Source organism: Velocimicrobium porci, from assembly GCF_009696045.1.
Classification (GTDB): Bacteria; Bacillota; Clostridia; order Lachnospirales; family Lachnospiraceae; genus Velocimicrobium; species Velocimicrobium porci.
On record NZ_VUMT01000001.1, the window covers coordinates 173,014 to 288,356 of the forward strand.

Here is a 115,343-nt window from a genome sequence, read left to right on the forward strand (position 1 = left end):
TTTTGTTTCTTCCAAATGAGAAATGAGTTCTTTTGCTGATTCTTTTTTCTTAAATCCATTTTCTTTATACAAAAGCGGAGAGCCAAAGTAAGAAGAACCTTCCACAGCTCTCCACTCGCCCTCTATCTTCTTTTCTAAAAAGGTCATTGTACTTAATACCCTGTAAAACGGCGTTTTGACAAAATCCCGTATCTCCTGTTCTCTCCTTACTACCATTCCAAGAACACAGGTCATAACACGCCCAACGGAAATCGAACTCCATTTTTTATTCTGCAAATAATTGTTGACCGTCTGACCATATTTTAAAGATAAGACACGGGAAAAATTAATGCCCATTAAATAATCTTCTTTTGCCCGAAGATAAGCAGACGAAGAAAGATTATCATACTCAGATAATAATTTTGCCTCTTTAATCCCTCTAAGTATCTCTTCCTCCGTCTGTGAATCAATCCACACTCTTCGTTTTTCTTTTGTATCCGGTACCTTTGCCATCTGGTCAACAAGACGATAAATGTATTCTCCCTCACGCCCAGAGTCGGTACAAACATAAATAACACCAACATCTTCTCTCGTAAGAAGTGCAGAAACTGTATCAAATTGTTTCTTTACACTTGGAATAACCTCATATAAAAATGAATCCGGTAAAAACGGAAGGGTGTCCAGTGCCCACTTTTTGTAGACAGAGTCATAAACCTCCGGGTAGCTCATTGTAACCAAATGTCCAACACACCAAGTCACAATCGCCTCTTCCGATTCAATATACCCATCTCTTTTTTTACCATTTATTTTTAATGCTTTGGCAAATTCCTGTGCCACACTTGGTTTTTCTGAAATATATAATGCCTTTTTACTCACAATCTAGCAATCCTTTTTCTCTACATACTTTTTTAAAACGGAGGAACCAAAAATCGTTCCAACAATTAAAACGGATGCAACACAACAATATTTAACAATTTTAGTTACATCAACACTTACAAACACTTTGCTTTCTTCTTCCATATGATTTTTACATCCTCTCATGTTCTCCACCAATTCCTTTCTATTGTTGTTAAATGACAAAACTAATATCCTAATTCTTCCCCAACCAATATAACCTTAATACGATTTGGCGTTCTTGATTTTCTTGTAACCACAAGTTCACAACACATACAACCAGAAGACAAGCAGTTATGACAATGCCCTGTCGACGCACATGGTGTCTTCGTGTTAAGGCGTACACCATTGATTGGTGCTGCAGTATTTTGTATTCTTTTTACTGCAGTTTCCACATCTGGTACAATCTTATTCATTCCTGCGACAATAACTACATGTTCAGGTCCATAAATAAGACAGGCAACACGATTCCCATTGCCATCAATATTGACTAACTCTCCATCTAATGTAATCGCATTTGAACTCATAAAATAATAATCGCAGGTTGCAATATTACGATATAATTCTTTTTCCTCTTCTTTGGTTTCTGCTGTTTTTCTATCATATAAAGTATACTCTGGATTTCCTATTATTTCAAACAGTCCTATCTCTTTCAAAGTTTCAGAACCACCCCATGAAATAGAACATTTTGGAGGCAAACTACTTTTTATTATTTCCAATGCTTCTTCTTTACTGTCACAATAACATCCATCAATTCCTCTTTCATGAAACTTCTCAATCACAGAATCTGCTAAATTCTTATAGGTTTGTTTTTTTGGATTCATATTAGTCCTCCCTTTCTCGCTCTGTTAACTTTCATTGGTTATTTTCCTGTTGTTTAGTATAACATATTGCAAAATAAGATGCAATGAAACGAAATGGAATTGCACAACTGACACATAGATAAAATAATTGGTAATAAAGATGGCGGTATTGCATCTTTTTTGTTTTCATGCAACACCGCCATCCACATCATATTAAGATTTTATACTTTCGTTATTGAGCTATCAGAAACCCCATAACAGTTACACTTACCAAATATAATGTCATCCAGAGCCGAACTGGTACCAAAACTAATTTCCTACGACGTTTTGTACTTGGAGTATCCTCCATTACCTCACCACGCTCTTCTTCTTTCTGAACAATAAATGTCATAAAATATCCAAGTACCAGCCAAAAAATAGCAACCATAAAAGTAATATCAAACAGCATAGTACGTTCAAACATCGAGTAAAGACAATATGATGCGACTATTGCCAGTGAACAAATGAAAAACTTTCGTTCTGATTCATTTAAACGGTCAATTTCCAACATATTTTTCCATACCTTCTTTACTACATTCATTGTAAATCCTGCAAATATACTAAATCCTAACAAGCCACAGGATAATAGAATTGTCAGATATCCATTATGCAAATCAAAGTAACGGAAACCCTCCGGCAGATAACGTTCACCATATTCCACTATGTTTTCTTTTCCAATCCCTAAGACTGGCTTCATTCGAAGTAAGGTAAAAGCTTTTTGGAATGAATCGAAACGACCACTTGAAAGGTCCGCTCTTTCTCCTCTACCAAGTTCAATTTCTGTTCCCTCTTCTACTTCAACCGGAGTATACGCCATTGGTTCACCCGGCGTCGTTTCGGTAGAATGTACTGCATTAATAAAGGCAGCCATCGCTGTCTGACTCATTCCTCGTATCACAAGTGATAATACAACTGCAACCATACAAAATAATAAAACCTTTAAAATATGTTTTATTTTCTTTGCTTCTTCAATACTTTTTCCTTTGAATAGCAAAATTACTCCCACATAAGTAACAACAAATAGCAACGAGGCATTTGAATCAGATAGGAATATCGTAGTAATATGCAATACCCATCCTGCCTTTATAAGTTTATGAGAAACTAAATCTGTTCCATCTGAATTTTTTTCAGAGTAAATCATATGGGAACATACAATCCCTGCTACACTGCAAAATGCTGCAATATTAGGATGTGTATAAACACCTGTAAAACGATTTTTAAATAGACCAACAACATATCCGAAAGCTTCGATTCGAACAAAAATTAAAAATAAAACAAGTCCAATTGCTGCAAAAGCCATTGATAATATCGTAATCCATTTAAATATTATTAACATTTCTTCTCGAATTGCTTCTTTATCTTCTTGTGCATGCATACCATACAACAGAATGAAACATATTGTCACATGGTACATCATCAGCATATTCATACCAAAATTATCTTGAATATAAAGAATTGAAGTTATGATTCCACTCCCAACAAATAGCACTAACCAGATTAAATAGCGTATACTTTTTATTCCTGTTTGTTCTTGAAAACGGTTTTTGATAAGGAACACTGCCCATACCATACAAATTCCTGTTATAACCTGAAATCCATGTTCAAAAAAGCATAGAGAAGTCAAAAACAAACTTAACATATAAAAAATACGAAACGCTTTTTCATCCAGAAAATGATTTTGCACTTTTTCTTTTATTACGTTCATGTTTTCATGCTCCTTTTCTTCTACGATTGACGATTATACCTCGAAAACAAAAGAATTTCAATCTTTATTTTCATATTTTTATTACATTTTCTTTACTTTTCCTTAAAAATTGTAAGAAAAATATCTTTGAAAAAAACAAAAAAAAGTGTTATACTATTGCATTAGAAAATCTGACGTATATAATATCTATGAATAACATAGTTAAGGAGACTTTAAAATGGAACACATATTTCATATAATAACAGTAGCTTTTTCTGTTTTTATAATGGCCTGTTTTTTCTATCAGGGAATTTATGTTGTTATCGGATTACTATTTAAACCTAAAAAGTTTGAAGCATCCAAGCAACATCGTTACGCTGTTTTAATATCGGCGAGAAATGAAAGCACTGTTATTGCACATTTAATTCATAGCATCAAAACACAAACATATCCTGGGGAGTTAGTCGATGTATTCGTAGTTGCCGACAACTGCACCGATAATACTGCTGAGATTTCGAGAGAGGCAGGTGCAATTGTATATGAACGCTTTAATAAAAGTTTAGTTGGCAAAGGCTATGCCCTTCATTATTTACTAGAGCTTATTGATAAAGATTATGGTATTTCAAATTATGACGGATACTTCGTTTTTGATGCGGATAACGTTTTAGAAAAAGATTATATTGAACAAATGAATAAGGTATTTGATAATGGTTATCGGATTGTAACAAGTTATCGAAACTCTAAGAACTTCGGTTCTAACTGGATTAGTTCCGGTTATGCCTTATGGTTCCTTCGTGAAGCCAAATTTGTAAATAATGCCAGAATGTTGTTAGGTGTAAGCTGTGCCGTATCCGGAACAGGCTTTTTGATTCACAGTGATATTATAAAAGAAAACAATGGTTGGAATTATTATCTATTAACAGAAGATATTCAGTTCTCTGTAGATAATATATTAAAAGGTGAAAAAATTGGTTACTGCGGTGATGCCATTTTTTATGATGAGCAGCCTGTTACCTTTAAAGATTCTTGGAATCAACGGCTCCGATGGTCAAGAGGATTTTACCAGGTATTTTTCCGTTATGGAAAGCAGTTGGCAGAGCGGGCATTTTTTAAATTCGATTTTTCCTGTTATGACATGTTTATCACTTTAGTTCCAGGAATTGGTTTGTCCATTATTTCAGGAATATTAGGAGGAATTTCCCTTCTGTCAGGTGTACTTAATTACAGGATAATTTTAATGCTTATATCAAAAGCATTACTTTCCTCTCTATCAAGTATATATTTAACTTTCTTTTTACTTGGTCTGATTACATTGATTACAGAATGGAAACGAATTTGCTGTAAACCGGGTAAAAAAGTATTTTACTTATTTACATTCCCGATTTTTATGTTTACTTATATCCCAATTTCATTTGTGGCTTTATTCCATAATCCACAGTGGAAACCGATTCTTCATTCTGTTTCTATAACAACGCAGGAAATACATGAGTTATAACTCTAATATACCAGGTAAAAGAATCCTCAATAATTCGTATCCTATTATAGCAACAAAAACTATAAAAGAGATATTAACTATTGAGGATTCTTTTTTCTTTTACAACTTTTCTAACTTATCAGCATCAAACCTCATCGATAGATTTTCCAATATCCGAACGACAATATTTATTTTCAAACTTAACCCAGTTTACTGCTTCATATGCATTATTTCTAGCTTCATGCAAGTTTTTTCCTTTTGCTGTAATTCCTAAAACACGACCACCATTTGTCACAATTCCCTCTTGTGTCTTTTTTGTTCCTGCATGGAATACATAGTAGCTTTCTTTTTCATCAAATTGCTCCAAACCATGAATTACTTTCCCTTTTTCATATCTTTCTGGATAACCATCTGACGCTAAAATAACACATACAGCTGCATTTTCTTCAAATTCCAGCTGAATTTCCTCTAACTTACCAGCAATGCAGGCATTGACTACATCTATAATATCATTTTTCATTCTTGGCAGAACTACTTGTGCCTCCGGGTCACCAAAACGTGCGTTGTATTCTAAAACTTTTGGACCATTTTTTGTAAGTATTAGTCCCAAAAACATAATACCGACAAAATCTCTTCCTTCCGCCTTCATCGCATCCATAGAAGGCTGATATACATATTTTTCACAAAAGCTCTTTACCTCTTCTGTATAAAACGGACTTGGTGAAAATGTACCCATACCTCCGGTGTTAAGCCCTTTATCTCCATCTTTTGCTCTTTTATGGTCTTGGGCACTTGTCATTGGTAAAATATGTGTTCCATCACAAAAGCAAAGAACCGATACTTCTCTGCCTTCTAAAAATTCCTCAATTACAATTCGGTCGCCAGCAGTTCCAAACTGCTTGTCCAACATAAGTGTTTTAACCCCATCCATCGCTTCTTCTTTTGTCTTACAGATTAATACACCTTTTCCTAATGCAAGGCCATCTGCTTTTAATACAATCGGATACTTACTTGTTTCTAAATATTCAATTGCTTCCTTCGGAGAATCAAATGTTTCATAAGCAGCGGTAGGAATCTTATATTTTTTCATCAAATCTTTCGAAAATGCCTTAGACCCTTCCAGGATTGCAGCATTTTTCCTTGGTCCAAAAATCCGCAGTCCTCTTTGTTCAAATACATCTACAATTCCTGCAACAAGCGGATCATCCATTCCAACAATTGTCAAATCAATTTGCTTTTCTTCTGCAAAATCTGCTAATGTTTCCAACTCCATTGCAGAAATTGGTACACATTCCGCTAATGTTTCAATTCCCGCATTTCCCGGAGCACAATAAATTTTATCAACTTTTGGGCTTTGCGATACAGACCATGCAATTGCATGTTCTCTTCCTCCGCCACCGACAATTAATACTTTCATCTTGTTCCCTCACTCTTTCTCATATCTGCTACAGCATTTTTCATTCACATAGAAATAAACTCCAAATCAGCTTACTTTCTTTTCACAATACCATCACAAACTGTAACTTCATTATTGGCAATCAACCGAATAGCTTCCGGAAGTATCACCCATTCTGCCTGTTCCATCACACGTTTTTGCAAACGTTCCGGTGTATCTCCTTCTTCTACTTCAACACTTTTTTGTAATATAATTGGTCCTGTATCCGTTCCTTCATCAACAAAATGAACCGTTGCTCCGGTAATCTTTACACCACGCTTCAATACACCTTCATGAACATTCAAACCATAATATCCTTTTCCACAAAAGGATGGTATTAGCGATGGATGTATATTAATAATCCTGTTTCGATATTCTTTTATAATACATTCCGGCACAACAACCAGATATCCCGCTAATACAATTAAATCTGCCTCATATCCTTGAATTGTCTTTAAGAGTTCCTGATTAAACTCTTCTCTTCTGCTATATTGCTTTGGAGAAACACACTCCGCTTTTATTCCGTGTTTTCTCGCCCGATCAAGTGCATAAGCATTCAAATTATTGCTGATTACTGCCTCTATCTTTGCATTTTCAATTGTTCCATCTTCGATTCTATCAATAATCGCCTGAAGGTTGGTGCCGCCTCCAGAAACCAATACAACTATTTTTAACATAAAGTTACTCCTTTATCCTGTGCCTTTATTTCACCAATCACATAAGCCTGTTCCCCTGCTTCTTCTAGTAATTGAATTGTTTTTTCTGCATCAGATGGAGCAACCGCAACAACCATGCCAATCCCCATATTGTAAGTATTGTACATCATTTTCTCTTCAATCTGTCCTTCTCTTGCAAGCATTTTGAAAATTGGAGGAACCGAATAACTGTCTTTTTTTATGACAGCATGCATACCTTCCGGAAGCATTCTAGGTACATTTTCATAAAATCCGCCACCCGTAATATGACTGCATGCTTTTACCTTTACCCCACCTGTTTTTAAAGAGCGAAGTGCTTTTACGTAAATCTTCGTAGGTGTAAGCAATGCTTCTCCAAGTGTCATTCCTAATTCTTCATGATATTGATTTAATACAGCTTTCTTAATATCAAACACTTTCCGCACTAAAGAATAACCATTACTATGAATTCCGGAAGAGGCAATTCCTATTAATACATCGTTTTCTTTTAAATCTTTTCCTGTAATTAAGTCTTTTTCATCAACCACACCAACTGCAAAACCCGCCAAATCATATTCACCAATTGGATAAAATCCCGGCATTTCAGCTGTTTCTCCTCCAATTAATGCTGCATTTGCCTGCTTACATCCCTCTGCAACACCAGATACGATTGTTGCAATTTTTTCTGGAACATTTTTACCACATGCTATATAATCAAGGAAAAATAATGGTTCACCACCAGCGCAGGCAATGTCATTTACACACATTGCAACACAATCAATTCCGATTGTATCATGTTTATCTAACTCAAATGCTAATTTTAATTTTGTGCCAACACCATCTGTACCAGATACTAAAGTAGGATTCTCCATGTCCTTAAACGCTTTCATCGAAAAAGCTCCTGAAAATCCCCCGATATTTGTTAAAACTTCACTTCTCATTGTTTCTTTGATGTGTTTTTTCATAAGCTCTACTGATTTATAACCTGCTTCAATATCTACGCCTGCATTTTTGTAATCCATTTTTTTATCCTCCTAAAAATCTGAACTTATTGTTTTCAATGTCATCATTGTATCACAATCACAAGCCATTTGTCCTATGTTTTCGCTTATTAATTTCTTATGTTAGTAATTAGATATACTAATAAATATAGTTCCCTATAATAAAGAAATGCCTGCCATTTATCCTCTGTTTGAGAATAAACAACAAGCATATTGTTAATTTTTTTACATACAGCGTTCTCCAGCAATCTGCACTTTTACAAGATTGGAATTTCCTGAAATTCCAACAGGAACACCTGCTGTTATAACCGTTAAGTCGCCTTCTTTTACTAAATCACGTTCCAATGCTGCTTTTACTGCATGATCAAATAATTCAAATGTATCTTCCTCTTCACGGATATGAATCGGATACACTCCCCATGACAGATTCAATTGTCTGCAAACCTGAGGATGAGTTGCACATCCTAAAATTGGACAAGCCGGACGGAACTTGCTTATTTTTCTTGCAGTTCTTCCAGACTTTGTAACTGTTATAATTGCAGCCGCATTTAAATCATGGGCTGTTGTGCAGGTCGCATGGGAAATTGCCTCAGTTACATCTGGATTCGGTCTTAAGCCCATCGAACGAAATCTCTTTTTAAAGTCAATATCCTCTTCTGTTCGTTTTGCAATACGTGCCATTGTCTGTAATGCCTGCACCGGATACTTACCTGCAGCAGTTTCACCTGAAAGCATAATCGCACTTGTACCATCATAAATTGCATTAGCAACATCCGTTGTTTCTGCTCTTGTCGGTCTTGGATTTTTAATCATAGAATCTAACATCTGCGTTGCAGTAATAACCGGCTTACCAGCTTTATATACTTTCTTGATAATCATTTTCTGAATAACAGGTACCTCTTCTCCCGGTATTTCAACGCCCATATCTCCACGGGCAATCATAATTCCGTCTGCTGCTTCAATAATTTCATCAATGTTATCGACACCCTGCATATTTTCAATCTTTGCAATAATCTGAACAAACTCACCATTATTTTCTTTTAAAATTTTACGGACCTGTCTGATATCGTCTGCACATCTTGCAAAAGAAGCAGCAATAAAATCAAAACCATTTTTGGCACCGAATATAATATCTTCTCTGTCTTTTTCACTTATAAATGGCATAGATAAATTAGAGCCTGGTAAATTAACTCCCTTATTATCTGATATCACACCTTCGTTTTTCACCTCACAGATAACTTTCGTATCATCTTTTTCAATAACCGTCATCTCAACTAATCCGTCATCTATTAAAACAGTAGAACCAATCTCCACATCCAGTGGAAGACTTTTATACGTAACAGATACTGTATCCTGTGTACCTTCTATTTCTTCTGTAGTCAAAGTAAACTTCTGTCCCTGTGTTAAAGAAATCTTTCCTTCTTTAAATTTTTTAATTCGAATTTCCGGTCCTTTCGTATCAAGTAAAGTTGCAACAGGAAGATCAAGTTCATTTCGAAGTCTTTTAATCATTTTAAACCGTTGCATATGTTCTTCATAATCAGCATGTGAAAAATTAAAACGGGCAACATTCATTCCTGACAGCATAAGCTGCCTCATAATTTCTTCATTATCCGTTGATGGTCCAAGCGTACATATAATCTTAGTCTTTCTCATAGTTACCTCCGTTTATCAAAATGTTTCTTTACTTATATAATACTATACTACAATAAAATGCTCTGCAAATCTATATTTTTTTTAAATCCTTTTTATTTTCACCATTTCTTAACACAGTGTTTCCATATTTTGGTTTTCCTATGCAAATATATTACAAAATATATCACATTTTTTTATAACACATAAAAGTATTATACAAAACAAATCAGGAACTGTACAAAAAATTCCCTTTTTGAATCCTTTTTGTACAGTCCCTGATTTATTAAATTGCAAAAAACGCTTCTTATTCTTTTGTATTCTTTGTTTTTGTTGTTTTCCTAGTTACTTTTTTACTGAAGTTGATAAGTTCTTTCTCAATGCTTTAATCTCTGCTGTTGTCATTTTTCCCTCACGCATATAATTTACTGCTGCCTTCGAAAGATCAACCTTATCTAAGTTATCTGTTTTTGCAATGTATTTTAGCATCGCAAGCACATCTTCCGAGATTAATTTATATTGTTTTGTTCCTTTTTTCACATGATAATAATTAACATAACTTTGCATATAATCTGCTACTATTTCTTCCTTTGTACCTTTCATGAACGCACCAAGTAATGCACCATAAAAACCGGTACGGTCTTTTCCTTCGGTACAATGGAACAAATAAGGTGCCGGATTTTTGGACATAAACTTAAGCCCTTCAATAACAGAATCCTTAAAATCATCGCTTTTATAGCTAAGACCCATATTTAATGGTAACACTTGTCCTTTTTTGTATAACGATTTATAATATGGTGATTTAAAGTCAGCAGCTTTTTCATAATTTTTGATATTCGCATCTGAATCAGCAAGATTTACTATTGTTTTTACTTTCGCTTTTTTCTCTAACTTGTCCGCATATGCTGCACGTCCTAGTTCATTGTTTATCGGACTGGAACTTCTATATAATACACCTTTTTCAAGATTACCCATTGTCATATTTCTAAAGTTTGCAAATACTTTATCCGATGAATAATCTTTTCTGTTATTTGTACGTTCCAATTTACGAATTTCATATTCCGTAAGGTAACCTTCTTTTTTTGTAAGCATAATTGTTACCTTATCTCCTACTTTAACATCTGCAACTTCAAATAATTTTCCATAATTAATACAAAGAGCGATATTCGTATGTCCCTTATACGCTCTTACAAGTGGTTTTCCATTATCTACATAATAACCGTCTAAAAATGGTGCTTCCAATACAAAACCATTATCAAAAATAGCAGTTACCATATCACCCGCTTTAAAGCCAGCATTATAAAAGTCTTTTATTTTTATGTCTGTTGATGTATGCCCATATTTTTCGATTTCTACTACTTTTCCGGACATCTTTGGAGTTTTATATACAGAATCTACAGAAAGCCCCGCTTTTAGGCTTTTAATTTCTTCTTCTGTAAGACCAATTCTCTTTAAATAATTTTCAGCTGCCTTAGAAAGATTTTCCTTAGAAATGTCCTTATCCTTTTCATATCCACACATTACTGTTGTCAAGGATGTAATAATGTTGCTCTTTGCAATAGAATTATATTGTTCACTGCCTCTTACTACATGGTAATAATTTTCATAAGTGAGCATATAATCTTTGATTACTTCATCATATGTAGCACCCATTAAACATTCAAGTACTGCACTTACATATCCTGCACGATCCTTTCCCTCCGTACAGTGTACCAAATAAGGAGCCTCATGATTCGCCATAAAGCGAAGACCTTTTACTAATTTTTCCTGAAAGTCTTTTCCTGAAATATCTACTGTCATATTCAATGCCGCAACTTGTCCCTTTTCAAAGAGGTTCTTATAATATTCTGATTTATAATCAGAAGCTGACATATGCTCTTTTATAATAGAATCAGAATCAGCAAGATTAAGTACCGTTTTCACCCCAACAGCCTCTGTAAGCCTATCTGCATATGCTGCACGTCCCAATTCATTGTTAGAAGGGTTACTGCTTCTATATAATACTCCCGGTTTGATTCCTGTTGTAGTAATACTGCGGAAATTTGCAAAAATCGAATCGGTTGCATAATCTTCTCGATTATTTGTTCTTGTCAATTGACGAAGTAAATACTCGGAAAGATATCCTTGCTTTTCTCCCAATGAAAAAGTAACTGTATCTCCTTTATTAACACCATAAGTAGTTGCAAAATTCCCCATGTTGATTGCTACAATCAACAAATCTTCCTCTTTCGAATCTCTTACCACAAGACTTCCGGTATCTACATCACTGTAAGATGTACAAAATGGTATCGAAAGTGTTTTCTCCCCCACTGTTACCTTTAAAATGTCCCCCAATTCATACCCTGCCTCATAAAGCTTAGAAGGCTTAATATCAATTGTAAGATTTCCATATTTTTGTATTTCTGCTACCGTACCTGTAACAGCTTTCTGGTCAGCTGCTTTTATAGCAGCAGTAGATATTGGTGATGAAATGACAAGTACCATGACCAATATCACGGAAATTAATTGTTTTGCTTTTTTCATAACGTTCCTCCTTTTTGTTATTTTAGACAACAAATATAGTATTATCCATCATCATTTTAGTACTTTAATCACTTGTTCAAAAAGGACACGCGACCTTTTTTGTTGTTATTTTATCTAAAAAACAATTCTTTTTGTCGATTTTTCTATCAATAATAAAATATTTTTTAAGTGTTTTCTATTTACAATAACTTTCTAATAAGGTATAGTGAAGCTTGAGGTGAGTCTATGACAAAAAAACTACCCCCTATTATTATTATCCTATTAGTGATAATTTATGTAATCTCAATCGGTCTGGTCATTGCTCTGGAAGGTGGCTTTTCTCCGCTTAGTATTCTAAGCATTATAGTTACATCAATTATTGTCGGAGCATTAGTTGCTACATTAATCAACCGTATAAAAGAGATTCATGAAGAAGATGACGAGGACTTGAAAAAATACTAATTAAAGAAAGGGAGAATTCATTATGCTAATGGTAAACACCAATTATATTGAAGGAAAGCAACTAGAGATGTTAGGGCTTGTAAAAGGCTCAACCATACAAACCGTTCATGCGGGAAAAGATATTATGAATAGCTTTAAAACATTAGTTGGCGGGGAATTAACCTCATACAACGAAATGATGAATAATGCCAGAGCTTTAGCTACCAAAAGAATGTGTGAGGAAGCTGAAAGTTTAGGTGCTGATGCAATCGTTAATATCCGTTATGCCTCAAGTTCTATTTCCCAGGGTGCAGCTGAAGTAATGGCTTATGGTACAGCGGTAAAATACAAAAACATATAATAAAACAAACAAAGGAGATTCGCTATGCCTAAAGTAGGAATTTTAATGGGAAGTGATTCTGATCTTCCAATTATGAAAAAAGCTTGTAATATGCTTGATAAGTTTGGAGTAGACTATGAAGTAAAAATTATTTCTGCTCATCGTATGCCTGATATTTTTATGGATTATGCCAAAACTGCAGAAAAGCGTGGTATCGAGGTAATTATCGCCGGTGCCGGAGGTGCTGCTCATCTTCCGGGCATGTGCGCTGCATTATACCGCCTTCCGGTAATCGGTGTGCCAATCCAGACGCCAAGTGTCGGCGGCGTTGATTCTCTTTATTCCATTGTACAAATGCCTAGTGGAATTCCTGTCGCAACTGTCGCAATTAATGGTGCTGCTAATGCAGGTATTCTTGCAACTAAGATGCTTGCAATTAGCGATAAAAGTCTAAGAGAAAAGCTAGCTCTTTATGAAGAAGAAATGAAAAATGGCGTGGTTGCCAAAAGCGAAAAATTAGACCGTCTTGGATGCGACGGCTACATAAAACAAATGAATTAATAAAAAACACGAAAGGGACTATCATACTAATTTTAGTTCTCTTCGATAGTCCCTTTTTCTTTATCAATCACTTTGAACGTTTTGATTATTTCATTTTACATGTGCAGGCAAATGCCAAAGAGCCAGGTCCGATATGGCACGCAACACTTAATGATAGTGGAGCAATGAATATCTCATATCCCGGAAACAATTCTTCGATTTCCTTTGCAAATTGTTTTGCCGCTTCTTCATTATTTGTATGTGCAATCTGTAAATACAACGATTTGTCACCCTTAGTATCGGCAAAACGATTTTCCTGATCTTTTTGAATCGCTTCAATCATTGTACTTTTCGCCTGCTTCAATCCTCTTACTTTAGCATAAGAATCTAATTTTTCCCCCTGTATTTGTAATACAGGCTTTAGATTGAGAACGGTACCAATAGCTGCTGCTGCTGCCGTAATGCGTCCACCTTTTTTCAAATATTTTAAAGTGTCAACCATAATATAAATACTAGAATCAAATTTCGTTTTCTCTAAATATTCTTTAATTTCTTTTGCAGATTGTCCTTTCTCCGCCAATTCTTTTGCATCAAGAACAGACTGCCTTTGTGTGACGGATATTCTCTGATTGTTGACAACCTGAACTTTTCCATCATAATCATCCGCTAACGTCATTGCTGTACTGCAAGAACCACTAAGCCCACTTGACATTGGTATATGGACAATTTCATCATATTCTTCTAACAGCTTGTCCCATAAATCTAATATATCACCTACTGCAGGCTGCGATGTAGAAATGTCGCTGCCATCCTGCAATCTTTGGTAAAATTCCTCTTGTGTTAAATTAATATCCTCAAAATAAGTATCTCCATCAATTGTAAAAGGCATTGGAAGAACATAAACACCTAATTTTTCTGCCTGACTTTGAGTAATTCCACTATTACTATCCGTAACAACTGCAATTCTATTCATCACAATCTCCTTATATCTTTAATAACATTGAAAAATTTTGTTTTTATTGTAACAGAAATTTAAATTTACTGCAAACTATTTTACAATTCAAAATAAACAAACTCAAGATTTCATAAAATAATCAATTGCTTTATTCAAATCCTCGATTACCTGATAATCGCCTGACTCCACAGCCTCTACAACACAATGCTCAATATGGTCTTGTAATACTACCTTTCCAGTATTATTAATCGCCGACTTCACGGCACTTAACTGAATTAATATTTCTGAACAGTCCCTGCCATCTTCAACCATACGCTTAATTGCTTCCATATGACCAATTGCTTTCGACAGCCGGTTGATAACCGCTTTTGTATGGGCATGGTTATGAGCATGTTTCTTTTCTTCTTCTGACATCTTGCTTTCTCCTATTCTTATTTACTTCCAAGTAGGAGGATAGAAAAACAACATAACAGGGAATAACTCCAACCTTCCTACTAACATATCAAATGTTAAAACTATTTTTGATAAATCTGAAAAGCTGCCAAAATTTTTTGACGGTCCGACCAATTCTAAGCCCGGTCCAATATTATTAATCGTGGCTGCCACCGCTGTAAAATTCGTAATCATATCAAATTCATTGATTGATAACAATAGTACCGAAGCAGCAAACAAAACAACATATAAAACCAAAAATACATTAACTGACCGCACGACCTCGTGGGAAACAGGTTTGCCCTCCAGTTTGATTTTTTTCACATTTCTTGGATGGACATAGCTATCTAAAGCTTTCTTGATTGATTTAAAGGCAATCAGACATCTTGACACCTTTATTCCACCTCCGGTACTTCCTGCACATGCACCGACAAACATAAGTAAAACTAAAATTGTCTTAGAAAGTTGTGGCCACATATCAAAATCAACCGTAGAGAATCCCGTTGTTGTAATAATAGAGCCGACCTGAAATGCCGCATGTTGTACCGTACTAAAAATGGAATGAAACATAGGTCTGATATTAAATGCGATAATTACAATCGACACTAAAATAATTCCAAAATAAACTCTCGCCTCTTCACATCGAAGTGCTTTCTTCCATTTTTTAGCAATCCCCAAATAATATACATTAAAATTGACACCAAATAAAATCATAAAAATAGTGACAACCCACTGTATATAATCGTTATAGCTTCCCATACTATCATTTTTAATTCCAAATCCACCGGTTCCTGCCGTGCCAAATGAGGTAGCCAAAGAATCAAAAATCGGCATACCCCCGAGTAATAAGAATAAAATCTCAGCAAGCGTCATGCAAATATAGATTGCATATAAAATCATCGCTGTTTTTTTTACTTTTGGAACTAACTTTCCAACAGATGGTCCTGGACTTTCTGCAACCATCAAATACATATTAGAGCCACCGGATAATGGAATAACAGCAAGTAAAAATACAAATACTCCCATTCCACCAATCCAGTGGGTAAAACTTCTCCACATTAAGCTGCATTTCGATATTGCTTCTACGTCAGATAATATACTCGCTCCAGTCGTTGTAAAGCCAGACACCGTTTCAAATATTGCATTAATAATATTAGGGATATCTCCATTTAAGACAAATGGAATTGATCCCATTACACTCAATACAATCCAGCTTAATGTAACTACAACAAATCCCTCTCGGATAAAAAATGTCTGATTTACCGGTTTTTTATATGTAAATAATTTACCGATTACAAAACAAACGATTGCAACAGTAAAAAAAGCCAATCCCCCTCGCTCTTTATAAATTAGTGCAACCAAACAGGGAAGTAGCATAAAATAAGCTTCCAGCTTTAGCATCCAGCCGGTAATGTACCTTATCATTGAATAATTCATATTTCAATTCCTCTTATATACTTTTTTCTTTTTTCACAAACTGAATCCATAAATCACACAAAGCTCTTATTCACTACTTTAGAATATCTGATATATCATACAACCGTTCTGTTGTGATTACAATAACGGTATCCCCGGATTCAATGGTATCTTTTCCTCTTGGTATTATTATCTTTCCACCACGGTTGATACAAGAAATTAAAATATTTTGTTTTAGCTGTAATTCCTCTAGCATCATACCTGCAACTTCTGAATCCTCATTAATATAAAATTCCACTGCTTCCGCTTTTTCGTCTAATATTTTATACAAAGTTTCAATATTGCTTCCTCTTGAATTCTGTTTTGCACGAACATATTGAAGAATATATTCCGATGTAATATACTGAGGATAAATAATACTGTCTAAGTCCATATTATCAATTACTTCATTAAAATTAGTACGCTTTATTTTGGTAATTAACTTAGCCTTTGTATGAGCCCTTGCAAATAAAGATAACAAAATGTTTTCTTCATCAAAACCCGTCAGTGTAATAAAAGCTTCTGTCCGTTTCAGCCCTTCTTCTTCTAAGATTTCTTTATCTGTTCCATCGCCTTCAATGATAACTGCCCTTGGAAGGAGCATACAAAGGTCTTCACAACGTTTACTGTTCTGCTCAATAATCTTCACAGAAATACCAGCCTCCAAAAGCTGATGCCCCAAATAATAGGCAAGTCTTCCCCCTCCTACAATCATAGCATCTTTTACTCTATGAACATCCAGTCCTATTTTTCGGAAAAACTCGCTCGTACTTTTTGGTTCCGATACAATCGAAATCGTATCCCTTTCCTGAAGCACAAAACTTCCTGTTGGTATCGTTGTCTGCCCACCACGCTCTACTGCACAGACTAACACATCGCAACGCAATTTTGAACTAATCTGTGTAATTGGAAGATTATGCAGGATAGAACCACTCGGAATTCTGAATTTTAACAATTCAACCCGGCCTTTTGCAAATGTATCAATTTCAATTGCCTGTGGAAACCGAAGTAATCTTGCCATTTCAGTCGCTGCGGCAAATTCAGGATTGATTACCATAGATAGCCCCAACTCTTCCTTAATAAATGCCGCTTCTTTGTTGTAAACCGGGTTTCTTACTCTGGCAATGGTAGAACAATCTCCCGCTTTTTTTGCAATCAGACAGCATAAAAGATTGAGTTCATCCGAATCCGTTACAGCAATTAGTAAATCCGAACTCTCAATCCCGGCATCTTTTTGCACACTATGACTCGCTCCATTTCCAATAACGCCCATTAAATCATACTTTTCTGTTACCATTTTCACACGGTCCTGCCTTAAATCAATAACCGTTATATCATGACCTTCTCTGCTTAGCTGCTCTGCTATTGTCCGTCCAACTTTGCCGCAGCCTACAATAATTATCTTCATTTTCTAAACTTCCACACTTTCATTTTCCTATTTTGTACAATTAACTAATTCCATATTATATCAGTAATACTATTGCTTTGCAACTCATTCCATTTTTATTTCAAAACAAACGCATGAATGTAGCAGATAGTCATTCATGCGTTTATCTTGCTTTATTCAAATGGTGCCATCTCAAGTCTTACAAAATAGCCTTTATCATGATAACAGACTGGACATTGTTCCGGTACTTTTGTTCCTTCATAAATATATCCACAGTTCAAACACATCCAAGAAACAGGCTCTTCTGATTGAAATAACTTGTCCTCCTTCATATAATCCGCCAATTTTCCAAAACGATCTCCATGTGTTTTCTCAATTTTTGCTATATGAAAGAAGTCAGTTGCTACTTTATGAAACCCTTCCTCTTTTGCAATCGTTCCAAATGCCTGATATACATCATCGTGTTCTTCATATTCATTATGTTGTGCCATTCTCAAAAGCTCTTCAACATCTTCAGACAGGTCAATTGGATATGCCCCATCAATTGCAATCGTTTCACCTGCCAATTCAGACAGGTGATTATAAAAAATTTCTGCATGCTCTTTTTCCTGACCAGCAGTAAATTCAAATACATCCGCTACCACCTTTAAATTCTTTTCTTTTGCCTTTTGTGCTCCAAATGTATAACGATTTCTTGCCTGACTTTCACCTGCAAAGGCACGCATTAAATTTTCTTTTGTTTTGCTATCTTTAAACTTAACTGCCATTTTGTTTCCTCCTTTTTCTAACACCTAAAATTATATGGAAAAAAAGTTTTTTTATACATCCCATTTCCACCAACTTTCATACTTGGCATCCCTTTAAGGTATAATACTTTGAACTTTTTGACATAATATTTGCCTGCAGCCTATCCTCATAATAGTAACTTCCTTTTTTGCTCCGCATATATTAACAAAAGGAAAGAAGTTTTCCTCTCTCTAATTTTATGGAAAAGGAGCAGTTATATGACTACAATACACACGCTTTCCGCATTAAATGTAGGCGAACAGGCCATAGTGACAACTCTGCTCACCTCTGGCACCATGAGAAGACGATTACAAGATATTGGTCTAATCGAAGGAACCTGCATAGAATGTCTACTAAAAAGTCCTTGTGGAAATCCTTCTGCATATTTAATTCGTGGTGCTGTCATTGCACTCCGGTCAGAAGATTCTTCTTCTATATTAATAAAAAAAACCGTTTCTTCTGACAAAGTAATTGCCCTTGTCGGCAATCCAAATGTTGGGAAAAGCACGGTATTTAATTATCTTACCGGTCTAAAACAGCATACTGGTAACTGGCCCGGAAAAACCGTTGCTATTGCCCAAGGCTATTGCAATTATAAGGATAGCCATTTTACACTTGTTGACCTGCCGGGCTGTTATTCTTTTCTATCACAATCTGCTGAAGAAGAAGTAACAAGAGATTTCATCGGTTCGAATCAAAAAGATGCCGTTCTTATCGTTTGTGATGCCTCTTGTATTGAGCGAAATCTTAATCTCGTATTACAAACATTAGAAATCACCAATCAAGTTATCGTTTGCGTAAATCTGATTGATGAGGCAGAACGAAACCATATCCATATTGATTTGAAACAGCTATCCAATTTACTTCATGTTCCCGTTGTAGCAACCTCGGCTCTAACAGGAGATGGAATGGATGAATTATTGGAAACCATTTACAATACCCTGTTTTCCAATCAAATTGATACAACTGCAAGTTATTTCGTACCATATCCAAAACCAATAGAAGAAGCACTTTCTGTTTTATCTCCACACGTTGAACGATATAAATATCCATTTATTTCAACTCGTTTTGCATCTTTAAAATTATTAATGGGAAAAAGTGAAGAATACCACACTTATATAGAATCATCGATTGAAGAAAAGGAACAACGCCAGCCATTGTGTGAGCAGGTAAGTAAATTATTAAAAAGTTACAATCTATCCAAAGAAAATTTGCAAGATTTAATTGCTACTTCTCTTGTAACCGAAGCAGAACAAATTTCACATCAAGTAGTAAATACCAGTCAAAGTTTATACAAACAAAAAGATCAAAAAATAGATAAAATACTTACTAATAAAAAAACCGGTCTTCCTATTATGCTTTTACTTTTATTCTGTATTTTTTGGATTACGATTACCGGAGCCAACTATCCTTCCGAATTACTCAGTCACGCCTTCCTCTTATTGGAAAACAAATTGGTTTTGTTGTTGCATTGGATACATGCCCCAAACATATTTATAGAGATTTTCATTGATGGTATTTATCGGGTTCTTGCATGGGTAATCTCTGTTATGCTTCCACCAATGGCCATTTTCTTTCCATTGTTTACTTTATTAGAAGACCTCGGTTATCTTCCACGGATTGCATTTAATCTTGATCATTGTTTTAAACGATGCTGTGCATGTGGAAAACAGGCTCTGACTATGTGCATGGGCTTTGGCTGTAATGCTGCCGGAGTTGTCGGCTGTCGTATTATTAATTCTGATAGAGAACGTTTAATTGCCCTCCTTACTAATAGTTTCGTTCCCTGCAACGGAAGATTTCCAACTTTAATTGCAATTATTAATATGTTTTTTATTACTGTTTCGATTCCTTTTTGTTCTTTTTATGCAGCATGCCTGCTTACACTATTCATTCTCTTAGGAATTGGAATGACCTTTCTCGCCTCAACTATACTGTCAAAAACCATTTTAAAAGGAGTGCCTTCCGCTTTTACTTTAGAATTACCGCCATATCGAAAACCCCAATTTGGAAAAATTCTGATTCATTCTATTTTGGATCGTACAATTTTCGTGTTACTGCGTGCGATTGCAGTTGCTGCACCAGCAGGACTTATTATATGGATATTAGCTAACATAACTGTCCACGATACAACTTTGCTTACTATCCTCTCTAACTTTTTAGATCCCCTTGGCAAATGCCTTGGTATGGATGGAGTTATTTTACTTTCATTTCTTTTAGGCTGGCCTGCAAATGAAATTGTAATTCCTATCATGATTATGGCTTATCTTTCAACCGGAAGTATTCAGGAATTTAATAATCTGTTTGAATTAAAGCAACTTTTAGTCGAAAATGGATGGACACTGACAACGGCAATCAGTACACTTCTTTTTATGATGTTCCACTGGCCATGTTCAACTACCTGCCTTACAATAAAAAAAGAAACAGGAAGCCTAAAATGGACATTAATTGCATTTTTACTTCCAACCATAACCGGTATTCTCATATGCTTTCTAGTTCATATTAGTTCATCCCTATTCTTATCAATCTAAAAAATTAGACGGAACTGCCAAACTAACAGTCCGTCTAATTTTTTAATTCTGCTAAAGTCTTCTTCATCACAACGGAAAAACCTACCATTGTTACAATTGGACCTAATACATCAGAAATCGGTTCTGCGAAAAAGATATTTACAATATCTGTACATTTTGGAAGTATAAAAATGCAGACAAAAAAAATAAGTTTACGAAACATAGAAAAAGAAATAGACCATTTCGTCATTCCCATTCCAGTCAAACCATCTACAAGTGCATACTGTATTGCAAGTAGTAAAACGCCTAATGTATATCTCTTAATCGCCCATACAGTCAAATCAATATATTCTTGTTCTTCCGTAAAAATCCGAACAAAAAACTGAGGAACTGTCTGTGCAATTACAAACATAATCAAAGAAAAACCAAAACATAACAATGTAATATAGAAAAAAGCTTTTTTTATCCGATCTGGTCTTCTTGCTCCATAGTTATATCCTAAAATTGTCTGAGTTCCACCAGTAATTCCACTCATTGGCATTGTAATAAGAAGCATAAAGCTCTGTACAATTGTCGTGCAAGTAAGAAGCATATCTCCTCTGCCCGCTCCTCCATATCTTTGTATTACTGTATTTAATGCAATAATCAGAATATTATCAAAAGCAATAATTAAAAATGGAGTAAGACCAACCATTAACACCCGTCCAACAATTTTCCACTGATAGCCACCAAATGAAATTTTTATTGATACTTTATTACTAAATAAAAAGCTTAATACATAAATGCAGGAACCAGCCTGAGATAGTACTGTCGCAAATGCTGCACCTCTGACACCCATATGTAATACAAAAATAAACAAGGGATCTAAAAGTATATTTAATATTGCTCCAAGCATAACTGTTTTCATTGCAGTTTTAGCATATCCCTGACAAATGATAAATTGGTTCATTCCAACTGACATCAGTGCGAAAATTGTTCCACATAAATATATACTGATATATTCGTCTGCATATGGAAAAATCACTTTACTTGCTCCAAACCACATAAGTAATGGTTTTCTAATTGTTAATGCGATAACTGTAATTGCAAAAGAAATTACAAGCAACATAAAAAAACAGTTCGCTAATATTTTTTTTGCTTTTTTCTTATCTTTTTGTCCCATACAGATACTCATAAGAGGAGCACCACCAATACCAACCAAAAATGCAAAAGACGAGACTAAGGTAACAATGGGACCACAAACACCTACTCCTGCCAAAGCCAATTCTCCTGTTTTGGCAATGTTTCCTATATACATCCGGTCTACAATACTATAAAATACGCTGACAAACTGAGCTAACATAGACGGAATGGCTAGTCGCCAAACAAGCTGTTTTATCTGGTCTGTATCTAAATTATTTTCTATTTTCATTTTCTTTCGTACCTTTTCCTATCATTTATTCGTTCCTCATTATAACACATAATTTATAAAAGTGAACTATCCATTGCCTAAACCAAGGTACTTCCTTCAACCTAATTTCCTAATTACGCAGTAATCTGTTGTTTTTTCCTTACTTCATTCTGCCATCTATCATATCCGATTTTTTGATAGAATTCTTTTGCATCAATTGACAAAGGAATTTCAATCTGACCGGCTCCTGAATAATAGCTATCCTGCTCTAAAGCCTCTATTATTTGTTTACCGAGTCCCTGACCTTGGTGTTCCGGCAAAACAAATGGAACTAAAAACACCATATTCTGTTTCTTACTGCAATCTGTAATAATACCACAACCTACCGGTTTTTTCTCTAAATAAGCAACATACATATGCGTAAATTTCTCAATGCTAAGAACCTGTTCTTTTGCACAAAGATTAGTAAAAAGAACGTTTTCTTTTCTGGAATAAGCTTTTTTGTCACTATGTAATAAATCCTGATTAATAATATACGCTACCGCCTCTGCATCATTTTCACAAAATCTTCTAATTTGAATACTCATAATTTTTACCTCCATATGTCTGCTTAAAACAAAGTGGACAAGTCCACCTCAACTCCCTGTATCCCTCACTCATGAGGGACTTTCCTATAAAGCAAAAAAAGCTCTCATCCTTTTAACAACTTAATGTTAAAAGGACGAGAGCAATATGCTTCGTGTTACCACCTTTGTTCATCTATATCTCACAATACAGATCTCTACAAGTACAGATTTTCTTCCTAAAAATTCTCGATACTCTGGTGCTATAATGGGCACTCCCATCGCAGCCTATACATATTAATACATCTAACATACAATATGCAGTCGGTACGCAGCTCCAAGACCATTTTCAATAATGCTTTCTGTACTTCTTTCCACCAATCGAAGCTCTCTGTCACATATTTCATTATCTACTCTTCTTTTCTCAGCTTTTTTCTCTGTTTTAAAATCATTTTCTTAATTATACTTTCCACATCTTTAATTGTCAAGACAAAACATCATTTAAATCCTACTGTCTTTTCAAAATAATTCCACTAATTTAGTTTATTAATATCTTTACTTTGCATAAACTGAACTGTATTATATAACAATAAAATGTCCGTTGGCTTATAAATTTTCATGATTTGATCAATATGGGCATTTACAAATCTCAAATCAATCACCACCGTTTTCTCAAAATGATTCGCCGCAAATGGAAGAAAACTATTTGCAAACGAATCTTTCACAACAAATAAAGTTTTTCCATTTTTCACATTTGTCGTAATTTCAATAATTCCTTGGTTTCCACCAAAAAAAACAGCATACTTATCTTTCTTTTTCAGCATGGACATATCATAAAGGCTATCAGTTTCCCACTCTCCCATATTATAGTTTACAGAATACTTTAGCTTCTTTTTAGGATAATATAAATAAATAACATCTTTTTTACCACCCATATTCACTTTACTATAAGTACTTCCCTGAAATTCATTGCTAACCTTCTTTTTTACGTACTCATTTTCCTCCCACGGTGTTATTTTCATCGACTCCGCCCAAAGCTGATAAGCAAAATAAGCTCCCTGTGTCGTCCAGTGATGGTCCGTCCGATAAAATATTTCCTCTTTCTTTTTCTCCAATAAACATTTTTTTGCCGATAAAAATATAGGCTCTGGAATTTCTTTTTCCAAAAAATCTAAAAACTCAGATTCATCATATTGTGGAGCAAATGCCGGAATCTTATCGCTTAATATCATTTCTTTCATTGGTACGAACAAAGTCCTTATATGTTCTTTTCCATATCTTTTTTCCCATCGTTTTACGGCTTTTGCAAGTACTTTCACATTTTTTTTAATCAATTTTTTATCAAAATCCGATTCCTGATATTTTTCAAAAAGGTAATCCTCTTTTCCAAAATAAACTCCATTTGTTTCTTTTTTTCCAAGACAGCGTTCTGTGTAATTCTTTGCAGCAATCCATTTATCTCGTTCCCAAAACTGATCCGATAAATAGTCCTCATATTTTTTCTGAAAATCTCCCTGTAAAACTTTCTTTATATTCCATTTAGGAAAAACTGTAAGCATTCTATTTTCCATAGCAGAATATGTTTTGTCCGGAAAAATAATGGAGCTAATAGAAAAGAAAAATAATAAACTTAAAAATGCCAAGACCGGAATCCAACTAATAAACTTCTTTTTTTTCATAGTAAGATTCGAACTCCTTTAACTTTCTTTAAAGTATAATTTTTTACTTCCCGGCTCAATCTTAAAATCGAAAATACAAAAAAGGATTATAAGATGAATTTACTAAATAGGCAATCGACAATAAAAAAATGCCTAACATATAGATTGTTCTTCCAACATAACATAAAACCGATTCTTTTTTTATCCATAGATTGAACATCTTTTTTGGTATATCAGTAGAACCAATCATTAAAATTAAAAATAGGACAAAATATGTACAAATCAAATAAATCGTTTCCCTATTCCATAAGCCACCTTTCCCAATTCCAAGCATTGTTTTTATGTATCCCATTTTAGTTGGCATGTCCGGATATACAAAAATAACCCATCCTATTATGATAAAAACCAAAGCATATAAATGCTGTATCACACCAGGAAGCTTTTGCAGCCAATCTTTCAACCATAACTTTTCAATTATTAATAAAACAGCAAAGTAAATTCCCCATAAAAGAAAATTCCAGTTTGCACCATGCCAAAACCCGGTCATTGCCCATACAATGATAATATTGCGAATTTGTTTCTTTGTTCCTTTTCGATTTCCACCTAATGGTATATAAACATACTCTTTAAACCAGCTGCTAAGCGTCATATGCCATCTGTGCCAAAAATCCGTTATGCTTTTTGATTGATATGGGTACATAAAATTTTCCGGAAAATGAAATCCAAACATCGCACCCAGTCCAATTGCCATGTCAGAATATCCTGAAAAATCAAAATAAATTTGAAACATAAATGCAATTATTCCAAACCATGCCATAATCATCGTCAATTTTTCTTCGGGATAAACTGTTATATAACTCCACAAAACACCTATATTATTTGCCAGAAGTACTTTTTTCCCAAGTCCACAGACAAAACGTTGAATCCCATAGGAAAGCATCTCTTTTGTCACGCCTCGATTCATTAACTCCTGTTCAACGGTTTGATATCTTACAATTGGTCCTGCAATTAGTTGCGGAAACAAAGAAACATAAGTTCCAAATGCAATAAAATTTTTCTGTGGTTTTACAACGCCCCGATATACATCAATGGTATACGACATTGTCTGAAAAGTATAAAATGAAATTCCAATTGGAAGAGCAATCGAAGCTCCCGTAATAAAACCCGCATACTTAAATAGAAACAAAAGTAATAAATTAATAAAAATCGAACTAGCTAAAAATATTTTTGCTTTCTGTTTCCTTCCTTTTTCTTTATAATATGCGACAGCAATTCCATTTATATAGTCTACAATTGTAGAAAAAATCATAAGTCCAATATAAATTGGTTCTCCCCATGCATAAAAAATCAAGCTGCACAAAAACAGCACCAAGTTTTTTAATTTTCCTGGTGCTAAAAAATAACAGATTAATACAAAAGGTAAGAACCGAAATAAAAACGTAAAACTACTAAATACCATAACAGCTCCTCTTTTTTTATTTCTTAAGTGCTTTTTTAATGGCATTTACCGCAACTAGGTTCTGCTTCTGATATGCCTTAATAATTGCACTCTCATCCCCTGATTCTTCAACGGAACGATTAACCTGCCCCAGCATAATGAAACACACATAGTTACCATTTGTATATATTTTAGAAGCATGAAGCTTAAGTAAATTACTTGGATATTGTAATGTATGCTCAATCTGTTCCTTTTTATATTCTTTCAATTTGCTTACAATTTTTTTCTTAGTGCTTTCATTTTTTGCTTTAAATATAGCAAGTGTATCGATATGGGCACTAATCATTGGAACTTCTACATATGCAGAGCTATATAAATTGGAATCTATCAAAAACTTATCTTTTATCTCTGTCTTTGATAATTTAACATTCGGAATATATTTTTCACCGTAAGCCTTTTTCACACTCTTTGCCAAAGAAGTCACAGAAGAATTCTTCGCTGCTGCTTCCACTTCTACCGATGTAGATACAACATGATTTGTAAAATTAGCTGGTGGAATAACTCCCACTGTCAATACAGAAATTAATCCTAATATAAATAATCTTTTCTTCAAAATAATTCTCCTTTTATACTGTCATTATACAATTGACGCTCCGTTTTTAGCACAAATTGAGTTTAAACAACATTCATTACAGTGTGGTTTCGTTCTGGCTGTACAAACATCCCTTCCATGAAATACAAGACGATGGCAAAAATCACTACCTTCCTCAGGAGGAATAATTTTCCATAGTTCCATCTCTACTTTTTTAGGTTCCTTAATTCCATCTACCAGCCCAATTCGATTAACCAATCGAATGCAATGAGTGTCTGTTACAATTGCAGGTTTCCCAAACACATCACCCATAATCAGATTCGCACTTTTCCGTCCTACGCCCGGAAGCTTAAGCAATTCATCAAAATGATTGGGAACTTGTCCGCCATACTGATCTCTCAAGATTTTCATACAGGCACTAATATCCCGTGCCTTACTTTTCCCTAATCCGCAAGGTCTTACAATCTGTTCAATTTCCTCAGGTGTTGCATCAGCCAGCGAATCCACATCTGGAAAACGTGCATATAGCTCTTCGACTACAACATTAACTCTTGCATCCGTGCATTGAGCAGCGAGGCGGACACTGACTAATAACTTCCATGCTTCATTATAGTCAAGTGTACACCCTGCCGTTGGATATTCTCTTTTTAACCGTTTTATCACTTCTAATGCTAATTCTTCTTTTGTCATTTTTCTCCCTTGTCTTTCCGGTTATAGCTTATCTAGTCTTCATATTCCGATTCCCATTCTATAATCTTTCCTGTTTTCGCATTAATTTCATAGCTGTATTCCTTATTCTTATTATAGAATTCTACCTCGTAAACAGCAACTCCATCATCCTTATCAAGCTTAACCTTGATATAATCTACTTCCGAAGCTTTCAAACCTGCATGCTTTAATGCAATTTGTTTTGCTTTGCTTTTTCCTATATAAGAGTTGGTTTCCCTTTCTTGTTTCTCTTTTTCAATTTCCTTTTTTAAAATCTTACCTGATTTTGCATTAATCTCATAGCTGTATTCACGAGTTCCCTTATAAAATTCGATTTCGTAAACAACAACACCATCATCTTTATCAAGCTTAACCTTTGTAAATTCAACTTCGGAAGCTTTTAAACCTGCATTTTTTAATGCAATGCTCTTTGCTTTTGTCTTACTAATATACTTTGATGCCGCATCTGCTGTAATTATATTCTGGTAGTACAAAAAACTCGTTGGAATTGATGTTACTACTGCCACAGAAAGAAAACCTGCTATTAAAACTTTTTTCATCTTATTGTTTTGTTTCATATTGTTCCATCCTTTCTTTCAAATCAATTGACTCATTTTATTTTTAATTTCTACACTTAAAATCTTCTTTTTAAGTTGCGTTTATTTTATCATACACATATACCAATTACAATTTCTTTTTTTAATCCATTTATGGAAAATTTAAGGATTTTATCAGAGTCATATTTACTTGTGATACGGCTCCCCTTTCATAATCCGATACCCGCGATAAATTTGTTCTAATAAAATCATTCGCATCATCTGATGCGGAAATGTCATTTTAGAAAAACTGAGTAAAAAATCTGCCCGATTTAATATCTCTTTTTCCAATCCTAACGAACCACCAATAATAAATATAATATGGCTTTCTCCGCTTATTGCAAGCTTTTCCAACTTTTTAGAAAGCTCCACAGAATCAAGCTGGACACCTTCAATCGCCAATGCAATTACATAAGCGTCTTCTTTTATATACTTTCTAAGCCTCTCTCCCTCTTTTTGCTTTATCTGCAATTCTTCCGCTTCACTTGCTTTATCCGGTGTCTTTTCATCGGCAACTTCAATTATTTCTAACTTACAATATCTCTTTAACCGCTTTGCATATTCTTCTATTCCTGCGGTAAAATATTTCTCTTTAATTTTACCTACTGTTAAAACTGTAATCCGAGTCACGTCTTTTTTCCTTTCTTTCACAAATTTTCATATTGACAGTTTATTATAAATTTTTAAACTGTGCCATATAAAGTTTATAATACTGACCTTTTTTCTGAAGCAATTCCTTCGCAGTACCTTGCTCAATAATTCCACCTTTATCGATTACAAAGATTTTATCTGCTTTTTCTATCGTAGATAATCGATGAGCAATGACAAATGAAGTTCTTCCTTTTAAGAGTGCCTCTATCCCTTTTTGTACCAGAAGTTCGGTCTGCGTATCAATGCTTGATGTTGCCTCATCTAAAATTAGTATTTTAGGCATGGATACCATAGTTCTTGCAAATGCAATTAATTGACGCTGTCCAATAGATAATCCTGCTCCCTTTTCTTTCAGAATTGTATCATATCCTTGTTCCATTTGCATAATAAAGTCATGGGCATTTACTGCTTTTGCTGCTTCTATAATTTCTTCGTCTGTTGCATCTAATTTTCCATAAGCAATATTTTCCCTTATTGTCCCTGAAAATATAAAATTTTCTTGTGTCATTATTCCCATTTGACTTCTAAGACTTTCCAAAGCAACTTTTTTAATGTCATACTGATCGACTAAAATAGTTCTATTCTGAATTTCATAAAAACGGCTCAAAAGATTTACGATTGTCGTCTTTCCTGCACCGGTAGGACCAACCAGTGCAATTGTTTCTCCCGGATTTACATGAAAGCTGACATGTTCTAAGACCTTTGTTTCTGCATTTGTTCCCTCATCATACGTAAACGAAACATCTTGAAAATCAACTGCCCCTTTTAGCTCAGGAAGCACAAACGCTTCTTTTGTATTTTCAATATCCGGCTTTGTATCTAAGATTTCAAAAATACGTTCCGCACCACTTATATTGGTTACCAGCTGGTTATAAAAATTACTAAGATTCATAACCGGACTCCAAAACATGGAAATATATGTACCAAAGGCGACCAATATTCCAACACTTACAGACTGGCTTCCAATCATGCCGACTCCAACTAAAAATAATACCATCGTTCCAAGTCCCCAGCAAAAGTCAACAATCGCTCCAAACATATCCGCATAGACAACCGCACCAATAAAACTTTTTCGATGTTCGTCTGTAAGTTGACAGAACGTTTCATAAGTTTCTTTTTCTGCCGTAAAACTCTGTATAACAGCCATACCGGATAAATCTTCATGTACATAAGCATTTAAGTTAGAAGATTTTTTTCTGAAAACCTGCCATCGTTTATGTGAAATCTTTTGAACGACAAATACTCCAATCGTCATCAATGGAATACTGCTTAAAGATGCAGCTGCTAATCTTGCATCTTTCATAAACATGATAACAACAACCCCGCAAATTGTTACAAAATCAGGTATTAAAGTTGTAACACTGTTAACAAGTACATCTTTCAAAGAATTTACATCGCCAATAATACGTGCAAGAATCTTTCCGGTTGGTCTGCTGTCAAAAAACTGAAAAGAAAGTGATTGAATATGAACATACAGTTCCTGACGAATCTCTAATAAAATATGATTTGAAACCTTTGCCATAACATACATTCTTATCTTCACTAATATAATGAATATTATATTTATAATAATCGCAAATGCTCCAAGCTGTAACAAACCTTGTAAATTCTTATTTTTAATATGTAAATCAATGGCACGTTCGATAATCAACGGATTAATTAATGAGATAAAAACCGTAACCGTCATAATGGCTAACACACCTAAAACCGACCATTTATAAGATTTCATGTAGGAAAACAGCCGAAGACAGGTTCTTAGTTTTCTACTACTTACAGTCGCTTCATCATCTCGAAATGAATTTACTGACATAGTTCTTTCACCTCCTCATAATTCCCATATTGAGCAAGATAAGTCTGATAATACAATCCTTTTTTCTTTAGCAGCTCGTTATGAGTACCTCTCTCTTTAATTTTTCCATCTTCTAAAAAAATAATTTCATCTGCATTGCGTACCGCCGATATACGATGCGCAATGATAATTTTTGTTGTATTTGATAATTCCGATAACGATTTCTGAATCGCATGTTCTGTTTCCATATCAAGTGCAGAAGTAGAATCGTCCATAACTAAAATTGGATTCTTTTTCGCAATCGCCCTTGCAATACTGATTCTCTGTTTTTGCCCTCCTGACAATCCTACACCACGCTCACCGATAATAGTATCATATTGATCTTCCATTCGCTCAATAAAACTATCTGCCTTAGCAAACGAAGCAGAATCCCGAACAATTTCATCTTTCATCCACTCTTGGCTTCCTAATTTTATATTCTCTTTAATCGTATCCGAGAACAAAAAATTGTCCTGCATAACAACTGATATACTTCCTCTCAATTGCTTCAGTGATAATGTTTTTATATCTTTCCGGTCCAATCGAATGATGCCATCCTCGGTATCGTAAAATCTCTGCAAAAGATTTATGATTGAAGTTTTTCCAGAACCTGTTGCCCCCATAATTCCAAGTGTCTTGCCAGCCTCAATGCGAAAAGAAATATTCTTTAAAATCTCTGTATTCTGAATCCCAAATGATACGTCACAAAACTCAATCTCTCCTTTTACCTTTTCTAGACAAACTGTTTCTTCTGCTTCTTTTATTTCTGGTATCTCCTGATAAATTTTCTTTATCTTTTTATTGGAAGCAATGGCAGAAGAAAAGTCATTCATCAGCCATCCTAACATCTCCATTGGCCAGACAATATTTCTCGTATATTCCGAAAATGCTACAAGTGCACCTAATGATAAAGAACCTTTGATTACCATAAATCCACCTAAAATAATACTGACTACCGGCAAAAGCCTGCTCACAAATTGGAAAACCGGCTGATAGCGAGTTAATATTTTAGCCTGCTCCATGTTTAACTGATAATACTTCTGATTATGGGACAAGAATTTCTTAATCTCATGTTTTTCTCTGGCAAACGCTTTTACTGTCCGAACACCAGCCAGATTTTCCTCGGCAACTGTATTTAACACTGCATTCTCTTCACTAATTTGTTCATATACTTTATCTAACTTTCGTTCCATGATAACTGCTATTGCTCCAATCACCGGGATTACAATACATGGAAGAATAAACAATACTTTGTTTACCTGAAACATGCAATATAAAACGATAAAGGTATGAATTGTAACTTCAATGATAAGCATACCAACAAAACCAAGTGCATTCCATATATGGTCAATATCATCTTTTACGCGAGCCATAAGCTCTCCCGTATTTGTACGGTTAAAATAAGAAAGTGACAATGTCTGGATATGATCAAATAAATTTTTTCTCATATCTGCACCAATTTTTGAACTGACTTTATCAAATGTAAATTCTTTCAGATAGCCAAAAATACATCTGCCAAGACCAATTAAAAATATTCCGATTAAGAGTTCTTTTAACAATGAAGTCTTTCCACCAATTATGACATCATCAATAATTTTCTGAGATATGACCGGGTAAATCATATCCAGAACAATCGCTATTATCATGCAAATAATTGCAAATAAATAAGCATACCAATAATCTCTTATGTAACTACTAATCTTTTTCAAAACCTTACTTCCCTCCTAACAATCTACCTCTCCTCAATTTGCGTGCCAGATGCGTGTTGCATGCTTTTTGCAACAATACTCCTTTCGCATCTGTGCACATCCTCGCGGAGCGTTTTTGCTTTATAGGAGACGAAGTTTCCTATAAAGTAAAAAAGACTATGGTAAGATTACCATAGTCTGCATATACGATATTTTCTCCTCTCCGGCAATTTCAATTCCAATTATAAAAGCCAGATAAAAATCCAAATTTAATATTTTCTAAAAATCAGGATATATCCTTTTTATCGCAAGTTGAGGTAAACTTATACAATTGATTCGTTATTAAGTTAATTGTGTTACTTTTTAATATCATCATATTTTTTACCTCACTTTCTTTTAGATTCTTTTCAAATTATAACACAATACAATTTATTGTCAAGAAATAGATTCCATATTTATTATTTTTTTTTAATAAATTGGTCACACTTTGAACACAAATTCTTTTTATAATAAGTTATAGATTGTGTATTAAAAACACTTTCTACTCCCACCCTATTATACGCTTTGGTAATATAATTACCGAAAAAGACGAAGGTTTACCCTTCGTCTTTTTTTATAGGAAACTGTTCTCTTTAATCTTTTTTAATAATTTGTTATATTTTTGTAATAAAAAAAACACATTAATAACACAACTCATTCTTATAATACATCATAGATTGTGTTATTAAAACACTTTCTACTCCCACCCTATTATACGCTTTGGTAATATAATTACCGGAAAAAACGAAGGTTTATCCTTCGTTTTTTCTTTTTATCATAAAGGCTGACCTGTTTTCATGTTTTAACATTTAAAGCACGAAAACAGGTCAGCCTTAACTCATTTATAGAGACTCAATTACTCTAAATATAATGTTTCGTCGTCATCTAGTAACAGCTACATCGCCGACACTCTGTCCTTCATTCATTACGGGTGTTTCCTTCACCACTTTTACGTTTCGAATCATATTGTTTTTTGCATCAAGAATATAAAAGCGGAAGCCCTGATACTCAATTACCGCTTTTTCCTTATCAGCAGGCAGATGCCCCAGTAAATAAATTAACAAACCATTTAGCGTTTCAAATTCTTCTTGCTCGACTTTAATTCCAAGTTCATCTTCAATATCTTCAATTGGAGTAAGTCCCTTCATAATATAGCGCTCATTACCTTGCTTCAAAATCATATGCTCATCTACATCATATTCATCAAAAATATTCCCTACAATTTCCTCCAATATGTCTTCCATCGCTACAATACCAGCCATTTGACCATATTCATCTACCGCAACTGCCATATGTATCTTATTTCTTTGCATATTGTCAAATAAGATATCTACATTTTGAGTATCTGGAACAAAATAAGGCTCTCTTGCAATTGATTTTAAGGATACTTCCAAATTTTTTCCGCAGATATAGTATCTTGTCACATCCTTCAAATGAAGCACACCAATTATATTATCCGGTTCTTCTTCATAAAGAGGAAATCTGGAGTAACTCTCATCTAACATAAATTTAAGAGCTTCCTCAATCGTCATATCTGCATTAATGGAAATTACTTTTTTTCGATGAGTCATGATATCTTTTACTTCTTTTTCATCCAACTCAATGATGTTAGATATCATTTCCACTTCATTGTCTTCCAATACACCTTGTTCAAAACCTTCATTCACAATTGAAATAATTTCTTCTTCTGTGACATTATCTTCTAGGTCCTTTGGATTAATTCGCAATAAAACCAGTAAAAGCTTCATTGCCCCATCCAGCATTATAACAAATGGCTTTAATATACGTATAAAAAACATCATAAATCCAACTGTTTTATACGCAACCGAATCCGGATCTCTAGACGTCAAACGTGTTGGAATTACAGTTCCAATCAAAATAATGACAAATAGTAATAATATAGTAAACAATACGATAAATGCCACATTAAACCATTGGCTTCCAGTCTTCTGAAAGAAGTTTACTGCATATTTTGCATGTACAATCAATCGTGCTGAATAAATTGCTCCGATAATAACATTTACTGTAATAATTACCATTTGCGCTGTATTTATGTACCAGGATTCCTGTTCCATAAGTTTTAATACAAGTGCCGCTTTTTTGTCACTGCTTTCTTCTAGTTTCTTTCGAAATGTATTTTCATTTGCCTGTTCTAATGCCGTCTTTGCACAAGAAATTATCGCCTCAATTGCAATCAGAATGAAAAGAATTCCTATACGCAACAAGGGGTTACCATCATCCATCTTTCTTTTCTCCTTTTCTTTCCTTATGTATCCTTTTTCTTTTGTTAATCCAAAGCAAGACTAATCAATAATGCTTTGTCTATCTTTTTTAATACTTCCTGGTCTAAATGACAGACTCTCTCTTTTAACCGAGATTTGTCTATTGTCCGTACCTGCTCTAATAATATAACGGAATCTTTTACAATCGCATATCTTCCTGCTTCAATTTCTACATGGGTAGGAAGCTTTGCTTTATTCATCTTTGATGTAATTGCTGCACAGATTACCGTAGGACTATGCCGATTTCCCATATCATTTTGAATAATTAATACAGGTCGCACACCGCCCTGTTCTGACCCTACTACCGGTCTTAAATCTGCGTAAAATATATCTCCTCTTTTAATAACCATTTTTTGTCACTCTCCATCTATGGATATTGCTGATTATAGTATTACCATACTTTTCCTTTTGTATTCCATAAATGTCTGACTTTGTATATTAAAAGTTTAAATCGAACGCTTCAGAATCTGTATTATAATAATCACAAGTTCCTGCCACTTTTCCCTGATAAATATAAACTCTTGGAATTCTTTTTCCAATATCACAGGCAACTTCATAATTAAATGAACATGTCATTTTGCCAATTTCTTCCATTGAAATTGTTTCATTTCCGTCAGTTCCAACCAATATAACTTTATCCCCGGCTTTCACTTCATCGAAATCGGTTACATCAATCATAAACTGATCCATACAGACCCTTCCAATAATTGGAGCTCGTTTGCCCTGAATCAAAACGTGTCCTTGATTTGACAATGCTCTTTTATATCCATCGCCATAACCAACCGGAACAGTTGCTACCTTTGTTTTACGTTTCGTTATAAAAGTACCACCATACCCAATTGAACAACCTTCTTCCAACTCCTTCACAAAAGTAATATAAGAATAAATTGTCATTGCAGCTTTCAATGGAAGCCGTTCTTTATTTACCTCTTCTGAAGGATACATGCCATAAGTAGAAATTCCACTTCTTACCATATCAAGGTTCGCAATTGGTAAATCCATGATACCTGCACTATTTGATATATGTCTTGTTGGAACAAAAATACCAGCTTCCTTTAATCGATTTATCATCTTCATATAACGACTAAATTGCTCATTTGCAAATTCCTTATCTTTTTCATCTGCTTTGGCAAAATGACTGAAGCAACCATCAATTTCAATATTAGAAAGTTCGGAAATCTTTTTAATTTCTTCTACACTTTCCTCGTTTGGCAAAAATCCAATCCGTCCCATTCCCGTATCCAGCTTTATATGTATCCGCAACGTCTTTCCCTGTTTTTTCGCTTCCTCAGACATCGCTTTTGCCATATCATAAGTCGTTACAGCCGGCATAATATCATATTCTGCCAGACAATGATATTGCATCGCAGGTACACAACCCAATACTAAAATAGGTTTTTTGATTCCTGCATTTCGAAGCTCAATTCCCTCTTCTACAATTGCAACACCATAAGCATCTACCAAAGAATTCAGTGCTTTTGCAACCGGCACAGCTCCATGACCGTATCCATCCGCTTTGACAATTGCCATTAACTTCGTACCATCCTTTATAATCTTCTTTGTGTTTCTTATGTTATCGCAGATTGCATCTAAATTTACCTCTGCAACGACCCGATAATATTCTTTCATTTTGTTATCTCCTTTTTTAAGCCTTTTATTATGTCACTGGCTATAAGAGAATAGGTATTTCCTTCTAAAATTTCTCTGTCAGCGGCTAATCCATGTAAATATACTCCAAAAGCACCTGCCTCCAAAAGAGTTGCCTTTTGTGCAAGAAGTCCTGCTATAATCCCAGTCAATACATCTCCGGAGCCTCCTGTAGACATACCATTGTTTCCAGAACAGTTAATATATGCAACTACTCCATCCGATATAATCGTTCTGGCATCTTTTAAAACAAGACAAATTTTTTCTTTCTTTGCATATTCCATACCATAGGATACAAGGTTTGCCTTAATTTTGTCAATAGAATCACCACTTAATCTTGACATTTCTTTCAAATGCGGCGTAAAAATAAACTGTTCTCCTCTATTTTTGCTTTGAAACAATTCCTTTAAATATTGGTTTTGTGCCAACAGATTAATTGCATCTGCATCTATAATTACCGGAACCAAGGCATACTCTAACACGGTTTTCAATAGTTCCTCTGCATGCTTTTTCGTTCCAAGCCCCGGACCAATAACAATCACTGTTGCCCAATTTAATTCCTTTAAAACAGTTTCTTTTAAATCCAATCCATCTTCTATTTTATAAGTGGCTAACAGTGCCTCAGGAAGTTGTGTCTGTAAAATAATGCGGTTTGTCTCTTCTGTCATAATTTTTACAAGTCCCGCTCCTGTCCGGTAAGCGGCCTTGGCAGACAAGTAGCATGCCCCACTCATATCTTTAGAGCCGCCAATTATCAGTACTCTTCCATACATCCCCTTATTGGAATCCTTTTTTCTCTCCGGCAACATTTTTTTATCTTCCGGTTCGAGATAAAATACTTTGGGACATACAGATTCAACTGCTTTTTTAGGAAATCCAATATCGGCAACAATTACACGATTTGCATAATCACAACCCGGATAGAGAACCATGCCAATTTTCTTAATCCCAAATGTAACTGTCAAATCTGCTTTTACGGCAACTCCCATTACAGTCCCTGTATCCGCATGAATACCCGATGGGATATCAACCGAACACACCCACGATTTCGTCTGATTAATCTTCTCTATAACTTCCCTGTAGTTTCCTGTTATTTCTCTTGACAGACCAATCCCAAATATAGCATCCACTATAATAGTATATTCATTAAAATCCGTTTCGTGCTGTATTTCTACCTCAAGTCTGCGGGCAATTGATAACTGGTGTTTTGTTTCTTCAGTCGCTTTCGTTTCCTCGCCTAATAATAAAACAGAGGCTAAAAAGCCCCATTCATTCAATATCCGAGCCACCGCAACTCCATCCCCACCATTATTACCCGTACCACATACAACAAGAATCTTTTGTTGTGGATAAGAGTACTCTTTTCGCAAACAATAATCTCTCACTGCTTCCGCAACAGACATTGCTGCTTTTTCCATTAAAACAGCAGATGGAATTCCTATTGTTTCAATGGAATATCCATCAACTCTTTTCATTTCATTTTTAGTTACCAATGGTTTCAATTCACCAACGCCTCCCCGACAGCAAATGCACTTGCATACTTTTTCGTATTTGTAATCGAAACATGTATTTTAGAAATCCCCATACATTCTCCAAGTTCTTTTGCTTTTCCATATAATTTAATATAGGGCTTTCCCAATGAATCTCTAAGACATTCTATTTCAATCGGCTCGATTTTCCCGAACCCTGTGCCAAATACTTTTGCAACAGCCTCTTTGACTGCAAAATTATCTGCTGCCTTATTTCTATCTGATTGAATTAATTCTCTTTCCTCTACTGTAAAATAGCGAATTAAAAAAGACTCCTTTTCACAAGCCTTTATTACCCGCTCAATCTCAATCATATCAGTTCCGATTCCTATTATCAATCTTTTTTCTCCTGTTATCTGTCTAAATCTTCATCCAGTGCCTGCATAACACCTGCCCCAAGCAAAGAATGCATATAAGAATAAATAGAATTATTTTCCATCTCCATATCCTGTTTTTTCAAAATATTCACTTTTAACTTTTCTCTTGCATCTGCAATCCACTCTGTAAGTGCTTTTATTTCTTCCCGATTCGAATCTAACTCTTGATACCAGATTTTTAAACTTTCAATCAGTAATTCTTCATTTGCCTTTTTTATTTTGTATGGAAGCAAATTTTCCTCATCTTCGGACTGTGCAAGCTTAACATTAATTTCTTTAATTAACCTCTGACTCTTTTCCTGCTTTTTCTGTTTTAATAGTCCGGCCTCACCGGTACTTTCTCCCATATTAGAAATAATTTCTTCCATTAGACGATGCTTTAACTTTTTCATTTCCTTTTTGTCATCATTTATCTTCCCCTGATACTTAATCAGACGATTTAAGTTTTTTTCCAATTCTTTTATCTTTTGTGTTTTTTTATATTCCGGAAATAGTTCATGCCATCGTTCATCTAATACTAATATTGGAATATTACACCGACCAATCATAGATATTATATCCTGATTTAATTCCGATTCTTCTTCTCTTTTTCGCCAAACCATTCTATCACCATACCCATTATTCCGGATCTTCTTCTTTTGACTTCAAACTGTAAGAAAGACGCATAAGGCTCTCTGATAAATGTACATTTTCGGAAACAACACCCTCTGGAAGATGTAAGTCAGTTGGTGCAAAATTCCAGATTGCTTTTATTCCAAGCTTCACCAATCTTTGTGCAGTCTGTGGTGCTTTTGATTTTGGAATTGTAAGTGCTGCAATCTGCACTGAATTCTTCTTAAGAAATTCTTCTAACTCATCCATCATCATAATCGGCGTATCACGAATCGAAACACCTTTTAACACAGGATTCACATCAAAAATTCCTTTTAATACAAATCCTTTCCGCTCAAAGTCCGAATAATTTGCCAAGGCCTGACCTAAATTACCTGCACCAATAATAATCATACTGTATTTTTTGTCAAGACCTAGAATCTTTCCAATCTCTGTATGAAGATATTCTACATTATATCCATAGCCTTGTTGCCCAAATCCGCCAAAATTATTTAAATCCTGACGAATCTGTGATGCTGTTACATGCATTCTCTCACTTAATTCTTTTGAAGAAATCCGTACTACATCATTTTCAAGTAACTCTCCCAAATACCTATAATACCTTGGCAAGCGCTTAATTACCGCCAAGGAAATTCCTTTTTCACTCAATTTAATGCCTCCTAGCTTTTTTACGTATAGTTATCTCAATTTTAATTTCTAGTATTTATTATAGTAAATTGTTAAATATCTGTCAATAATAACAAAACTCTAAATATTTCTTTCTTTTTCTAAAAGGCATCTCTTTTTATATGCTTTTTATTATATCGGATAAAAAAGAAAAAAGCTTAGAGTACTACAAATGACTTGTTTATTGACACTTTTCTTTTAACTCTTTATAATTGACACAGTACATTTTTTAATTACAAGTAAAAAGGGAAGGAATAGATGCCATAGCAGGCATTGGTGAAATTATGATTTTATCATGTAAGGATATTGGAAAAACATTTGGCGTGGAAGAATTATTTTCTCATGTTTCTTTTCATATAAATGAACACGAAAAAATGGCTATCGTTGGAAGCAATGGTGCCGGAAAATCCACTTTATTAAAAATATTAGTTGGGGAACTTCCGGCTGATGAAGGAGAAGTTATCTTATCAAAAGATACGACCATCGGATATCTTGCCCAGCACCAACAGCTTTCTTCCAATCATACAATTTATGAAGAAATGCTCGAGGTAAAAAAAGATATCATCTTATTAGAACAGCAGATACGAAAGATAGAAACCGATATGAAATCCGCTACAGGAAAAGAACTGGAGCAACTGTTTGCTACGTATACACGATTAAATCATGAGTTTGAAATGAAAAATGGTTATGCTTATCAAAGTGAAATTATCGGTGTGTTAAAAGGTCTTGGTTTTTTAGAAGAAGATTTTAAATTAACTACAAACACACTTTCCGGCGGGCAAAAAACAAGAGTTGCTTTAGGAAAACTTCTTTTGTCGACTCCGGATCTTATTTTATTAGATGAGCCTACCAACCATCTTGATATGGAATCCATTGCATGGCTTGAAACATTTCTCTTAAATTATAAGGGTGCCGTTATTATCGTTGCCCATGACCGATATTTTTTAGATAAAGTTGTTTCAAAAGTCGTTGAGCTGGATCATGGCACCTGCCATGTATTTTCCGGTAATTACAGTACTTATGCGGAAAAGAAAGCAATGCTCCGTGATGCCCTGTTAAAACAATATTATAATCAACAGCGCGAAATAAAACATCAGGAAGAAGTAATCACCAAGCTCCGCTCTTTTAATCGTGAAAAATCAATTAAAAGGGCAGAAAGCCGTGAAAAGCTCCTTAATAAAATGGAAGTAATCGATAAACCAATTACCTACGAAGCAGAAATGCACCTTCATCTTGAACCAAGCATAATAAGCGGAAACGATGTTTTAACCGTAACAGATTTAAGCAAATCATTTGGTGACAACCATTTATTCTCAAACATCAGTTTTGATATTAAACGTGGAGAAAAGGTTGCTGTTATTGGAAATAACGGAACCGGTAAGACAACCATCTTAAAAATAATTAATGATTTAATTCCTGCTGATTCCGGTGAAATTAAACTTGGATCTAAAGTGAAAATCGGATATTATGATCAGGAACATCATGTACTTTCGATGGAGAAAACTTTATTTGATGAGTTACAGGATACCTACCCGGATTTAGATAATACAAAAATCCGTAATATCCTTGCAGCATTTCTTTTTACAGGTGACGATGTATTCAAACGCATTAAAGATTTAAGCGGTGGAGAACGTGGTCGTGTATCTTTAGCAAAGCTAATGTTATCCGAAGCTAATTTTTTAATCCTTGATGAGCCTACCAACCATTTAGATATTGCGTCAAAAGAAATCCTGGAAAATGCAATTAATCATTACACCGGAACGGTTCTTTATGTTTCTCATGACCGTTACTTTATCAATAAAACTGCAACGAGAATTCTTGATTTAACAAGCCGGCATTTATTAAATTATATTGGAAACTATGATTATTACATTGAAAAGAAAGATACGATAGAAAACGCATTTCTAACTTCTGACTCCGATTTAGAACAAATGTCCAATTTGGCAGATACTTCTTCCGAAAGTAAAATGGACTGGCAACAGCAAAAGGAAGAAAAAGCACGAATTCGAAAAAGACAAAATGACTTAAAAAAATGTGAAGAAGAAATTCAAAAACTAGAACAGAGAAATGACGAAATCGATTCTTTACTTGCACTGGAAGAAGTCTATACGGATGTAGGACGATTGATGGAATTAAACCAAGAAAAAAAAGAATTAGAAGAAAAACTGGAACAGTTAATGGAAACCTGGGAAGAACTGGCAGATTAAAAAACAGACAAAATCACCTCTTGATTGCAAAGTAAGGAACAACGGAAACAACTGCAAGATAACTATTACACATTTTATCTTGCAGTCATTTTCCTTGTTTTATTTCAGAATCAGTTCCACTTATTATACATGGAAATAGCTATTCCCAATAAACTCTCTGATAATCGAATTCTTAGGTACATCCTCACTATTTACCCCGACAAAGTAATCTAAAAACTTCAATATTCTCTTTGCCTCCATATAAGAAGGGTCATCTTCATTAATACCAAATAAAATCGGCTCAGCATATTGCTTTAACACTGCTAACTCATAAATTAATGCGGAATTAAACATAACATCCGCAGACTCTTGAAATGGGAAAATATACTTTTCTTCTCCTGCACGAACGGATTTCCACATTGCAATTGTACTGGAAGCAGAAGTCCCTCTTGTTCTGGCATCTCTTACCATTCTTCGAATCAGTCTTGCATCTGATGTAGAAATCTGATTATGCTCGTCTACATTCAAAGCTGTTAAAGCACTAATATAAATTTTAAATTTGCTCTTAGACGGCAAACTATATGACAACTTATCATTTAAGCCATGAATTCCTTCTATTACTAAAATATCGTCTTTACCAAGCTTTTTATATCTTCCTTTATATTCCCTCTTTCCTGTCTTAAAGTTGAAAGTTGGAAGTTCTACTGTTTCACCGTTTAAAAGAGCCATCATATCTTTGTTAAATTGCTCTACGTCAATTGCCTCTAAACATTCAAAATTATAAGTTCCATCTTCATTGAGTGGTGTATCTTCTCTATTTACAAAATAATCATCTACTGCAATTGGATGCGGTTTTAATCCAAACGTCCTAAGCTGGATTGACAAACGATGAGAAAAAGTAGTTTTTCCTGATGAAGATGGTCCTGCAATCATAATAAATTTTTTATCTCTCTGCTTCGCAATCTGTTCCGCAATTTCACCGATTTTCTTTTCCTGCAATGCTTCCTGTACAAGCATTAAGTCACTGATATCCCCTTCTGCTATTACATCATTTAAAGAACCAACATTTTCAATTCCAAGTGTCTTGCCCCACTCAGTTGCTACACGCAATGTCTGAAATAACTTTTCCATTGGAACAAATGGTGGAACTTCCTTCGGATTTTTTTTCGTAGGAAGCTGCAATATAAATCCACCCTCATGTTCATATAATTGAAAATACTTCAAAACTCCTGTACTTGCAGGCATGTATCCAAAATAGTAGTCTTCAAATCCATCAAGATTATATATATTAGTAGCAGAGGTTCGACGATACCGAAATAGTTTCTCTTTATCATACATACGATAATCATGAAATTTTTTTCTTGCCTGTGATGTATGTATTGTATATTTTTTAAAAGGATAATCCGCCTCGACAAGTTTTCTCATCCAATCTGCTACCTCATCTAATAACTTTTGAGTAACTGCTACATCTCCTTGAATTGTTCCATAAAATCCAGCTCCCAAAGAATGTTCCATCGAAACTTTCTCAATTTTCTCCTGCCCTACAATATGATAAATTGATTTTACAAGCATCATAATCATACCACGACAGTAAGTTTTAAATCCATCCGGGTGAGCAGTTGTAATAAATTCAACCTTTACATTATCTTTCGCTTCATTTGATAACTCCCTTAAACGCCCATTTTCCAACACTAAAATAATATCATTTTCATACTTTGGCTGCATATCTTTGCTGATTTCAAAATATGTGCTGCCTTTTGGATATTCCTTTTTTGTTCCTTTTACCATAAGCGTTACCGTTTCCATACCGTTTCTCCTTTTATTCTTTATAGTATTCCAACGCTTCTTCCATATATGCCAAATCCAGTTTTAATTCTTCCAATCGTTTTTTATTTCTATCATAAGACTGCTTATCTAATTCCCCTATTACATTAGAAAAACTATTTTTACCATAAAGCAAAAATTCCTTTAACACTGGATTTTTTGCTTCTAATAATATTTTTCCATAACGATAAAATACTTCTTTTTTATATTGTTCTCTTCCTTTTCTCGCTTTAATCGCAGTATAATGCTTTCCATCTTCGGTAAGCATGTCTTCCGCAATAATAGAAAATCCCAATTTATGAACACATCGTCTTACATTATCTATCTCAGATTGTGGCTGTAATATCAGTTCAGAGGCGTCTTTTACCACTTCTTCACTATCCGTTAAAATCTTTACAATTAATCCTCCACCCATACCACTAATTAAAATTGTATCCGCCTCTCCCTTTTTTAGCTCCCGAGCCCCATCAGAAAGACGTGTCTTAATCTTTTGTTCATAACCATACCTTTTAATATTGTCCTTTGCACGTTCAAGCGGTCCTTCATTAATATCCATTGCAATTGAAGCTGTCGCCTTCTTTTGCTCTATCAGATAAATTGAAGTATGTGCATGATCACATCCAATGTCTGCGATTCTATTTCCTTCTGTCACAAAATCTGCAACCATAGTAAGTCGTTTTGATAACTGCATCTCTCTTATATTCCCTTTTCTAACTCGTTTTACTCTAAATAATCTTTAAGCTTTCGACTCCGGCTTGGATGTCTTAATTTTCTTAAGGCTTTAGCTTCGATTTGACGAATTCTTTCTCTTGTAACATTGAATTCTTTTCCAACTTCTTCCAGCGTTCTTGCACGACCATCATCCAGTCCAAAACGCAACCGAAGTACTTTTTGTTCCCGTTCCGTTAACGTTCCAAGCACTTCTACTAATTGCTCTTTTAATAAAGTAAAAGCGGCTGCTTCTGCAGGTACCGGAACATTATCATCCTGAATAAAATCACCAAGATGGCTGTCTTCTTCCTCGCCAATTGGAGTTTCCAAAGAAACCGGTTCTTGAGAAATTTTTTGGATTTCACGTACACGCTCAAGTGGCATGTGCATTTCTTTCGCCACCTCTTCTAATGTCGGTTCTCGTCCAAGCTCCTGCAATAATTGTCTTTGTACACGAATTAACTTGTTAATTGTTTCTACCATATGAACCGGTATTCGGATTGTTCTCGCCTGATCTGCAATTGCCCTTGTAATTGCCTGACGAATCCACCATGTTGCATACGTACTAAATTTGTATCCTTTGCGATAGTCAAATTTTTCAACTGCCTTAATTAATCCCAAATTCCCCTCTTGGATTAAATCTAAAAACAACATTCCTCTTCCTACATAACGTTTGGCTATACTAACAACAAGACGAAGGTTTGCTTCTGCTAGACGTTTTTTGGCACTCTGATCCCCCTCTTCCATTCGTTTCGCCAATTCAATTTCTTCATCTGCACTTAACAATGGCACTTTTCCGATTTCTTTTAAGTACATACGAACCGGGTCTTCAATACTGACACCTTCCGGAACCGATAAATCAATATTTTCTAAATCCTCTTCATCTTCCGCTTCCAGAATAATATCCTCATCTGAAACATCATCATTAATCCGAAGAATATCTACCCCCTTCGATTCCAAATACTCATAAGTTTTTTCAATCATTTCAGGATCTAAATCCATGTCCTTAAAGAAATCATTTACTTCCTGTACTTCTAATACATTTTTCTTTCTCTTGGCCAACTCCAAAAGTTGTCTTAGCTTTTCCGTAAATTTTGCCATTTTCTCGTCCATAATAACCTCCTACATTTTCTCTGTCACGTTGTTATCAGTACTTTTCTATATAATCTTTCCATCCTATAAAGAAATATGCAATTTTTGCAATTCCCCCTGTTCTTTTATTATTTTTTGCAGTTGTGCAATATCAGTTGCATGCCTACTCTCATAATCCAAACTATATTTTTTAATACGTCTGACAATTTCATTTAATGCTTTTTCTCTTTCCAACTGATTCATCCCCTCCTGAAGGCTTGTACTAAATAAAGATGCCACTTCATTTTGTTCCTCTTTGCTTTCAAAATAATTAATAATTTTAGCAGGAACAACATTATGATCTGTTTCATATTGTTGAAACAGCATGTCAGCAACCTGATGATATAGTTCTTCTTTAAAATCATTTGGAGTAATAATATTTCTTATTTTCGAAAATAAAGAAATATCTTCAATCAACCATGTCAACAGCATCTTTTGTGCCTGAACAAATCCATCTTCCCGTTTTTCCCTTTTTTCTCTGTTATTTCTATTATATTCTTCCCTGTTAATCCCTACAACAATCTGTGAACCATATTTATTTACCAGCTTACGCAAATCCTCAAATGCTATATTATATTTACGCGCGATTGCCTCAATATATATATTACGTTCAATCTCTTCTTTAAATACTAGGAGTTTTTGAGCTGTTTCATTAAAAAATTTCGTTTTTTCCTCCGGATCTGACATATCATGCTCCCGCTCTAATACTTCAATTTCAAAATAAAAACTGTTTTTTGCCTGTTCAATCCGTTTTTCATATTCCTCTTTTCCAAGTGCCTTTATAAACTCATCCGGGTCTTTGTAAGGCCGCATGTCAATAACCTTTGCTGTAAGCCCGGCCTCTTTTAAAATAGGAATCGCCCGCAATGCGGCTTTTGTACCGGCACCATCACTGTCATAAGATAAAAAGACTTCATCCGTATAGCGTTTTAATAAGCTTGCCTGCAAACCTGTAAATGCCGTTCCAAGAGAGGCTACCGCATTATTAAAGCCTGCCTGATGCAGGGCAATTACATCCATATAGCCTTCGCATAAAATAATATAATTTTTTCTGGAAATTCTTGCGAGATTCAATCCATACAAATTACGGCTCTTATCAAATATCTTTGTTTCAGGAGAATTTAAATATTTTGGCATACCATCTCCCATTACACGTCCTCCGAATCCAATAACCCGGTTATTCACGTCCATAATAGGAAACATTACACGGTTCCAAAACTTGTCATTTGCACCTTTCGCCTCATCAATTGTAACAAGTCCCGACTCTTTCAAAAGATTGTCTTCATATCCTTTTTGTTTTAAATATTGGTACAAATCATCACTGTACTTATTCGAATATCCCAGTCCAAACTTTACAATTATTTCTTCTGACAGCTGACGATTAGTCAGGTAATCATGGGCAGGTTTTCCTCTATCAGATTTCAACTGAACATAAAAATACTTAGCAGCCTCTTTATTTACCTCTAAAAGTCTTGACTTAAAATCTGCTTTTTTTCTCTCTTCTTCCGAATATTCAACTTCCGGAAGTGAAACTCCGGCCCGTTGTGCTAAATAACGGATTGCCTCTAAAAAATTATAATTTTCATATTCCATTATAAATGTAATAACATTTCCACCAACACCGCATCCAAAACAATGATACATCTGTTTCGCACCACTGACAGAAAAAGAAGCTGTTTTTTCACTGTGAAATGGACATAAGCCCATATAGTTGCTTCCTTTTTTCTGTAATTTTACATAAGAGCCAATTACATCTACAATATCATTTCTTTGTCTTATTTCTTCAATTAATTCCTCTGGATAAAACATAGTTCCTCCATTTTCTTTTTTTATAATACATCCCAAAATACAGGTATTTTTATTTCTTTAAATTTTGCAATCGCATATCGATCTGTCATTCCTGCAATATAATCACATACCACCCGTTCCTCTGACTCTCCATTCTTTCTCAGAATAATATATTCTTCCGGAAGCAAATCAAAGTGGCTCATATAATATTCAAATAATTCGATAATCATATCTTCTGCCTTATGCTCTTGTCCTTTTGCAATCGGATTCGTGTATACATGATCAAACATATATTTCCGTAAAAGAAACATTGCCTCTTCCACTTCATTTGACATCTCAACATCCCGTTTGCCATCACTATGTATTATAATATCATGAACCAATGTATTCAACCGTTCCCTGCAGGAGAATCCTAATATTTCATGAAAATAAGTTGGAATATCCTCTTCTCTTATAATATGCCCACGGATTGCATCATCAATATCATGATTAATATAAGCAATTTTATCCGACAGGCGAACAACCTTTCCTTCTAACGTTGACGGCATCCCGACTGTCTGATGATTTTTTATACCATCTCTTACTTCCCATGTAAGATTCATTCCCTGCCCATTTTTCTCCAGTTTTTCCACAATGCGAAGGCTTTGTAATTGATGAGAAAAACCAACACTGGAAATCATATTCAATGCACGCTCCCCTGTATGCCCAAATGGGGTATGACCTAAGTCATGTCCAAGGGCAATCGCCTCTGTCAAATCCTCATTCAACTTTAATGCCTTTGCAATTGTCCTTGCAATCTGAGCCACCTCTAACGTATGTGTTAAACGTGTCCGGTAGTGATCTCCCTCCGGTGCTAAAAAGACTTGTGTTTTATGTTTTAAACGCCGAAATGATTTACAATGTAATATTCGATCCCGATCTCTTTGATAACTTGGTCTGATATCACATGGTATTTCATTCTTTTCCCTTCCTTTTGTTTCATCACTAAAAGAAGCATACGGGCTCAAGAAATCATGTTCTCTTTGTTCCATCATTTTTCGAATATTCAAATGCTCCATAAACTCTCCATTCGTTCAAAAATTACTTACTACTATTAATATTAGACTTTTTTTATGAATTTCCTTTTTTGTACACATATTTTTTTCAGTTTATGAGTCGCTATACAAAAAAATAAAATTTCTTCGGTCTTTCTTAAATCACAAAAATGGTTGTCACAAAATAGGAAACAAATATTTTGCAACAACCATTTCTAAAATTTAATACTTCTGCTCTCTGTCAGAACATGGCTTGCTGCAACCACTGCAGCCACAGCCACAACCTTTTCCATTTTTTATATCTGATATCTTTTTTCGAACAACCCATGCCGAATAACTCACTATTCCAAGCAAAACAAGAATTTCTATTATTTTCAAAGATAAGTACTCCTCTCTAAAAAATTAAGCTTCCAACCTGATATACCAAAACAGCCACAAACCATGCAACAATCAATTGAAAAAATGCTGCAAACATCGCCCATTTTGTAGAATTTAATTCTTTGCGAATCGTTGCAATTGTAGCGACACATGGAGTATACAAAAGACAAAATACCATTAACGCATAGGCATTCACTGCCGTAAATCCGGCTCCAGACAATACTGAATTCATTGCCATCATGCCTTCTTTCGAATTAATCGTTCCAACATTTAATAAAACGGTTAAACTAGAAACAACAACCTCCTTTGCCGCAATACCAGAAATCAAAGATAAACTAATCTGCCATAATCCAATACCAGCAGGTGCCAAAATTGGGACAAACCATTTTCCAATAATTGCTCCAAAACTTTGGCTCATGTCCGTTGTAAGTCCATTCGGTCCAAAGTTAAGAATTGCCCAGACAACAATGGAAGCGACAAAAATCGTAGTACCTGCTTTTGTCAAATAATCCTTTACCTTTTCCCATACATAAATAAAAATAGAATGTACATTTGGTGCTTTATATTCCGGTAATTCAATCAATAATGTATTAATTTCTTTCTTCTTTTCGAACGTATTCATAATAAGAGCAATAACAATGCCTACAACTAATCCAAGTACATACATAGAATAAGCTGCAAGTGCCGCATGTTTTTCAAAAAATAATTGAGAAAACAAAACATAAATCGGAAGTCTTGCACTACAGGACATAAAAGGAGTAATCAATACCGTTTTAAGCCGGTCTTTCGGATCTTCCAATGCCCGTGAAGCCATTACTGCCGGAACCGTACAGCCAAATCCTAAAAGCATAGGAATAAATGCACGACCAGACAATCCAATTTTCCCCATAAGTCCGTCCATAACATAAGCGACCCTAGACATATATCCACTGTCCTCTAACACAGCCAGTGCAAGAAACAGCATAAAAATATTTGGAAGAAATGATAAAATACCTCCAACACCGGCAATAATTCCGTCCACAATCAGCGAAGTAAATACTTCCCCTGCCCCCATCCAAGAAAGTGCAAACAAAACCGTGTTCGAAAAGTTCTCTAATGCAATCTCAAAAACTCCTTTTAGTGCATCTCCAACAGTAAACGTAAGGAAAAAAACAATTCCCATAATTCCAAGAAAAATAGGCATTCCCCAAAAACGATTTGTAAGAATGTGATCTACCCGATCCGTTGCTTTCGCTTTAGAAGCCTTATTCACAACAACCTCTTCTATAATCTCTTCAATAAAATCATATTTCTGATTAATAATATCCGTTTCATAAGAACGATCCACAATATCACTTAAATCCAGCGGATATTTTCCCATAATCTCTTCATCCTGCTCCAGCATTTTAATCGCATGCCATCTTTCGTTCTTCAGGTCAGGATAAGCTTCCTTTAGCCTTGCTGAAATTTCATCAATCTTATCTTCAATCTCATCACTGTATACAACTGCATATTCCGAGTGATGCTGATGGCGATGCTTTCCACTTTTCTCCTCATCCATCATATAATGATGATGCTCCAAATTACTGTCACTTATCTTCGCCTTATGATGAGCCACTGTATGCATCAAAATATCTAATCCCGTCTTCTTTCTTGCCGAAACCGGAATGCAGGGAACACCAAGCATTTCAGGAAGTCTGTGCAAATCAATCTCCATTCCTCTTTCTTCCACAATGTCCATCATATTTAATGCTAAAATAACAGGCTTCCCAAGCTCAATCAATTGCAGAGTCAGATAAAGATTTCTTTCTAAAGAAGAAGCATCTGCAATATCAATAATTACATCAACTTCATCATCCAGAATATACTGTCTGCTTAATTTTTCCTCCATTGTATAAGAAGTAAGGCTATAAATTCCCGGAAGATCCACAAGCTTAAACTTATGCTCATGGTACTTCATTGCACCTTCTTTTTTTTCAACAGTAACTCCCGGCCAATTGGCAACCTTTAGTTTTGCTCCCGTATACGCATTAAAAAGCGTCGTCTTACCACAATTGGGATTTCCAATAAAGCCGACATTTAACTCTCGTTCCATTAATCCTACACCCCCTCAATAACAATAGAAGCTGCAATCTTCTTTCCAATCGCCAGCCTGGTCCCACGAACCATAAATATAACAGAACCACTTTTCTTATTATTTAACACTTTAATCGTAGTCCCTTTCGTAAGACCAAGTGCCTCAAGACGAATCTGCGTCATTCCATTCAGCGTTAAATCTTCCACCTTATAACTCTCTCCAATTTTTCCTTCTAGTAATGTCATATATTCCACTCTTTCTCAAACGAAGTATGTTTATTGATAATAATTATCATTTACAATATAAGAATATAATGCTTTATCTGATTTGTCAATGGAAGATTTAAAACCTACTGCTCCCTTTCTATTTTAGAAAAGACACATCCACAATAATCCTGTCGATACAAATTATAATCTTTTGACAACTCAATTGACCGTTTATACCCATTCCTCTTCTTAAAGTCAGAAGGCAAAAAAGCTATCTGATACTCCTCCTGAAGCCGAAAACCAATTTCATTTAGCTTCGCCGCATTTTTATGAGGGCTAATGGACAACGTTGTAGTAAAGTAATCAAATCCTCTCGCCTTAGCTTCCATCGCAGCCTCCCGTAATCTCAATTCATAGCACCGGAAACATCGCTCTCCCCCTTCCGGAACCTTTTCCAAGCCTTTCGCCATATCAAAAAACACTTCCGGATGATACTCCCCTTCCACAAAAGAAACCTTATGTGCCACAGGAAGCTCTCCAATCAATCGAATCTGCTCTAAAACCCTCTTCTGATACTCCTCTTTTGGTGAGATATTCGGATTAAAATAAAAAACTGTAATATCAAAAAAATCAGCCAAATACTCCAGACAATAGCTACTGCATGGAGCACAACAACTATGCAAAAACAAAGACTTAACTTCACCCGTCCCCAAGTTCTGCTCAATAATCTTCTCTAATTCTTTCTGGTAATTCACCTGTACTTTATTCAAAACATTCTCAATCCTTCCTAACTTAAAAATTACTCTTCCCCCATTATACCTTCAAGCTATCTTAAAAACCACCAAAAATTATTTTCTGTTTTTTTTCAAAAATCTGAAGACAATCCACCTACACTCTCGTTATAATAAATGAAAACAACAGAGGAGGTGGAAATAATCAAATCAGAAGACCAGCAGTTGTCAGAATGGATTGACCAATATGAAAACTTAATTTTCTCAATATGTTATAAGCTAACCAATAATTATTTTGACGCTGAAGACCTAACACAAGAAACGTTTCTTTTGGCTTACCAGCACCTTTCCACCTTTGACGGCAATAATGAACGAGCCTGGATTTCCAAAATAGCCACAAACAAATGTCTTGACTATTTAAAATGTGCAAAACGGCGCTCCCTTCCTACAGAGGATACTTATTTTAAGGCAATGAAAAGCAACTTACCAACACCGTTAGAGAGCGTATTAGAAACGGATACCAAAAGCCGTTTATTATCCACCTGTCAATCCTTAAAAGACCCTTACAGGCAAGTTGCAATTGATTATTTTTATAAGGAAATGACTGCAAAAGAAATGGCAAATCAATATGGAAAAAACTTAAAAACCATACAGACACAAATCTATCGTGCAAAAAGTATGATGAAAAAGCTGTGGGGAAAGGAGATGGAATATGAGTCAAAATAACACACATATCACACAAGAAGAATTAACACGATTTCATAATAATAGGCTGTCAGAACAGGAGCTTACCACCTTCCTGCAACATATTGCAGAATGTACTTATTGTGCAGATCAATTTGCCGAGAGCTTCGAACCAGTCCTCATTCCTGCACCTGCCAATCTAAAAGAACAGATTCTGACAAAGGCAAAACAAAAAGAGCGGATTTCCAAACCATTCAGGCAAGTTTCTGCCAAGAAACAATTTTTCTTATACAGTACAAAAGTATGCGTTGCAATGTGCGGAGCACTTATTTTATTATTTACAATTTCATCTGGAAGCAGACCAACCATACAAGCTCTAAAAGAAAAGAAAGCATCGGTACAAACACAGAAGGAATTAGAAACAACAAAATCATTTACTTCTTCGATTAATACTTCGATGAATGCTTTCGCCACACAAATCAACAACCATATGAGTTCAATTGTTTCTGACACTGCAAGGGAAAAAAACGCTCAGTAGAAAATAAATGAAACCGTAACATCCTAAGATTAAAAGAATAAAAAAGAAAGGATATATGCAGCTACCACCTTTTAATCTTATTCAAGGACAAAATCACTTATATTTTATAGTAATGCTGCATTGGTACTATCATGGTAAAAAGAAAAAGCAAATTTTTAACGTTCTGGCTCTCTATGATTCCGGGCGTCGGACAAATGTATCTTGGATTTATGAAACAGGGACTTTCAATTCTTACGGCTACCTGCCTATTGTCTTTTCTTTCCATTTGGTTGGAAATAGGAGCATTAATGATTTTTTTTCCAATCATATGGTTTTATAGCTTTTTTGATGCGATTAACAAGAACTCCATGTGCGATGAGGACTTTTATGCACTAGAAGATGATTACTGTTTCCACTTAGAAGAAATATCAGCTTTACTCGCTCGAATAATACACGGAAAACAAAAACTCATTTTAGCAATTCTCCTCATTTTTGTTGGTGCAGATATTTTGCTGAAAAACTTCATGTATTATCTTAGAATACTATTTGGCTGGGATTTTGTAAATGTACTTGACATGTATATCGGAAGACTTCCACAACTGTTATTTGCATTATTTATTATTTTAGTCGGTATTTCTTTAATTAAAGGGAAAAAAATCGAATTGAAACAGTTAGAAAATAAGGAGGATAATCATGAAAACGCATAAAATTGGAACATTTACTTTAGGAATTACACTGATTTTGTTTGGAATTTTATTTCTTCTTCATGTTTTTGCAATTCCGATTTCCTATGAGCTTATTTTAAAGCTCTGGCCAATTATGTTCATTTTTCTAGGGACGGAAATACTATATCACTACTTTCGATTTCGTGATGAACCATTATCAATCAATGGTGGCTCCATCTTTATCTTGTTTCTAGTTGGTTGTTTTTCCGCTTTTATGGCATTTGCAGAATTATTCTTCGAATATACAAAATCCGCTTCCGTTTATTGGTAAGATTTCATTTACTGCCATTCAAAATTAATGGTGATTAACCTAATAAGGATGTGACTAAATTAGGAAAGTAACTCTTCCTAATTTAGTCACATCCTCTTATTTTAATAAGAAACAATACCTGCTAGTTATTATTCATACTCCCACTTCTATAACCTTCCAAATCCAATGTAATATAAGAAAATCCCAATTCTTTCATGTAATCTGTAACTTCCGTCTGTATTCCATTCGAAAAAAGCCTGTCCTGTTCCTCTGGCAAAAGTTCAAGTCTTACCAAACGATTGCTTGGATAAACTCTCACTCGCATTTGAGAAAAACCTTTTTCTCTTAAAAAACGTTCTGCTTTTTCCACCTTACAAAGCAATTCTTTTGTAATCGTTTCTCCATAAGGAATACGACTTGCAAGACATGCAAATGATGGTTTATTCCAAGTTGCAAGTCCAAACTTTCTTGATAAATACCGAATCTCATCTTTTGTCAACTGACAGACTCTTAAAGGACTAAGTATTTTTTCTTCCTCTAATGCTTTTCTTCCCGGTCGGTAATCTCTCTCATCATCTAAATTAGTTCCTTCCACTACAAGCGAAATTCCATACTTTAAAGCTGTCTGCTTCATTTGTTTCATCAATTCCGTTTTGCAATAATAGCAACGTTCTTTCGGATTTTGAACAAATTCCTTTACCGAAAACACATTAAAAGGAATCTTAACAAGATTGATTTTCTCTTTTTTGCAAAACTGTTCTGCCTCAAACTCCTCTTCTTTTGTCAATACATCACTTATTGCTATAAATGCGACTACATTTTCTCCCAAAACCTCTTTAGCAGCTTTTAATAAAAAAGTAGAGTCAACACCGCCGGAAAAAGCTACCGCAATTTTTTCAAGTGATAATAAATAGCTTTTTAATTTTTCATATTTTTCTTCTGCATTTTTCTCTAATACAGAAACCAATTTTTTATTTTCCATAACCAATTAAATTAATTCCTTCTTGTTTTAAACGTTGACAAATAGAAGCAATCGGAAATCCTACGACATTGTAATAGTCGCCTTCTAATCTTCCGATATATGGAGAAAATTTACCTTGAATTGCATAGGCTCCCGCTTTATCGAGTGGCTCTTTTGTAGCCACATAAGCCTCAATCTCTGTCCTACTCATTTTCAAAACAGAAACCTTTGTTCCAACAGAAAAATTAATTTTCTTTATTTCATCTTTTGTTTGAATTACCAATGCAACACCTGTATATACCTCATGTGTTTTTCCCTGAAGTTCTTCTAACATACGACACGCGTCTTCTTCGCTTTTTGGTTTTCCAAGAATCTTTCCCTCGCTCGCAACTACAGTATCTGCCCCAATCACAAGCACATCATTCTGCTCCTTTAATTCTTCAAAAACTGCGGATGCCTTCATCAGTGATAGTTCTTTTACTACTTCTTCCGGTACTGTACTTGTTATCACCTCTTCTTTCTTACAAGCCTTTACCTCATATTCCGCTTCAATTAAATCCATAATCTCTCTTCTTCTTGGTGAACCTGATGCTAATACTATTCTCATTGACTTAACTCCTCTATTAATTCTTCTTTCTTGTTATCTTTTCCCAATTTCTTTCATATTAAAAGCTTAGCTATAACGATTAATCCAATTTGACTTTTTCGAATAAATAAAAACTGTTATGATTGCTGTAATCCAGCTTACCGGATATCCCCAAAGAACCGTATCTAATTTATGAATAACCGGCATCATCGCAAAAATCCAAACCATACGAACACCGCATAAGTTTGCAACCATCATAACCATTGATGCAAATGGTTTTCCTGCTCCACGAAATGCTCCGCAATATACATTAACAATCGCAATAAATATATAAAATGGTACTAAAATATGCAGCATAATCATTCCATTATTTATTACATTTGCTTCTTTTGTAAAGAAAGATAAAATATTTTCTCCAAACACAAATAAAATAATTGACATTATTAATACGTAACTCGCACTGATTATGTTAGTAACACGGATTCCCTTCTTAACACGATCGGTTTTTCCGGCACCAATATTTTGTCCGACAAATGTCATGATTGCCATACTAAAACTCACAATCGGAAGCATAACAAAACCATCTATTTTTGTATAAGCACCACAACCAGCCATTGCCGAGTCACCAAAACTGTTAATATTTGCCTGTACAATGACATTGGATAACGATACAATCGAGTTCTGAATTCCTGTCGGAACACCATAAGCAATAACTCTCATTGCCATACGCCTGTCAATCTTTAATTGTTTTGGAATAATCCGAAAGCTCCCTTTGCTCTTCATTAACTTAATCATAACGCAAAGGCAAGAAACTGCCTGAGAAATTACTGTGGCAATTCCAACACCTTCAACACCTCTATGAAGAACTACAACAAAAACAATATCTAATACAATATTAACAACGGACGCAACACATAGGTAATATAACGGATTTTTTGAATCTCCAACCGCACGTAAAATTCCTGCTCCCATGTTATAGACTAAGTTAAATACACTTCCTAAGAAAAAAATTTTTAAATATAAAACAGAACTAGACATAACGGATTCTGGTGTACCCATAAGCCGAAGCAGTGCAGGTGCAAAAAGGATTCCTACAATCGTTAAAATAAGCCCTCCAATAATACTTAATGTAATCGAGGTATGTACTGCCCATCTAAGCTTTTCTTCCTTTTGACCACCATAATACTGAGCTATTAAAACACCTGCACCAGTAGCAATTCCAACAAATAATCCTACAATTAAATTAACTAGCGAACCACTTGAACCTACCGCTGCCAGTGCCTCTTTTCCAACATAGTTACCTACCACGATAGAATCTACCGTGTTATATAATTGTTGAAATACATTTCCGATAATTAAAGGAATGGAAAAGAAAATAACTTGTCTCCATATATTTCCTTCTGTCATCAATATGTCTTGTTTCTTTTGTTCCACACGGATGCCTCCTTTTTTACTTCAAATCAACTTTCTCTGCCGTAAAAAATATCTTAGTAAAATAACTTCTATTCTAATATTCTAACACACTCAAAAATGAATTGAAATGATGAAAGTATACAACAAAAAACTATTTTATAGTAACTTTTCCATTAATAATACAAAAGATGAAAGAAACAAGCATCTATCTAAGCTATTACTTCAGACACGAATAAATTGCATTCAGCAAGCTATACTTTCCATTTGAAGAGTCTTGCGTAATTTCCCAAATCATAACACCGCCAAAATTGTCCAAAGCATAATTTGTCTTTTTCTTTATTGTATTCACACCATTATAATACACTTTTGTTCCATTAAAGGTTGCAGTATCCGATTTATACGCATTTTTATCTGCTTCCAATAACTCTTCATATGTAGCCCAAGTTGGTCTTCCATAAAACGGAACTCCAAGTACAATCTTCCCGGCCGGTACTCCTCTCTTCTTTTTCCAATAGTTACCACATTTTTTTGCATAAGAATATGGTGAATGATATCTTCCATCTCCCCCATCATATGCCATTACATTTATCCAGTCTAGTTCATTTAAAACCTTATCTGTTTGTGCCTTCGAATCATAATAAGCCGCTCCTAATTGATTTACTCCACCTAATATAGCTGCTGTAAACAATTTATCCTGACTATGAAGCTTTTTACCTAAATATAACATAAAGGCTTCATACTGATTCTTAGTTGTATCCGTTCTTGGATGCTCCCAATCCATATCAATTCCATCAAACCCATACTTGTTACACATATTAATAATTGACTTTGCCAATTTTGCCCGTTTTTTTTCTGTATTCGTTGCTTCTTTAAAAACCGGTTCCAGTTCAGCATCATTATAACTCCATCCACCTACTGACAGTAACACCTTTACTTTTTGTTTATGTGCCTCTTTTATCAATTGCTTTGCCAGCTCCTCCTGCTCCAATTTTCTTAAATTTCCCTCTCTTGTCGGAATTGCAAACGCATAATTCACATGTGTAACCTTATTAAACTGTAATTTCCTTAACTGATTTCCTTTCCAATATGGATAATAGGCAACTACTTTAAAATTTTTTTTTTCATTTTGATTCGCTTCCGATTTGTTCGATAATACAACCATACATACACTTGTAGCAATTACCAGAACAGCAACTAAACCTGTAAGCATTTTTTTTCGATTATTCATATTATCTCCCCTTATCTTATTTATATTATGATGTTTATTTTGACCCCTGATACCTACGGATGACTACGCACTTTGTGGTATCATATTATAACTATTTTTATTCTACCATATATTATACAGTTTTGGAAAAATTTCTTTTGCTTTCTCAAAAAACGCTTGACTTTACTTTGGTAGCGTGTTAGCATGTTAGCATAATAACTTGACTAAAGCACAGCAAAGGAGATAGCATTTATGAAAAAATTAACAGTATTTTTACTTACATTAGCAATAGCTTTATCACTTACTGCATGCGGAGGTACTTCCGGCTCTACGAATCAGACAGATATGGAATACGTAAAAGAGAAAGGAACCCTAGTTGTTGGTATAACTAACTTTGCCCCGATGGACTATAAAGGCACTTCTGGCGAATGGATTGGATTTGATGCAGATATGGCAGGTGCATTTGCAAAGTCCCTTGGTGTTGAGGTCAAATTCGTTGAGATTGACTGGGATAATAAAGTTCTGGAACTTGACGGAAAAACAATCGACTGTGTCTGGAATGGTATGACACTTACTCCTGAAGTTACAAACTCAATGGAATGCTCTAATGCTTATTGCAACAACGCACAGGTCGTTATCGTTCCTTCCAATATGTTTGATAAATACCAGACTGTGGATGACCTTACTGATTTAGCATTTGCGGCCGAAGCAGGGAGTGCCGGAGAAGCCGCACTCAACGAACTGGAACTAAACGTTACTCCTGTAAAAACCCAGTCAGATGCCCTCATGGAAGTAGCAGCCGGAACCTCTGATGCAGCAGTCATCGATTCACTCATGGCAGCCGCTATGGTTGGTAAAGGGACCAGTTACTCGGACCTGACTTATACAGTAGCACTTAAAAATGAAGAATATGGCGTCGGTTTTCGTAAAGGTTCTGACCTTGCAGACGCTCTCAATGATTTCATTGCAGCAAGCTATGCAGATGGTTCTATGTTAAAATGTGCAGAATCTTATGGAGTTCAGGCAACTCTCATTGAACAATAAAACATATCAGAAAGAATGGAAAGTATTATGAAACAAATATTAGAACAACTGCCGATCGTCATTGGTGCTTTGAATGTCGGCTTTATACAAACCTTAAAACTATTTTTCATCACGCTTATTGGTGCATTTCCTCTTGGACTTATTGTTGCATTTGGAGCAATGTCCCATTTCAAGCCACTTAGTTATTTTACAAGAATTATCGTCTGGATTGTAAGAGGTACCCCTCTGATGCTTCAGCTTTTAATCATTTACTACTTCCCTGGCCTGGTTCTGAATACACCAATCTGGGGAAGCGGTGAATCGGGACGATTCGCAGCCGCTTCAATCTCTTTTATTTTCAACTACGCCTGCTACTTTTCCGAAATTTACCGCGGAGGAATTCAAAGCGTTCCCGTTGGGCAACAAGAAGCCGGTCTGGTGCTTGGTATGACAAGAAGTCAGATTTTCTTCAAAATAACCCTGCTTCAAATGCTCAAACGTATCGTTCCGCCAATGTCAAATGAAATCATTACGCTTGTAAAGGATACTTCCCTTTCCCGTATCATCGCACTTCAGGAAATCATCTGGGCAGGTCAGGCATTTATGAAAGGCTCACAGGGTATTTCCGGTGCTATCTGGCCATTATTCTTTACTGGTGTATATTACTTAATTTTCAACGGTATCCTTACGATTCTTCTCGGACGTTTGGAGAAAAAACTGGATTATTTCCGATAGGAGGAGCATAAAACATGGCAATTTTAGAAGTACATAATATTTACAAAAATTTTGGCGGAAATGAAATATTAAAAAATATTAGCTTTTCTTTGGAAAAAGGGCAGGTTGTTTCTATCATAGGATCATCCGGAAGCGGAAAGACAACACTCCTTCGATGTCTCAATTTTTTGGAGCAGCCAGACAAAGGCATTATCAAGGTAAATAACGAAATTCTATTCAATGCAGATGATCCGAAAACTCAGCTAGAATCTGAAATTCGCAAAAAGAGATTGCATTTTGGTCTGGTATTTCAGTCTTTTAATTTATTTCCACAGTACACAGCTCTACAGAATGTAATGCTTGCAAAAGAACTTCTTGCCAAAGAATTGCCGGATTATAAGAAACATAAAACAGAAATTCGGAAAGAGATTAAAACGGAAGCCGTTCGTTTACTAAATCAGATGGGACTTTCGGCTCGAATAAACAATTATCCGCACCAACTTTCCGGTGGACAATGTCAGCGAGTTGCAATCGCAAGGTCTTTAGCACTTCATCCGGATATCCTCTGCTTTGATGAACCTACTTCTGCCCTTGACCCTGAACTTACCGGCGAAGTATTAAAAGTTATCAAAGAACTGGCAGTTCAAAATACTACTATGGTCATTGTTACTCACGAAATGGCGTTTGCAAAAGAAGTTTCTGACCATGTTATTTTTATGGATAATGGTTGTATTCTGGAACAGGGTGACCCGATTCAAGTATTTGAAAACGCAAAAGAAGAACGAACGAAAAATTTTCTCGCACACATTCATTGATATGTGGTTAAACTCTCAAATTAAAATACTATTCCGTTTGTAGGCTCAAAAAATTTTAAAAGGCACCACACAATTAAAATCATTAATTGTATGATGCCTTTTAAGATTTTTTTGGAATCTTTCTATCTTATTTTAAAATATTCTCAATAACCTGATTTGGAATTTCAAACTCCGGGCACCCCATATAGCCGGGTGCAACCTCATATTCATCAAATGCAATAACAAGATTGCCAGACTTATTAAAATAAAAATTTTGATTCTTTTTTATTTTTTGAAAATCATATTCCGGCATATCTTCACTATCTAAGAAATATGTTTTCTCTTCATCTTTCATCTGCTTTCTCATTTCCTTTTTTATATAATCCGTAATGATTGAAACATAATCTGCATTTTCCTTAAATAAATCTTTCAATTCTAAAACTTTTCCTGTTTCTTTGTCAAGATGATAATAACGAACAGTTTCAACCGCACTTGCCATTGTTTCAACTGCTGTTATTTTAAGACTAAATAGTTTATCATTATCTGTAATAACATCATATGATACGTCCAACGCCTCATGTTCCCCATTCTTTTCCATGTCTTCATTAAATGATGCTATCAATTTATCAGTATAAGCCTTGATGTCCTTATTTACCTTTTTTACGCCTTCCGAGGCTTCTTTGTTTTTATTCGTTTCAATCTGCGGAACTTTTACATCTGCTTCCATTGTTCCTTGTTTGACTTCATAACGATTAAACGTAACAACCTTTACAATATTTCCAATCACAGGGATTTTTTCCATCGCCTGCGCCACAGATTGGTTTGTATTAGGAAGAACAATAAAGACTACAGATGCTGCTACAACAGACACTGCCCAGTTCCTCACCGCTTTCTTTTTACTTGCCCTCTTTTTCTCCATTTTTGCCATATCAATTCCCTGTTGAATTCGGTTCAAACATGCTTCTGGAATTTCTATGTTATCATATTCTTGTTTCATTTCCTTTAATTCGTCTTTTAGATTCATGGCGTATCCTCCTTCTCTAAACTTCCAATTGTACTCTAAGCTTCTTTAATGCCCTATATAACCTTGATTTCACCGTATTCACATTTTCATTCGTAATCGCTGCTATCTCATCTAGTTTTAATTCTTCAAAATATTTTAATACAACAACGCTTTTATCTTCCGGATCAAGCCGTTCAATCGCCTGCTTCAAATCATATTCCTCATACTTATCATAAACACCGGTATCTTCCTCATATACCTCCAGCGATTCCTTCTGCCTGCTGCGTAATAAATCGACTGCTGTATTTATTACAATCCGGTAAATCCAAGTATCAATGTATTCCTCTTTTTTTATGCTATCACTTTTTAAAATTGCTTTGTATGCACTCTCCTGTACAATATCTAACGCATCTGCCTCGTTGTGTGCATAACTATATGCTAATCTATAATATTTATCATAATGTTCAATTAATTTCTTTTGTACTGCTTCTTCCATCTTTCGTTTCATATTTCCGACTCATCTTCCCTTCCATATGGATTATATACTTTCTTTTTGTTTGCATCTATTAGACGCAATTAAAATAAAAAAAGTTTCACTCATTTTATCAATTTCTTCTACTGAAAAAAATGGACTGCTACCTGCAGTCCATTTCCAACAATTTATACATCAATGAAGAAACGATTTTGCCAACTGTATGAATCGCATTGATTTCTCTCTGCGTCCATAACCTCTTTGCTTTACAATAATTCAAACCTAAAATTCCAATTACCTTTCCTTTTCGTTGAATTAAAACTTGAAGCATTGTTTCAACATTTTTATCCTTGATTTGTTCTTTATACTTTTCTTCTAGGAGCTCTATATTCGTACAATAAAAAATCCCATTTTTATTAAAATACTTCCGATAAGACTTACCTTCTAAATCCGGCTCAAACATTTTTACTAATACCGTTTCCTTCGTTCGATAAACTGAAATACCCATTTCTGCTAATTCTTTATTATAACAATAAACATATGCACTGTTTACGCAAAACGTTTCGATGAATAATGATAGAATCCGTTCCACCGCCTGTTTCGCACTTTCTTCTTCGTTTGCTATATCAATGGCACGGTCTATTAAAAGTTTTAGGTAAGTAAATCCATCATTTCCGATTCGATTTTCCGTAAACTCTCTCTTTTTTCCTTCTTCACAATTATAAGGTAAAAACTTCATACCCGTTTCATAAAAGAAATATCCGTTTTTTCCGCTTGTTTTAACTCTATATAAAGCAATATCCGCATGATTAAATATTTCATCAAATTCCTCATTTTCTTCTGCTATAGCAATTCCGACACTAAGTGTCATCGGACATCTGGCATCACCCTTATTATAAAACTCCTCTACTTTCTCACATAACTGTCTTGCCTTTTCTTCATATACACTTATATCGCTTTCCTGATAAGCAAAAACAAGGAATTCATCTCCCCCTATCCTGCTTATCACTGCATTTTCTAAAAATACAGATTGAATAATTTCCGCAATCTCAATTAACAGTGCATCTCCTAACAAATGTCCCATTGAATCATTAACTAATTTAAAGTTATCTAAATCAATTAAAAACATCGCTCCCTTACAACATTTGTCTAAAAATTTAATCTCCGATTTTAATTTTTCTTCTAATCCATTCCGATTATACGTCTTTGTTAAAGGATCAATAAATGCCTTTTTTTCCAATTCTTGTACTGTTTCTGCTTCTAATTTCAGACTTCTTAAAACTCCGTGAATAACCTGATGATCTTTTCGTATCTTTCCTTTTATATTATAATAGTCATACCGCTCTTCTGTATTTTTAATCTGCAATCGTGATTCAAAACTTGAATTTTCCAAACAGATACTATGGCAAAGCTTTAATATTTCAGTCTGAAACCCTTCATCCAATAGTTTTCCATTCTTCACATTTTCTAAAAAATGTTCTGTTTTATCCCCCAGTGGAATACACATTCTACTTTTTCCAAATAGATTTAGTGTATCTGAAACAATATCATAGCTGAATGGGATTGCCTCCATCAGCTCTGACACGTCTTCCCTAAATAAACTCAACATATTTTATTCCCTCTTTTTTGCTCTCGCTATCGCCTATTAAGCATAATATTAGTACTTTTTTCCTATTTCGTCAAGAGCATATAAGTCCTTTTACGATTCCTTTTTATTCTTAATAAATACAGAACATATATTTCTTTATTAAGCTCTCTTTGCGGCTTCTACAACATGAGAAACCAAAACTGATGTAGTTACAGTTCCAACACCTCCAGGCACCGGAGTAATCGAGTCTACAATTGGTTCGACCTCATCAAATTTTACGTCTCCACAAAGCTTTCCTGCTTCATTAACATGAATTCCTACATCAATTACAACCTGATCTTTTCGAAAATAGTTTTGATTAAATTCTTCTTTCCTTCCTGCTGCCACAATTACAATATCCGCCTCTTTTATAACAGCTTCCATATCTTTTGTTTTTGTATGACAAATCGTTACCGTCGCATTCTTTTGAAGTAAAAGCATAGCAACCGGTTTTCCCACAACAAGACTTCGTCCTACTACGATTGCCTTTTTGCCTGTAGAATCTATTCCATAAAAATCCAAAATTTCCATACAGGCCTGTGCCGTACATGGGGCAAACCCTTTCTTTTCACCGGTAAAAACCCCGGTTAATGAACCATTCGTAATTCCATCTACATCTTTCTTTGGTTCAATCGCCTGGCAAATCCTTTCCTCATTCAAATGCTTTGGAAGAGGTCGAAACAAAAGTACACCATGAATGGAATCATCCTCGTTTATTTTTTTTATTACCTGAAGTAACTCATTTTCAGAAACCTGTTCTGGTAAAAGAAATTGAGTTACCTCAACTCCAAGCATATTGCATCTTTTCATTGCTCCCCGTTCATAAGAAATATCCTCTTCCCGTTCACCAACGCGTATAATTCCTAATTTCGGAATAACTCCCTTTTGCTTTAATACTTCTACCTCTTGTTTTATTGTTTCATTCAGCTTTTCATTTACATTAGCACCTTTCAATAACAAAGCCAACTTTTCTACCTCCTTTGCCAGTGTCTATTTATTTAGAATCTTGAACGAACTTCCCAAAAAAGTTCATCCGCCAGTTTCGAATATTTTTCAAGCATCGCATCAACACGTGCTTCCATTTTTTCTGCATATTCCTTGTCTTTCATACATTTTGTATTAATAAAAACGCTAAGTCCTGCTCCTTGTAAAGCTGCACGGCAACAGGTAACTCCAACTCCAACATCACTAATCGCCATTTTAGAACCCATTATTAAAAACTTTTTATGCAGCTCGATCGCCTCACAGCTTTTTTCCATAATTTCCAATGGAACACGACATGCTCCTCTCAATGCTTCTTCCATAACCTCCTCTTTGCGTTTTCTTTCGTCCTCGGTTTCTTTTGGCAACCGATAAGACTCCAATAAAGGCAAAAACATTTTCGCATCCTCATCAATTAAGGAAAGAAACTCTTGCTGCAATTCCATCGCACGCTCCAAAAGCTCTTTTAATTCTTGCTCATACGGTTGATATTTCTTCTTGCCAACCGTCAAACTGCCAACCATATTGCCAAGTGCGATTCCTACAGCTCCAACCAATGCGACTGCACCACCGCCTCCCGGAACCGGCTCCTTAGAGCCAAGTACTTTTATAAAATCTTCACAAGTTTGTTTTTGAAATTCCATTATGACCTCCTAATAATCAATCATTCCCAATTAAGAATACTCCTTTTTATGTCCCCAATCATATACAAAGAACCTAATGCACAAATAATGCCATCAAAGCCGGCTTTCTCTATCGCCTCTTTACAAGCTTTCTCTATATTATCATAAGCAGTCACCTTTACTCCCATTCCTTCCAGAACAGCTTGCAATTCCTTTGCTTCCATTGCTCTAGGAGTTGGCGGCGTAACCGTAAAAAACTCCGAAGCTGACGAAACCAATTCCCTCATCATATTTGCAACGTCTTTGTCTTTCATTGCTCCGACAATAAATAAGATTTTCTTATCCTCAAACAATAATTTAAGACTTTCTGCTGTCGCCTTTATTCCTTGCGGATTATGTGCTCCATCAACAATAAATACCGGATTTTCATGAAGCAGCTCGAATCGCCCAATCCATTTAGCAGTACGAAGACCTTCTCTTAATGCCTCATCGCTGATTTTATAACCTTTTTTTCTCAAAACTTGAATTATTTCCAAAACAACTGCCGCATTAAATAATTGATAACCTCCAATCAAAGAAACTTTAAGTTCTTTCCAGGCTTTATAATCAAATACTTGCCCATGCAAATCTACTTTTTCTCTTCTTAATGTCTGATAATCCGGACAAATCATTCTGGCATTTTTCTCTTTACAGACTTTTTCAAAAACTTCCAATGCCTCCGCATTTTTTCCATAGACAACTACATCGCCATTCTGTTTTATAATTCCTGCTTTCGAACTGGCAATTTCTGTTATTGTATTGCCAAGTATCCTCATATGATCAAATCCAATTGCTGTAATTACAGAAACTAAAGAATCCTCAATGACATTTGTAGAGTCAAATGTACCACCTAACCCAACTTCTAATACAACAATATCACATTTCTTTCTTCGAAAAAATTCCATACCAATTGCCGTATTCAAATCAAACTCGGTCGGTGCTTCTTCCATCGTTTCTGCCAATGGACGGATAAATGTAACAATCTCTGCCAGTTCTTCATTTGAAATCATTTCTCCATTATATTGAATTCTCTCATTAAAGATATAAATAAAGGGTGAAGTAAATAACCCCACCCGATAACCAGCTTCTTTTAAAACAGAAGCCAACATGGCAGACGTAGAGCCTTTTCCATTGGTTCCTGCAACATGAACAAATTTCAAATCTTTTTCCGGATTTTCCAACTTATTAAGTAAATCCCGAATTCGATTCAGCCCCGGCTTTTTGTTTACCCATGAAACACTATGTATATACTCCAATGCCTCATCATAATTCATAAATTATCCTCTTCTTTCCTTAAAGCTACCTTAGTATAACTTTTTGATCCAGATTTTTTCGCCATCCAGCACCCTGTACAATTTCAGACACATCTTCATATTTATTCAAAGAGTATATATGAATTCCATTCACTCCCAAATTCATATATCGAAAAATTTGTTTGATTGTATATTCTTTTCCTGCCTTTTTAAAATCTTCCGGATTATTGTAATACCGGCTTATTATTTCTGCCAACTCTCTTGGAATGGAGCATCCATTCATCGAAAGTGTCATTCGCAACGTCGCTTCCTTATTAAGAACAGGCATAACTCCCACTACAATTGGCAGATGAATTCCTGCTTTCCGAAGCATCTCTACCCAACGCTCGAATTGTTCTAAATCATAACAAAGCTGTGACATAATAAAGTCAGCTCCAGCATCTTGTTTCATGCGGATATGTGCAATATCTTCTTCAAAGGTATCACATTGAATATGCTTTTCAGGTGCCCCCGCAGCTGCAATCCCCATGTCCGGGAAATTTTCTTTTATAAATGCAATCAATTGGTTCGCATGCTGAAAATCACCGCGTGTATCTTCCCATCCGGACGGAATATCACCACGCAATGCCAACACATTTTCTACTCCTTTTGAAATGTATTCCTCTAATTCTCTCTTAATCCCCTCTCTTGTATTACTAATACAAGTAAAATGTGTCATTGGAATCGCCATCCCTGCTTTTTTTATCTCGTGGCAAATTTCCATGTTTCTCCCTACATTTGTCCCTCCAGCCCCATAAGTACAACTGACAAAATCAGGCTGAAACTGATATAATTGATTTAATGTATTAATTAATGGCTCAATCGGCTGTTTTTCTTTTGGTGGAAATACTTCAAAGCTAAATGTCATCTTTTTTTTCAAAATATCCGCTATTTTCATATTGTTTCCTTTCCCGTAACTCTTCATTACCCCAAAAAACTTATCATATTTTTATATAGTATCATTAGAAAAATTAGAAGTCAAGAAAAACAATTGTCTTTGCAAGACAAACATATTTCTGAAAATTTATTTTTAACAGAATATGGAATAAACTTTCCTTTTTTGATTTTTTCAGCCTAAATCAATAATTGAAATATCATTAAACTTTGATTTAAACTCTTCTTCATGACTAGTGATAATAATATTTTTTTCCTGTCGGACTAATTTTTTTAAAATCAAAATAATTAATTCTTTTCCTGCCGAATCAACCGATGCAAAAGGCTCATCAAAAATATAATTTTTCTTTTCAATAACTGAAATAATTGTAAAAAAGAATAGTTTTAATTCCCCACCTGACAACATCCTTATCTCTTTTTCCCATATTTTTTCATAGTCAAATATTTTCTTATACTCTTCCATCTTACTCCAATAATACTCTTTATAGTTCTTTATTTTTTGTAACCTTAATAAAAATTGAACCATATCTTTTGCTTTCAATCGCCCTGAAAAATATAATTGCTGATTTAAATATACAATGTTTTCATTTCCTGTTATTGTTCCTGAATAGGAAGTATCTAAACCAGAAATACAATCTAATAAAGTCGTTTTTCCCGATCCATTCTTTCCTTTTAAATAAGTTATACCATCATCTATATCTAAATTAAAATTGTTATATAATTCTCTTTTTGAAAAATTTCTTATTTTTATCATATACTATCTCCTCTCTGTCGGAAGCGGATTGAAATGAAAAATGCTATATAATCCACCTCCAATTAAGATTACACTAATTATAATATATTGTATAATTTCTTTCACTTGACTTAAAAAAAGTAAATTAGAAAAATATATAAAAGGATTAAATTTGTCCAAAGTGCGATTAACCCCTATTGAAAGAAATAACATGATAAAAACAATATTCACAAATACGGATAAAGAATTTACATGAACATTTCTAATCAGTGTAATATTATAACAAAAAAAAGCAATTGGAATAAATAATATTAAATACAACACAGAATATAAATTCATATAGAAAAAAGAAAAACCATATAAAATTGTACTAACCAAATTAAATAGAAATAAACAGACAAACGAGTAAACAATTTGCGTAAATAAATTAGCAAAAAAGAACGTATAAGCCTTTCCACTTATTGAAAACGCTGTTTTTAATGTACCCGCTTCTTTTTCTGTCAATGAATGTATTCCTATTCCATAAATATAAGAAGAAATAATAATATAAGTCCAGCCAAAACGCATATCTGTCATTTCTACCACTTTATCACAATTAATAATCAAAAAAAACGCCGGCATAGTCAACGACCATATCATTTTTAACTTATCTTTTTTTAGCATCTTCACATTCAAAACAAAAAATGCAATCACTTGATCCATTTATCTAACTATTAATGTATTTTTTTGAGGATTATTATAAGTTATTTTGTCATAAAAGTCTATGATATTTTAGGAAAAGTTTACTTTTTATACAATTTCTATGTATAAATATACTATTTTATAGTAAATAAGTGCAATAAAAAAAGTACTGCCTTGCTCCAAAGTTTTTTACTATCGCAAAACAATACTTTTTAACAAAAACTACTCTTTTATCTATACCAGTTTTCTTCCCTGTGCCATATATAACAAGGCATTGCAAATCGAAGCCGCAACGTTGCTTCCACCCTTTCTTCCTCTTGCTACAATATATGGAATATCAGCCGTCATAATCAGCTCTTTTGATTCTACTACATTCACAAATCCAACCGGTACACCTATCACTAATGCCGGATTTATTTTTTCTTCCTTTATTAATTCATAAAGACGTATTAAAGCAGTTGGCGCATTTCCAATTGCAAAAATCGCATTTGGATATTCCCTCGCAGCTTTGTTCATGCTGGCAACTGCACGAGTTGTTCCATGTTCCTTTGCCTCTTTTGCCACATCATCTTCCGCCATAAAACAGTGAACTTTGCCGCCAAAATCCTGTAATGCTTTTTTATTTACTCCCGCTTTCGCCATATTCGTATCCGTTATAATAACTGCGCCATTTTTTATCGCTTCCATTGCTTTCTCAACAACCTGTTCTGAAAAACATAAGCTATCCTGATAAGAAAAATCAGCGGTCGTATGAATGACTCTCTTTATAATCGGTTTTTGAATTGGATCCAGCTCTCTTGTCAATTCTTTTTCTATCAATTCAAAGCTTCTCTTTTCAATTTCTCCGGGCAATACATTTTGCAATTCTACTTTCATCTTCGTTCCTCTTCTCCCTTATCGTTTATTGGCAAGCATTTCTTCCCTGCTTATTCCCATTATTTTGTATATTTTATTCATGTCAAGATTTTTTCTCACTTCATCTGCAAGCTTATCATACTGCATTTCTTTATATTCCTCAAAAGAAACAATGGAGCACTCTCTTCCTTTCAGCCCTTTCCTTTGAAGTAGTAAATTAAGAAGTGCATTTCTCACCTTTTCGTTATCAAAAATACCATGTACATAACTTCCTGCAACATTTTTATAGACTGCACCATCTGGTTTTTCCATTTCTTCATCGGAAAGAAAACTCTTTATTTTCGTTAAGCTTTTTGCGGATTCTTCCAATGTAGTCACACCCATATGAATCTCATATCCTTCAATTGGTACATTCGATAATATTTCATACTCTCCTTCTAATCTGGCAAAATGCCCACGTACTCTCGTCCGGACTTTTTTACTTTCAAACACAGTAGTTAAAGGTAACAGACCTATTCCTTCCAAATCCCCCTTTCCTTCTACTCCATCAGGGTCTTTTAGTTCTTTTCCAAGCATCTGATAACCACCGCAAATTCCAAAAATAAGGGTACCTTTTTGTTGTGCTTTTTTTATACCTGCTTCTAGACCATTTTGTCTAATCCATAATAAATCAGCCATTGTACTTTTTGTACCAGGCAGTATAATCAAATCCGGACATCCTAGTTCTTCCACTTTTTTTACATAACGCACACCAACCTCTTCGATTGCCTCTAATGCATTAAAATCTGTAAAATTAGAAATCCTAGGAAGGCAGATTACAGCTATATCAATTAAACTTTTTTCTGTTTTTCTCGTTAATCGTTCGGATAAACTGTCTTCGTCTTCGATATCAACCTGCATATAAGGAACAACTCCAAGAACAGGCTTATGAATTTTTTCTTCTAGCATGATAAGACCTGGTTCCAGTATTTTTTTGTCACCTCTGAATTTATTAATGATGACCCCTTTTATTCGTTCCCGTTCTTCCTCTTCCAGTAATAAAACCGTTCCCGCTAACTGTGCAAAGACACCACCCCGGTCAATATCTCCTGCAAGCAATACCGGTGCATCTGCTATTTTTGCCATTCCCATATTTACAATATCATTTTCCTTCAGATTGATTTCAGCAGGGCTTCCTGCACCCTCAATTACAATAATATCATACTCTTCTTCTAATTCACTTAACGCCTTTTTTATATCTGGAATTAAATTGTGTTTATATTGAAAATACTCCGAAGCTTCCATATTTCCTCTGACCTCGCCATTTACAATGACCTGAGAACCCATATCTGTTGTCGGCTTTAGAAGAATCGGGTTCATCTTAACTGATGGCTTCACACCAGACGCCTCTGCCTGCATTACTTGTGCTCGTCCCATTTCAAGTCCTTCTTCGGTAATAAACGAATTCAGTGCCATATTTTGTGATTTAAAAGGAGCTACTTTATATCCGTCCTGTTTAAAAATCCGGCATAATCCTGCAACTAAAAAACTTTTTCCTGCATTGGACATTGTTCCTTGAATCATAATTTTTTTTGCCATAGAAACACCCCACTTTTCTTATAAATTTTCATTCTCTAGCGTTTCGCAATCAATAAAATGAATGTGGTCTAATTTTTCCTCTGCTAAAACAGCAGTAATTCCGTCCCCGTTTTTGACCTGCCAATGATAAAAGTCTTCATGAGGGTTGGAAAGCTCGTCTAAAATAGCCATAATTGTACCACCATGTACAACAAACGCAATTTTTGTTAAGTTTTTTTCTTTGGCTTTTCTTATTGCACACCAAAATGCCTGAATCGTCCTTGTTTTAAATTCTTCTCTCGTTTCCCCATCTGGAAAACCAATTGTTCCATTACTTTTAATCCATTCCTGATATGCTTTTTCTTCTTTTATTTCTTCATAATTTTTATACTCATAAATTCCAAAATCACATTCCCTGAGCCCTTCTAAAACTTCCGCTTCTACATTTTTATAAATATAGGAAGCAGTCTGTCTGCACCGCAAAAGAGGACTTACAAAAACATAATCTGCTTTGGGATACTGTTTGTTTGAAAGAAGCCAGATTGCTTCCTTTGTCAGTTCCTCATCCGTAGTTCCTACATATCTACGCTCTTCATTTCCCTTTGTCTTTCCGTGACGAATCAATACAACTTCCAACTCTTTTTCCTTTATCACAGTTCCAATCCCACAAGTAATTCGTGTCACCTTATCTGCTCTTTTCGCAAGCATACAACAGATTCGCCCGGTTTTCTCACGCCATTTTCGTTCAAGAGCATCCATAGGAACAATACCATATCCAATCTCTGTACTGATTATAATCATATCTTCCCATTTCTCTAATATCTGTTCTACCAGCCGTTCAATCGGATACTCTTCTTTTAACCAGCGAAAAAGAAATAAATGGAAATTGTTAATCGCTTTTATCTCATTTTTTCCCTTTTCCCATTGTGTAATATCTAATACTCCCGTTTTTCCATCTATGATATCAGCCTCTGTAATTGAATAATGTTCTTTTACATAATCAAGCTTTCCCTGAAACGCTCCTCCAATCACAAATTCCATTTCATTTCCTCCAATTCACCTGTTCTTTACAAAATAACACCACTTATGTAACTCATAATAACAGACACAATTATAATGCCAAGCTCACAAATCTGAAGAAAATAGCCTGCCAAATCGCCTGTAATTCCACCAAACTCTTTGTATGCCATGTGTTTATAATAGAAAAAAATGCACCAGCCTGCCACTGCACAGGCAACTCCAATCACCGGATTTGCCCAAACCATACCAGCCATAGCAAGAAGCAGATAAAGTCCCATAACTACTCTGACTGCTCTTTTTTCTGCTACATTTGAAAAAGAAGCCAACATTCCCTCTTTTCTTGCTCCTTTTAAAGTCACCATTGCAAGTCCGCTAAATGCTCTTGAATAGACAAAACCAATTGCAACAACTACTACAAAATCAGAAGAAATTTCACTTGCAAATCCAAGATTTAATAAAAAGTAAACAATACCTCCTATAATAGCAAAGGCACCGGTATGAGAATCTTTTAGAATCTCTAACTTTCTTTCTCTCTCTGCATAAGAACTTCTCGCATCCATTGTATCAAGAAATCCATCGACATGAATCCCACCTGTAATAAAAATCGGAAGGCAGACTAAAATAGAAGCTGTCAATAAAGCACCGGCTCCACATTGCTGTAAAAAAGAAAAAATAATATAATATGCAATTCCTATTACTCCTCCAATCATCGGAAAAAAACAAATCGCATATTTCATATTTTCTTTTGACCAGTCTGCTCCTTTCATAGGAATTTTTGAATACATCGCAAAAGCAATCTTAAATGCCTGCCATAGCTTCATGCCCGTTACCTCCTGCTTTTTTTATGATAAATCGGAATGGAATAGACAACTTCGATTACTTCATCTGCTATCCTGCCAATTTCTTTATTTACTTTTCCCAAATACGATAAATAACGCATTGATTCTTCATCATAACAGATTCCATCTGAAAAAACTTCATTTGATACAATAACAACCGCATATGCCTTTTCAGAGATACTGCGAATTCCTTCCATAATTTCTTCTACTGTCCATTTTTTTGCACCATTTTCCTGATACATTTCGTTGGCCACAAGATTTGACATACATTCCAGCAGCACAACACTGTCTTTTTCAATCTCTATTTTCTTTAATCCTGTATAACATTCGACTGTATGAAACTTTTTATCGGCTCTCATGGCTTTATGTCTGGCAATCCGCTCCTTACATTCTTTGTCAAACGGAATCATCGTTGCAATATAGACCCTTCTTTTCTCACCAAACGAAAGCACCCTTTGTTCTGCAAATTCAGATTTTCCGCTTCCACTTCCTCCTGTAATCAGACTAATCATTCCGCTTCTCCTCAGCTTTTTTATTATAGTCAATATATTCTTCTATATCAGCTTCATCAAATGTTCTCATTTTTGTATATACATCAATTCCCATTTGAATCAGTGGAAGTACTGCAATTGCACCTGTCCCTTCACCAAGACACATGTCACAGGTTATGAACGCCTTTAGTCCTAATGCTTCAATCAGAAGTTGCCCGGCAGGCTCTTTTGAAATATGGGAAGCAAATATGTAATCAATTGACTCAGGTGAAATCTTTGTTGCACAAAGAGCCGCAACCGATGAGATAAATCCATCTATTAATACAGGAATTTTATAAATCGCACCACCTAAAAAAAGTCCTGTCATTCCTAAAATATCATATCCGCCCAGATGAGCAAGCAGGGAAAAGATATCTTTCTTTTGTTCTCCCTCAAATCGTGCAATCGCTTTTTTTACCGCTTTTATTTTTCTTTCCAGTCCTTCATCAGATAACCCGGCTCCACGTCCCGTCGCTGTTTCCACCGGAATATCTAATAAAACAGAAGCTAATGCACTGCTAGGCGTTGTGTTTCCAATTCCCATTTCTCCGGTTGCAATCACGTCATACCCTTGTTTTTTTAACTCACCGACTAAGTCAATTCCTATTTTCAATGCCTTTTTACATTGTTCAACTGTCATTGCAGGTTCCTTTACGATATTATTCGTTCCATTTTCGATTTTCCGATTTAAAATCGCAAATGGAATCACCTTACTTTCCGGATAAGTATCTGTATCCATTCCAATATCAACCGGAAATACATCTACACCAACCGATTTTGCCATAATTGCAACACTTGTTTTTTCACACGTAAATCCTTCTGCAACAATTTTAGTGACAGAAGAGTCACTTTGGGTCACCCCTTCTTCTACTACTCCATGATCACCACACATAACAACAAGAGCCGCCCGCTCCATTTTTATTTTTCGATAATCTCCACAAATTCCTGCAAGCCGGATAACCGCTTCTTCCAGCCTTCCAAGGCTTCCCAATGGTTTTGCCAAAGAATCCCAATGTCTTTTTGCTTTTTCCATTTCCATTCGATTCGCTGGTACAATTTCTTTTAACTGTTCTTGTAAATCCATACCTTCGCCCCCAATATTTTTAATTTTTATCTAATTGTAAAAATATCATTAATAGAACCAAAAGCTTTATTTTCTCATAAAATCATTCAGAATCTCTAATGTTTTTTCCAAATCTTGTTTTGAATGGGCATAAGAAATAAACATTGCTTCAAACTGCGCAGGTGCTAAGTAAATTCCTGCATTGAGCATGTAGTTAAAATACTCTGCGTATTTTTGTGTATCTGCTTCTTTTGCCTCTTTATAATTTGTTACTTCTTTTTCTGTGAAAAAGATACATCCAAGAGAACCTATATGGTTTAGCCTGCATTTCGCACCCGAATCTTTTATCATCGCTTCTATTTCTTTAAAAAACCATTCTGAACGCTCATTTAATTCTGTATAGATTTCCGGGTGTTCTTTTAAAATTGTAAGCTGAGTATATCCTGCTGCCATCGCAACCGGATTGCCACTAAGTGTACCAGCCTGATATACCGGTCCTTTAGGAGATATCATCTCCATAATCTCACGTTTTCCACCATAAGCTCCTACCGGCATACCCGCACCAATAATTTTTCCAAATGTAGTCAAGTCAGGTTGAACTCCAAAATATCCCTGTGCTCCATCTAGTCCAAGACGAAATCCGGTAATTACTTCATCAAAAATAAGTACGCTTTCATACTTATCGCAAATCGAACGAAGCCCTTCTAAAAAGCCTTTTCTTGGTGGAACAACTCCCATATTCGCACCTACCGGCTCTACAATAACAGCTGCAATCTCTTCACCAAATTCTTCAAACAGCTTTTCAACACTGGAAATATCATTATAAATAGCCGTCAAAGTATCTTTTGTACAGCCTTCCGGTACACCCTGACTGTCTGGAATTCCGCTTGTCATAACACCGGAACCTGCTTTTACAAGCATTGCGTCCGAATGACCATGATAACAGCCTGCGAATTTTATAATCTTATTTCTTCTTGTATAACCTCTTGCCGCACGAACTGCACTCATAACAGCCTCTGTCCCGGAATTCACCATACGAACCATTTCAATGGAAGGAACAATCTCACAAATTAACTTTGCCATTTCTACTTCTTTTTCTGTTGCAGCTCCAAAACTTAATCCATTTTTGCATGCTTCTATAACACTATCTAAAATTTCTCTTTTATTATGACCAAGAATCATTGGTCCCCATGAGCAGACATAGTCAATATACTTATTTCCATCGATATCATACATATAAGCCCCATCTGCTCTTTCAATAAAACGTGGAGTTCCTCCAATAGAGCCAAATGCTCGAACCGGACTGTTAACTCCTCCCGGTATATAATCAACTGCCTCTTTAAACAACACTTCCGATTTTGTCATTATCCAATTCTCCCTTCATCCATGAATTTTGCTAATTCTTTTGCAAAATAAGTAATATAAATATCGGCTCCTGCACGGTATGTACTTGTTGCCATTTCACAGATAACTCTTTCTTCATCGATATATCCCAATTTTGCGGCAGCCTTTACCATTGCATATTCACCGCTCACACTATAAGCCGCCACAGGAAGCGTTATTTTTTGAGAAACTTCGTTAATGACATCAAGATAAGAGAGCGCAGGTTTTACCATAATAATATCTGCTCCCTCTTCAATATCCAAGAAAGCCTCCTTAATACCTTCTTTTTTATTATGAAAATCCATCTGATAAGATTTTCTGTCACCAAACGATGGAGCAGAATTGGCTGCTTCACGAAATGGTCCATAAAATGCAGATGCATATTTTACTGCATAAGACATAATTGGCGTATCTTTAAAATTATGTTCATCAAGACAAGTCCGAATTGCACGGATTCTTCCATCCATCATATCAGAAGGTGCAACCATATCTGCTCCTGCTTCTACATGAGAAAGAGCCGTTTTTGATAAAAGCTCTAAAGTGGCATCGTTATCTACCTCATGTCCCTTTAACATTCCACAATGTCCATGGGAGGTATATTCACACATGCAGACATCTGTAATAAGATATAATTGTGGAAACTTTTCCTTCGCTTCCCTAATTGCCCTTTGTACAATGCCATCTTCTGCAAAAGCACTGCTTCCACACTCGTCTTTATGATCCGGAATTCCAAAAATCATAACTTTATCCACACCTGCTTTTAGCAATCGTTCCAGTTCGAATGGCATACGATCAATACTATAACGATATTGTCCTTCCATCGAGGGAATCTCTTCCTCTATATTCTTTCCTTCCTGCACAAACATTGGATAAATCAAAGAAGATTTATCCATTCTTGTTTCCCGAACCATCTTTCGGATGGATTCCTTTCTACGAAGTCTTCTTGGTCTTTTTAACATGTCCATTTTTTTCTCTTCTTTCTCTTGTTTTTTATATTTCATTTAATTCCAAATCCAAAATTCGTTCAACGATACTATCCATCGTTGCTTCTTTTGACATAAACGTCTGCATGCCAAGTAAGTCTGCTTCCGCTTTCGTTTTACTTCCAATGCAGACTGCCTTTACCTTACTATAGTCAATTCCTTTTGTCACCTTTCCAAATGCTTTTACAATCGAAGCACTTGTAAACACAGCATAATCAATTCCTCCATGCTCGATTTCTTCTTTCTCATCAATCCAAGCATGCTCGCAGGAGATTGTTTCATAAGTAGGGATATCATCGACATGAATCTGTGCCTGCTCAATGATTTCAATTAGTTTTTTGTTTCCTATTTTTGCCCTTGGCAAAAGAATCCTATCACCAATCTTACACTCTCTTACTAACGCCTCTCCCAAGGCTTCCCCATCGTACTGTTCTGGCATTAAATCTGCAAATACTCCATACTGCTTTAATGCTTTTTTTGTACCTTCTCCAATGGCTGCTATTTTTACTGTTCCTAATTTTCGAATATCCATAGAATACTGTTTTAATAAATCAAAAAAGATTTTAACACCGGAGGGACTTGTAAATGCAAGCCACTGATAAGTTTCCATTGCTAAAAGTGCATCTTTTAACTTTTCGTTTGGAACAATCGGTACCGTATCTACCGCCGGAAGCTCTAATACTTCTGCACCCTGTTCCCGAAGTTTTTCTGCCATTTTGGAAACAAGTTCCTTCGGTCTTGTCACAAGAATTTTTTTACCTGCAAGTGGAAGTTTTTCATACCATTCAAACTGTTTCGAAAGCTTACATACCTTTCCTACAACAATAATTGCAGGTGTTTCCACACCCTGTCTTTTTACTTCATCCGGAAGTGTTTCTACCGTAGCTACAATTCGCTTTTGCTTTGAAGTCGTACCCTTTTGCAAAATAGCCGCCGGCATCATTTTATCCATTCCCGCCAAAATAAGACGATTACAAATTTCTTCTAATGCACTTACCCCCATCAGAAATATAAGTGTTCCCTCTGTCCGCACTAAAGCTTCAAAATCAATATCATACTCTTCGTCTTTTTTCTTATGTCCAGTAATAATGTGGAGAGAAGAACAATAATCTCTGTGAGTAACCGGAATTCCATTGTAAGCAGGAACCGAAAGAGCCGATGTCACTCCCGGAACAACCTCATAAGGAATTTTTTCTTTTACAAGCAGCTCCAATTCTTCTCCACCACGTCCAAATAAAAACGGGTCACCACCTTTTAGTCTTACAACCTGCTTTCCAAGCTTCGCCTGTTCCACCAAAACTCTGTTAATTTCCTCTTGTACCATTGTATGATTACTTGCCCGTTTTCCAACATAAATCAATTCGGCACTTGAAGGAATCATAGCTAATACTCCATTTCCAACTAAAGCATCATATACAACAACCTCTGCCTTTTTTAATACCTTCTGTCCTTTTAACGTAAATAGTCCCGGATCAGAAGGTCCTGCGCCAACCAGCCATACCTTTCCTGTCATATTTTACCTTTCTCCTCTACATTCTTTTATTAATTTTTTTGCTAACAGAATTCCCAACTGCTCTGCATTTGATACATTGTCCTCCATAATACCCTTTTTATAACGTCTTGTTGACTCATCATAATAAAGACCCATAAGAGTAATCCGTTCCCCTTCTACCCTTGCGTGAGCCGCAATCGGTGAACTGCAGCCGCCATTTAAATATCTTACAAAAGCACGCTCACAAACTGCCATATCTTTCGCCTCTTTGTCCTCAAAGCCAGCTAAATAAGAATAATCAATTCCTTCCTTTCCCTGAACTGCTAAAATTCCCTGACCTGCCGCAGGAATCATTTCTTCTGGTTCAAAATACCGGCTAATCCGCTCAGAAAGCCCCAAACGCTTTAACCCGGCAGCAGCCAAAATAAGTGCACTGTATTCTCCTTGATCCAATTTACTCAATCGTGTAATAACATTACCACGTACCCCTTTAAATTGTGCCAATGGATACATTTCTTTTAATTGAAGCATTCTCCTCTGGCTTGAGCATCCGATTGGGAGAGACAAGTCAAGCTCCTTTACTCCTTTTGGCAATACAAGCACATCCCTTGGATCCTCCCGCTTTGAATATGCAATAATTGGAAGTTCTTCTGGTATTTCCATCGGCATATCCTTCAGACTGTGAACCGACAACTCACTTCTTCCATCAAACAGTGCCCGATCCAATTCTTTTACAAATAAACCCTTACCTCCAACTTTATCCAAGCTTCTGTCTAAAATAATATCCCCTGTTGTCTTCATCTTCAAAAGTGATACTTCTACATTCTCATTATGCTTATCTATATAATCAACTACCATTTCTGACTGGATAACCGCCAATTTACTTTCCCTGCTTCCAATCACGATTTTTCTTTTATCTAATCCCATAATATTCTCCATTTTTATTCTGTTTGTCTAGATATACCTGTTCCAACCCTTCTACACATTCCCGGAATGTTTCTTCACTTACAGTATCCCGAAGACCAAATAACATTTTCACAATCACTTTTCCCATTGCATTATCCATGGATTCCTTTAATTGATTCTGCTCAATCTGCTCCATTGATGTTTTTCTAATTATTTTAGTCATTCGAAGCTCCAAATCATTTACCGCTTTCTGTCTTATGTCCTGTACTTTTGCGATGATATCTCTTCCCTCATACCAAGAAAGAAATTCTTCCATCTGTTCATTCAAAATCGCTTCTGCGCAAGATATATTTTTCTGCAACGCTTCATTCATTCGATCAATTTTAAAAGAATCAATATCATATAGCTCTATCTGTTTAAGTTCTCCAATCGCAGGCTCAATATCTCTTGGTACCGCTAAATCAATTAATATCATTGGATGTTTTAACTCCATCTCTTCAATTGCCTGTTTTGTTAATGTATAATTCGGGCTTGCAGTCGCACTCACAACCATATCACATTTTTGAAATAGTTCCATTCTTCTGCCATAATCAATTCGCTCACAGCCTTCAGGAATTTCCACAATGCCACTTCGATACTGACGTACGGTTACTGTGACAAATGCCCCTGCTTCTTTTAATGCTAATGCAGTAAGTTTTCCCATTTCACCGTTACCAATTACCATACAGTTTTTTCCCTGTACAAAATAGTTTTTTTCTTCTAAATTTTTGAGTGCCTGATGAATAACCGACTGATTCGCCGTTGATAAAGTAATTTCTGTTTTTACTCTCTTTGCCGCTGTAACTGCCATTCGAAACAATACTTCCAGTACATTATCTGTACAATAATATTCCCTTGACAATGAAAGTGCATCTTTCACCTGAGTAAGAATTTGATCTTCTCCTAGAATTTTTGACTTTAATCCACAAGATAAACGCAGTAAATGCCAAATTGCTTCTTTTTCTTCTCTTTCCACAAATAAATCGACATAATCTTCTTTTTTCACTTCTTTTATTTCGCATAAAAGCTCATAAATAGAACCGCTCCAACCCGCGTCACAACTGACCCATACTTCCATTCGATTACAGGTAGAAAGAATAATACATCCAAATATTCCCTCCTCTTTCTTTATCCGTTCCATTGCCTTTGCACAATTCTTTTTCGTAAATGAAAATAAGGCTCTCTCGTCCACATTTGCTTTGTTATGGTCGATTCCAAGCATTTTTATTCCCATATTCCTTCCTCCGAACTCTTTTGTATTTCTTGTATTCACTCCCCATGCTACACAAATTGTGAATACTTTTCTTTTAAAAATTATACTTGTATTATCATAACATAATTCATTCTAAATGCAAATATCTATTTTATTTGACATTTCTGCTAAATTATGACATAATTAATATTGTAATTGAGTGTCAGTAGGTGTCTGTCGAATCCCGATGTAGAGAATGGACAGGAGAATAGGGAATTGGGTGAGAATCCCAAACGGTCACGCCGCTGTATTATGGGGAATAATCATTCATTTATGTCACTGCTGTAAAGTGGGAAGACGAATGGTTGTGTTGATCCTTGAGTCAGAAGACCTACCTACGGCAAGCGGTTTACACATAGTTACGAACGATGACTATCGTGTACAAAAAGAAAAGGGACAGATTTCTCTTTTCTTTTTGGAGGACTCATCTTTCGAAGATGGGTCCTTTTTTTCTCTGATTTTTGATAATCTTATAACAATCCTAAATCAGAATTAATATTACTCAAAATCATCAGGAGGAGGAGAAACATGAAAACCAAACAAAAGAAAATAATATTTTCTCTCACACTGCTGTTACTTCCATTGGTCTGTTCACCAACAGTTAATGCAATGCACATTATGGAGGGCTATTTAGCTCCAAAATACTGTATCGCCTGGGGAGTTTTATGTGTTCCATTTTTAATTGCCGGATTTCTTTCAATCAAAAAAACACTGGCAGAACACAGAAAAGCACTTATGATATTAGCAATGGCCGGAGCATATGCCTTTGTATTATCTTCTTTAAAAATACCATCTGTAACGGGAAGCAGTTCCCACCCAACCGGTACCGGTCTTGGTGCTGTTTTATTCGGACCTTTTGCCATGTCTGTCATTGGCATTATTGTTTTATTATTTCAGGCAATTTTGCTCGCTCACGGAGGTCTGACTACATTGGGTGCAAACACATTTTCCATGGCAATTGCCGGTCCGCTTTTGTCCTACGGAATCTTTAAACTCTGTGAGAAATTGAAAGTAAATAAACTTGTCGCTGTATTTTTAGCAACTGCACTGGGGGATTTATTTACCTACGTCATCACATCCATTCAGCTCGGTATTGCCCACCCTTCAGAAGTAGGTGGTATCGGTGCATCAATTGGTAAGTTTATTGGAATTTTCGCAATTACTCAAATACCTCTCGCTATTATCGAAGGTATTGTCAGTGTCGTTGTTATGATTGGTTTAGAATCGTATGCAAAATCTGAATTGACAGATCTTGGATATTTCAAAGGAGGGGCTATTCATGTCAAGTAAAGCAAAAACTGTCATTATACTATTGTTAGTTTGCGTATTAATTGCAGTAGTACCTTTGGCATTTATTAAAGATTCTGAATTTGGTGGTTCTGATGGTGCCGCAGAAGAAGCAATTACTGAAATTGATCCAACTTATGAAGCATGGGCTGACCCTGTATTAGAGCCTCCCGGCGGTGAAACAGAAAGTTTACTCTTCTGTCTTCAGGCAGCATTGGGTGCCGGTGTATTCGGATATTGCTTTGGTATGCTGAGAGAACGTTCTAAGTATCAAAAATCTAATGCAAACTAGATAATTTATTACAAAATAAGAGGGAGCTATATTCGCTATGATTTTAATTGATAAGTTATGTTATACCTCAAAATTAAGATATACAAATCCTATGATAAAGTTTTTATTTGCAATTATCACCCTAATTTTATGCGTAGCAGTTCGTTCATCTGTTATCGCCTGTATTGTCTTAATCACCACAGCATTTCTTACCATACAAAAAGGTGGTATTTCTCCCTCTCATTATATTCATTTCATGAAACTTCCACTTATTTTTCTAGTATTAAGTACAATTGCAATTGTATTTAATATTTCTCCAACACCATTCTCTGCCTTTGCAATTCCATTTTTTCATCAATACATTACATTAAGCAGAGCCTCGCTTTTATCAGCAGTCCAGCTTATTTTAACTGCACTCGCCAGTGTGTCGTGCCTGTATTTTTTATCTTTATCTACACCAATTACAGATATTTTATATGTGTTACAACGTCTTCACTGTCCCGAATTGCTGATTGAGTTAATGTTGTTAATTTACCGGTTTATTTTTGTTTTATTAGAGATTTCTAACTCTCTTTACATTTCACAGCAATCCAGGCTTGGCAATGTCGATTTTAAAACCTCCTGTAAATCTGCAGGAGCCTTAATGAGTACACTACTTGTCCGTGCATTTAAAAAATCTTCTTTCTTGTATGATGCTATGGAGTCCAGATGTTATGATGGTACGATTCATGTATTACAGGAAACTTATCCTGTAAATAAACTTCATATTTTATACTTTGTATTATTCGAACTTACACTGATTGGGTTATCTGTTTATCTGGGCAGATAATATAAAGGTACGATTAAATAATAATGAGAGGTATTAAATTTATGTCAGATCATAATACTATATTAAAAGCAGAATCCGTCTATTTTACCTATGAAGATGGTCATCAGGCACTTAAAGGTATTAATTTAGAAATCAAACGAGGAAGTAAAGTTGTATTTATGGGTGCAAATGGCTCCGGAAAATCTACTTTTTTTCTTTGTCTTAACGGAATACATAAACCACAAAGTGGAACAATTTATTTTAATGGAGCCCCAATTGATTATTCAAGAAAAGGGCTTCTTGCCCTTAGAAGTAAAGTTGGCATTGTTTTTCAGGACCCCGATAATCAATTATTTTCCGCCAGTGTCTATCAGGAAATTTCTTTCGGAGTTTTAAATCTAAAGATACCAGAACAAAAAGCAAGGCAACAGGTTGAAGATGTAATTGAATCTTTAGAAATTACTCCTTTTCGTAATAAGCCAACCCACGCATTAAGCGGAGGCCAAAAAAAGCAGGTTTCCATTGCTGATATCCTTGTTATGAATCCTGATATTATTATCTTGGATGAACCTGCTGCCTCCCTTGATCCAAAACACACTGCTATTGTAAACCATATTGTAGACCGTCTGACGGAACGTGGAATTACTGTAATTATTTCAACCCACGACGTCAACTTTTCTATGGACTGGGCAGATGAGGTTATTTTATTCCACGACGGAACCATTTTAATGCAGGGACAACCAGAAGAAGTCTTTGTTAATAAAGCTGTTCTTGCAAAAACCAACTTAGAACAGCCTGCCTGCATTGTTCTATTTGAAAGCTTATGTAAAAAAGGAATTTTAAATCCTGCATTGCCGCTTCCAAAGAACTTATCTTCTTTGGAACAATATATTGCAGACATTAATACGAAAATAAATTATGGGAGCGTGCATACAATGACACAAACAGATAAAAAGGCAATTCTTGTTGTTAGTTTCGGAACCAGCTATCATGATACTTGCGAAAAGACAATTGCTCAAATTGAAAAAGATATCAAAAGTGCTTATCCTGATTACACAATTTATCGTGCCTGGACTAGTAAGATGATTATTAAAAAGTTGAAAGAAAGAGATGGCATTGTGGTTCCAACGGTTGCTGAAGCATGTAATAAAATGTTGGAAGATGGAATCAAACAAATTATTGTCCAGCCGACTCATGTAATTAACGGAATTGAAAATGAAATCATGAAAGAAGATGTCCTATCTTTCCGTGACCAATTTACTTCTATTAAATTTGGAACTCCGTTATTGACTTCTGCAAAAGATAATGAATCGGTTATTAATGCTTTGATGAGTGAATTTGGAACAATCCCTAAAAATGAAGCACTTATATTTATGGGACACGGAACTACACATTATGCAAATTCAATCTATGCGGCCTTAGATTACAGATTTAAAGATATGGGATATTCAAATGTTTATTTAGGTACTGTTGAGGCATATCCTTCGATGGAAACTTTATTAAAAATGATTGAAGAACAAAAACCGGATAAGGTTACGTTAGCCCCATTTATGATTGTCGCAGGAGATCATGCAACAAATGATATGGCAGGAAACGATTCTGATTCTTGGAAATGTCAGCTCGAAAGGGCCGGATACCCAGTTGAATGTATTTTGAAAGGTCTTGGAGAATATCAGCAGATTCGTGATATTTTTGTAGAGCATATTCAAGAAGCATAAAATTTCCAGATAAACAATCCATCAAAAACAGACTTGGTATAAAGTTACTTCCCCTTTCTCAAGTCTTCGATTATAAAAATAATCAAGTGACTTGAGAAAGGTAAGGCTTATCTTTTTTATTTAGTCGTCTTTTTTATTTTTCTTTTGTATTCTGTTCCCCAAACTACCATATCGTCTAATATAGGTTTCAAACTGTAACCAATGTCTGTTAAAGTGTATTCTACTTTTGGAGGTACTTCAGGGTAAACTTTTCGAGTTAGCAATCCATTTTCTTCCATAGCTCGCAAATTTGCTGTTAATACTTTCGGCGAAATACCATTAATTGACTTTTTAAGTTCCCCGAACCTCTTTGTTCCTTCTAACAAATCTCTAATTATTAATACATTCCACCGATTACTTATTAACATTAATGTTACTTCTACCGGACAACTTGGCATTTCTTTTTTCATTTTTCTTCCCATGCTTATCGCAAGTTTACTTACGATACTGCCCAAATACATGCGGTTGAAAAAAGGGCAGCTGCATTTTTTCCTTTCTTTTCTTGTTTTGTGACCTTACTTCTCCCTTTTCACAGGTTTATTGCTCAGCCTACATCTGTACGAAACAATAAGTCTCTTTTCATTCTATCAAGAGATTTTGAATCAGTCTACTTTTTATAAATACTTATTTTATCCAATTCTTACTTTTTGGAAACTATGGTACAAATAAGTGCGTACTTTACTTTTTTACCATATATCCTTATTATAACTTTAGAGTTACAAATTAAATTTAATCTTTTTACTTTATTAGGAGGATTGTTATGAAGATTGCTGTTATTTGCGCAAATGGTAAAGCCGGTAGATTAATTGTAAAAGAAGCTGTAGATAGAGGTCTTGATACTACTGCCATTGTCCGTGGTACGAATCAAACTGCCGCTGCAAAAGTTATCAATAAAGATTTATTTGATTTATCTGCCAAAGATTTGGAGGATTTTGATGTTATTATTGATGCCTTTGGTACTTGGACACCTGATACTCTTTTTCAGCATTGCTCATCACTTAAATTACTTTGTGATCTTGTAAGCGGAAAAAATATACGACTTCTTGTCGTTGGAGGTGCCGGCAGTTTGTATGTCAATTCTGAGCATACAGTACAAGTTATGGATGGTTCTGATTTTCCAGATGCCTTTAAACCTTTAGCCAGCAATATGGGAAAAGCTTTAGAAGAACTTCGCTCCCGTAATGATGTAAAATGGACTTATATCAGCCCCGCTGCAGATTTCCGTGCAGATGGTGCCAGAACCGGAAGTTATCGTCTGGGTGGAGAGGAACTTTTAGTCAACTCAAACGGAGAAAGTGTGATTAGCTACTCAGATTATGCAATTGCTATGATAGATGAGGCTGTCAATGGAACGCATATTCAGCAAAGAATTTCTGTTGTAGAAAACTAATTCTTTTGAAAAGGCTATTGTAAATGAGACTATAAAAGTACATTTTGCAATAGCCTTTTTCCTGAACTTATTTTAATCTTGGATATCTTTTGGCATATATTTTCTTAAACATTTAATCATTTTTACATTATCTTCGTGACTCTTTACTGCAATTCGATAATATCCTTTTTCTAACCCCCTATAATTACTACAATCTCGTATTAATAAATTTTCATTCAAACAATCTTCATATAAAGTGTCTGTTCCCCTGAAAAAAATATAATTCGCCTTTGAACCATAGAGCTTATATCCCATTGCTTTCATTTCTTGTTGCAAATATTCTTTTTCCTTTTTTATTAAACTTTTTGTTTTCTGTACATATTGTTTTTCTTTCAATGCAGCGATACCTGCCTGTTCAGCCGGTATAGATATGTTCCATGGCTGCGTTGATTCTTTTATCTTATCTAATAATGCACAGTTACTACTCATACAATATCCTAAACGCAGTCCCGGCATTGCATATAATTTTGTAAAGGCTTTTAATAAAACAAGATACGAATTATTTTCTAATTCTTCTTTCATTGTATAAGCCTCACCATTTTCGAGAAAATCATTAAAACATTCATCAATGACGACATAGGTTCCTGTTTTTTTACACTGCTCTGTAATTTGCTTTAACAATCCTTTATCCGTCAACTGACCTGTCGGATTATTTGGGTTACATAAAAAAACTATGTCTAATTCTTCTGTTATATATTCTAATATGTTTTTTTGTGCTTTAAATTCCTCTTTTTCTTCTAAATCATAATATCTGATTTCACAACAAACCGTTTTTAGGGCCGTTTCATATTCTGCGAATGTTGGAGCTAATATCAAAGCTTTTTTAGGGTTAATTGCTCTTATTAAAGAAAATATAACATCTGCTGCTCCATTTCCACATAATATTTCATCACTCAATAAATTTTCTTGTTCCGCTATTGCCGTCCGCAATGCGTAATAACTCACATCGGGATAATGAACAGAATCTCTTATTCCGTTTTCCGCTGCTTTTATTACATTTTCCGGTATTCCAAGCGGATTAATATTGGCAGAAAAATCAATGACTCCTTTATGAGTATAAATATCTCCTCCATGGACATTTTTCTTCATGTCAGCTTTTCCTCTCGTATTTTTATTTTCTCTATCGTATTTTTTACTCGTCTTTTATAAAATAAAGTTTCGAAATAAGATAAACTTTATGCTTAAGAAACAAACTAATGCGATTGATGCAGTTAAATACAGCAATTGATTTGCATTTTTTATATCTGCCGGTTCAATCGCCCGCCTAGAATCTCCAATTTTGGGTTTTTTATGAAGTTTTCCAAAATAGTAGGCATCACCCGCTAATTGAACACCCAATGCTCCCGCCATTACTGCCTCTGTATGGGCAGAGTTCGGACTCGTGTGATTATATCGATCCCGTTTGTAAATTCTATAAGCCTCTTTTCCATCAAAAGAAGTAAACTCAGTTGCCACAATCATAAAATATGCCGATAGCCTTGCTGGAATATAGTTTACAATGTCATCAAGTTTTGCAGCAGCTCTCCCAAGATAGAGATAACGTTCATTTTTATACCCTACCATCGAATCCATTGTGTTAATCGATTTATAGAAAAATCCGGCAACAGGTCCGCCAATCGCCATAAACAACAATGGCGCTATAATTCCGTCAGAAGTGTTTTCTGCAATCGTTTCTACTGCCGCTTTTGTCACTTCTTCCTCAGTCAGATTTTCGGTGTCACGTCCAACAATCATAGAAACGGCATATCTTGCCCCCTTTATATCTCCTTGTTCCAGTTCATTGTAAACCTTCATGCTTTCTGTTTTCAAAGATTTTGTAGCCAATAATTGATAACTCATGACTGTCATTAGAAAAAATTCAAAATAGATGCTTATTTTTCCACTTAAAAATAATAAAAGCCATGGAACAAAAGTAGAAACTAAAACGACCACAATTACTAACAAAATTCCTGCGCTTAATTGCCCTACATCTGTCTTTGGAAACCATTCTGAAAGTTTTTTTTCTGTCTTTGCTATCAATGCACCGATTAATCTTACCGGATGATACATCCAATGTGGATCTCCGATTAGCAAGTCTATTAAAAAGCCAAGCGCTAAAGCCATCATTGATAATTCCATCTCGTCTTTTTCTCCTTTTCATGCCTTTTATTTTTTTTCTCCATTCTTGTTTCCCTATTTTCCCTTATTTTTCATATAAGATTCACAAGCCTGTAAAAAATGATAAGGAACTGTAAAGTCCGAATAATAATATAGATGGGGAAATCCTTCCATCTTTTTATTATCCCCATGAATACACTCCCATGTTCTTTTCCTCAACGGTTTCTTTGCGATACACGTATTTCCATTCGATGTACTGTCATAATAGTGAAATTCATGTCCCTTAATGCCATTTAACCTTGCTCCAAAGATTTCATTTTCTTTCGAATCCAGCTCGATATAACCAAATCTTCCAAGCCGGCTGGTTTTATAGCAATCTGCATCAATGCTTCCTACCATTTCATAAGCATGACCTTCTTTATCTTCCATAGTCCTATGCAGATACATAAAGCCACCACATTCTGCCATATAAGGAATTCCTTTTTCAATCGCATTTTTTACAGATTCCCTCATTGAAACATTTTCACTCAATTTCTTGGCATAAAGTTCAGGATAACCACCACATAACAGCAAACCATCTAAATCCTCTGGCAATGTATTATCATGGAGTGGTGAAAAATATTCAATTGACGCTCCCATTTGTTTCAACAATTCCAGATTATCTTCATATAAGAAGCAAAAGGCTTCATCTTTCGATACACCAATTCTCACCTCAGAGCTTATTTTAGGAATGTTTGGTTCTTGGTAACTTAAATCATCCGTCTGATTAGCAAGTGCAATAATTCCTTCTATATCTAAACTTCCCTCTAACACAGACGCAAAGCCTTTTAAATTTTCTTTTAGCTCTTTTATCTCATCGGGTAAAACTAATCCCAAATGCCTGCTCTCGATTTTATATTGTTCCATTTTAGGAACATATCCGTATACCTTAATCGGTAACTCTTGTTCAATTTTTTGTTTTAACTCCGGATATAAGCTTGCGGGCAGCTGATTTAGAATAACTCCTTTTATTCTGCTTTGCTCTTTGTATTCTAAAAATCCTTTTATAATAGGAAGTATTGATAAACTCATTCCCTTACAATTTACAATCAACAGTACATTCGTACAAGTAACTTTCGCTAAATCGTAAGCACTCCCTTTCGTCGAAATTCCAGCTAAACCATCATAATATCCCATTACACCTTCCATAACAGAAATTTCTGCTTGTTTCGCTGTCCGGCAAAATAAATATTTAGTAAGCTCCTCATCGGTAAAAAAAGTGTCTAAATTTTTCGATGTTGTTCCAATTACTTTCGCATGAAACATCGGGTCAATATAATCTGGCCCACACTTAAAAGAAGCCACTTTCATTCCTCTCTCACAGAGAGCTTCTAAAATTCCACATGTAATCCATGTCTTTCCACTCCCGCTTGACGGTGCTGTCAATAAGATTCTAGGATAATGTCCCATTCTCTTTGCTGCCTCCTCCTCTGCAAGATATAATATACACCGGATTCTGTGCCATCATCATATGATATTGTCCCACTTCTTTTGACTTAGAAACTGCAACCGATGCAATGTCGACCTCCACCAGTGAAAATTCTTTGACACATTCTACTGCTTCCATAACAGTTTCTAGTGTAATTGCATTCATTACAATACGGACAGAAGGATTTTTCTTTAGTACAGAAGCCAATATTTCCTTTAAGTTTCCAGAAGATCCTCCTATAAATACATGAGTCGGTGCAGGCAATTCTTTTAAAGCATCTGGAGCTTCTCCCTCAATAATCTGCAAATTTGAAACTCCAAAATAGTTTTTATTTAATTGAATTAAATTCACCGCTTCTTCTTTTTTCTCAACCGCATATACCATGCCATTAAAAGCCTGCATGGAAAGTTCGATTGAAACCGACCCCGTTCCGGCTCCAATATCATACACAGTTGCTTCTCTTGTCAATTCTAATTTTGACAAAGAAATGCTTCTTATCTCACTTTTTGTCATTGGAACCTTATCTCTTAAAAATTTTTCATCTCTTATTCCATGAGTTACAACAACTTGCTCTGGTATTCTATTTTCAATCACAACAACCGATAAGCGTTCAAATTCTTCCGTTACTAACTCTTTTGGTGTTCCCGTCACAATTCTCTCATTTGAATAGGAAAGGTTTTCGCCCACATGCAAAACAACCGACTCTAAGCCACAGCGAATCAATTCCTTGCACAAAGCAGGGATTCCATTGTCTTCTCCAACCAATGCAAAAACAGTTTCATTGTTTTTCACGGCATGAATTATATTCTGCTCTCGGCCATGAAGACTGATTAACGCTGTTTTCTCCCATGGAATACCCAGTTTTCCACAAAAATAAACAACCGATGAAATACCATTAATTCTACTAATTGGATAATCACTTAACTGTTCCATCCATTTCTTTGTCCCACTGTAAAAACCAATATCACCAGATACTAAAATTACAATGTTCCCATATTCCAGATGCTCACTGATAAATTGCTTGATTTCTTCAATTTTGTAGGATGAAAATTTCGGTTTTCTTAATTCTTTCACGGTTTGAAGCATTCGTTCTGCGCCAATCAACACATCGGCCATTTCACAAGCGTTCCATGCTTCCAGAGTCATCGTCTGTTTCGTTCCCATTCCAATTCCAACAAATGTAATATGTTGTTTCCATTTTATTTTTTCTTCTTTACAGAGATATAATTTTACCTGTTCAAACGAATATCCCTGTTGTTCTTTTGGACGTCCGATTAAAATTACTTTTACTCCGGCTCTTTTTGCAGCAAGCAATTTTTCTTCCAGACCACCTGCTTTTCCTGATTCTTTTGTTACAAGATAAGACGCCTTTGTCTGCTTTAATAAACAATAGTTTAGTTCTTCATCAAATGGTCCCTGCATGCAAATAAGATTTTTTCCTTCGAAGCCAAACTTACTACACTCCATAACCACTTCCGGCGTCGACAGTACCCTTGCAGTTACTCTCTTTTTAAATTGTGGAATTCTTGTATACTCTTTTAACTCCTTACTTCCGGTTGTAACTAAAATATTTCCGTCCGTTTCCATCAAATAATCCACTGCTTCCCCAACCGAACCAACCAAAATACAATCATTTTTCTCTTCAATAGAATCCTCATCCCGAAGCAGTCGAATATACTTTTTCTCCAGGGTTTCACATGCGAATCTAATATTTTCTGATACTTCAACAGCAAAAGGATGTGTAGCATCTACTACATAATCAATACCTTCTTTGTTCATCAGCTCTTTCATTTCTTTTGCTGATAATCGTTTTGAAGAAGAACAAATATACTCTCCTTCAGGCAGCAAACTTTCTCCATATTCTGTCGCCACACAAACATAACATTCTTTTTTTTGAGAATCCAAAAATTCTGCTAATCTCCGTCCTTCCACCGTACCTGCAAATATTAATATTTTTCCCATGTCGTTCCCCTTCCATTGTCCATAGCTTTATGTCTTTTTCACTTAATCTGTTTCTTTATCGAAACGATAGCCTCGTGGTGTTACCATAGAACCAGACACCTCTTTTGTCATTGAATTTCCAATAAAGACTGTTGTAAACATATCTACTTTTGTTTCTTTTAATTCTTTTAATGTCATAATCTTCATTTCTTCACCTTCACGGCCAATATTCGATACAATTCCACATACAGTCTGTTCTTCTTTATAATTCAGCATTAATTCACAAGCTTTTTCTAAATAGTCATGTCTTTTTCTACTGGATGGATTATAAAGACAAACTGCAAAATCTGCTTTTGCTGCAGCTAAAAGACGTCTTTCGATTTTCTCCCAAGGAGTTAATAAATCACTTAAACTGATTACTGCAAAATCGTGAATCAACGGAGCCCCAAGAACTGCTGCTCCGGCACTTGCTGCTGTTACCCCTGGAATTATTGATACAGATACATCTTCATACGCTTCTTTTAACTCTAAAATTAATCCTGCCATACCATATACACCAGCATCACCGCTGCAAATCATCGAAACAACTTTTCCCTTTTGTGCCTCTTCCAATGCGATTTTACAACGTTCCACCTCTTTTTTCATTGGCGTGGTCATAAATTCTTTTCCTTTAAAGTGTTCTTTTACCAAATCAACATATACCGTATATCCGATAATAACATCACTTTCCTGTAATGCATTCACTGCCCGTATTGTCATTTGTTCATAAGCTCCCGGACCAATTCCTACTACATATAATTTATTCATCAAACTTTACTCTCCAATCTCTTTCTGCTATTGCAACTGTCACACCATTCTCTGCCCGTTTTTTTTGAACAAGCCGCCCGTTCTTGCTTCCTAAGACAGCACTACGTTCACATACATTGGATACTCCTGTAACCTGTTCTACAAAATCTGATTCCGTAAACTCTCCAATTAATTGTGCGAGCATTTCTTTTTGAAATGTTCGGAACAAAATTCCATGTTCCTTTGCCATCTGGCATAATCCTTCTTCCTCTTTTTTTAAATCAATTGAAGCAATTTGTTCTACACTATTCCAGCTATATCCACATTCATAAAGAGAACGTTCTGCCAGTTCTTCAATTACTTCCTTTCCCGTTCCCTTTTTACATCCAATTCCTAATGTTACAATTGGCGGAATCAAATATAATGTCTTTTGAAATGGAGCTTCCTTTCGCTCTCTTGCAGAAATACAAATTCCTAATTCCATCTTTTTTGACAACAAACTGTTTTCTGTTTCCTGAATCCATTTTAGCTCTTTTGGAACAGTTCCCTCTACCGGAAAATCACAAACCAATCCAACTTCTTTTTTATCAAGCAATGCAGCTGATATCTCTTTTGCCAATGGAAAAGACTTTATTAATAATTTATTTTTCTTAGCAAATACATCCACTGCAAACAATTGATTGATATCCGTCGCTGTCGTAATAACGGGAACCGCTTTTATTTTCGTGGCAATTAGTTCTGTCAGCCGATTCGCTCCACCCAGATGACCGGATAAAAGTGATATTACAAACGTTCCCTTCTCATCGATTACGATAACAGCCGGATCATTTTTTTTGTTTACTAAAAATGGTGCTACAGACCGGACTGCTATTCCGGTCGCTCCTATATATATAATCGCATCCACCTTAAAAAACTGGCTTTTTGTCCATTCAAAAAGAGAACCCTTTCTTTCCTTTAGCAAAGAATTTTTTGCATATCTTTTATTCGTATAAGCTTCACAAAACATTCCTTCTTTCGTAAGTGTTTCTTTAATTTGTACGGAAAGCCTGCTGCCGGCAGATGTAAAACTAATAATACTTACATTCATAGCTTGCTTACACCAATCCTCTCTTTTATAATATTATATGGACTCAAATTCTTTTACTCTGTTCTATTTTGTTGCTTCTCTATATTCTGTCGTAAATGCTGGATTATACAATTCAGAACGTTCGTAATTTGTATGGGCAACAACATCTCCAACAATAATAAGTGCAGTTTTTGTAATTCCTTCTTTTTTCGCTAATTCACTTATTGTTCCTACCGTACCCACAATTGTTTTTTCATCTTCCCATGTTGCTTTATAAACAACAGCTGCGGGCGTATCTTTTGTATAGCCTCCCTCTATAAGCTTATCGGTTAACTCTTCTAACATTCCTGTACTTAAAAAAATAACCATTGTAGCCTGATGAGCCGCAAAAGAAGCAATATCCTCTTTTTCCGGTACTGGGGTTCTTCCTGCCATTCTTGTAATAATCACACTTTGAGAAACATTTGGAAGTGTATATTCCAGATTCAAAGCAGAAGCTGCTCCACAAAACGAACTGACACCCGGACAATATTCATATGAAATTCCTTTCTGATCTAAACAATCCATCTGCTCACGAATTGCTCCATATACACAAGGGTCACCAGTATGAAGGCGTACTGTCGTCAAACCTTCCTGTTCTGCCTTAACAATTACTTCAATAACCTCTTCTAGTGTCATCGTTGCACTATTATATACGTTACACCCATTTTTTTTATAATTTAATAGCTCTTTGTTTACAAGAGAACCTGCATAAATAATGACGTCTGCTTTTCCTAATAATTTAATTCCTCTCACTGTAATTAAATCTGGTGCTCCTGAACCTGCTCCAACAAAATATACCATTTACTTTTTCTTCTCCTTTACTATAATTAATGAATAATAACCTGCATCCTCCGGAATCTCCTCAACCGAAGAATAAATTTTTTCATTCTCCATTCCACAGTTTTCTATCATTACTGCTTCACAGTCTGATGCAAGTAACTGTTTTTTTACTTCCTTTATCTTTTTGCCGGCTTTCATTAAAACCTTTGTTCCTGAAAGTTTTAACGCCTCTTCTATGTCATAAGATGCCGGTATAACATGTAATGGCTCAGCTTTTTCTACTAAACCAATATTCAGTCTTGCAGCTACTGCACAAAAAGAAGAAATACCACTTACGAGAGATGCTTCAAACCCAAGTTCAATCACACGCTGATGTAAATAAATATAAGTAGAATAAATCGAAGGATCTCCCAATGTTAAAAACGCGACTTTCTTTCCCTGTTTTAACAACTCTACTAATGTCTCCGTAGCAGCTCTATGACTCTCTTCTAATTTTTCTTTCTCTTTTGTCATTGGCATTAAAATACCAATACAAGGTTTGTTTTCTAACCCGCTTACTGCCTGTTTTGCAATCTGGTAAGCAACACTTTTTTCTTTTTGCTCTGCCGGTACCGCTATTACATCGCTTTCCTGTATCAGCCGGACTGCTTTCAATGTTAATAATTCCGGATCTCCCGGTCCAATTCCAATCCCATATAATTTTCCTGCCATATTATTCTCCTCTTTTATTTAAAAATTTTTCTGCTAATTCTTTTGCATACTTCGTTTCTCCAAGATAGCCATATTCATTTGAAAATAAAATTGCACCAATTTTTAAATCCTCTCCCGATTTTTTATTCAAATAGTAATGGATTTTATCTGTAATACTTTTCATCGTTTCGGATAACAGATTTCCCTCTTTTAAAATCGTAACTGCTTCTTCTGTTGTAATCGTATCCAGTAATCGTCTTGCGGTTTCAATCGAAGCACCTGCACGAATTGCAGCAGCCGTCATCAATTCAGCTCTAGAATCTGAATGTTTAGAATGTGTATTCATAATTCCGCCAGACACCTTAATAAATTTTCCTATATGGGAAACAAACAAAATCCCCTTTATCCCGAGTTCCTTAGCAATTCCTATCGTTTCCCCCACATAATTACTGCACTTCATACTTTTAGAAAGATCCAATTGCATTTGATTTTTCAAAAAAGTTTCACCATAGTTACCAGGTGTTATCAAAAGATATTCGACCTGCTCAGCTGCAAGCATTTTCATCTCTACACGAATACTATCAATCAACGCTTTTTCACTCATTGGAACAACAATCCCACTTGTTCCCAAAATTGAGATTCCACCTTGAATCCCCAACCGTTCATTAAATGTCTTTTTTGCCACATTAACACCCTCTGGAACAGAAATTTCTACTTCAATGCCACCATCCCATTCCTGCTCTCTTAATACCTCTTCTACACTCTCTTTTATCATTTTTCTTGGCACACGATTGATTGCAGCCTCCCCTACAGGCTGTTCTAATCCCTTTCTTGTAACAATACCGACACCGGTTCCACCTAAAATTACAACATCCGGTTGCTCTATCTTCTTCACTTTTGCATATACAAGAATTCCATCTGTTACATCAGGGTCATCCCCTGCATCTTTTCTCACTGCACAAGAAACATATTCTGTTGTACACTGAATTTCTTCAATTGGTAAATGAAGTACTATTCCTTTTGGTGTTGCCAGATTCACCTCATATATTTTCTGCCCTAAAAATAACATCCACGTAGCTGCTTTTGCCGCAGCAGCAGCACAGGAACCTGTCGTATACCCCAAATATAATTTTTTATTTCCCTCTGTAACAAAATATTGTTCCAATCCATTTTTTCCCATATAATTAAAAAAAGGTTGCTTTCACAACCTCTTCTTTCCTTTCTTTATCTTACATATAACTTCGGTTGCCGCAAACTTATATGTACAAATATAAAAAGGTATCTGGCTATACAGTAACGGACTTGCGTAGGACTTGCACCTTACTTCCCTTTTTATATCTGGTTTTCGCTCTTTTCTCACTAAAAATATTATAGTATGGAACCCGCCTTGTGTCAAATAAAAGTAACTAATCTTGTTTTAAAACGGACTCTAAAATTTCTAACATTTTTCCTGTATCAATTGGTTTTGATAAATGCCCGTTCATGCCACTTTCAACTGACCGCTTTACATCTTCGTCGAAAGCATTTGCTGTCATTGCAATAATTGGAACTTTCTTTGAATCTTTTCGTTTCATTTTACGAATCCTTCTTGCAGTATCCCAACCATCCATAACCGGCATTTTTATATCCATTAATATCACATCGTAATAAAATTCACTTGATTGTTCAAATTTTTCAAGTGCTTCTTTCCCATTTTCTGCCTGTTCCACCTCAAATCCGACCATATTTAATATCCCAGCTGCAATTTCAATGTTAATCTCATTATCCTCTGCTAAAAGAACTCTATGCCCTTGGAAATGATATTGTGTCAATTCCACTGGTTTTTTCTCTTTCTTTTCTTTTGAGGCGACATGAGTACCATTGGAACACATCTGAAAATTTAAATCAAAATAAAATTCCGATCCAACTCTTAACTTACTTGTAACCGCTAACGTTCCTCCCATCATATGAACAAGGTTACTACTGATAGAAAGCCCGAGCCCTGTTCCTCCATACCATTTTGTTGTATAAGAATCTGCCTGTTCAAAAGCGTTAAAAATCTTATAAATATTTTCCTGACTAATTCCTATTCCGGTATCTTTTACAGAAAAATGAACACGGACAATATTATTTTTAACTTCTTTTTGTTCAATTAAAACTACAATATCGCCACCATTATCCGTAAATTTCAAAGCATTTCCGATCAGATTAATTAAAACCTGATTTAAGTGAAAACCATCTCCAATTAACTGCATATCACAATACTTTTTTTCATATACAAGTTTTATATTCTTCTGTTCTGCCTGTAATCGTGTAAGATTTTCCAACTCTTCAACAAGTTCATTTAAACAAAACTCTTCTTCTATTAATTGAAGCTTTCCACTTTCAATTCTTGACATATCCAAAATATCATTGATTAATGACAATAAATATTTTGAAGACTCTCCTATTTTTTCAAGACACTCTAGTGTCTTCGCCTTATCATCAATTGTCATCTCCGCAATTGTAATCATACCAAATATTGCATTCATAGGTGTCCGAATTTCATGGGACATACGGGATAAAAATTCGGTCTTTGCTTTATTTGCTTCTTCTGCATCCATCTTGTACAAATAAGAATAGATTACCTTGCTCAATTCCCTCAGTTCCTGTACGTTTTTTTGAGTCCAGTCATATTCTTTGTCTTCTGCACCAAAAATAATAACGCTTTGATAATGAGATTTTTCATAACCACTACATAAAAGAGCAGAATTACAAGGCTGATTTTTAAACAGCATGTCAAAATCATCCGACGTTTCAGCCTGTCCTCTTTTACAAAAAAGATATCTATTTTCCGTTTCCACAAGGGATTTCCATGTTTCCATTTCTTTCATTTCATAATAAAATGGCTCAACTCTTGTTTCAAATTTCTTTGTAGTGCTCCATTCATACAAAAATTGAAAAACACCCTGCTCTAACTGTACCTTTGCAATACTTGCATAAGCCAGCTTATATTTTTTTCCGATTCGCTCCAAAATCATATTAATCGCACTGCTTTTATCTTTTGTTTTTTCTAATATTTCCAATACAAATGAAAGGATATCCTGATTTTTATCAATCTCTGCATCTTGTATTGTCTTATTTAATACAATTTTTCCATAATATTCTGCAGGGTCTTTTCCCAATAATTCTTTTGTCTTTTCATAAGTCTGAAAAGAATTCTTTCCATTCTCTTTTACATAACGAAGAGCCGCTTTCGTGTACTGTAAAAGTTGCTCGTAGCAATCTGTTTCATCGGAATATGCAACTCCTATACTGCAAGTAAAAGCCTTTCCACCATTTTCACCACTATAAATATCCTGAATTTCTTTCACAATTCGACTTGCAATTTGAACCGTCTGTCCTTTTGTAATCATTTTTAAGAAAATCATAAATCGATCTTTGCTATAGCGGATTATAATATGTGGTTCTTTCACAATTTTCTGCAACAATTCTGCTACTTCAATAATAACAGAATCCCCAAAAACTCTCCCATGTAACTCATTTACCTTCCGAAAATCATCAATATCAACCAACAGCATTGCTCCCAATTCAGAAGTTTGTTTTTGCTTCAGATATTGCTTAATTAATTCTTCTCCACTTACTTTTGTAAATAGCTTGGTCAATTTATCCTTAAAAGCTTCATCTAATAATTTTTGTTCTTTTTCATGCTCTGTTTGAATATTTCTAAAATTACCAATTATTTTAGACGGATTACCACTTTCATCCTTAAATGTTTTTCCTGATAACACTGCCCAGACATACTCATCCGTGCTTCCATAATAAGGACGCACACGAACTTCAATAGGTTTGACCAAATGTTCTTTCAAACAATGGCTTAACTTGTCCCTGTCTTTAAAATACAAAAAATCATCCTGTAGTATCTTTTCAGAAAAATTACAAATATATGTGTCCTCACATTCTTTACTTTTCTTATCATCAAAACTTCCATATATAAATAAAGTATCTTCCTTTATATTATATTCAAACATGATAACATAAGAACATTCTAGTGCAAGACGATAACGTTCTCTTTCCTGTTCAAGTTCTTTTTCCATCCTTTTTTGCTTTGTAATATCTGCTAATACACCATGATAAATCGGATTACCATTCTGTTCTCCAAGAAACGTTGCAGCAAGCTGAATCCAAACAATCTCTCCAGATTTTTTTACGGTACGATAAGAAAATGTAATTGGTTCTCTTTTTTTTGCTTTTTCATTTACAAATTGAATGACATTTTCCCGATCTTCTTTTGCAATGTTTTGAAATACACCATCTTTATAATCTTCCATTGTCGTACCAAAAAATTCAAAAAACTTGTTACTTGCCTCTAATAAATAAGTATTCATTGGACACACTTCATACTTTGCAACAAATCCCGGCATATTATCATAGGTCGCATATAATGTATCTTTTAAGTTTTCTTCCTTTCGTTTCAGATTATCAATATTCATAAAAAATGCTAAAATAATCTGCTCTCTTGACCCATCATTAAAAGGAACAATGTCAAGATTAAACCAACAGTACCCCTTTCCCGGACACAATAGGCGAAACTCTTCACTCATTACACTTTCATAGTTACAAAACAAACGTTTCATATTGCTAAAACTAAGCAATGCAGCACAACGTTCCTTATCATCCGGATGAACACTTTTTCCTGTTAAAACACTAATTAGGTTACTAATATTTCCATTAAGAGAAGCCTGCACGCCAACACCATTTTTATTATAAATCGTTCGATAAACTCCCTTAGAAAGATTTACCTCATAAGACTCCTCATATATTTTTCTCATTATAGCATCATAGCGGCTTGCCAAACGACTGTTATACTCTGTTTTTTTCTGTTCTGTTATATTATGTACAATACTTAACGCAATTTTTTTCCCTTTTGTCTCCATGTAATAGATTTGATTTTCTGTCCAAAATTCTGTTCCATCCGGTCCCTTTATACGGTACTGCAAAGAACTTTCCCTGAGTCCTTTCTCAAAATTGTCACGAAGCTGAAACAGACTAACATTTTTATATACTTTTTCCTGGTCTTCCGGAACAATATAATATTCTATTCCAAATGCTAATACCTGCTCGTAGTCTTCTTCAATGTCTGACTCATCCTCACCTATTGCATGAAACGATAATTTCTTATAGCTTCCTGAAAGCAAATTTATAATAGCAACAGCAGCTACATTCCATTTTTGCATAAAGAAATAATATTCTTCTTTTTCATTTTTCCATTCACTTGTTCCCCATGTATATTCACTCATTTGCTACACCTCCGCCTATAACAAGACTGTAGACTATCGTTAAATCTCTATTAATTCATACTCATCTGTTCCTAATCCTAATTTTTTTGCATGCTCAATTGCCACATGCCAATTTGTTTCTGGCGTAACATTTGTAAAATGATCATGAAAATCTTCATGTTCATTTAATCTTTCCTCCAACAAGCTTCCTCTCATTACATGCTGCTTATTTACAGCATCTGCACATGCCTGATCTAAGGCAACCGGATCAAAAGAAGCAAACATACCTACATTTGGTACAATCGGAACATCATTTTCTGCATGGCAATCACAATAAGGTGACACATCCACAACTAAGCTGATATGAAAATTCGGTCTTCCATTTAATACAGCATAACTATATTCTGCAATTTTTTTATTTAAAATATCAAAAGATTCATCTCCGGCAGGCAAAACTGCATCTTTCGGACAGACCCCAATGCATCGCCCACATCCGACACATTTGTCTTGATTAATAGAAGCTTTTCGATCTGCAATAGAAGGGGCATCATGGGCACAAATCTTGATACATCTTCCACAACCAATACATTTTTCTGTATCTACATATGGCTTTCCGGCACTGTGCATTTCCATTTTTCCTGCCCTAGAACCACAACCCATTCCTATATTCTTTAATGCTCCACCAAATCCGGTTGATTCATGCCCTTTGAAATGATTTAATGTAATAAAGATATCCGCATCCATAATCGCACGTCCAATCTTTGCTTCTTTTACATATTCTCCATTTTCAACTGGGACTAATTCTTCATCCGTTCCTTTTAACCCATCTGCTATAATCACATGACATCCTGTCTGAAATGGTGAAAATCCATTTTTATAAGCAGCATCTATGTGATCTAATGCATTTTTTCTGCCACCTACATATAGCGTATTACAATCTGTAAGAAATGGCTTTCCTCCTAATTGTTTTACAACGTCCACAACAACTGCTGCATAATTGGGTCTTAAATAAGCCAGATTTCCCGGTTCCCCAAAATGTATTTTTATTGCTGTATACTTCTCATCAAAATCAATTGAATCAATCCCTGCCTTTTTTATAAGTCGTTCTAATTTTTGTGGCAGGTTCTCGTTAAACGAAGTACGCATATTTGTAAAATAAACCTTTGATTTTTCCATCTTTTCTACCCGTGCATATCGCAAGCAGACTTGCGATACTGCCCAAATTCGTTATATAAAAAAAGAGGACAGTTGCATCTTTTCCTTTCTTTTTGATTTTTCTAAGTTCTCTCTCGTATTGCATATTCTTACATTATATTATAGGTTAGAATCAAAAAGAATACAAGAACAAAGAAGTGTGTTAAAAACTTCTCCTTTTCATTATATTCTCTAGATTTTTTTTCCCATTCGTGCTATCTTGAAAAGACAATCTATAAATAACAGAAAGGAATCTGACATGAAATTACAGCAACTTTACAGTTATACCAGAAAAGCTCTGGATACCTATCATATGATTGAAGCCCATGACAAAATTGCAATCGGCATTTCAGGCGGTAAAGACAGCCTTACTCTCCTTTATGCACTTGCAGGACTAAAAAAGTTTTATCCCATTCCGTTTGAATTAGAGGCAATCAGCGTCCATTTAGGTTATGACGAATTTGACTTGACTGCCATTACCAACCTATGCAACCAGCTCCAAATCCGACACACAATTGTTTTCACAGAAATTAGTACAATCATAATGGAAGGAAGAAAAGAACAAAATCCTTGTTCCCTTTGTGCTAAAATGAGAAAAGGAGCATTAAATAACAAGGCAAAAGAATTAGGATGCAACAAAATTGCTTATGCACATCATAAAGATGATTTAGTCGAAACAATGCTCCTCTCACTTTTATTCGAAGGACAATTTTATGCATTTCCCCCTGTCACCCATCTTGAAAGAAGTAACCTGACTGTAATTCGTCCTCTTATGTTCATTAATGAAAAAGATATCAAAGGATTTCAAAATAAATATTATCTTCCTATATGTAAAAACCCCTGTCCTGTCGATGGACATACAAAAAGGGAATATGCCAAACAACTCATCCGTCAATTAAATCATGACCATCCGGGTGCAAAAGACAGGATGTTTCATGCAATTGTAACAGGCAATATTATTGATTGGCCGAATTTATAAATTTATTTATTATAATCTTCTTATGGTTTTTTTATTTTGTCAAGTATTGTATTAACTTTTATTATAAAAATCTAAAATATTTATAAAACACCTTGACATCCTGATAAATTCACCTATAATATTTACTTACCTTAGTTGATTATTTCCATACTCAACTATTATTTTTCAACTAGAAAGGAGATATTTCATTGGATAAAAAAGAAGCAGCCGAAGAACTTATGCATTGTATGAACCAATTTCGCCTTCTCAATAAAAAATACCACGTTCACATGGAACTCCCGGCAGCAGAGTTTTTCACAATGGTTGCAATTTACAAGATAACCGAACAAAATAAACAAAAAGAAAATCTTATCAACGGAGCAACTACAACACAGGTTGTAAAACTACTTGGCACAACACTATCTGCTGCCTCCAAACTAATGCGAAATTTAGAAGAAAAAAACCTGATTGAACGTATCGCATGCCCAAGCGACAGACGTGTAACTTATATCCGCTTATCAAACAGTGGGAGTTCTCTTCTGCAATCAGAACGCAACCGGCGAGACCAGATTATGACAAAAGTAATTGAACATCTCGGAGATGACAGAGTGGAACAAATGCTTACCACCCTTCACGATATGTATCACTATCTAAGTCAGGAATTGGAGGAATATCATGATTAAAATATTAAAATTTGCGAAAAAGCAGTGGTATATTATGATTGCAATTATACTATTGCTTTTTATCCAGGCAAACTGCGAATTGGCGCTTCCTGAATATACTTCTAATATCGTAGATGTGGGAATTCAATATGGTGGTATTGAAAGACCTATTCCTGAAGTAATCAGAGAAGACTCCTTAAATCATCTTTTCTTATTTATGAATGAAAAAGAACGCTCTCTAATTGAAAATTACTACTTAAAATTAGAAAAAAATAAACTGTCACAAGAAGAATATAAAGAATACCTTTCAAAGTATCCTGATTTAAAAGATGAAACACTTTATGTTCTCTCTTACAGTAAACTTGGCAATTCAAAAAACGAAAAAAATAAAACATTAGACAAATTATCGAACACATTGGTTCCTGCCGAAATACTAATGACAATGCTTACTTCAAACGAAAAAGAAGCAATTGCTATGCAGAAACAAATCTTTCAGTCTATGAACTTACCATATAATAAAAATGCTGATCTTTTTCAAATCATTTCTCAGCTTCCTAAAGAAGCCATCATCTCAATCCAAGATGGCATAAAGGAAAAAATGGGAGATATGTCCGATATGCTTGGCGAATCCATTGCCATAACTTTTGTTCAAAATGAATATAAGACAGTTGGTATTAATTTAGATGAATTCCAAATGAATTATTTAAAAACAACCGGTATCAAAATGTTAGGTCTTGCCCTTCTTGGCATGGTCATTGCTATTTTAGTTGGCTACCTCGCATCAAAATTAGCTGCCAAGGTAAGCCGTGATTTGAGAAATAAAGTATTTAAAAAAGTAATTTCTTTCTCCAATAAAGAAATCAATGATTTTTCAACCTCATCCTTAATCACACGATGCACAAATGATATACAACAGGTACAGCAGGTTACCGTATTGTTGTTCCGTATGGTTGCCTACGCACCGATTATGGGAATTGGCGGTATTATTAAAGTATTAAAGACAAATACTTCTATGGCATGGATTATTGCTGTCGCCGTTGGAGTAATTTTATGTCTGGTTATCGTCTTAATGTCTGTCGCAATGCCAAAATTTAAAAAGATGCAGTCTTTGTTAGACCGGCTTAATCTGGTGTCCCGTGAAATTTTAACCGGTATCCCTGTCATCCGTGCATTCAGCCGTGAAAAACACGAGGAACAACGATTTGATACAGCAAGTAAAAATCTTATGAAAACTCAATTATTTACGAATCGTGCAATGGCTCTTATGATGCCTACTATGATGTTTGTTATGAATGGAATTACTGTATTAATTATCTGGGTTGGCGCAAATGGGATTGATTTAGGAGAATTACAGGTTGGGGATATGATGGCATTTATTACTTATACAATGCAAATCGTTATGTCCTTCCTTATGATTACTATGGTTTCTGTTATGTTACCAAGAGCTGCTGTTGCCGCAAATCGTATTGATGAAGTTTTAAATAGCGATATTATTATTAAAGATGAGGAACACCCTCTTTCTCTTCCTGAAACAATAAAAGGAGAAATTAAATTTAATCATGTACACTTCCGTTATCCAAACGCAGATGAAGATGCTCTCTCTGATATTTCTTTTACCGCAAAACCGGGAGAAGTGACTGCAATTATCGGAAGTACCGGGTGTGGAAAATCCACTTTAGTACAATTAATTCCCCGGCTTTATGATGTTTCGGAAGGTTCTATCACTTTAGATGGCAACGATATCCGTTCCATTTCTCTCTCAAATTTGAGAGAGAAAATTGGCTATGTTCCACAAAAAGGAATTTTATTCTCTGGAACAATTGATTCAAATCTCCGTTTTGGTGCACCAAATGCATCAAAGCAACAAATTGAAGAAGCAGCTTCCATTGCTCAGGCAGAAGAATTTATCAATACAAAGCCTGAGCGCTATCAAACACCAATTGCCCAGGGTGGTACAAACGTATCCGGTGGACAAAAACAACGACTTGCCATTGCAAGAGCGATTGCAAAAAATCCATCCATTTATATCTTTGATGATAGCTTTTCTGCATTAGATTACAAAACAGATATTGCATTACGAAAAGCACTAAATGAAAAAGTATCCGATGCAACTGTATTAATTGTTGCTCAAAGAATTAGTACCATTATTCATGCAGATAAAATCATCGTATTAGATGAAGGAAAAATTACCGGAATCGGAACCCACGAGGAATTACTAAAATCCAATGAAATTTATCAGCAAATCGCAATCAGTCAATTATCGCAGGAAGAATTAGAAAAAGGAAAGGAGGCTCATTAATATGACACCAAAAAAAGGTTTTATGGGACATGGAAAGCCCGTTTTTGGGGAAACGGCAAAGGATTTTAATGGAACACTAAAAAAATTAGTTTCCTATCTAAGCAACTATTATGCGGCAATTGTTGCTGTTATTATATTTACAATTGGAAGCACTTTATTTAATATTATTGGTCCAAAAGTACTCGGCAAAGCAACAACTGAAATTTTCAATGGTCTAATAAGTAAAGTAAATGGTGGAAGTGGTATCGACTTTGATGCGATATTAAAAATTCTCCTAATTCTTTTAGCTTTATACGCAGCAAGTATGCTATTCGGTTATATACAAGGTTTTATCATGACAGGAATATCACAAAAAATGGCATTCCGGCTAAGAAAAGAATTATCAGAAAAAATAAATCGCCTTCCTATGAATTACTATGATACCAAAACATATGGCGAGATTTTATCGCGAATTACAAATGATGTAGATACATTGGGAATGAGCCTTAATCAGACAATGACCCAGTTAATCAGTTCAATCGCAACCTTAATCGGTGTATTAGTCATGATGCTTTCAATCAGTCCCTTAATGACTCTAATCGCGATTCTAATTCTTCCTATTTCAGCAGGACTAATTGGATTTGTAGTAAAACATTCTCAAAAATACTTTATGAGACAGCAAGAATATCTTGGTCATGTAAATGGTCAGGTAGAAGAAGCCTTTGGTGGTCACAATGTAATTAAACTGTTTAATCATGAAGAAGCTGTACTAAACGATTTTACAGAAACGAATGAAATATTATACCAGTCCGCTTGGAAGTCCCAATTTTTATCTGGTATGATGCATCCTATTATGTCATTTGTCGGAAATCTTGGCTATGTTGCCGTTGCCGTTGTCGGCGGATATTTAAATATAAAAAAAGTAATTGAAGTTGGTGATATTCAATCGTTCATCCAATATGTACGACAATTTACACAACCGGTTGCACAGATTGCACAAATCTCCAATATGTTACAGTCTACAATGGCTGCTGCTGAACGTGTATTTGAATTTTTAGAAGAAACAGAAGAAGAACAAACTGCAAAAAATCATGCCACTCTAGTTGATAGCAAAAGCCAAACGCTTAGAAATGTTACTCCAGATGACTTAATCGGAACTGTAACATTTAATCACGTAAAATTTGGATATCAGCCAAACAAAATTATTATCAATGATTTTAGTGCATCAGTAAAACAAGGCCAAAAAATTGCAATCGTTGGTCCTACCGGTGCAGGTAAAACAACAATGGTTAAGCTTCTTATGAGATTTTACGATACCACAGCAGGTCAGATTTTAATTGATGGATATAACATTAGGGATTTTGACCGAAGTGAACTCCGTCAGGCTTTTGGAATGGTTCTTCAAGACACCTGGTTATTCAAAGGTACAATTATGGAAAATATTCGTTACGGTAGACTAGATGCAACTGACGAAGAGGTTATTGAAGCTGCAAAAGCTGCTCATGCACATCACTTTATACAAACACTTCCTGGCGGATACCAGATGGAGCTAAACGAAGAAGCTTCCAACGTATCTCAAGGTCAAAAACAGCTTCTTACAATTGCCCGTGCAATACTGGCAGATAATAAGATTTTAATTTTAGATGAAGCAACAAGCTCGGTTGATACAAGAACAGAAGTTCAGATTCAAAAAGCAATGGATAACCTAATGATGGGGCGAACCAGTTTCATTATTGCCCACCGTCTCTCAACAATCCGAAATGCAGACTTAATCCTTGTATTAAAGGATGGTGACATTATTGAACAAGGAAACCATGACGCATTAATGAAACAACATGGATTTTATGCTAATTTATATAATTCTCAATTTGAAGAAACCGCTTAATCCTTTTTATATAGTCCCGCTTATCATTATTGCCTGATAAGCGGGATATATTATCTTAAAATTTCCAAAAAACTTTCTCCATATTTTTCATATTTAAATTTTCCTTTACTCAATCTCCTTTCTAATGCTTTCTAACGTTTGGTCCATATGAAGCAAATCAACCCAAACCACTTTAATTTCAACGTTATTTTTTGAATTAAAAATAATCTCTTCCTGTAATTTTTCTCTTTTTGGATACAACATAAGAACTTTTTTCGCCTGATATCGAACTCCATACGCAAACATTTGATAGATATCATCTTGAGTAATTCCGTAATTTCTCTTTTCTATGTTTAAAAGTTTCCATTTTGTATCTAAAAGGATAAGTTTTTTTCCCTTCCAAATAGCAATGTCTGGAATTAATTCGAAGCACCCTTTCATTTCCTCACAATTCGTTTTTAACGAATTACTCCTTATTTCTAATAAATAAGTACCTTTTATTTGTGTTTTTACAGTATATTGTTTCTTATAAAAAAATTGATAAATCTGTTTTGCTACATATTGTTCAAATAATTGATCCATTGGAAAAAATAAAGATAAAAATTTTTCATTTCCATAAAACATCCCAAACTTCTTTCGATTAAGAAAAATCTGACACCACTCTAAAACCGTATTATATCTTTTACTACTTCGGTCTTTTTTGCATAATCCAAAATCTTTTTCAACTTGAAAAGAAGGATCAATCTGATAAAAATAAGAAAGAAGTCTTTTTATTCTAGCCTTATTTTTCGAATCAGCTACCTTATTTACTTTTAATAAAGTAGCTTTTATCAACCGATTTTCCGGTCTGTCTTCATTAAATACATCTTTTTCGACATAAAAATGTTCTTGATGCACTGAATTTTTCGTAATCTGTTTTGAAAATAAAAGTTTTCCCTTTAAAAAATTTTCGTTAGACTCCTCCAAATGGTATTCGGAACTCAGTCCCTGTTTTACAAGAATTTCTGTTTCTTTTAAAAAAATTGTGATAAACCACCAAAAAAAACCATTCTTTTCCGCCTGTAAAGAAGCCTTCTCTACTTTTTTAATCGGAAGCTTCCAAACCTCCATAAGCATTTGAAGAAAGATTTTGCGATTTTCTTTATGTAAAGTATGATCTTCTACTATTTTCGGTAAAATTTCAATTCCTACTCCGTTTTTTAATAAAAACGTTCCAACATAATTAGTCGCTTGTATAACCGTACCAACTCTTCTTTTTTGTGTAACCAGAAAAAAAGTCTGTATTTTGTTTTTCTCAATCGGATACGCCAAAATGCAATCTAAAAGAAGATCAAATATCTTAGACGGAAGAGGACAATATCTAGAATCCTCTGTTACCTTTTCTCTTGTAAAGTATTCATATTCACAAATTGAATATACTTTTTTCATCTGCATCCCCTTTACGTGAAACATATATTTTTAAATAATTTTTTTATATGCCTCAATCATATCAAAAGCCTTTTCATTTACTTGATAATATATCAAATCATCGGTTTCTAAATCATTTTCTCCTTTAAAAAGAGTCTGTTCAACCTCTTCTGCCCAAATCATCTGCTCATTTTTTAGTTTTCCATTATCTCCTAAAACAAGACGAATTTTTTCATAATCATCATAAAAATATTCCTGTAAAAGCGGTAATATTGTAAAGCGAAAAATTCTTTTCAACGTTTCAATCGAACACTTCCCTTTCTGTTTTAATACCATGAAATAAGAATGACCAATCGTATGCTCTCTGTCATACAAAACTGCTATCCTTTTGTTAATAACCTCAAGTAGTTTATCTATCTCTACTCCCTCTACTACTACATCTTGAAGCAACGAACAGTCCGGAAGTCGTTCCAAAAAATGAAATCTCCTTCTTAACGCAGTATCCATTAACGCAATCGAACGATCTGCTGTATTCATTGTACCAACAACATATACATTTTCCGGCACACCAAATAAGCGTCCCGAATAAGGCAGTCTTGTTTTTAACCCTTCCTTTTTTCCTAACCTTTTTTCAGGTTCTAAAAGTGTAATCAGTTCCCCAAATATTTTAGAAATATTCCCTCTATTAATTTCATCAATTACAAACACATATTTTTTCGTTTCTTGCTTTGTTTTATTTCGTTCTACAATTTTCAAGATATCTGCTGCATTCATATGATTTAAACGATAAACTGTCGATAAAGTCATACACTTTCTATCATTCAATTCATAAATATCTTCTCGTATCCCTTTAATCAACCATTTTACTTTTCTCTGCCTTTTATACTGTTCATAAAAATCAACCCATTCATACTCTCCTGTTACAATCCCGATTGCATCAACAATACGCTCTTTATAACAAGACATAACAATATCACCAATCTGCATTTTATTTATAAATGAATTTAGTACGTTGCTTCCACCATATGTATACTCTTTAACCTTATCAATATCTTCTCCATACTCATCCCATCCAATCCGTATATGACCATGTTCCATACACTCTGTTCTTATATCATTTTCTCCTGCTTTGCAAAGAGAAACCTTCCAAATAGTTGGGTTCTCGCGAATTTCATATTCTCCATCCGATATGACAGTAGAAAGCTCTGCCTGCTCACAAAATTTTTGAAAGATTCCCTTTTCTACTTTAAATGGCAGTTCTTTTTCAATGGGGTCCTCTTCATCAACAACCGGCCGAATTCCCTCAATAAATTCTTCATAGCCATACGACTGGTGAAATGTTGTAAATCCAATCTGTCCTTTCTTTTTATAACTTTGATACCGCTCCATAACGCTGTCAAAGCTCTCATTCTTGATATCAGACAATGTCTTATTTTCAATAATTGCAACCGCAAAATAGACAGTTTCATACGTTTTTCCAGTTCCAGGTGGTCCATACAAAATATAATTTTTTTCAGGATATAGTTCTCTCTCTCCCAGTTTTATTCCCATACATATTTTCCTTTCCCTTCGTTATTACCTTTAACTTAACCTTTACTTCACAACTACAATTCCACTTACCGTCTTATCATTAAACGTTTTAATCGTAATCATAGCCTGCCCCTTTTTTTTCGCATGTAACATTCCATTCTTGTCCACAGACACTACAGATTTTTTACTTGAAAAATATGAAATCTTATTACTTGCACTGTTCGCTGTTAAAATAGGTTTCAACTGATACTTAGTTCCAATCTTCATTGTCTTTTTACTCCAAGACAACTTAACCGTCTTCGGTGCTTTTTTTACAATTACAATCATTGTATCTTTTTTTCCACTTCCCGTTTTGACTGTAATCACTGTCTTTCCAGATTTCACCGCTTCAATCGTTCCATTTTTTGAAACAGTTGCTACTTTTTTGTCAGAACTAGTCCATTTGATTGAATCAGTACACCCTTTCGGTTTTAAAGAAATATTAGATAAATAAGACTCTCCAATCCCTAATGTCACAGTATCTTTAAAAAACTTTACCGATTCGGCCGTCATAAAAGAATAATTTTCGTCGCAACCACCTTTCCCATTATTCGTATTAGCACCTTCCACATTTCCATTTTGTGTATATTGCCATATATCATAGTTTCCTGAATAGGCAGGCTTTTCGACATCATAATGTGCAACCCATACTTTTATTCCTTTTAGTTTACTAAAATCAAAATCATTTTCTAAATGAGACGCAGAAGAATAAATCATTGGCGTATACCCGGCCTTTTCTATTTCCTTGCAAAATGCTTTTGCAATTTCTGTTGTATTAGCTTTTCCGCCTGCAAAAGTACCAGCCTTTTCCATATCATATGCAACTGGGTAATCCAGTTCTCTATTATTTAAAATCTTAATACAATATTTTGCCTCCAAAATTGCTCTCTCTGCCGTTCTTGCTCCACAATCATGATATACGCCAACTTTTAAGCCAGCTTTTCCAGCTTCCTCATAGTTTCTTTCAAACTGTGTATCCACATCTTTATAAAAATCATCCTCCGGCTCCATTCCAAGTCCTGAACGTATCATTGCAAACTCATATCCCTTATCTGCAACTTTTTCCCAATCAACCACTCCATTATGAGAAGACACATCAATTCCTTTCATGGAAGATACCTTTGCTTTTACTACTTTTAGCTCCGTTAAAATACCCCCCTGCACTAGTATCGTAACACACAATATACCAGCTATAACTTTTTTAACAATACGACCCATTTTTCCCTCCATAAATAATCTAAACTTTTTACATTATTTTACCATAATTTTTCTGAAATGTAAGTATCCCATCTGAAAACAAATCGTAAAATTCAAACATCCTCGCAGAGCGTTTTTGCTTTATAGGAGACGAAGTTTCCTATAAAGCAAAGAAAAGTCCCATAAACACTGGTTTACAGGACTTATCATTCTCATTTATTCTCTTAGAACTTCTCTATTAAACAATACCTTGCGCCTTCATCGCATCTACAACTTTTTCAAAGCCTGCAATATTAGCACCAATTACATAATTGCCCTCCACACCATATCGTTTTGCTGCATCCGAAGTTTTCTGATAAATGTCTTTCATAATTCCTTTCAATTTCTCGTCTACTTCCTCAGCTGTCCAGCTCAATCTTTGACTATTTTGAGACATTTCTAATGCAGAAGTTGCAACACCACCCGCATTAGCCGCCTTACCAGGCATAAATAAAACTCCATTTTCTAATAAATAATCCGTTGCCTCTCTTGTTGTTGGCATATTCGCACCTTCTGCAACTGCTATACAACCATTTTCTTTTAATGCTTTCGCATCATTTAAATCTAACTCATTCTGTGTTGCACAAGGGAGCGCAATATCACATGGAACAGTCCAAATACCTTTTCCTTCTGTATACACAGCACTTTCTACCTGCTCTGCATATTCCTTAATTCTTCCACGACGTACCTCTTTAATCTCTTTAACAATATCTAACTGAATACCATTTGGATCATATACATAACCATCGGAGTCACTTAATGCTACAACCTTTCCGCCTAATTGCTGTACTTTTTCCGTAGCATAAATTGCCACGTTACCAGAGCCGGATACAACAACTGTTTTTCCCTCTAATGTCTGATTATGATTCTTTAACATTTCATCTAAAATATAAACAAGACCATATCCTGTTGCTTGTGTACGAACAAGAGAACCACCGTAAGTTAAACCTTTTCCAGTTAAAACTCCTTCATATAATCCTGTTATTCTTTTATATTGACCATATAAAAATCCAATTTCTCTTGCACCCACTCCGATATCTCCGGCAGGTACATCCTGATCAGCACCAATATACTTGCTTAATTCAGTCATAAAGCTCTGACAAAATGCCATTACTTCCCGATCGGATTTACCTTTTGGATCAAAATTGGACCCACCTTTTCCGCCTCCAATTGGAAGTCCTGTCAAAGAGTTTTTAAAAATCTGCTCAAATCCTAAAAACTTAAGAATTCCCTGGTTTACCGATGGATGGAAACGAAGACCACCCTTATATGGTCCAATCGCACTATTAAACTGTACACGGTACCCCTTATTTACCTGTACTTGTCCCTTATCATCAACCCATGGCACCCGGAAGGAAATTACTCTTTCAGGCTCTACTAGCCTTTCCAATAACCCAATTGTCCGATACTCTTCTTCATTTGCATCAATAACAAGCTTTAAAGAATCCAATACTTCCTTTACTGCCTGATGGAATTCACACTCTCCAGGATTCTGCTCTACCACCTTATTATAAATCTCATCAGTATACGACATAAGTTTATCCTCCCTTAAATCTTAAATTTAACACATTAAAGTGCCTGAAATAATTATACAACTATTTTTTCATTTGAAAATATTTTTTTTATTATACCATTTTATTTTATTATCATTGCACAATTTTTCTTTTCTTTTTTTGTGCATATTTTTTCCACTTTTTTTTTATTATTGTGCAATAATGCTAGGTTCTAACCAAATTTTCTGTTCTCTTTCTCTATCATTCTTTGAGTAAATTTATTCCAGCCTGAATGCTTTATTGCAATTTTTCTTTCCACTCTGCCTCTTTAAATCCAATTAATACAAAATTATTTCCTATCACAAGCGGTCTTTTAATGAGCATCCCATCCGTCGCAAGCAACTCTAATTGTTCATCTTCTGACATTCCGATAAGCTTTTCTTTTAAATTTAATTCTTTATACTTTAGTCCACTCGTATTAAAAAAGCGTTTTAGTGGAAGTCTGCTTTTTCCCCACCACTCTTTTAATTCTTCTTTTGTCGGATTCTTCTCCACAATATGTCTGTCTTCAAATGCAATATGGTTTTCCTCTAACCACTTTAGTGCTTTTTTACAAGTCGTACACTTTGGATATTCCAATACAATCAATTGTTTCATAACGTTCTCTCCTTTGCTTTGCCTACTAAATGTTACTCCATCTGCATAAATAACCATAACTTGTTTTTTATAACTCCTTCTTTAGTTAATGTGTCCCTGAATTAATATAATCTCTTGCAGCAGATTTTTCAATATAATAAAGAAGTGCATCTCCATTTTTAAAATAAAAGTTTCGTCCAAAGAAATCTCTTTTTTGATATTGAAACCCTTCTTTTTCCCACATATTACAATATCCAAATACCGAATTCCATTCATTTGTATAACTCAATTTTCTAACACCATCTGATACTGTTTCTATTTGAAAATTTACTAATAAATACCCATCCTTTAACCAAAATGGTTCCTTATAATCAATCCCATATTTCTTTTTCTCATATGATAATATATTATAACCTTTTTTACAAACATGAATTTCGCTCGGCAAATAAAATTCAAAGTACCATTTTTGCATCGCTTTTGCTACTTGCTTCTCATCAACGGTTACTGGAATTTTTCCATCCGGGGTATAGTTGGCACCAATGTATGTTCTCAACTGTTCAGGAATCACTATATTACAAAACGAATATGCTTTTGCCTGTTCCGATTTAATTTTTTCTATCCTGCAGCCAACTAATTTGGCTTTTTCCTCAATTTCACTCTCTGGCACGCTCAAATATATTTCTCCCAACCGAATGTTCTTTCTATTTTTTTTATCTAACTCACTTCCAATTTTTACAAGACTATGATTTTTTCCGCCAATTGTTTCTGTATAATAAACGTCAGCTTCCATTCGTTCTCCATTTTTTCCAATGTAAAAATAAGTTGGTGTAATTCGTATTTCATCATAAGATGAATTTAGATTTCCAACAGAAGTTAAATAAAATCGTGAAACATACCCCGTTTTTTGTATTCCTATGTTTGGGAAATATGGATGGCTTCCATTCACCATTACAAATGTCTGCTTCGCATCTCTTCCAACATAACAGCCATTTTGATTGTTACAACCAATCTTATACTCTATACCAGTTAAAGAAACTGAATTATTTTTTCTAAAAACACTTCTCCATATTGGATAGTCTGATATATCATATAATGTCAATCCATACAACCGTCCAGAAACCTCTACCATCTTCTCATCAGTAGCCACATAATTTTCATTTTCCACATTCGCATTTGACTCTTCTTTTTCCAGCTTATGGTTAAAATCACAATTTATAGTTCGTGTTCTGGCTTTTATACTATGATATCCTTCACTTACCCAGATTGGTAAATAAAATTCATTGTCGCTTTCATTTACTGTAACCCAACTTCCTGCCGGATAAAATTCTCTATTTTTATAAACATCAAAAGAAAATTTCACTTCCTTTTTTGAAATATATTTACTAAAATCGTTCTCGCCATACCCTTTCAAATTACTATGGTACCCATTTGATGGAACAGAAACTCTAAATTTTCGGTCTAACACTAATCCTGCTACTGATCGATCTGGACACAAGAGCTGATTATAAGATTTTGCATCTGAAAGAACTATATTACATATAGTCGGTGTATGCACTGTTACATTGTTAATGTTATCAATAGCATATTCAATCTCATTTCCCTCTAAATCAGCTCCTATATGGCAAATCCGACGATAGGTTACATACCCCTCACTCTCATAAATTCCATTTGCTTTTTTAGCATCAACTAACAAATGATTCGCAAAGCAGACTGTATCTGATATTCTTTTTGTCACCGGCAGTTTATTTGGAGCAATGGTTGTAGTATTACACCAATTATCAGACATAATTGTTTTTCCATTAAATATTAAACTATCATTACGAACTTTAATATCCCCTATCGTAGTTTCTCCATTCACCGGCTCTTCTAAATGATTATGATGCTTTACATAAGTGATCTTTGGGATACTATAATCTGGACTTGGTAGTAAAGTAATCTGGTGATTTGGCAACGAATCATTGCAAACCGTTGCATACG

The 115,343-nt window shown here is 35.0% G+C and carries 103 protein-coding genes, 1 pseudogene and 1 riboswitch (2 of these 105 only partly in view); of the genes and pseudogenes, 22 read left to right on the plus strand and 82 right to left on the minus strand.

The window, feature by feature from the left end:
• The 4 genes from FYJ58_RS00760 to FYJ58_RS00775 all read right to left on the minus strand — a co-directional run.
• Positions 1-855: the 5' end (the start) of a DNA topoisomerase gene (locus tag FYJ58_RS00760; RefSeq protein WP_328597764.1), read on the minus strand. It extends 1,176 nt beyond the left edge of the window; only the first 855 of its 2,031 coding nucleotides appear in the window; it begins with the start codon at positions 853-855; its stop codon lies beyond the left edge, outside the window.
• Between the two features lie 3 nt (positions 856-858).
• The gene (locus FYJ58_RS00765) at positions 859-1,020 is read right to left on the minus strand and encodes a hypothetical protein (protein WP_154515778.1); all 162 of its coding nucleotides are present in this window, start codon (positions 1,018-1,020) and stop codon (positions 859-861) included.
• A gap of 41 nt (positions 1,021-1,061) precedes the next feature.
• The gene (locus FYJ58_RS00770; protein ID WP_154515781.1) at positions 1,062-1,697 is read right to left on the minus strand and encodes a lactate utilization protein; all 636 of its coding nucleotides are present in this window, start codon (positions 1,695-1,697) and stop codon (positions 1,062-1,064) included.
• Between the two features lie 211 nt (positions 1,698-1,908).
• On the minus strand, positions 1,909-3,420 hold the full coding sequence (locus FYJ58_RS00775; RefSeq protein WP_154515784.1) for an O-antigen ligase family protein: 1,512 nt from the start codon (positions 3,418-3,420) through the stop codon (positions 1,909-1,911).
• Between the two features lie 217 nt (positions 3,421-3,637).
• Between FYJ58_RS00775 and FYJ58_RS00780 the strand changes: the two genes are divergently transcribed.
• A complete protein-coding gene (locus tag FYJ58_RS00780) occupies positions 3,638-4,894 on the plus strand; it encodes a glycosyltransferase family 2 protein (protein WP_154515787.1) in 1,257 nt (418 codons plus the stop codon).
• 124 nt (positions 4,895-5,018) lie between these two features.
• Here FYJ58_RS00780 and purD read toward each other — a convergent pair whose 3' ends face one another.
• From purD to FYJ58_RS00805, 5 genes and pseudogenes are all read right to left on the minus strand, one after another.
• A complete protein-coding gene (gene purD / locus FYJ58_RS00785; RefSeq protein WP_154515790.1) occupies positions 5,019-6,290 on the minus strand; it encodes a phosphoribosylamine--glycine ligase in 1,272 nt (423 codons plus the stop codon).
• A 71-nt stretch (positions 6,291-6,361) separates the two neighbouring features.
• Positions 6,362-6,985: a phosphoribosylglycinamide formyltransferase gene (purN, locus tag FYJ58_RS00790; RefSeq protein ID WP_154515793.1), complete on the minus strand. Its 624-nt coding sequence runs from the start codon at positions 6,983-6,985 to the stop codon at positions 6,362-6,364.
• On the minus strand, positions 6,979-8,004 hold the full coding sequence (gene purM, locus FYJ58_RS00795; protein WP_154515796.1) for a phosphoribosylformylglycinamidine cyclo-ligase: 1,026 nt from the start codon (positions 8,002-8,004) through the stop codon (positions 6,979-6,981). The genes purN and purM overlap by 7 nt, the downstream gene beginning before the upstream one ends.
• Before the next feature lie 219 nt (positions 8,005-8,223).
• Positions 8,224-9,639: pseudogene (pyk, locus tag FYJ58_RS00800) on the minus strand (pyruvate kinase); the annotation flags it as partial.
• 321 nt (positions 9,640-9,960) lie between these two features.
• A complete protein-coding gene (locus FYJ58_RS00805) occupies positions 9,961-12,138 on the minus strand; it encodes a tyrosine-protein phosphatase (protein ID WP_154515802.1) in 2,178 nt (725 codons plus the stop codon).
• A gap of 225 nt (positions 12,139-12,363) precedes the next feature.
• Here FYJ58_RS00805 and FYJ58_RS00810 point away from each other — a divergent pair, with 225 nt between their 5' ends.
• The 3 genes from FYJ58_RS00810 to purE are packed head-to-tail and all read left to right on the plus strand — an operon-like array spanning position 12,364 to position 13,459.
• Positions 12,364-12,579 (plus strand): hypothetical protein, encoded by a 216-nt coding sequence (locus FYJ58_RS00810; protein ID WP_154515805.1) that lies wholly within the window; start codon positions 12,364-12,366, stop codon positions 12,577-12,579.
• A gap of 22 nt (positions 12,580-12,601) precedes the next feature.
• Positions 12,602-12,919 (plus strand): YbjQ family protein, encoded by a 318-nt coding sequence (locus FYJ58_RS00815; protein ID WP_154515808.1) that lies wholly within the window; start codon positions 12,602-12,604, stop codon positions 12,917-12,919.
• A gap of 24 nt (positions 12,920-12,943) precedes the next feature.
• Positions 12,944-13,459, plus strand: coding sequence for a 5-(carboxyamino)imidazole ribonucleotide mutase (gene purE / locus FYJ58_RS00820; RefSeq protein WP_154515811.1), 516 nt, complete (start codon positions 12,944-12,946; stop codon positions 13,457-13,459).
• 85 nt (positions 13,460-13,544) lie between these two features.
• Here the strand turns inward: purE and FYJ58_RS00825 are convergent, their stop codons facing one another.
• From FYJ58_RS00825 to rbr, 5 genes are all read right to left on the minus strand, one after another.
• On the minus strand, positions 13,545-14,411 hold the full coding sequence (locus tag FYJ58_RS00825; RefSeq protein WP_154515814.1) for a DegV family protein: 867 nt from the start codon (positions 14,409-14,411) through the stop codon (positions 13,545-13,547).
• Between the two features lie 102 nt (positions 14,412-14,513).
• Positions 14,514-14,807, minus strand: coding sequence for a metal-sensing transcriptional repressor (locus FYJ58_RS00830; RefSeq protein ID WP_154515817.1), 294 nt, complete (start codon positions 14,805-14,807; stop codon positions 14,514-14,516).
• A gap of 21 nt (positions 14,808-14,828) precedes the next feature.
• Entirely contained in the window at positions 14,829-16,262 is a 1,434-nt protein-coding gene (locus FYJ58_RS00835) for a TrkH family potassium uptake protein (RefSeq protein ID WP_154515820.1), read from the minus strand.
• A 73-nt stretch (positions 16,263-16,335) separates the two neighbouring features.
• Positions 16,336-17,688 carry a Trk system potassium transporter TrkA gene (gene trkA / locus FYJ58_RS00840; protein WP_154515822.1) on the minus strand — a complete coding sequence of 451 codons (1,353 nt, stop codon included), beginning with the start codon at positions 17,686-17,688 and terminating at the stop codon, positions 16,336-16,338.
• A gap of 152 nt (positions 17,689-17,840) precedes the next feature.
• Positions 17,841-18,434 (minus strand): rubrerythrin, encoded by a 594-nt coding sequence (gene rbr / locus FYJ58_RS00845; RefSeq protein ID WP_154515825.1) that lies wholly within the window; start codon positions 18,432-18,434, stop codon positions 17,841-17,843.
• A gap of 237 nt (positions 18,435-18,671) precedes the next feature.
• Here rbr and feoB (FYJ58_RS00850) point away from each other — a divergent pair, with 237 nt between their 5' ends.
• Positions 18,672-20,984: a ferrous iron transport protein B gene (gene feoB, locus FYJ58_RS00850; protein ID WP_154515828.1), complete on the plus strand. Its 2,313-nt coding sequence runs from the start codon at positions 18,672-18,674 to the stop codon at positions 20,982-20,984.
• 34 nt (positions 20,985-21,018) lie between these two features.
• Here feoB (FYJ58_RS00850) and FYJ58_RS00855 read toward each other — a convergent pair whose 3' ends face one another.
• The 17 genes from FYJ58_RS00855 to FYJ58_RS00935 all read right to left on the minus strand — a co-directional run bounded on the left by FYJ58_RS00855 (position 21,019) and on the right by FYJ58_RS00935 (position 39,209).
• The gene (locus FYJ58_RS00855) at positions 21,019-22,374 is read right to left on the minus strand and encodes an MATE family efflux transporter (RefSeq protein ID WP_154515831.1); all 1,356 of its coding nucleotides are present in this window, start codon (positions 22,372-22,374) and stop codon (positions 21,019-21,021) included.
• A gap of 113 nt (positions 22,375-22,487) precedes the next feature.
• Complete coding sequence (locus tag FYJ58_RS00860) at positions 22,488-22,940, minus strand: GNAT family N-acetyltransferase (RefSeq protein ID WP_205839119.1); 453 nt, start codon at positions 22,938-22,940, stop codon at positions 22,488-22,490.
• Positions 22,941-23,449: 509 nt separating this feature from the next.
• Positions 23,450-24,595, minus strand: coding sequence for a DHHW family protein (locus tag FYJ58_RS00865; protein ID WP_154515837.1), 1,146 nt, complete (start codon positions 24,593-24,595; stop codon positions 23,450-23,452).
• Between the two features lie 61 nt (positions 24,596-24,656).
• Entirely contained in the window at positions 24,657-26,033 is a 1,377-nt protein-coding gene (locus FYJ58_RS00870) for an MBOAT family O-acyltransferase (RefSeq protein WP_154515840.1), read from the minus strand.
• Positions 26,034-26,049: 16 nt separating this feature from the next.
• Positions 26,050-26,625 (minus strand): DUF4358 domain-containing protein, encoded by a 576-nt coding sequence (locus FYJ58_RS00875; RefSeq protein ID WP_154515843.1) that lies wholly within the window; start codon positions 26,623-26,625, stop codon positions 26,050-26,052.
• A 24-nt stretch (positions 26,626-26,649) separates the two neighbouring features.
• A complete protein-coding gene (locus tag FYJ58_RS00880; RefSeq protein ID WP_154515846.1) occupies positions 26,650-27,294 on the minus strand; it encodes an endonuclease III domain-containing protein in 645 nt (214 codons plus the stop codon).
• Between the two features lie 32 nt (positions 27,295-27,326).
• On the minus strand, positions 27,327-27,890 hold the full coding sequence (locus FYJ58_RS00885; protein WP_154515849.1) for a PepSY domain-containing protein: 564 nt from the start codon (positions 27,888-27,890) through the stop codon (positions 27,327-27,329).
• 165 nt (positions 27,891-28,055) lie between these two features.
• A complete protein-coding gene (rlmH, locus tag FYJ58_RS00890; protein WP_328597765.1) occupies positions 28,056-28,538 on the minus strand; it encodes a 23S rRNA (pseudouridine(1915)-N(3))-methyltransferase RlmH in 483 nt (160 codons plus the stop codon).
• 43 nt (positions 28,539-28,581) lie between these two features.
• Positions 28,582-30,369, minus strand: coding sequence for an ABC transporter ATP-binding protein (locus FYJ58_RS00895; RefSeq protein WP_154515852.1), 1,788 nt, complete (start codon positions 30,367-30,369; stop codon positions 28,582-28,584).
• Positions 30,360-32,096 (minus strand): ABC transporter ATP-binding protein, encoded by a 1,737-nt coding sequence (locus tag FYJ58_RS00900; RefSeq protein WP_205839120.1) that lies wholly within the window; start codon positions 32,094-32,096, stop codon positions 30,360-30,362. The genes FYJ58_RS00895 and FYJ58_RS00900 overlap by 10 nt, the downstream gene beginning before the upstream one ends.
• Positions 32,097-32,995: 899 nt before the next feature.
• The gene (locus FYJ58_RS00905) at positions 32,996-34,357 is read right to left on the minus strand and encodes a hemolysin family protein (RefSeq protein ID WP_154515855.1); all 1,362 of its coding nucleotides are present in this window, start codon (positions 34,355-34,357) and stop codon (positions 32,996-32,998) included.
• A 44-nt stretch (positions 34,358-34,401) separates the two neighbouring features.
• Positions 34,402-34,746: a type II toxin-antitoxin system PemK/MazF family toxin gene (locus tag FYJ58_RS00910; RefSeq protein ID WP_154515858.1), complete on the minus strand. Its 345-nt coding sequence runs from the start codon at positions 34,744-34,746 to the stop codon at positions 34,402-34,404.
• 88 nt (positions 34,747-34,834) lie between these two features.
• Positions 34,835-36,025, minus strand: coding sequence for an alanine racemase (gene alr / locus FYJ58_RS00915; protein ID WP_154515861.1), 1,191 nt, complete (start codon positions 36,023-36,025; stop codon positions 34,835-34,837).
• Positions 36,022-37,545: an NAD(P)H-hydrate dehydratase gene (locus FYJ58_RS00920; RefSeq protein ID WP_154515864.1), complete on the minus strand. Its 1,524-nt coding sequence runs from the start codon at positions 37,543-37,545 to the stop codon at positions 36,022-36,024. Before FYJ58_RS00920 ends, alr begins: the two co-directional genes overlap by 4 nt.
• Positions 37,542-37,910 carry a holo-ACP synthase gene (gene acpS / locus FYJ58_RS00925; RefSeq protein ID WP_154515867.1) on the minus strand — a complete coding sequence of 123 codons (369 nt, stop codon included), beginning with the start codon at positions 37,908-37,910 and terminating at the stop codon, positions 37,542-37,544. Before acpS ends, FYJ58_RS00920 begins: the two co-directional genes overlap by 4 nt.
• 14 nt (positions 37,911-37,924) lie before the next feature.
• Positions 37,925-38,551 carry a hypothetical protein gene (locus FYJ58_RS00930; protein WP_154515870.1) on the minus strand — a complete coding sequence of 209 codons (627 nt, stop codon included), beginning with the start codon at positions 38,549-38,551 and terminating at the stop codon, positions 37,925-37,927.
• 16 nt (positions 38,552-38,567) lie between these two features.
• Entirely contained in the window at positions 38,568-39,209 is a 642-nt protein-coding gene (locus tag FYJ58_RS00935; RefSeq protein ID WP_154515873.1) for a redox-sensing transcriptional repressor Rex, read from the minus strand.
• Between the two features lie 302 nt (positions 39,210-39,511).
• On the opposite strand from FYJ58_RS00935, the gene FYJ58_RS00940 reads away from it, so the two are divergent.
• Positions 39,512-41,434 carry an ABC-F family ATP-binding cassette domain-containing protein gene (locus FYJ58_RS00940; RefSeq protein ID WP_154515876.1) on the plus strand — a complete coding sequence of 641 codons (1,923 nt, stop codon included), beginning with the start codon at positions 39,512-39,514 and terminating at the stop codon, positions 41,432-41,434.
• A 123-nt stretch (positions 41,435-41,557) separates the two neighbouring features.
• On the opposite strand, the gene FYJ58_RS00945 is transcribed toward FYJ58_RS00940, so the two are convergent.
• From FYJ58_RS00945 to FYJ58_RS00985, 9 genes are all read right to left on the minus strand, one after another.
• Complete coding sequence (locus FYJ58_RS00945; RefSeq protein ID WP_154515879.1) at positions 41,558-43,219, minus strand: nucleoside kinase; 1,662 nt, start codon at positions 43,217-43,219, stop codon at positions 41,558-41,560.
• A 13-nt stretch (positions 43,220-43,232) separates the two neighbouring features.
• The gene (locus tag FYJ58_RS00950; RefSeq protein ID WP_154515882.1) at positions 43,233-43,928 is read right to left on the minus strand and encodes a tRNA (adenine(22)-N(1))-methyltransferase; all 696 of its coding nucleotides are present in this window, start codon (positions 43,926-43,928) and stop codon (positions 43,233-43,235) included.
• 29 nt (positions 43,929-43,957) lie between these two features.
• The gene (gene rpoD / locus FYJ58_RS00955; RefSeq protein ID WP_154515885.1) at positions 43,958-45,061 is read right to left on the minus strand and encodes an RNA polymerase sigma factor RpoD; all 1,104 of its coding nucleotides are present in this window, start codon (positions 45,059-45,061) and stop codon (positions 43,958-43,960) included.
• Positions 45,062-45,124: 63 nt separating this feature from the next.
• Positions 45,125-46,888: a DNA primase gene (dnaG, locus tag FYJ58_RS00960; RefSeq protein ID WP_154515888.1), complete on the minus strand. Its 1,764-nt coding sequence runs from the start codon at positions 46,886-46,888 to the stop codon at positions 45,125-45,127.
• 20 nt (positions 46,889-46,908) lie between these two features.
• Positions 46,909-47,916 carry a deoxyguanosinetriphosphate triphosphohydrolase gene (locus FYJ58_RS00965; protein WP_154516265.1) on the minus strand — a complete coding sequence of 336 codons (1,008 nt, stop codon included), beginning with the start codon at positions 47,914-47,916 and terminating at the stop codon, positions 46,909-46,911.
• 207 nt (positions 47,917-48,123) lie between these two features.
• Positions 48,124-48,279 (minus strand): FeoB-associated Cys-rich membrane protein, encoded by a 156-nt coding sequence (locus FYJ58_RS00970; RefSeq protein ID WP_154515891.1) that lies wholly within the window; start codon positions 48,277-48,279, stop codon positions 48,124-48,126.
• 16 nt (positions 48,280-48,295) lie between these two features.
• A complete protein-coding gene (gene feoB, locus FYJ58_RS00975; RefSeq protein ID WP_154515894.1) occupies positions 48,296-50,353 on the minus strand; it encodes a ferrous iron transport protein B in 2,058 nt (685 codons plus the stop codon).
• A 5-nt stretch (positions 50,354-50,358) separates the two neighbouring features.
• On the minus strand, positions 50,359-50,580 hold the full coding sequence (locus FYJ58_RS00980; RefSeq protein WP_154515897.1) for a FeoA family protein: 222 nt from the start codon (positions 50,578-50,580) through the stop codon (positions 50,359-50,361).
• Positions 50,581-50,684: 104 nt separating this feature from the next.
• Positions 50,685-51,311, minus strand: coding sequence for an epoxyqueuosine reductase QueH (locus FYJ58_RS00985; protein ID WP_154515900.1), 627 nt, complete (start codon positions 51,309-51,311; stop codon positions 50,685-50,687).
• A 138-nt stretch (positions 51,312-51,449) separates the two neighbouring features.
• On the opposite strand from FYJ58_RS00985, the gene FYJ58_RS00990 reads away from it, so the two are divergent.
• The 4 genes from FYJ58_RS00990 (at position 51,450) to FYJ58_RS01005 (ending at position 53,469) form a co-directional block, all read left to right on the plus strand.
• Positions 51,450-51,998: an RNA polymerase sigma factor gene (locus FYJ58_RS00990; RefSeq protein ID WP_154515903.1), complete on the plus strand. Its 549-nt coding sequence runs from the start codon at positions 51,450-51,452 to the stop codon at positions 51,996-51,998.
• Positions 51,985-52,494: an anti-sigma factor gene (locus FYJ58_RS00995; RefSeq protein WP_154515906.1), complete on the plus strand. Its 510-nt coding sequence runs from the start codon at positions 51,985-51,987 to the stop codon at positions 52,492-52,494. Before FYJ58_RS00990 ends, FYJ58_RS00995 begins: the two co-directional genes overlap by 14 nt.
• A 131-nt stretch (positions 52,495-52,625) precedes the next feature.
• Positions 52,626-53,180, plus strand: a complete 555-nt coding sequence (locus FYJ58_RS01000) for a hypothetical protein (RefSeq protein WP_154515909.1) — start codon at positions 52,626-52,628, stop codon at positions 53,178-53,180.
• On the plus strand, positions 53,167-53,469 hold the full coding sequence (locus FYJ58_RS01005) for a LiaF transmembrane domain-containing protein (protein WP_154515912.1): 303 nt from the start codon (positions 53,167-53,169) through the stop codon (positions 53,467-53,469). Before FYJ58_RS01000 ends, FYJ58_RS01005 begins: the two co-directional genes overlap by 14 nt.
• Before the next feature lie 121 nt (positions 53,470-53,590).
• Here the strand turns inward: FYJ58_RS01005 and larE are convergent, their stop codons facing one another.
• The 4 genes from larE to FYJ58_RS01025 form a co-directional block, all read right to left on the minus strand.
• Positions 53,591-54,430: an ATP-dependent sacrificial sulfur transferase LarE gene (gene larE / locus FYJ58_RS01010; RefSeq protein WP_154515915.1), complete on the minus strand. Its 840-nt coding sequence runs from the start codon at positions 54,428-54,430 to the stop codon at positions 53,591-53,593.
• Positions 54,420-55,016 carry a Maf family protein gene (locus FYJ58_RS01015; protein WP_154515918.1) on the minus strand — a complete coding sequence of 199 codons (597 nt, stop codon included), beginning with the start codon at positions 55,014-55,016 and terminating at the stop codon, positions 54,420-54,422. Before FYJ58_RS01015 ends, larE begins: the two co-directional genes overlap by 11 nt.
• 66 nt (positions 55,017-55,082) lie before the next feature.
• The gene (locus FYJ58_RS01020) at positions 55,083-56,429 is read right to left on the minus strand and encodes an MATE family efflux transporter (RefSeq protein ID WP_328597766.1); all 1,347 of its coding nucleotides are present in this window, start codon (positions 56,427-56,429) and stop codon (positions 55,083-55,085) included.
• A 196-nt stretch (positions 56,430-56,625) separates the two neighbouring features.
• The gene (locus tag FYJ58_RS01025) at positions 56,626-57,636 is read right to left on the minus strand and encodes a glycosyl hydrolase family 18 protein (RefSeq protein ID WP_154515921.1); all 1,011 of its coding nucleotides are present in this window, start codon (positions 57,634-57,636) and stop codon (positions 56,626-56,628) included.
• Positions 57,637-57,867: 231 nt separating this feature from the next.
• Here FYJ58_RS01025 and FYJ58_RS01030 point away from each other — a divergent pair, with 231 nt between their 5' ends.
• Genes FYJ58_RS01030 through FYJ58_RS01040 form a run of 3 tightly spaced genes read left to right on the plus strand, consistent with a single transcriptional unit; the run spans position 57,868 to position 60,167 of the window.
• The gene (locus FYJ58_RS01030; RefSeq protein WP_154515924.1) at positions 57,868-58,659 is read left to right on the plus strand and encodes a transporter substrate-binding domain-containing protein; all 792 of its coding nucleotides are present in this window, start codon (positions 57,868-57,870) and stop codon (positions 58,657-58,659) included.
• Between the two features lie 27 nt (positions 58,660-58,686).
• Positions 58,687-59,373: an amino acid ABC transporter permease gene (locus FYJ58_RS01035; protein WP_154515927.1), complete on the plus strand. Its 687-nt coding sequence runs from the start codon at positions 58,687-58,689 to the stop codon at positions 59,371-59,373.
• A 14-nt stretch (positions 59,374-59,387) separates the two neighbouring features.
• A complete protein-coding gene (locus FYJ58_RS01040) occupies positions 59,388-60,167 on the plus strand; it encodes an amino acid ABC transporter ATP-binding protein (RefSeq protein ID WP_154515930.1) in 780 nt (259 codons plus the stop codon).
• A 127-nt stretch (positions 60,168-60,294) separates the two neighbouring features.
• Here FYJ58_RS01040 and FYJ58_RS01045 read toward each other — a convergent pair whose 3' ends face one another.
• From FYJ58_RS01045 to hemA, 20 genes are all read right to left on the minus strand, one after another.
• Entirely contained in the window at positions 60,295-61,170 is an 876-nt protein-coding gene (locus FYJ58_RS01045) for a DUF3298 and DUF4163 domain-containing protein (protein ID WP_154515933.1), read from the minus strand.
• A gap of 16 nt (positions 61,171-61,186) precedes the next feature.
• The gene (locus FYJ58_RS01050; RefSeq protein WP_154515936.1) at positions 61,187-61,657 is read right to left on the minus strand and encodes an RNA polymerase sigma factor; all 471 of its coding nucleotides are present in this window, start codon (positions 61,655-61,657) and stop codon (positions 61,187-61,189) included.
• Between the two features lie 127 nt (positions 61,658-61,784).
• Positions 61,785-63,230 (minus strand): GGDEF domain-containing protein, encoded by a 1,446-nt coding sequence (locus tag FYJ58_RS01055; protein WP_154515939.1) that lies wholly within the window; start codon positions 63,228-63,230, stop codon positions 61,785-61,787.
• A gap of 138 nt (positions 63,231-63,368) precedes the next feature.
• Positions 63,369-64,214 carry a bifunctional 5,10-methylenetetrahydrofolate dehydrogenase/5,10-methenyltetrahydrofolate cyclohydrolase gene (locus FYJ58_RS01060; RefSeq protein WP_154515942.1) on the minus strand — a complete coding sequence of 282 codons (846 nt, stop codon included), beginning with the start codon at positions 64,212-64,214 and terminating at the stop codon, positions 63,369-63,371.
• Positions 64,215-64,246: 32 nt separating this feature from the next.
• The gene (locus FYJ58_RS01065) at positions 64,247-64,873 is read right to left on the minus strand and encodes a cyclodeaminase/cyclohydrolase family protein (protein WP_154515945.1); all 627 of its coding nucleotides are present in this window, start codon (positions 64,871-64,873) and stop codon (positions 64,247-64,249) included.
• 20 nt (positions 64,874-64,893) lie between these two features.
• On the minus strand, positions 64,894-66,165 hold the full coding sequence (locus FYJ58_RS01070; protein WP_154515948.1) for a bifunctional folylpolyglutamate synthase/dihydrofolate synthase: 1,272 nt from the start codon (positions 66,163-66,165) through the stop codon (positions 64,894-64,896).
• A gap of 25 nt (positions 66,166-66,190) precedes the next feature.
• Positions 66,191-67,081 carry a methylenetetrahydrofolate reductase gene (locus tag FYJ58_RS01075; RefSeq protein ID WP_154515951.1) on the minus strand — a complete coding sequence of 297 codons (891 nt, stop codon included), beginning with the start codon at positions 67,079-67,081 and terminating at the stop codon, positions 66,191-66,193.
• Between the two features lie 171 nt (positions 67,082-67,252).
• Positions 67,253-67,831: an ATP-binding cassette domain-containing protein gene (locus FYJ58_RS01080; RefSeq protein ID WP_154515954.1), complete on the minus strand. Its 579-nt coding sequence runs from the start codon at positions 67,829-67,831 to the stop codon at positions 67,253-67,255.
• A gap of 3 nt (positions 67,832-67,834) precedes the next feature.
• Entirely contained in the window at positions 67,835-68,512 is a 678-nt protein-coding gene (locus tag FYJ58_RS01085; RefSeq protein WP_154515957.1) for a hypothetical protein, read from the minus strand.
• Positions 68,513-68,725: 213 nt separating this feature from the next.
• Positions 68,726-69,367, minus strand: a complete 642-nt coding sequence (locus FYJ58_RS01090) for a precorrin-8X methylmutase (protein ID WP_154515960.1) — start codon at positions 69,365-69,367, stop codon at positions 68,726-68,728.
• 18 nt (positions 69,368-69,385) lie between these two features.
• Positions 69,386-70,924: a cobyric acid synthase gene (locus tag FYJ58_RS01095; RefSeq protein WP_154515963.1), complete on the minus strand. Its 1,539-nt coding sequence runs from the start codon at positions 70,922-70,924 to the stop codon at positions 69,386-69,388.
• Positions 70,925-70,942: 18 nt separating this feature from the next.
• A complete protein-coding gene (locus FYJ58_RS01100; RefSeq protein WP_154515966.1) occupies positions 70,943-71,944 on the minus strand; it encodes a bifunctional adenosylcobinamide kinase/adenosylcobinamide-phosphate guanylyltransferase in 1,002 nt (333 codons plus the stop codon).
• Positions 71,945-71,970: 26 nt separating this feature from the next.
• Positions 71,971-72,744 carry an adenosylcobinamide-GDP ribazoletransferase gene (locus FYJ58_RS01105; protein WP_154515969.1) on the minus strand — a complete coding sequence of 258 codons (774 nt, stop codon included), beginning with the start codon at positions 72,742-72,744 and terminating at the stop codon, positions 71,971-71,973.
• Positions 72,745-72,749: 5 nt separating this feature from the next.
• Entirely contained in the window at positions 72,750-73,274 is a 525-nt protein-coding gene (locus FYJ58_RS01110) for a bifunctional adenosylcobinamide kinase/adenosylcobinamide-phosphate guanylyltransferase (protein WP_154515972.1), read from the minus strand.
• On the minus strand, positions 73,267-74,376 hold the full coding sequence (gene cobT, locus FYJ58_RS01115) for a nicotinate-nucleotide--dimethylbenzimidazole phosphoribosyltransferase (RefSeq protein ID WP_154515975.1): 1,110 nt from the start codon (positions 74,374-74,376) through the stop codon (positions 73,267-73,269). Before cobT ends, FYJ58_RS01110 begins: the two co-directional genes overlap by 8 nt.
• A gap of 66 nt (positions 74,377-74,442) precedes the next feature.
• Entirely contained in the window at positions 74,443-75,720 is a 1,278-nt protein-coding gene (gene hemL / locus FYJ58_RS01120; protein WP_154515978.1) for a glutamate-1-semialdehyde 2,1-aminomutase, read from the minus strand.
• Positions 75,720-76,703: a porphobilinogen synthase gene (gene hemB, locus FYJ58_RS01125; protein WP_154516271.1), complete on the minus strand. Its 984-nt coding sequence runs from the start codon at positions 76,701-76,703 to the stop codon at positions 75,720-75,722. The genes hemL and hemB overlap by 1 nt, the downstream gene beginning before the upstream one ends.
• Before the next feature lie 25 nt (positions 76,704-76,728).
• Entirely contained in the window at positions 76,729-78,234 is a 1,506-nt protein-coding gene (gene cobA / locus FYJ58_RS14825) for a uroporphyrinogen-III C-methyltransferase (RefSeq protein ID WP_235912519.1), read from the minus strand.
• A gap of 3 nt (positions 78,235-78,237) precedes the next feature.
• The gene (gene hemC, locus FYJ58_RS14830) at positions 78,238-79,140 is read right to left on the minus strand and encodes a hydroxymethylbilane synthase (RefSeq protein WP_235912520.1); all 903 of its coding nucleotides are present in this window, start codon (positions 79,138-79,140) and stop codon (positions 78,238-78,240) included.
• Positions 79,127-80,392 carry a glutamyl-tRNA reductase gene (gene hemA / locus FYJ58_RS01135; RefSeq protein ID WP_154515981.1) on the minus strand — a complete coding sequence of 422 codons (1,266 nt, stop codon included), beginning with the start codon at positions 80,390-80,392 and terminating at the stop codon, positions 79,127-79,129. The genes hemC and hemA overlap by 14 nt, the downstream gene beginning before the upstream one ends.
• A 169-nt stretch (positions 80,393-80,561) precedes the next feature.
• Positions 80,562-80,763: riboswitch (cobalamin riboswitch) on the plus strand.
• Positions 80,764-80,938: 175 nt separating this feature from the next.
• On the opposite strand from hemA, the gene FYJ58_RS01140 reads away from it, so the two are divergent.
• From FYJ58_RS01140 to FYJ58_RS15120, 4 genes are read left to right on the plus strand one after another with little or no spacing between them, the layout of a single operon-like run.
• Positions 80,939-81,700 (plus strand): energy-coupling factor ABC transporter permease, encoded by a 762-nt coding sequence (locus FYJ58_RS01140; protein WP_154515984.1) that lies wholly within the window; start codon positions 80,939-80,941, stop codon positions 81,698-81,700.
• Positions 81,690-81,989, plus strand: a complete 300-nt coding sequence (locus FYJ58_RS01145; RefSeq protein ID WP_154515987.1) for an energy-coupling factor ABC transporter substrate-binding protein — start codon at positions 81,690-81,692, stop codon at positions 81,987-81,989. The genes FYJ58_RS01140 and FYJ58_RS01145 overlap by 11 nt, the downstream gene beginning before the upstream one ends.
• Positions 81,990-82,026: 37 nt before the next feature.
• A complete protein-coding gene (cbiQ, locus tag FYJ58_RS01150; protein WP_154515990.1) occupies positions 82,027-82,797 on the plus strand; it encodes a cobalt ECF transporter T component CbiQ in 771 nt (256 codons plus the stop codon).
• Positions 82,798-82,838: 41 nt separating this feature from the next.
• Entirely contained in the window at positions 82,839-84,494 is a 1,656-nt protein-coding gene (locus tag FYJ58_RS15120; RefSeq protein WP_328597767.1) for a sirohydrochlorin cobaltochelatase, read from the plus strand.
• 116 nt (positions 84,495-84,610) lie between these two features.
• On the opposite strand, the gene FYJ58_RS01160 is transcribed toward FYJ58_RS15120, so the two are convergent.
• Positions 84,611-84,943, minus strand: coding sequence for a winged helix-turn-helix transcriptional regulator (locus FYJ58_RS01160; protein WP_154515996.1), 333 nt, complete (start codon positions 84,941-84,943; stop codon positions 84,611-84,613).
• A 350-nt stretch (positions 84,944-85,293) separates the two neighbouring features.
• On the opposite strand from FYJ58_RS01160, the gene FYJ58_RS01165 reads away from it, so the two are divergent.
• On the plus strand, positions 85,294-85,923 hold the full coding sequence (locus FYJ58_RS01165; RefSeq protein ID WP_154515999.1) for an NAD(P)-dependent oxidoreductase: 630 nt from the start codon (positions 85,294-85,296) through the stop codon (positions 85,921-85,923).
• A 72-nt stretch (positions 85,924-85,995) separates the two neighbouring features.
• Here FYJ58_RS01165 and FYJ58_RS01170 read toward each other — a convergent pair whose 3' ends face one another.
• From FYJ58_RS01170 to FYJ58_RS01220, 11 genes are all read right to left on the minus strand, one after another.
• A complete protein-coding gene (locus FYJ58_RS01170) occupies positions 85,996-87,051 on the minus strand; it encodes a pyridoxal phosphate-dependent aminotransferase (protein WP_154516002.1) in 1,056 nt (351 codons plus the stop codon).
• Between the two features lie 54 nt (positions 87,052-87,105).
• Positions 87,106-88,080 carry an adenosylcobinamide-phosphate synthase CbiB gene (gene cbiB / locus FYJ58_RS01175; RefSeq protein WP_154516005.1) on the minus strand — a complete coding sequence of 325 codons (975 nt, stop codon included), beginning with the start codon at positions 88,078-88,080 and terminating at the stop codon, positions 87,106-87,108.
• Positions 88,081-88,134: 54 nt separating this feature from the next.
• Entirely contained in the window at positions 88,135-89,508 is a 1,374-nt protein-coding gene (locus tag FYJ58_RS01180; RefSeq protein WP_154516008.1) for a cobyrinate a,c-diamide synthase, read from the minus strand.
• Positions 89,492-91,489 (minus strand): precorrin-6A reductase, encoded by a 1,998-nt coding sequence (gene cobK, locus FYJ58_RS01185; protein WP_154516011.1) that lies wholly within the window; start codon positions 91,487-91,489, stop codon positions 89,492-89,494. Before cobK ends, FYJ58_RS01180 begins: the two co-directional genes overlap by 17 nt.
• A gap of 42 nt (positions 91,490-91,531) precedes the next feature.
• Entirely contained in the window at positions 91,532-92,275 is a 744-nt protein-coding gene (gene cobJ / locus FYJ58_RS01190; protein WP_154516014.1) for a precorrin-3B C(17)-methyltransferase, read from the minus strand.
• Positions 92,268-93,341: a cobalt-precorrin 5A hydrolase gene (locus tag FYJ58_RS01195; RefSeq protein WP_154516017.1), complete on the minus strand. Its 1,074-nt coding sequence runs from the start codon at positions 93,339-93,341 to the stop codon at positions 92,268-92,270. The genes cobJ and FYJ58_RS01195 overlap by 8 nt, the downstream gene beginning before the upstream one ends.
• Positions 93,342-93,404: 63 nt before the next feature.
• On the minus strand, positions 93,405-94,163 hold the full coding sequence (gene cobM / locus FYJ58_RS01200; RefSeq protein ID WP_154516020.1) for a precorrin-4 C(11)-methyltransferase: 759 nt from the start codon (positions 94,161-94,163) through the stop codon (positions 93,405-93,407).
• The gene (gene cobI / locus FYJ58_RS01205; RefSeq protein ID WP_154516023.1) at positions 94,164-94,853 is read right to left on the minus strand and encodes a precorrin-2 C(20)-methyltransferase; all 690 of its coding nucleotides are present in this window, start codon (positions 94,851-94,853) and stop codon (positions 94,164-94,166) included.
• Between the two features lies 1 nt (position 94,854).
• A complete protein-coding gene (gene cbiD / locus FYJ58_RS01210) occupies positions 94,855-96,012 on the minus strand; it encodes a cobalt-precorrin-5B (C(1))-methyltransferase CbiD (RefSeq protein ID WP_154516026.1) in 1,158 nt (385 codons plus the stop codon).
• A gap of 226 nt (positions 96,013-96,238) precedes the next feature.
• Entirely contained in the window at positions 96,239-100,090 is a 3,852-nt protein-coding gene (locus FYJ58_RS01215) for a diguanylate cyclase domain-containing protein (protein WP_154516029.1), read from the minus strand.
• A gap of 39 nt (positions 100,091-100,129) precedes the next feature.
• Positions 100,130-101,245, minus strand: coding sequence for a DUF362 domain-containing protein (locus FYJ58_RS01220; RefSeq protein ID WP_154516032.1), 1,116 nt, complete (start codon positions 101,243-101,245; stop codon positions 100,130-100,132).
• A 277-nt stretch (positions 101,246-101,522) separates the two neighbouring features.
• Between FYJ58_RS01220 and FYJ58_RS01225 the strand changes: the two genes are divergently transcribed.
• The 4 genes from FYJ58_RS01225 (at position 101,523) to FYJ58_RS01240 (ending at position 107,046) form a co-directional block, all read left to right on the plus strand.
• Complete coding sequence (locus FYJ58_RS01225; RefSeq protein WP_154516035.1) at positions 101,523-102,242, plus strand: tRNA 2-thiocytidine biosynthesis TtcA family protein; 720 nt, start codon at positions 101,523-101,525, stop codon at positions 102,240-102,242.
• 188 nt (positions 102,243-102,430) lie between these two features.
• On the plus strand, positions 102,431-102,904 hold the full coding sequence (locus tag FYJ58_RS01230) for a MarR family winged helix-turn-helix transcriptional regulator (protein WP_154516038.1): 474 nt from the start codon (positions 102,431-102,433) through the stop codon (positions 102,902-102,904).
• Positions 102,897-105,182, plus strand: coding sequence for an ABC transporter ATP-binding protein (locus FYJ58_RS01235; protein ID WP_154516041.1), 2,286 nt, complete (start codon positions 102,897-102,899; stop codon positions 105,180-105,182). Before FYJ58_RS01230 ends, FYJ58_RS01235 begins: the two co-directional genes overlap by 8 nt.
• Before the next feature lies 1 nt (position 105,183).
• On the plus strand, positions 105,184-107,046 hold the full coding sequence (locus FYJ58_RS01240; protein ID WP_154516044.1) for an ABC transporter ATP-binding protein: 1,863 nt from the start codon (positions 105,184-105,186) through the stop codon (positions 107,044-107,046).
• Positions 107,047-107,151: 105 nt separating this feature from the next.
• Here the strand turns inward: FYJ58_RS01240 and FYJ58_RS01245 are convergent, their stop codons facing one another.
• The 6 genes from FYJ58_RS01245 to FYJ58_RS01270 all read right to left on the minus strand — a co-directional run.
• On the minus strand, positions 107,152-108,453 hold the full coding sequence (locus tag FYJ58_RS01245) for an McrC family protein (RefSeq protein WP_205839121.1): 1,302 nt from the start codon (positions 108,451-108,453) through the stop codon (positions 107,152-107,154).
• 30 nt (positions 108,454-108,483) lie between these two features.
• Positions 108,484-109,983, minus strand: a complete 1,500-nt coding sequence (locus FYJ58_RS01250) for an AAA family ATPase (RefSeq protein ID WP_154516050.1) — start codon at positions 109,981-109,983, stop codon at positions 108,484-108,486.
• Positions 109,984-110,025: 42 nt separating this feature from the next.
• Positions 110,026-111,219 carry a GH25 family lysozyme gene (locus FYJ58_RS01255; RefSeq protein WP_205839122.1) on the minus strand — a complete coding sequence of 398 codons (1,194 nt, stop codon included), beginning with the start codon at positions 111,217-111,219 and terminating at the stop codon, positions 110,026-110,028.
• Positions 111,220-111,436: 217 nt separating this feature from the next.
• Positions 111,437-112,771: an NADP-specific glutamate dehydrogenase gene (gene gdhA, locus FYJ58_RS01260; RefSeq protein WP_154516056.1), complete on the minus strand. Its 1,335-nt coding sequence runs from the start codon at positions 112,769-112,771 to the stop codon at positions 111,437-111,439.
• A gap of 256 nt (positions 112,772-113,027) precedes the next feature.
• Positions 113,028-113,387, minus strand: a complete 360-nt coding sequence (locus FYJ58_RS01265; RefSeq protein WP_154516059.1) for an arsenate reductase family protein — start codon at positions 113,385-113,387, stop codon at positions 113,028-113,030.
• An 85-nt stretch (positions 113,388-113,472) separates the two neighbouring features.
• Positions 113,473-115,343 carry the 3' portion of a DUF5704 domain-containing protein gene (locus tag FYJ58_RS01270; RefSeq protein WP_154516062.1) on the minus strand. Its footprint extends 1,306 nt past the window's final position, so only the last 1,871 of its 3,177 coding nucleotides appear in the window; its start codon lies beyond the right edge, outside the window; it ends in the stop codon at positions 113,473-113,475.

Excerpts from the sequence above, each read along its gene's own strand:
- FYJ58_RS00765 (WP_154515778.1), bottom strand. The coding sequence starts at position 1,020 with ATGAGAGGATGTAAAAATCATATGGAAGAAGAAAGCAAAGTGTTTGTA.
- FYJ58_RS00770 (WP_154515781.1), bottom strand. The coding sequence starts at position 1,697 with ATGAATCCAAAAAAACAAACCTATAAGAATTTAGCAGATTCTGTGATT.
- FYJ58_RS00775 (WP_154515784.1), bottom strand. The coding sequence starts at position 3,420 with ATGAACGTAATAAAAGAAAAAGTGCAAAATCATTTTCTGGATGAAAAA.
- FYJ58_RS00780 (WP_154515787.1), top strand. The coding sequence starts at position 3,638 with ATGGAACACATATTTCATATAATAACAGTAGCTTTTTCTGTTTTTATA.
- purD (WP_154515790.1), bottom strand. The coding sequence starts at position 6,290 with ATGAAAGTATTAATTGTCGGTGGCGGAGGAAGAGAACATGCAATTGCA.
- purN (WP_154515793.1), bottom strand. The coding sequence starts at position 6,985 with ATGTTAAAAATAGTTGTATTGGTTTCTGGAGGCGGCACCAACCTTCAG.
- purM (WP_154515796.1), bottom strand. The coding sequence starts at position 8,004 with ATGGATTACAAAAATGCAGGCGTAGATATTGAAGCAGGTTATAAATCA.
- FYJ58_RS00805 (WP_154515802.1), bottom strand. The coding sequence starts at position 12,138 with ATGAAAAAAGCAAAACAATTAATTTCCGTGATATTGGTCATGGTACTT.
- FYJ58_RS00810 (WP_154515805.1), top strand. The coding sequence starts at position 12,364 with ATGACAAAAAAACTACCCCCTATTATTATTATCCTATTAGTGATAATT.
- FYJ58_RS00815 (WP_154515808.1), top strand. The coding sequence starts at position 12,602 with ATGCTAATGGTAAACACCAATTATATTGAAGGAAAGCAACTAGAGATG.
- purE (WP_154515811.1), top strand. The coding sequence starts at position 12,944 with ATGCCTAAAGTAGGAATTTTAATGGGAAGTGATTCTGATCTTCCAATT.
- FYJ58_RS00825 (WP_154515814.1), bottom strand. The coding sequence starts at position 14,411 with ATGAATAGAATTGCAGTTGTTACGGATAGTAATAGTGGAATTACTCAA.
- FYJ58_RS00830 (WP_154515817.1), bottom strand. The coding sequence starts at position 14,807 with ATGTCAGAAGAAGAAAAGAAACATGCTCATAACCATGCCCATACAAAA.
- FYJ58_RS00835 (WP_154515820.1), bottom strand. The coding sequence starts at position 16,262 with ATGAATTATTCAATGATAAGGTACATTACCGGCTGGATGCTAAAGCTG.
- trkA (WP_154515822.1), bottom strand. The coding sequence starts at position 17,688 with ATGAAGATAATTATTGTAGGCTGCGGCAAAGTTGGACGGACAATAGCA.
- rbr (WP_154515825.1), bottom strand. The coding sequence starts at position 18,434 with ATGGCAGTTAAGTTTAAAGATAGCAAAACAAAAGAAAATTTAATGCGT.
- feoB (WP_154515828.1), top strand. The coding sequence starts at position 18,672 with ATGACTACAATACACACGCTTTCCGCATTAAATGTAGGCGAACAGGCC.
- FYJ58_RS00855 (WP_154515831.1), bottom strand. The coding sequence starts at position 22,374 with ATGAAAATAGAAAATAATTTAGATACAGACCAGATAAAACAGCTTGTT.
- FYJ58_RS00860 (WP_205839119.1), bottom strand. The coding sequence starts at position 22,940 with ATGAGTATTCAAATTAGAAGATTTTGTGAAAATGATGCAGAGGCGGTA.
- FYJ58_RS00865 (WP_154515837.1), bottom strand. The coding sequence starts at position 24,595 with ATGAAAAAAAAGAAGTTTATTAGTTGGATTCCGGTCTTGGCATTTTTA.
- FYJ58_RS00870 (WP_154515840.1), bottom strand. The coding sequence starts at position 26,033 with ATGGTATTTAGTAGTTTTACGTTTTTATTTCGGTTCTTACCTTTTGTA.
- FYJ58_RS00880 (WP_154515846.1), bottom strand. The coding sequence starts at position 27,294 with ATGACAAAAGAAGAATTAGCATTAGAAGTGATAAAACGGTTAAAAAGA.
- FYJ58_RS00885 (WP_154515849.1), bottom strand. The coding sequence starts at position 27,890 with ATGAAACAAAACAATAAGATGAAAAAAGTTTTAATAGCAGGTTTTCTT.
- FYJ58_RS00895 (WP_154515852.1), bottom strand. The coding sequence starts at position 30,369 with ATGTCAGTAAATTCATTTCGAGATGATGAAGCGACTGTAAGTAGTAGA.
- FYJ58_RS00905 (WP_154515855.1), bottom strand. The coding sequence starts at position 34,357 with ATGGATGATGGTAACCCCTTGTTGCGTATAGGAATTCTTTTCATTCTG.
- FYJ58_RS00910 (WP_154515858.1), bottom strand. The coding sequence starts at position 34,746 with ATGGTTATTAAAAGAGGAGATATATTTTACGCAGATTTAAGACCGGTA.
- alr (WP_154515861.1), bottom strand. The coding sequence starts at position 36,025 with ATGAAAGAATATTATCGGGTCGTTGCAGAGGTAAATTTAGATGCAATC.
- FYJ58_RS00930 (WP_154515870.1), bottom strand. The coding sequence starts at position 38,551 with ATGGTTTGGCGAAAAAGAGAAGAAGAATCGGAATTAAATCAGGATATA.
- FYJ58_RS00940 (WP_154515876.1), top strand. The coding sequence starts at position 39,512 with ATGATTTTATCATGTAAGGATATTGGAAAAACATTTGGCGTGGAAGAA.
- FYJ58_RS00945 (WP_154515879.1), bottom strand. The coding sequence starts at position 43,219 with ATGGAAACGGTAACGCTTATGGTAAAAGGAACAAAAAAGGAATATCCA.
- FYJ58_RS00950 (WP_154515882.1), bottom strand. The coding sequence starts at position 43,928 with ATGCAGTTATCAAAACGACTTACTATGGTTGCAGATTTTGTGACAGAA.
- rpoD (WP_154515885.1), bottom strand. The coding sequence starts at position 45,061 with ATGGACGAGAAAATGGCAAAATTTACGGAAAAGCTAAGACAACTTTTG.
- dnaG (WP_154515888.1), bottom strand. The coding sequence starts at position 46,888 with ATGTTTTATCCAGAGGAATTAATTGAAGAAATAAGACAAAGAAATGAT.
- feoB (WP_154515894.1), bottom strand. The coding sequence starts at position 50,353 with ATGGAACGAGAGTTAAATGTCGGCTTTATTGGAAATCCCAATTGTGGT.
- FYJ58_RS00980 (WP_154515897.1), bottom strand. The coding sequence starts at position 50,580 with ATGACATTACTAGAAGGAAAAATTGGAGAGAGTTATAAGGTGGAAGAT.
- FYJ58_RS00990 (WP_154515903.1), top strand. The coding sequence starts at position 51,450 with ATGAAAACAACAGAGGAGGTGGAAATAATCAAATCAGAAGACCAGCAG.
- FYJ58_RS00995 (WP_154515906.1), top strand. The coding sequence starts at position 51,985 with ATGAGTCAAAATAACACACATATCACACAAGAAGAATTAACACGATTT.
- FYJ58_RS01000 (WP_154515909.1), top strand. The coding sequence starts at position 52,626 with ATGGTAAAAAGAAAAAGCAAATTTTTAACGTTCTGGCTCTCTATGATT.
- FYJ58_RS01005 (WP_154515912.1), top strand. The coding sequence starts at position 53,167 with ATGAAAACGCATAAAATTGGAACATTTACTTTAGGAATTACACTGATT.
- larE (WP_154515915.1), bottom strand. The coding sequence starts at position 54,430 with ATGGAAAATAAAAAATTGGTTTCTGTATTAGAGAAAAATGCAGAAGAA.
- FYJ58_RS01015 (WP_154515918.1), bottom strand. The coding sequence starts at position 55,016 with ATGAGAATAGTATTAGCATCAGGTTCACCAAGAAGAAGAGAGATTATG.
- FYJ58_RS01025 (WP_154515921.1), bottom strand. The coding sequence starts at position 57,636 with ATGAATAATCGAAAAAAAATGCTTACAGGTTTAGTTGCTGTTCTGGTA.
- FYJ58_RS01030 (WP_154515924.1), top strand. The coding sequence starts at position 57,868 with ATGAAAAAATTAACAGTATTTTTACTTACATTAGCAATAGCTTTATCA.
- FYJ58_RS01035 (WP_154515927.1), top strand. The coding sequence starts at position 58,687 with ATGAAACAAATATTAGAACAACTGCCGATCGTCATTGGTGCTTTGAAT.
- FYJ58_RS01040 (WP_154515930.1), top strand. The coding sequence starts at position 59,388 with ATGGCAATTTTAGAAGTACATAATATTTACAAAAATTTTGGCGGAAAT.
- FYJ58_RS01045 (WP_154515933.1), bottom strand. The coding sequence starts at position 61,170 with ATGAATCTAAAAGACGAATTAAAGGAAATGAAACAAGAATATGATAAC.
- FYJ58_RS01050 (WP_154515936.1), bottom strand. The coding sequence starts at position 61,657 with ATGAAACGAAAGATGGAAGAAGCAGTACAAAAGAAATTAATTGAACAT.
- FYJ58_RS01055 (WP_154515939.1), bottom strand. The coding sequence starts at position 63,230 with ATGTTGAGTTTATTTAGGGAAGACGTGTCAGAGCTGATGGAGGCAATC.
- FYJ58_RS01065 (WP_154515945.1), bottom strand. The coding sequence starts at position 64,873 with ATGGAATTTCAAAAACAAACTTGTGAAGATTTTATAAAAGTACTTGGC.
- FYJ58_RS01070 (WP_154515948.1), bottom strand. The coding sequence starts at position 66,165 with ATGAATTATGATGAGGCATTGGAGTATATACATAGTGTTTCATGGGTA.
- FYJ58_RS01075 (WP_154515951.1), bottom strand. The coding sequence starts at position 67,081 with ATGAAAATAGCGGATATTTTGAAAAAAAAGATGACATTTAGCTTTGAA.
- FYJ58_RS01080 (WP_154515954.1), bottom strand. The coding sequence starts at position 67,831 with ATGATAAAAATAAGAAATTTTTCAAAAAGAGAATTATATAACAATTTT.
- FYJ58_RS01085 (WP_154515957.1), bottom strand. The coding sequence starts at position 68,512 with ATGGATCAAGTGATTGCATTTTTTGTTTTGAATGTGAAGATGCTAAAA.
- FYJ58_RS01090 (WP_154515960.1), bottom strand. The coding sequence starts at position 69,367 with ATGAAAGTAGAATTGCAAAATGTATTGCCCGGAGAAATTGAAAAGAGA.
- FYJ58_RS01095 (WP_154515963.1), bottom strand. The coding sequence starts at position 70,924 with ATGGCAAAAAAAATTATGATTCAAGGAACAATGTCCAATGCAGGAAAA.
- FYJ58_RS01100 (WP_154515966.1), bottom strand. The coding sequence starts at position 71,944 with ATGGAATTTGTGATTGGAGGAGCGTTTCAGGGAAAGCTTGATTATGTA.
- FYJ58_RS01105 (WP_154515969.1), bottom strand. The coding sequence starts at position 72,744 with ATGAAGCTATGGCAGGCATTTAAGATTGCTTTTGCGATGTATTCAAAA.
- FYJ58_RS01110 (WP_154515972.1), bottom strand. The coding sequence starts at position 73,274 with ATGATTAGTCTGATTACAGGAGGAAGTGGAAGCGGAAAATCTGAATTT.
- cobT (WP_154515975.1), bottom strand. The coding sequence starts at position 74,376 with ATGGATTTACAAGAACAGTTAAAAGAAATTGTACCAGCGAATCGAATG.
- hemL (WP_154515978.1), bottom strand. The coding sequence starts at position 75,720 with ATGACAAAATCGGAAGTGTTGTTTAAAGAGGCAGTTGATTATATACCG.
- hemB (WP_154516271.1), bottom strand. The coding sequence starts at position 76,703 with ATGGACATGTTAAAAAGACCAAGAAGACTTCGTAGAAAGGAATCCATC.
- cobA (WP_235912519.1), bottom strand. The coding sequence starts at position 78,234 with ATGACAGGAAAGGTATGGCTGGTTGGCGCAGGACCTTCTGATCCGGGA.
- hemC (WP_235912520.1), bottom strand. The coding sequence starts at position 79,140 with ATGGGATTAGATAAAAGAAAAATCGTGATTGGAAGCAGGGAAAGTAAA.
- hemA (WP_154515981.1), bottom strand. The coding sequence starts at position 80,392 with ATGGGAATAAAAATGCTTGGAATCGACCATAACAAAGCAAATGTGGAC.
- FYJ58_RS01140 (WP_154515984.1), top strand. The coding sequence starts at position 80,939 with ATGAAAACCAAACAAAAGAAAATAATATTTTCTCTCACACTGCTGTTA.
- FYJ58_RS01145 (WP_154515987.1), top strand. The coding sequence starts at position 81,690 with ATGTCAAGTAAAGCAAAAACTGTCATTATACTATTGTTAGTTTGCGTA.
- cbiQ (WP_154515990.1), top strand. The coding sequence starts at position 82,027 with ATGATTTTAATTGATAAGTTATGTTATACCTCAAAATTAAGATATACA.
- FYJ58_RS15120 (WP_328597767.1), top strand. The coding sequence starts at position 82,839 with ATGTCAGATCATAATACTATATTAAAAGCAGAATCCGTCTATTTTACC.
- FYJ58_RS01160 (WP_154515996.1), bottom strand. The coding sequence starts at position 84,943 with ATGAAAAAAGAAATGCCAAGTTGTCCGGTAGAAGTAACATTAATGTTA.
- FYJ58_RS01165 (WP_154515999.1), top strand. The coding sequence starts at position 85,294 with ATGAAGATTGCTGTTATTTGCGCAAATGGTAAAGCCGGTAGATTAATT.
- FYJ58_RS01170 (WP_154516002.1), bottom strand. The coding sequence starts at position 87,051 with ATGAAGAAAAATGTCCATGGAGGAGATATTTATACTCATAAAGGAGTC.
- cbiB (WP_154516005.1), bottom strand. The coding sequence starts at position 88,080 with ATGGAATTATCAATGATGGCTTTAGCGCTTGGCTTTTTAATAGACTTG.
- FYJ58_RS01180 (WP_154516008.1), bottom strand. The coding sequence starts at position 89,508 with ATGGGACATTATCCTAGAATCTTATTGACAGCACCGTCAAGCGGGAGT.
- cobK (WP_154516011.1), bottom strand. The coding sequence starts at position 91,489 with ATGGGAAAAATATTAATATTTGCAGGTACGGTGGAAGGACGGAGATTA.
- cobJ (WP_154516014.1), bottom strand. The coding sequence starts at position 92,275 with ATGAATAAATTATATGTAGTAGGAATTGGTCCGGGAGCTTATGAACAA.
- FYJ58_RS01195 (WP_154516017.1), bottom strand. The coding sequence starts at position 93,341 with ATGAATGTAAGTATTATTAGTTTTACATCTGCCGGCAGCAGGCTTTCC.
- cobM (WP_154516020.1), bottom strand. The coding sequence starts at position 94,163 with ATGGTATATTTTGTTGGAGCAGGTTCAGGAGCACCAGATTTAATTACA.
- cobI (WP_154516023.1), bottom strand. The coding sequence starts at position 94,853 with ATGGCAGGAAAATTATATGGGATTGGAATTGGACCGGGAGATCCGGAA.
- cbiD (WP_154516026.1), bottom strand. The coding sequence starts at position 96,012 with ATGGGAAAAAATGGATTGGAACAATATTTTGTTACAGAGGGAAATAAA.
- FYJ58_RS01215 (WP_154516029.1), bottom strand. The coding sequence starts at position 100,090 with ATGAGTGAATATACATGGGGAACAAGTGAATGGAAAAATGAAAAAGAA.
- FYJ58_RS01220 (WP_154516032.1), bottom strand. The coding sequence starts at position 101,245 with ATGGAAAAATCAAAGGTTTATTTTACAAATATGCGTACTTCGTTTAAC.
- FYJ58_RS01225 (WP_154516035.1), top strand. The coding sequence starts at position 101,523 with ATGAAATTACAGCAACTTTACAGTTATACCAGAAAAGCTCTGGATACC.
- FYJ58_RS01235 (WP_154516041.1), top strand. The coding sequence starts at position 102,897 with ATGATTAAAATATTAAAATTTGCGAAAAAGCAGTGGTATATTATGATT.
- FYJ58_RS01240 (WP_154516044.1), top strand. The coding sequence starts at position 105,184 with ATGACACCAAAAAAAGGTTTTATGGGACATGGAAAGCCCGTTTTTGGG.
- FYJ58_RS01245 (WP_205839121.1), bottom strand. The coding sequence starts at position 108,453 with ATGAAAAAAGTATATTCAATTTGTGAATATGAATACTTTACAAGAGAA.
- FYJ58_RS01250 (WP_154516050.1), bottom strand. The coding sequence starts at position 109,983 with ATGGGAATAAAACTGGGAGAGAGAGAACTATATCCTGAAAAAAATTAT.
- FYJ58_RS01255 (WP_205839122.1), bottom strand. The coding sequence starts at position 111,219 with ATGGGTCGTATTGTTAAAAAAGTTATAGCTGGTATATTGTGTGTTACG.
- gdhA (WP_154516056.1), bottom strand. The coding sequence starts at position 112,771 with ATGTCGTATACTGATGAGATTTATAATAAGGTGGTAGAGCAGAATCCT.
- FYJ58_RS01265 (WP_154516059.1), bottom strand. The coding sequence starts at position 113,387 with ATGAAACAATTGATTGTATTGGAATATCCAAAGTGTACGACTTGTAAA.